This is a genomic window from Pedobacter cryoconitis, from assembly GCF_014200595.1.
In the GTDB taxonomy this organism is placed as follows: Bacteria; Bacteroidota; Bacteroidia; order Sphingobacteriales; family Sphingobacteriaceae; genus Pedobacter; species Pedobacter cryoconitis_C.
The window spans coordinates 1-115343 of the sequence record NZ_JACHCG010000002.1 but is presented as its reverse complement, the minus strand read 5'-3'; the positions used below and the strand labels follow the sequence as shown (position 1 = coordinate 115343).

The following is a 115343-nucleotide window of genomic DNA, read 5'->3' as shown; positions in this document are numbered from 1 at the left end:
TGAAAATAGTTACGGCTCACCGCTACCAGAAAACTTTAACCGCTATCCTGATCCTTTGCAACTGGACCTTAAAGACGCACTGAGTAAAATAAAAGGTGTTCCGATTGAAAATACTTTCCTTGGAAATGGCAGCGATGAAGCTATAGATCTTTTATTCCGCGCTTTTTGTAACCCGGGAAAAGACAATGTGATCATCCTTCCGCCTACTTACGGGATGTATGAGGTTTCTGCAAATATTAATGATGTAGAAATCCGTAAAGTTAATTTATTGCCAAATTTCCAGTTAGATCTGGAAGGAATAGCGGAGGCGATTGATGCAAATACGAAGCTGATCTTTATCTGCTCTCCTAACAACCCGACTGGAAATTCTATCATCCGCACGGATATAGAAACCATACTGGCCAATTTTAATGGGCTGGTTGTGATTGATGAGGCTTATATCAATTTCGCAAAACAACGTACCTTCATACAGGAATTAACCGAATACCCGCACCTTGTCGTTTTACAGACTTTTTCGAAAGCCTGGGGACTTGCAGGATTACGTTTGGGGATGGCTTTTGCATCGAGCATTATCATCGATATTCTAAATAAGGTTAAAGCACCTTACAATATCAGCCAATCGACACAGGATCTTGCTTTAGCTGCCCTTCAAAATATCGGACAGGTAAATGACTGGATCAAGACTACAGTAGCGGAAAGGGAACATTTAGCAAAATTACTGCTGGATTTACCAATGGTCAAAAAGGTTTATCCTTCTGATGCAAACTTTATCCTGGCCGAAGTAGCTGATGCCAATGGTACGTATGATGCTTTGGTAGACCGTGGCATTATTGTTCGTAACCGTGCAAAAGTAACCCTTTGTGAGGGCTGTTTAAGAATTACTGTAGGTACTCCTTCAGAAAACGAAATACTAATATCCGCTTTAAAATCGTTAACTAACTAAGCATGAAGAAGATACTTTTCATAGACCGTGATGGTACACTGATCACTGAACCAGAAGATGAACAAATAGATTCATTTTCAAAGCTTAAATTCTATCCGAAATCTTTGTACTATATGGCTAAAATAGCCGCAGAACTGGATTTCGAATTGGTTATGGTGACCAATCAGGACGGCCTGGGTACTGATTCCCATCCTGAGCCAAATTTCTGGCCGGTACACAATTTTATTCTGGATACTTTTGAAGGTGAAGGGGTAGTATTTTCTGAGGTTATTATCGATAAGACCTTTGCACATGAAAATGCACCTACCCGCAAGCCAAATACAGGTTTGTTACAGCATTTTTTGACCGGTGAATATGATCTGGCAGGTTCTTTTGTGATTGGCGACCGGATTAATGATGTCGTGCTGGCTAAAAACCTGGGTGCAAAAGCAATCTGGTTAAGGAATAATGATTTACTAGGATCAGCAGAAATGCTGGATAAAGCAGAGACTTTGACTGAGGTAATTGCTTTGCAAACACAAAACTGGGTGGATATCTACACTTTTTTAAGTGCAGGAAGCAGACAATTTCATCATATCAGAAAGACCAACGAAACGGATATAGACATTGAAATTAACCTGGACGGTACAGGAAAAGCGAAGATAGAAACCGGGTTGAATTTCTTTAACCACATGCTCGATCAAATTGCACGTCATGGAGGAATAGATTTAAATATCAGTGCCAAAGGTGATTTACATATTGATGAGCACCACACTGTTGAAGATACGGGAATTGCATTGGGTGAGGCTTTTGCCAAAGCTATAGGCAATAAACTGGGACTGGAACGTTATGGTTTCTGTTTACCGATGGATGACTGCCTGGCGCAGGTAGCTATTGATTTCGGGGGCAGGAACTGGATTGTGTGGGACGCAGAATTTAAAAGAGAAAAAGTAGGCGATGTACCAACAGAAATGTTTTATCACTTCTTTAAATCTTTCAGTGATGCGGCAAAATGTAACCTCAATATTAAAGCTGAGGGTGACAACGAACACCATAAAATTGAAGCTATCTTTAAGGCTTTCGCAAAAGCGATTAAAATGGCTATCAAAAGAGATGCTGAAAAATTAGTTTTACCGAGTACCAAAGGAATGTTATAAAATGATAGGAATCGTTAATTACGGTGCAGGAAATATCTTTTCTCTGACTTCTGCTTTATCCAGACTGGGGCTCAGTTATGGCATGATTAATACGGAACATGATTTTGATCAGTATTCTCATATTATCATTCCTGGTGTAGGACATGCAGGGGCTGCGATGGAGAAGCTGAACCAAACCGGACTGGTAGAGTCCATCAGACAACTTAAAAAACCTGTTTTAGGGATTTGTGTAGGGATGCAGTTGCTCACGGCACATTCACAGGAAGGTGACGCGCAGCTGATGAATATTATACCACTGGAAACGAAACTATTTGATAAGGATCTGGGTATTAAAATCCCGCATATGGGATGGAATAATATAGAGATTAAAAACAATTTACTATTCGAAGGTGTTGAAAATCAGACACAATTTTACTTTGTGCATTCGTACTTTATTGAATATAACGCTATTTTTGAAATAGCGACGGCGCAGTATGGCCTGAAATATTCAGCAGCTATACAAAAAGACAATTTTTACGGGGTACAATTCCATCCTGAAAAATCGGGCGCCGCAGGCGAACAATTATTATTGAACTTTTCTAACTTAAAACAATAAGATGTACATTATCCCCGCTATAGATATTTTAGATGGTAAAGTTGTCCGCCTCAGAGAAGGTGACTATAACCAGAAGACAGTATATGATGTATCAATTGCTGAAATGATTGAGACTTATAAGTCTAACGGTACTGAATTCATACATATTATTGATTTAAATGGTGCTAAAGGAGATTTTAGTAATCAAGCTGAGCTTTTTGATATTATCAAAAAAACTGAGATGCGTGTGCAGTACGGCGGCGGTATCCGTACCATTGAACAAGTGACTAATCTGCTTGATGCAGGTATTCACAGGGTTATTGTCGGTACACAAGCGATTACCAATCCTGATTTCCTGGCTGAATTAAGCAAAGAAGTTGGTAAAAAATATGATTATGCAAACCGTATCGTCATTGCGATTGATGTATTGGATGAAGTAATCAAATATTCTGGATGGATGGAAAGTTCACCTATCAAATTAATGGATTACGTTGATAAATGTTTGCAGTTAGGCTTTTTCAGATTCCTCTGTACTGATATCAACAAGGATGGTAAATTAGGTGGTGCTGCTGTGGATTTATATAAAAAATTACTGGAACATTCTCCGTTTATCAAATTGATTGCATCGGGCGGAATCAGCTCAATGGAGGATATTGAAGAACTGGCAAAGCTTGAAATCAGATCTTGCGTAGTTGGAAAGGCTATTTATGAAAACCGTATTTCTATTGAAGAAATCAAGGAATGGAACCTTAAAGCCCTGACTTCTTTATAATCGATGTTAAGCAAACGTATCATCCCATGTCTGGACGTCAAAGATGGCCGGACAGTAAAAGGCGTTAATTTTGTGGACCTGAAAGATGCCGGAGATCCGGTAGAACTGGCCTGGCAATATGCGCAGCAAGGTGCTGATGAATTGGTATTCCTGGATATTACCGCTACCCATGAGCGTCGTAAAACGATGATCGAAATGGTGAAGTCGGTGGCCAGACAGCTCAATATCCCTTTTACCATTGGTGGAGGAATTACAGAGATTGCCGATGCAGAAGCTTTATTGAATGCTGGTGCTGATAAAATTAGTATCAATTCGGCAGCCGTTAAAAATCCGCAGCTTATTGCCGACCTGGCAAAAGTATTTGGCGTGCAGTTCGTAGTAGTTGCAGTAGATACTAAACTGGTTGCAGGCAAAAATATGGTGCATTTGAACGGAGGCCGTTTAATTACAGAGATCGAAACAGAACACTGGATTAAACAGGCGGAAGATTTGGGTGCAGGAGAAATCCTGTTAACTTCGATGGATCATGATGGTACTAAACAGGGTTTCGATTGTAAATTACTGGATAGTATCAGTAAAATGATCAATATCCCGGTTATTGCTTCGGGCGGAGCAGGAAAAGTTGAACATTTCACAGAAGTTTTTACCACAACGGGTGTGGATGCGGCCTTAGCTGCTTCGGTTTTTCATTTCGGTGAAATCCCTATCCCCCACCTGAAAAACGAATTAAAAAAACACAACATACCAGTTAGGTTATGACTATAGATTTTAAGAAAACCGATGGATTGGTTCCTGTAATCATTCAGGATATACAAACATTGGAAGTGTTAATGTTGGGTTATATGAACCAGGAAGCCTGGTCAAAAACACAGCAGGAAGGGAAAGTTACATTTTATTCCCGCTCTAAAAGCCGTTTATGGACTAAAGGAGAAGAAAGCGGTAACTTTTTATATGTAAAAGAGACGCATATTGATTGTGATAAAGATACGATACTGATTAAAGTTACCCCAGTAGGCCCAACGTGTCATACAGGGAGCAGAAGCTGTTTTAAAACTAATTTCAATCAGAATTTCATCTTTGAACTAGAGAAAATTATTCACGATAGATATGATCATCCTACGGAAGAATCGTATGTGAACAAGCTCCGCAAAAAGGGATTAAATAAGATTGCACAGAAAGTTGGAGAAGAAGGCGTAGAAACTGTAATTGCAGCATTAAACGAAACTGATGTTGACTTTGTGAATGAGAGTTCTGATTTAATTTTCCATTTATTAGTCTTATTAAGAGAAAAAGGTAAAACACTTGCTGATATCGGGGTCAACCTGGAAGGCAGACACCGTTAATTATGCTGAAACATTTAAGATCGCTTAGCGGTCATCAGAACCCTGTTTATGCTTTAACCAATTCTAGTGAACCAGGTATCTTTTTTACCGGTGGAAATGATAAGGGTGTGGTAGAATGGTCATTGAAAAAGATGTCCTTTTTGAAGGTTTTAATGCCGGTAAAAACTTCTGTGTATAATCTTCATCAGTACAATGACCAGCTTTTTGTTGGTCAGAGAAGTGGTGAGGTCAGTATATTTGACCTAAATAAACAAACAATCATCTCCACCTTTCAGGCACATGAAAAACCTGTATTTGATCTGGTCACTATCCCGTCAAAACAGGAGTTTTTAACTGCAAGTGAAGATGGTACTGTTGGGGTATGGTCATTGACCGACTGGTCTTTACTTTACCGGATCAGGGTTTCTGCCGATACAGTCAGAGCGATAGCAGTTAGTGCAGATGGCTTGCAGGTTGCTTTTGGTTGTAAAGATGGCGCAATCCGTATTTATGATTTGAGTGATTATAGCTTGCTGCATATCTTGCAGCAGCATACTTTGCCGGTTACTTCTGTCCAGTATTCGCCTGATGGTAAATACTTGATTTCCGGAGGAAGAGATGCACAGTTAAATTTCTGGTCATTGCCGGATTATCAGCTTCAGCATACCATTCCAGCACATCTATTTAGTGTTTATGGAATTGCATTTCATCCTTCGCTGCCCTATTTTGTCACAGTAAGCCAGGACAAAAGTATCAAACTGTGGGGCAGTGATGATCTAAGGTTATACAAAATCCTGAGCATTGAAAAGAGCACACACGGACATACCCATTCTATCAATAAACTAATCTGGAGCCTGGATGGTAAATATTTATTAACCACTGGCGATGACAAATTAGTTATGGTGTGGGAATGGGATTTATAAACCTTTTAATAATCCTGAGTTTGTGGCTATAACGCCCAAGTTCAGGATTATAAATCCCCTGGTCATCTATAGGATCAATTCTCACTTTTCCTGAAGCATGAATAATCTGATTCGCATTGAGCATCAGGCCTACATGAATGATTTTGCCATCGGCATTATCAAAAAAAGCAAGATCCCCGGTTTGTGCTTCCGGCAAAAAATTAACTGTTTCTCCTTGTTCTGCTTGCTGAGCGGCATCTCTGTGAAGGGTAATACCATATAAAGCAAAAACGGCCTGTACATATCCGGAACAATCAATACCGAACAGGGTACGGCCTCCCCATAAATACGGTGCATTCAGGTAGAAAAGAGCAGCATCTGCAAGCATTGCCCCGGTTGCTTGTACTGGCGGCTGATGAGGTTCAAATAAGACCTGGAATTTCTCTTTACCCAGTTGGCAGAATCCATTGCTGTAAGCTGGCAAACTGCTCGATGCAGCCAGGTAATAGACACTTCCATCGGCTGCCAGCACCTGATTATTAACTGCTGCCGGTACCAAAGCAATACGTTGTTTACAGGCTTCGTAGTCAGTTTCAGTAAGTACTGCAAGCTGTTTAAAGTCTATCCAGCCTTCGTAGTCATCATAACCATTACGAATCCGCCACCAGGGCTCAGCTTTTTCCAATACTTCTACGTGATCTCCAAATAATAATTGCGTCGTTATTTCGGCTTTATCGGATGATGATGCTCTTATTGGTGCTACGGCTACCCTGCAAATTGCGAATGTCTGTTCCATAATGAAATCTAGTACTCAAAAGTAAGGATAGCGATTTACAAAACGATAGGATAAACATTTGATTGATAAATTTGTTATACAAGTATTACATTCATTAGCGCCAGAAATTATGAACCTCCAAAAGATATTAATCGCAGTAGATAATAGTACCTGCTCAGAAAAGGCAGCAAAAACAGGCTACGAGCTGGCTAAGACCTTTAATGCTGAGGTTGCCTTAGTCAATATTATTGAGCCAATGCCAGCCACTATTAATCAGGATCTTACACTGGCTCCTGTTTTCCTGGAAAGTTATGATAACAGTGAAGAGAACAGCCATCAGCTGCTGAAAGAAATAGAAGATACTTATGGTAACGGCATTAAAACTACATATCTAAGTGTAGTAGATACCGCAGCACATGGAATTATTCAGCAATCTGACGAATGGGGGTCTGATCTGATTGTGATCGGAACTTATGGCAGAACAGGATTATATCACTTTTTAATGGGAAGTGTGGCTGAACATGTGGCCAGAAAATCAGCCTGTCCTGTATTGATTATTCCGAACAAGGCAGAGGTATAATATCTATATAACAGAAAAAGAGAAAAGGACGCATATGCGTCCTTTTCTCTTTTTCTGTTATATAGATATTAAAGAACTAGTCTTCCTGGTGTAACCAGGCTTTTTTCTTTAATAATTCTTCTTCAGTTTCACGGATATCTTCATCGTCCACGCAACAATCTACCGGGCACACTGCCGCACATTGAGGTTCATCATGAAACCCTTTACATTCTGTACATTTATCTGAAACGATATAATATACTTCATCAGAAACTGCTTCCTGAGCCGCGCCAGCATCTACTTCCTGATCGCCAAAATCAATGATACCATTTAAGTTGGTTCCATCAGAAAATCTCCAGGCTGTACCTGCGTCATAAATTGCATTATTTGGGCATTCAGGCTCACATGCTCCGCAATTAATACATTCGTCTGTTATTTTAATAGCCATGTCTTCGTATAAATCTATTTGCTAAAGTTACCTTTGCATTGCAAATATAACATTTATACTTTAAAATTACTTCAAACATGTCAATCCTTACCGCTGAAAAGTTAATTATTGCATTCCATAAACTAAGTGATTTCTTAAATCACCCGGATGATGAATTTAGTAATACGATCGATTCAGCACCTAATCATAATGCCTGGTTTACTGTGGCTGAAGTGCGGAGATCGCTGGCTTCTTTTCAGGAAATGCTGAATTTGCCTGCACTGGAAAAATGGTTTGAACAAATTACAGTCAGCCAGAATCCTAAAAAAGTAGGTTTGATCCTTGCAGGGAATATTCCACTGGTAGGTTTTCACGATATTTTATCTGTGCTGGCTACAGGAAATATAGCGATTATCAAACTTTCCTCTTCTGATAGTCAGTTATTACCGGCTTTATTGAAACAACTTATTGAATTTGAGCCACTTTTATCGGATAGAATTGTCTATGCAGAAAGGCTGAAAGATTTTGACGCAATTATTGCAACCGGAAGTAATAATACCTCCAGATATTTTGATTACTATTTCGGTAAAGTGCCTAATATTATCAGAAAAAACAGGAATAGCGTTGCGGTACTGGATGGTAAAGAAAGTATAGCCGAGATCGGACAGTTAGGTCATGATATTTTTGATTACTTCGGACTGGGTTGCAGAAATGTATCCAAAATCTATATTCCTGAAGGTTATGAGATTAAAAACTTCTTTGAACCGCTGGAACAGTATCAGGATATTATCAATCATTTCAAATACAATAATAACTACGATTATAACAAATCTATTTACCTGGTCAATACTGTCCAGCATTTTGACAATGGCTTTTTGTTATTAAAAGAAGATGAAGGGTTATCTTCTCCGCTTGCTGTTTTATACTTTGAATACTATAAAAACATAGAGGAATTAAACGATAAGCTGAAAGGTATGCAGGACAATATTCAATGTGTAGTCACCAATACGGCTGTACAACTGGATGTAGATTCGGTAACTTTTGGACAAAGTCAGCATCCTCAGTTATGGGATTATGCGGATAATGTGAATACGATTAACTTTTTAAATAAGTTATAAGTTTAAGCTACAAATTTAAACAGGCTCTCATTTTATCATTTTGAAACACTATTTTTGAACAAAATGTATGTAATCAAAGTAAAAGGTATTGCCAAAATCCCGGATTACGTCCAGCTGAGGGATGATAAATTCACCTTACTGGCCTATTTCAGGGTAGACCGTCCTGATAAATCTCTGGAAAAATTAGGTCTGGGTGACAAGTTGCCTTATATTATGGATATGGTAAAAGATTTACCATTTGGTCAGATTGCAAAATTAGATATTTAAGACATGGCAGGAAACGCAGTTATAAATTTAAAGAACGTAGATGTATTTCAACAAAAACACCTTGTACTCTCTGATGTTAATCTTAACATAGATAAGGGTGAGTTTGTATTTCTGATCGGACAGACGGGATCTGGAAAGAGCAGTTTATTGAAAATCATTTACGGTGAACTTCATATCGGTAATGGTGAGGGGGAAATTGCAGGTTTTGACCTTAAAAAACTGGCCGAGCGGGATGTTCCTTATCTGCGCAGAAAGTTAGGGATCGTATTCCAGGATTTCCAATTGTTAACAGACCGTACAATTGAGAAGAATCTTGATTTTGTATTGAAAGCAACTGGCTGGAAAGACAAGAAACTAATCGAAGAACGTATCAAAGATGTACTGGAAAAGGTAGGTCTGCGTTCAAAAATCAGAAAAATGCCGCATGAGCTTTCTGGTGGTGAACAGCAGCGTGTAGTTATTGCGCGTTCGCTATTAAATAATCCGGATATTATCCTTGCGGATGAGCCTACAGGGAATTTAGATCCTGAAACATCCGAAGAAATCGTATTGCTGCTGAAACAAATCAGCCAGAGCGGTACTGCTGTATTAATGGCTACGCATGATTATCATATCATCCGTACCCTGCCTTCACGTATTATCAAATGTGAAGCAGGTATTGTCCATGATGATGCAACAATTAACTAAGTGTCTGTTCCAAAAAACTGACCATTCCTGACAAAATATTTTCATTTCAGCCATTCTGTACAGTGTTGTTCAAACAAAACTGACAGCATGGCTGATATACTTCATTGGCAAACCTTTTGAGTTTGCATCATAAAATTCTACTATACCATGTTTAGCAAGAAGAAAACAAACGATACAGAAAATCCTATTACGGAAAATACTGCTGAAGAGCAGTTAAACAAAGAGCTTACAGATGACGCAAATGCGGATACTATCACTGAACCTGTAGAGGAAATCTCTGCTGAAGAGCAATTAAAACTTGATAATGCAGCGTTGAATGATAAATATCTTCGCCTTTTTGCTGAGTTTGACAATTTCAAAAGACGTACACAAAAAGAACGTGTTGAGCTTTTACAGACTGCTGGTAAGGATGTAATTATCTCTATGCTTCCTGTGCTGGACGATTTTGACCGTGCAAATAAAGCAACTGAAAATGCTACTGATGTGGCTGCAATCCGTGAAGGGATTCAGTTAGTACATACCAAACTGAAAAGCATTTTAAGTCAGAAAGGCTTAAAAGAAATGGAATGTGCAAATACTGTTTTTGACACAGACCTTCATGAAGCAATCACTAAAGTTCCTGCCCCAACTGAAGAGTTGAAAGGAAAAGTTATAGATGAATTAGAAAAAGGATACACTTTAAATGACAAAGTTATACGCTTTGCAAAAGTAGTTGTAGGTAGTTAATTATGAGTAAGAGAGATTATTACGATATCCTTGGTGTAAGCAAAGGTTCTTCTCCGGAAGAGATCAAAAAAGCTTATAGAAAGCTGGCTATAAAGTTCCATCCGGACAAAAATCCTGATGACCATACTGCTGAGGATAAATTTAAGGAAGCTGCTGAGGCTTACGAGATATTAAGCAACCCGGAGAAGAAACAACGCTATGACCATTATGGACATGCAGGTGTTGGCGGAGCTTCTGGTGGCGGTGGTGGCTATGGCGGCGGCGGCATGAACATGGAAGATATATTCAGCCAGTTTGGCGATATCTTTGGTGGCGGCGGTGGCGGTGGCAGTCCTTTCGATAGTTTTTTCGGCGGACAGCAACAACGCAGCAGCGGCAGACGCGTAGCTAAAGGCTCTAACCTTCGTATAAAAGTCAAACTTACCCTTGAAGAAATAGCGCATGGCGCAGAGAAAAAAATAAAGGTTAATAAACAGATTGTTTGTAAAACCTGCGATGGTTCGGGAGCTAAAGACAAATCATCTATCAGCACTTGTAAAACTTGTGGTGGCAGTGGTTCTGTCCGCAGAGTGACCAATACCATTTTAGGCCAGATGCAGACTACATCTACCTGCCCGACTTGTAATGGTGCCGGCTCACAGATTACTTCAAAATGTACATCATGTCATGGTGAAGGAACAGTTCGTGGCGAGGAAACGATTACAATCAACATTCCGGCTGGTGTAAGTGATGGTATGCAATTGAGCATGAGCGGAAAAGGTAATGCAGCCCCTAACGGTGGTATTCCTGGTGATCTGATCATCCTGATTGAAGAAATCCCTCATGAAACATTGAAACGTGAAGGAAACAATATCGTTTATGATTTACACTTAAGTATCATTGATGCTGCTTTAGGATACAGTGCCGAAGTACCAACTATTGATGGTAAAGCTAAAATCAAAATCGAACCTGGTACACAAAGCGGAAAGTTATTACGCCTGAAAGCTAAAGGTATTCCTGAAGTGAATTCTTATCACCGTGGTGATCAGATTATCCATGTGAATATCTGGACGCCTAAAGCCCTGAGCAGTGAAGAACGGAATATGCTGGAGAAACTACGTGAATCTCCAAATTTCAAACCTCAGCCAGGTAAAAATGACAAAAGTTTCTTTGAAAAAATGAAAGAGTATTTCGAGTAACCGATTCTTGATTATAAATTAAAACAGGCTGTATCCGAAAGGATGCAGCCTGTTTTTTTATGCAAAAAACTTTAGCCTGTAACCGTTGTTTAATCTAAAAAATATTTATGGATGGGATAGCAATAGCAGACTGGAGAATTGGCTGCTCCGGATTTTATTACAAAGAATGGAAAGAGGTCTTCTACCCTGCCGGTCTTCCTCAAAAAGAATGGTTTAGCTATTATTGCCAGCATTTTAATACGATAGAGATTAATTCTTCTTTTTACAAACAGCCTTCTTTGAAAAGCTTTAATACCTGGTATGAAACCAGCCCCGCTGATTTTCTGTTTACGATTAAGGCACCCCGGGCAATTACACATTATAATAAGTTTAATGAGGTGGAAAAGCTGGTTACTGATTTTTACGGGGTAATTTCTGCTGGTCTCCAGGAGAAACTGGGCTGCGTATTGTTTCAAACTCCTCCTTCTTTCACTTATACGGAAGAAAGATTAGCCTTACTATTGAAAAATCTAAACCCGGCATTTAAGAATGTAGTTGAATTCAGACATATCAGCTGGTGGAACAATACGGTGATGGACGAATTTAAAAAACATCATCTGACCTTCAGCGGACTAAGTTATCCTTCGGCTTTACCAGATGGGGTAGTATTATTCAATGATCCTGTTTACTACCGTTTTCATGGTAAGCCTGTGTTATACAAATCACTGTATACCGGGCAGGAAATAATTGCCTTCGCTAAATCTATCTTGCAGGGACCTAAACAAGTATTCGTATATTTCAACAATACCTGGGGAACATCGGCATTAACTAATGCAAAGCAATTGATCGCATTGACAGATACAGCACGCTAAATCTGTAACATTTTGTCTGATTTCAGTCTAAAGAGTAACTAAGAACTAAATAAAAGACTAAATGCTTAACGTAAATAATATTGTTAAACAATATGCTACGCATCTTGCACTGGACGACGTAAGCCTGAAAGTGGAGCAGGGCAAAATCTTCGGGCTGCTGGGTCCCAATGGTGCAGGCAAAACATCACTGATCAGAATTATCACTCAAATTACTGCACCAGATAGCGGCGAAGTAATTTTTAACGGGCAACGCCTCAATTCCTCTCACATCGCAAGAATAGGATACCTCCCGGAAGAACGTGGTTTATATAAAAAAATGGAGATTGGCGAACAGGTATTGTACCTGGCCAAACTCAAAGGTATGCGTACTGCTGAAGCCACTAAAAAGGTCAGATACTGGTTTGAGAAACTGGAAATGGGAAGCTGGTGGAATAAAAAGGTAGAAGACTTAAGTAAGGGGATGCAGCAGAAGGTACAATTTGTAGCCACTGTATTACACGAACCTGAACTGATTATTCTGGATGAACCTTTTTCTGGGTTTGATCCGGTCAATGCTGATATTATCAAAAATGAAATTCTGGAATTGAATAAAAAAGGAGCAACTTTTATTTTCTCTACGCACCGGATGGAATCTGTAGAAGAATTATGTGACAATATTGCATTGATTCATCGTTCTAAAAAGATCCTGGATGGTTCGGTATCGGATATTAAGGAGCAATACAGGAACAATACGTACTGGGTAGAGTATGATGGTGAGTACCCTGTTGAACTATCAGCTGGTCTGTTCGAAATACTGCATAAAGAAATACTGCAAGGAAAAACAAGGATTAAGGTACAAATCAGCGCAGGAAAAACAGCCAATCAGCTCTTATCAGCTTTGCTCCCTCTGGTGAATATTCATCGTTTAGACGAAGTGATTCCTACCATGAATGACATTTTTATTGACCAGGTAAAACTAAAGAATTAACGTTATGAACAAGATTTTACTCATTATACAAAGAGAATACCTGAGCCGGGTCAGAAAAAAATCATTCATTGTCATGACGCTGTTAACACCGATTATTGTTGCAGGATTTTATGGCATGATCATTTATTTCTCTATTCAGGGAGCAACTTCGACCAATAACAGGATAGCTGTCGTTAATGAAAACAAAACACTGACTGAAAAAATCGCTTCTACTAAGAATACGACCTACGTTTATGTTCATAAATCATTGGCAGAAATGAAGGCCGGCCTGAAGGATGAAGATTATGATTATATTCTTTACCTGCCTGAGTTTAGCCTGGATAATCCTTCAGGAATACAACTTTTAGGAACTAAACAGGCTGGTTTTTCTATGAATGGAAAAGTAGTTGATGATGTGGAGAATACGATCAGAATTCAAAAACTGAAAGAAAGTGGTATTGCACAGGAAGATCTTGATAAATTAAAAGCTACTGTCAACATCGATAATAAGAAGATTAATCAGGCAGGCCAGGAAGAGGATTCCAGTGCTGGCGCGACCACTGTGATTGGTTATGCATCTGGTATCCTGATGTTTACTTTTATCCTGATTTATGGTATCCAGGTGATGCGGGGTGTGATTGAAGAGAAAACAAGCAGAATTATTGAAGTAATGATTTCATCTGTCAAGCCTTTTCAGCTGATGATGGGAAAAATCATCGGTATCGCTTTGGTAGGATTAACACAGTTTGTGCTCTGGATCTTATTGACGGCAACGATTTCAACTGTCGCTGTTCAAGCCTTTACGGGTGATAAACAACTACAGAAAAACACGGTTTCCGCTGTACAGGCAAAGACGGGAGCTTCGATAGGAAAACAAGGGGCAGACAATGGCCCGGTCGCTTATATTCAAAAAAGCATGGCCAATCTTGACCTGACTAAAATCCTGCTGGTCTTTGTATTCTTTTTTATTGGTGGCTATTTATTCTATAGTTCCCTTTATGCGGCAATTGGTTCGGCAGTAGATAGTGAAACAGAGACGCAGCAGTTTGTGATGCCTATTATGATGCCGCTCACACTAAGTTATGCCTTATCTTTGAGCGTTGTGGTGAATGATCCTTATGGCCCGCTTGCTTTCTGGTTATCTATGATCCCATTTACTTCTCCGATTGCAATGATGGTCAGGTTACCTTATGGTGTACCAGACTGGCAGCTTGCTTTGTCTATGGGCTTATTGATAGCGGGATTTGTAGGAACGGTGTGGGTAGCTTCAAGAATATACAGAGTGGGTATCTTAATGTATGGCAAAAAAACCAGTTTGAAGGAAATGTTCAAATGGTTCAGTTACAAGAATTAAATTACAGTATTAACGAAACAGATGAAAGCAGCGGTTATTGATTTAGGAACGAACACTTTTCACTTAGTAATAGCTGAGCTTACACCTGCGGGTGTGGAGGTTATTTACAAGACTAATTTACTGGTGCAATTAGGCCAGGGCAGGATCAATGAGAATTTGATTATACCTGAAGCTTTTGAGCGCGGCATAGCGGCATTAAAAGGCTTTAAAAAAGAAATAGATGCACAGCAGGTTACTATTGTCCGCGCCACTGCAACCTCTGCGGTACGCAGTGCCGGAAATGGAAAGGATTTTGTTATCGCTGCCCTCAGAATAGCGGGTATAGCTATTGAAGTGATCAGTGGGGAGGAAGAGGCTGCTTATATATTCAATGGTGTAAAAGCAACAGGGGTGATCAATCAACAATCGTTGATTATGGACATTGGCGGAGGAAGCACTGAGTTCATTATTTGTAATCAGCATGGCCCGCTGTGGAAGAAAAGTTATAATATAGGTGCTGCCAGATTATTACAGGCTTATTTTCATTCCGATCCTATAAGCGAAGAAGACCAGTCAGCTATACAAAATCATCTTGATCAGGAGCTGAAAGATCTGCTGGTGGCTTGTCAGCAATATGAGCCGCAGGTGCTGGTTGGTTCAGCAGGTGCATTTGAAACTTTCGCTGCGATGTTACTGGAAGATATTGACCTGAAAACAATAAGTTCAGCGTCATTTGATATCGGTCAGTATCGCAGCCTTGCTGAAAAGCTGATTGCTTCTGCACATGCAGAAAGGGTTGTGATGCCAAATCTGATTCCACTCAGAGTGGATATGATTGTCATCGCCGCCATCCTGACCAATTATGTGCTGGACAAAACGGGATTAAAAGCAATCAGCTTATCTACATATGATTTAAAAATGGGTGTATTATACAAGATCCGGGAAGATCAGAAGTTTGAAAGCTCTAAGTAAAGTTTCTCTGTTGGTAAGCCCATTACATTAGTATAGGAACCTTCAATACGTTCTACTGCGATAAAGCCCAGCCAGTCTTGTATACCATAAGAACCTGCTTTATCCAGTGGATTATATTTATTGATATAATGTTCTATTTCTTCTGTACTGAGTATTCTGAAACGCACTTCTGTTTGATCGAAAAAGGTTTTAAGCTTGTCTTTATAAGCCAGGCTTACTCCTGTATATACCTGATGGCTGGTACCTGATAGTTTTTCAAGCATTACTTTAGCGTGCAGTGCGTCTGCTGGTTTACCCAGAATCTCCCCATTGTAAGCGACAATAGTATCAGCAGTAATCACCAGGCTTGTTAAGCGCTCTTCTGCGAATGCCATCGCTTTCTTTTCCGAGATATAACAGGCAATTGCTTCCGGAGCAAGGTGTTCAGGATAACTCTCGTCTACATCTTTTAATAATACCTTAAAATCAAGTCCCATCAATTGCATTAATTCTTGTCTGCGGGGTGATTTAGAAGCCAGAATAAGAGGAGTTGTTTGCTTATACATATGAATACATTTTGGGCAAAAATAATAAAAGCGGCCCAAAGCCGCTTCTATTATTTTTGTTATTTATTCTCTGCCGGCTGACCAGTCCCCTGTCCACCCATTCTGTTTTTCATTGCCGTTCTTCTTTCTTCCAGAAACGTATCATAAGCTTTCTTTTGATCGTCAGTTAAAACAGCTTTGATCTTTTCATTATTACTTTGCATCAGCGTCATCATTTTAGTCCGCATCGCTTTTCTATCATCACCAGCTTCTTCACGTGCTTTGTTCATCTGTGTATTCTGATCCAGCAATATATCGTGAACTTTGGTTTGCTGATCGGCAGTCAAAGTTAATTTCTCAGTCAGCTGCGCAGTAGATTTTGTTGCTCTTTCTTCTGGTGTTCCGTTACGGTCACCACCTTGTGCATGTGCAAAAGTTATTACGCTGAATAACATTCCGCAAATCATCAATAATTTCTTCATATCTATTCTTTTTTAGAGATAGAGTTAAAAGTCAAAGGAAGGTTTAAAATTGTTGTGTAACTTATTTACTGGAATCGGCAGCCGAAGGGTTGGCATCAAACCATTTTCCTTGTATTCTCAGGACCTTTTCGATGACATCTCTGGCCGCTGTCTGACCTCCTTTAAAAGGCGAAATGTATTCGGAGATTGCTTTAATATCTGAACAGGCATCTGAAGGGCAGGTAGGTATCCCCACGAGTTTCATCACATTCAGATCAGGAATATCGTCTCCCATATACAAGACTTGCCTGGCTTTAATATTATAGATTTCCAGATAATCGTTGAAGACCTCAACTTTATCAGATACGCCTAAAAATACATCTGGTATGCCCAGACCTTCAAAGCGTTTTTCCATTGCCTGACCACGGCCTCCGGAAATGATACACACATGGTATCCTTTTTTAACGGCCAGCTGTAAAGCATAGCCGTCTTTAATATTGAAAGTACGCATCAGCTCTCCGGAATCGGTAGCAATAACATCGCCATTGGTTAAAACGCCATCGACATCAAAAACAAATGTGGTAATTCCTTTAAGCTTTTGCAGTAACATCTAGTCCTGATTATCTCTCCATTCATAAACCCAGGCAGACTGGATTTGCTCCAGGTGACCTTCATTGCTTTCTTCTCTGGTACCTTTGAAATTAGGTAAGGAAAGAACCCAGTCCACTAATTCAGTAAACCTGATTCTGTAGATTTTAGATTCATTAAAATCATCTCCAAACTTTTCATATAATTCCTGCGCAATATCTTCATGATCCTGCCAGTGAATTGGTAAAGCAAACTTATCCTGCATGTTTTCTTGTTTTATAATATTAATGGCCTAAAAATTCTGATTGGTTAGGGATAGTGACTTCGATATTTCCGTTGATCACTATACACTGGCAACCTAATCTGGAAGAGATTTTCGGGCTTACTGCCCTGTCAATGAAGTCTTCTTCTTTGTCAGATATTTCCTGAATGTTATCCATTCCCTTAGTCACATATACGTGACAGGTACTGCAACCGCAAACACCACCGCAGTTGTGTTGTAAATCTATTCCATTATCCAAACAGACTTCCAGCACTGATTCTCCACCTGCAATTGGTAATTGAATTTGTGCTTTACCCTTTTCTTCAAAATTGACTGTTAATTGATAAATATTCATAATTGTTCTCAAAAATAAGCAGCAAAAACCGCAATCCTGTTATAGATCAGTTTTTTTAATGCTATTACTTAACGTTTGGTAGATTTTCTGTAATTCGGGTGTACCGCTTAGTAAATCAAGGTGTCTTTTTATAGTTTCCTGGTCGTTACGGATAGCCGGGCCGGTTTGTGCTTCAGCTGGTGCCGATGATTGCACTTTTTCGGCAGTCTCCAGGATCAGTGGTTTTAATAAATCAAAGTTCAATTGATGTTGTTCCAGTAATTCACTGCTGAGCTGATAAAGATGATTACTGAAATTAGAAGCAAAAACAGCTGCAACATGCAGAATACTCCGCTGCTGTGAAGTAACTACGGAAACCTTTGAGCTTAATAACTGAGCGATTATCTTAATCTTCTCCAATGTCTCTTCCCGGTCTGCTTCAATACATAAAGGCACACGGGTCATAGCTACTGCTTTGGATTTAGAGAAGGTTTGCAAAGGATATAATACTCCGTAACCACTCTTTACTCCAGAAAGCACACTCATTGGTGTAGCACCTGAGGTATGGACAACAATGCCCCTTACGTCTGTCAGGTGAGCAGCAACTGATGCGATTGCGCTATCTTTTACTGCAATCACATAACAATCAGCAGAACGATCCAGATCGTCCCAGTTGCTGATTGGTGTTGCTTTAGTTAAAGCGGCAAGGATTTCTGCATTTCTGCTATCCTGACTCCAGATCTGAACTATATCAGCTCCAATCGCTTTAAAAGCGATTGCGAGATGTGTAGCCACATTTCCTGAGCCTATACAAACAATATTCATGGAGAGTCAGTTTAAATTTCCCTGGTAAAAATACTTTTTATTAAACTGACTTAATTTCTTTTTGTCTTCTGATAATAGAAATTATAAATCCAATTACCATGACAATTAAACCAACCCAATATAAATTGATATAAGGGAATTCGATAGATTTAAATACAACCCAGTCTTTAGATTGCTGTGGTTTTTCAAACACTTGCAATTCTACTTTTTTCTGATCAGGAAGTATTTTCGTAAATCTCACTCTTAAGCCTAACTCAGGGATATTACGTGCAAAATCGAACGTGTTATTTCCTTTGACCAGGAATATTGGTTCAGTCTTGTAAATCTTACCATTCAGGTTGATTTCCAGTGGAAGACCTACTGCAATATCGCCTTCTGCTAAAGCCAGGCTTTTCGCTGTTGGTTTGAAGTTAAGATCTTTTACAGTGATAATACCACTGCTGGTATGTAAGGTGTCACCTGTACTTACGGTAACAACTCTTGGTTTTTTATAGTTCTGTTCATCACTTTGTGCATCGCTGTCTGCATGTGCATCCTTTTTATCAGGGGCACTGGTAATATGCGTATAGACATCGTAAGTCAGGTAATGTTTGGTATCCGGGGAAGCAATCAGACCCATTTTCTCATTGATCTGAACGCGTGGGTTCAAGTTAAAGTCTTCTTTAAGCTTACCTGTTTTCTCATCAATCACTTTAAAGTTCAGTGTATAATAAGTATTAGGTGCTATTGTAGTATCATTTGTATAAGTTACTGTAAAACGACCCATTTTCTTTGGTTCATTTTTATACAGTACCATATTCTCACCTGGCTTTTCTACTTTTTCGAAATCCTTTACCGGGATAAAGTTTGTTGCATTGATAGAGACAGGTTTACTGGTTGCCGCAGCTACCAGTGCTCCTACTAATAATAAGGCAAATCCAATATGCGCAACTGCTGCTCCTACCAATTTACCTTTACCACTGAATCCCTGGGTAAGTACACGTGCATTAGATAAAATAGCAAACATACAACTGAACGAAAGCAGGATATAGATCAGGTTATTGTATACGTTAGTGATATAAACGAAACCTGCTGTAACTACAATTGCAATAATCAGTGTAGCCACCAGGCTGCTGTAGAATTTACGCGTATCGGTACGTTTATATTTTAAGAATTGAGAGAAACCAGATATCATCGTAATCAGGATCGCAAACGGAGCCTGCCACTGATTGTAATATTTGATCGCATCAATTGGTGGTGCAAAATTAGTTCCGAAAGCTTTATTGAATACCGGAACAGAGGTAGAAAAAATAACCTGGATACAAGCAACAGTTACGACAAGCGCACCGATGAACATCCAGAATTCTCTTGAATAAGTTTCTTCGTCTTTATTGGTAATCGGCAATTCTTTCCAGCGCAAAATAATCAGGACTACCGGAATAGCCAGGAATACTACGTTGTAAAGGATCAGGTGACCAAACATCCCCAAATCTGTAAAAGAGTGTACTGATGTTTCTCCAAGAATACCGCTTCTGGTTAAGAAAGAAGCATATAATACCAGGATAAAACTCACTAACACTAAGGCAATAGAAGTAAAGAAAGCATGACCGGTATTTTTGAAAGCAATCATGACATGGACTGCACCAATTAAGGTTAACCATGGAATTAAAGACGCATTTTCAACCGGATCCCATGCCCAGAACCCACCGAAGTTCAGTGCTTCATAAGCCCAGAAAGATCCCATGATAATTCCTGTTCCTAAAACCATTACAGCAAACAGCGCCCATGGCATAGCAGGTTTTACCCATTCTTTATATCTTTTTTGCCATAAACCAGTGATTACATAGGCAAAAGGAACAATCATACTCGCAAAACCAAGGAACAAGGTTGGCGGGTGAATTACCATCCAGTAGTTCTGAAGAAGTGGGTTTAAACCTCTTCCGTCAGTGATAAACTTCAGATAGTTTTTATAGTTTTCAGCATCGGCAAATACTACCGGAGCCATTTCTTTCAGGTTTACAGCATCTCTTAACAGGATAAAAGGAGAACTTCCGATACGTTCACCGAAAATCTGAACGCCTAATAACATAGAAGTTAAAAATACCTGTGAAAAAGCAACAACAGTCAGCACCCCATTTTCCCAGGTTCTTGCTTTCCAGATCAGGATAGTTCCTAAAATAGCCTGCCAGAAAGCCCAAAGCCAGAAACTACCTTCCTGTCCTTCCCAGAATGCAGAAACAATATAGTATACAGGGAGTGTTTTTGAAGAGTGAGAATAAACGTAATAGTATTCGTTATAATGATTCAGGATCAGATAAAACAGTGTTACCCCAATTCCAATTACACTAAAGAGATTAGTTAAGAATGCTATTCTTCCCAAACGTTGCCAGGATTTATCTGCAAGGTCTTTATTGCGGGTCGCAAAGAAATAAGAAATCGTTGAAAGTAGTGCAGCGGCAAACGCTAAAACAATAAAAAACTGCCCAACTTTGCCGGGGAGGAGGGTTTCTCCTGTGAATTGTATGTCCATTAAAATTATTTGTATCGTTTAACCTGTCCGTCCTGCTTTATCTCTACTAGGTCGTTATTATATTTAGAGGGGCATTTCATTAAAATTTTTGAGGCGTAGAAAGTTCCTTTATTCATCTTACCGATCAATACAAGTTTTTCAGAACGTTCAAAGTCTTGTGGTTTAGTCCCACTATAAATAACTTTCTCAATATCACCTTTTTCATCTTTCATATAGAAAGAGAAATGGTTGGCATCTTTTAAGGCATCATAATAAGTTCCCTTTTCTTTTGCCCAATGGCCCATTACGTGAAACTCTCTGGAGTCTTTAGCAGCTTCTGTAAAGGTCGAATAGTTACTGGTATCCGCATTTAAGCTGACCAGGAAACACACACAGATAGCAATTGTAATTAAGCCAATAATTGCACTTTTTTTCATGAGAATATATCGTTTTTTGTCAAAATTGATGTTTGCAGCTATACGTTATATATTTGCTGCCTTTTCATGGTTAAAACATAAACTGGCTCCGCCAATTTAAACAGGACATAGCTTGATTACACGAGCCTCCTCCCCTAACCCATTAAAAGAGTACACAAAGATAAAAAATATAAGTACCTAATGTCCGTTACACGGCGGCTAATACTTTAGATGACAAAATATTGATAGTCGGCTGACAAATAAACGACATTATGCCAGAGAAAGTAATTGCAGTGGCAACCTTATATTCACTTAAGATACTCGTTTTTAATCAATTGCGGCAGTTCTTTTCTCACATGCATCACTTTTGGTTTAGAGACACTTCTGATATAAGGATCCCACAAATTACGCTCATAATAATCCTGATGTGAACTTTCTGCGGGATAAAAGATCTGAAATGGTTCCAGTTCTGTAACAAAACTATCGGGATAGTATTTAGCAGTCTGCATCTCTGCTATAACTTTAGCAATTGTCTTCCTTTCTTCCGGACTGCGATAAAAAGCAATCGAACGGTAATCATTTCCTACATCAGGTCCCTGTCTGTTTAATTCGGTAGGATCATGTGCAAGGAAAAAAGCATGCAGGAGTTGTGCGTAAGAAATAACTTCAGGATTATAATAAACCTGAACAGATTCCGCGTGACCAGTATTTTTACTCAAAACATCCTCGTAGGTAGGATTTACAGTAGTGCCACCGGCATAACCACTGATGACTGTATTTACACCTTTCAACTGAACCATACTTTCCTGCATTGCCCAGAAACACCCTCCTGCAAAAGTGGCCACGTCTTCATTTGATTTACGCATGGGTAAAACGGCGAACCCGTTATTACTTGCTATCTGCTGCTTCCTGTCTGAACAGGAAACAAACAATAAACTGATCATTAATAGATATATGCCTGTTCTCATTGCTGGATGATTATAAGAATCATTCCTCCACACCAATATACGAAAAGCCGGTTATGCAGATTTCAATCAGAATGTCATATAAACCGTAAACAAAAAATCCGCAGCGTTTTACACGTTGCGGATCCAATATATTTAACTAAAGCTTATGGCCAGATACCTAAGTTCATATAAGAAACAGCGATTTTGTCAATTGAACCAACAAAAGCAGCAGTTCTTAATGTCTGGATACCAGGTTTAGTAACTAAAGTCTCTCTGATTTCATGGTAAGAATGAATCATTGTATCTTCTAATCCTGAATTTACTAATTCTAATTCAGAAGCACCTTTAACAATCATTAAGCGATGTTCAGCAGGGATACTCTGACCTGTTAAGCTCTCCAGTGTATTGATCAGGTTAGCATTTGAGTTTTCTGCATAACGTTTTTCCATACGGCCAAAAGCTACGTGAGAAAGGTTTTTCAACCACTCAAAGTAAGAAACTGTTACACCACCTGCGTTACAGTACATATCAGGAATGATAATACCACCCATTTCAGTGAAGATTTCTTCAGCTTCAGGAGTACATGGTCCGTTTGCACCTTCAGCGATAATTTTCGCTTTGATGTTTCTGATATTTTCTGCTGTGATTTGATTTTCTAATGCCGCAGGAACAAGGATATCACATGGCTGCTCTAATCCTTCCATAGAATTTTTAAATTCTTTGGCTCCAGGGAAACCTAAGATTGAACCTGTTAATTTACGGTGTGCGAACACTTCATCAACATTCAGTCCGTTCTCATTGTAAATAGCACCTTCAAACTCACAAAGGCCAACAATAGTAGCACCAAATTCAGTAAGGAATTTTGCAGAGTGGTACCCTACGTTTCCTAATCCCTGAACGATAACTCTTTTGTCATCCAAACCAGCTTTAAGACCGATCTTGTGCATATCTTCTGTTACTCTTACACATTCTCTTACTGCATAAGCAACACCACGGCCAGTAGCTTCTTTACGTCCGCGGATACCGTGTAAAGCAATTGGCTTACCGGTAACACAACCTAACGCATCCAGCTGACCTGGGTTCATTGTCATATATGTATCAGCAATCCAGCTCATTTCACGTTCTCCGGATCCATAATCAGGAGCAGGAACGTCAATACCAGGACCGATGAAATTCTTTTTAATTAATTCTGTAGTATAGCGACGGGTGATATTTTCCAATTCACCTGTTGTATAGTTTTTTGGCGTAATTTTAATTCCACCTTTTGCACCACCAAAAGGAACATTCACGATTGCACACTTATACGTCATTAGTGCCGCCAATGCCATTACCTCATCTTCATTAACCATTTCACTGTAACGAATCCCTCCTTTGGTAGGACTCATGTGGTGAGAGTGTTCAACACGCCATGCATCAATTACTTCGAATCCATTTCCTCTGCGGATTGGAAACTGGAAACGATAAACACTGTTACAAGCTTTAATTTGGGAAAGTAAACCCTCTGGGTGACCGGTGAATTGTGCTGCGTTATCAAAGTTTTTACAGACATCTGTAAAAAAATTTGTCTCGTTTGCTGTAGTAGCCATTATTTGATTTTTATGAATTTGAATTATGTTCTTATTCTTATAGCTGCAAAATTGCACTAAAAAAAACGATTAATACAAATTAATAATTGCTTAGTGTAAGTGAAACACCTCTTTAAAAACTACTCAAAAACCTGTGTTAAAGGCCTTAAAAATAATTTTTCACCTTAAGATTTTTTTTCTAGTTTTTTTAATCTGCGATCAATTGAGAACAGGAAAAAGAGCAGTCCCAGTAAAATAACTGCCACGCACACAACAACCACGTAGATTTTTTCCGATCCGGCAAGTGTATCAGTGATCGCAGAACTCTGATCCTGTGCAAAAAGTTGCAGTGTAACCATTAACATCAGAACTGTAGTAATAAGTTTTTTCATCAGATTATATTTTATACTGTTTTGTTTTTCTCTATAGCAGATACCCTGAAAAGTAAGGTATATATCCAGTAGCCAATTAATATCCAGCCTAAACACGCAGGGTAGAAAACCATTCTCATATGGCTGTCAAGGTCATAAGCATTAAACCCGGGATTACCTCCGTTGCCCGGATGCAGTGAATCTGATAATCTCGGTAATACAAAAAGTAAAACCACCATCATCGGGAAGGCAAAAATATTATAGATTGCAGCAATCTTAGCTCTTTTCTGATCTTCATCAATTGCATTTCTCAATACCAGGTAAGCAAAATACAATAAGAGTGCAATCGCAGCAAAGTTCTGTTTCACATCAAAACTCCAGGCTTGTCCCCAGGTAAATTTCGCCCAGATAGCACCGGTAATAATTCCAAGGATACCAAACAATACTCCAGCATTTACACTTTGTACTGCTTTCATATCATGTTCTTCATTGTTATTGCTCAGATATTTTATACTGTGATATACAGAAACACTAAAAAGAACGATCATACTAAACCACATCGGAACATGGAAGTACAGGTTTCTGATTGTTTGATGCAATATAGGTAAAGCAGGAACTGACGCCAGGAAGCCAGCTATTGTAGAATAAACTACCAATACTGCTCCCAAAATTTTCCACCAGGATTTATACATTTATTTCAGATTTAAGTTCGCTTGTTAAACCAATCGCAATCAGTTTAATTTTGCGAGTTCAAAGGTAACAAAGCTTTATATATTTTAGTTAATTTTTTAAATGCGCTATAAGCTGCCTAGTCCCGCCACAAGTACGGAAACAACATCAGTGAAAACACAGCTACCAGTACATTGATAATCAAAAGGATTCCTATTTCATCCAGACTTACGCTCCTGTCCAGCCCGTCAATTGCATTTTTACTCAGCTTAATCAGCACAGTAATAACCGGTATAATTACAGGGAAACTTAAAATTGCCATCAGCATTCCCCCATTACCAGCTTTCGAAGCTATTGCTGAAATCATAGTAAAGATGGTCGAAAAACTCAGGCTTCCCAAAACAGTAGCGACCAGATAAAGTCCCATATCCTCAGGTACATAGTCAAATACCAGGGTATAAAAACCCAGAGCAATCAATGTGAGCAACAACATCAAAAAGATATTGTAAATCGTTTTGGATATAATCAATGCCAGCGGACTTGCGATCGTATAGATATACAATTGCCTTCCCTTGCTTTCCTGAAGAAAACTTTTGGAAACTGCATTAATAGAAGCGAATAACATGATGATCCAGAATAAAGCATTCCAGGTTACACCTCTTAAAGAGACGAAAGAAAGAAAACAGACAAATACGGTAGATACTACATAAAGTACGACCCCATTCAACGCATACTTTGAGCGCCACTCCAGCAACAACTCTTTCCCAATTAAATACTTAACTTCTTTTATTAACTGCATTCCGGCACAAATATAATTTTATGGATTGTTTTTTTACCGAAGCAGAGTCATTTCACCCTCAAATATTGATTATATTGTACTTCTATGATAAAAAAGCAGTTATAGAACTGCAATTAAACTTCTGAAAGCGGAACTTCTGGTATCTGCTGGATAACAATAGCTTTCTTTCTAACGGTAATCAAAGGTAATACCCCAGCTAAAATCACGAACCAGCCCCACTTATATTTCACCATACCCGAAGCCAGATTGATTAATTTCCTGAAATGTATAAAACTGAAATAATCATGTGACTTGAACCATACAGCTGATAGTGTCAGTATAACCATTACAATAGCTGCCCATCCACAGGCTCTTAATAACCCTGCTTTATTCAGGAAAGCTCCCAAAAAAGCCAGTACAACAATCACATAAAAAATAGTTCCCAAAGACTGATCTATCCCGAAATAGTTCCAGTTTCCAATAATAGGCACATGTACCAAAGGGCACATTCCTCCTACAGCAAGTAATAAGGCACCAATTACACCTTGAATCTTCATAAAAAAAGCGTATTTTAAATAAACAGCTACAAAAGTATCATCTATTTACTGAATTAACCTAAGATCTTACATAAATACTCTTCCTAAACAGAATATTCAACTCAAAATAAACAAAAGCCCCGGCAGGAGCTTTTGTTTATTTGTAAAAGGCAAAAACCTTCTATCTTGATTTTATTGTTTTTAGATTTTTGTCAATATCCACATACCTTGTCACCCCATCAATTTTAACGATTTCGTCTATTACAAAGTCCAGTTTCTTGTGCACATCTTCAAAGTTAAACTGTATCAGATCAAATTTGCCATCCACTTTATCAAGCCTGGCTTCGACCACATAAAGTCTCGCTTCAACCCTATCAAGCCTCACTTCAATCCGATCTAATCTTTCTTCAACCCTGTCAAGTCTCGCTTCAATCCGATCAAGTCTCAATTCAACCCTATCAAGCCTTGCCTCAATATGATCAAGTCTTGCCTCAATCCTATCCAGTCTTTCTTCAACCCCGGTAATTCTGATACTTAGACCTTCTATACTACCAACTAATACCTGAATAACTTTCTCCAGGTTAGCTAACTGTTCTTTCAATTGTTCCATATCTTTAAATCTTCAGCAATAAAATTACCAAACTTAATTTAAAAATAAACAATTTAACTTTAGAAACATATATATATACATTATCCTGTTCACTACCCCTCCGATTCCAATACAATTGTGGATACGATAAAAAAAGAGAAAGGCCATGTTTCCTGACATTGGCCACTTTTTCTGATGGGCGCCGACAGTAAACATGGCCTTTCTCTTTTTTTATAAATTCTTACTTCCCTGGATCAATCCCCATTTTATCCGCAAAATGCGCACAATAATCTCTTAAATCTTCGATAATCAAAGTTTCACCAGTTGCTTTTAGAAAACTATCACCCATAGTCTGCAAAGTCTCATAAAAGAACCTTTTCATCTCATCTACAGGCATATCCTTAGTCCAAAGATCTATACGCATTGAATTCTTATAATTATGGTCCCACAGCGCCAGCATCATAGATTTCACAGGAACTTTTTCCTGCGTTTCTGCGTCCGTAGATTCCCACATTAAATTCTCCGGGACATTATTATCATCAAGCTCAACCGTTATTTTAATTTCTGCTGTTTTCATTACAATGTAATTGTTGTTTTTCGTTATCTATTAATTCAAATCTCTGCTAGTATCACCCTAAACTAACCCTTAGAATAACCATCAATACCACAGTGAAGATGATCAGAGCACACTCCACTATCCATAATTTGCCCAGCAAAGGTATAAACTTCCGGAAAATCAGATCTGAAATGAAAGCAATAATTGCAGTTAAAACACAAAGACCTATTAACAATCCATTCACCCCCTTTTGTATAGGAAGCTGCTTATCCGGGCTAAAGAAAAGCAATAAAGCAAATACAATGCAGCCCGAACTAACAATATTTAAAGGAGTTAATTTCAAGACTAGGTTTTTTTGAATTTTCTTTTCTTCCAGGCCGGGGTTTTATCCATCTTCTTCTTAGCAGAAGCCGCAGCGGCAGCAGCAATTGCAGCAGCATGTTTCTTCTCATGGAAAGCCCCTTTAAAATCAGGGTCATCTTTCCTCTTCTGATTATCGATTTCCCTGGCAATATACTGACGCTCTTCATACGGAGTCTCCTCTACAAAAACCTCTTTAGGAAGCTCCAGAACCGGAATGGTCTGACGCATCAGTTTCTCAATCTTTTTAACATAATACATTTCTGCTTCTGTACAGAATGTAAGTGCATCCCCTTTTGCATAAGCCCTTCCAGTACGGCCAATACGGTGAACATAATCCTCAATAATAATTGGAACATCAAAGTTGATCACATGACTAACCTCAGCTACATCAATTCCACGGGAAGCAACATCCGTAGCTACCAGCACACGAATATTTCCCTCTTTAAAACTATTGATTGAATTAATCCTCGTATTCTGTCCTTTATTCGCATGGATCACCCTTACCTCAGCAGCACCATACCTGCGTTCAATAAAACTGAAAATGTTATCAGCCACAGTTTTAGTCTTACAAAAGATAATCAGACGTTTGAAGTCTATCTCATTCTTTAGTAAATGCTGTAAAAGATTAATTTTGGTCTTGAAATTCGGAACCTCATATAACCCCTGCGTAACTGTTTGCGCCGGAGTAGCCTGCTGACCAACCTCAATAATCGTTGGATTTTTAAGGAAATCACCAGCAATCTTATGAACAAGATCGCTCATGGTAGCCGAGAAAAGTAAATTCTGTCTTTTACGCGGTACAACTTCCAGAATCCTGTGAATAGAGCCAATAAACCCCATATCCATCATTTTATCCGCCTCATCCAATACCAGGAATTTCAGGTATTGTGTATTAATATGTCCGGCAAGATAAATATCAAGAAAACGGCCAGGAGTAGCAATAATAATATCTACACCAGCTTTTACTTGTTCTATCTGCGTTTTCGGCCCGATTCCTCCGAAAATAACTACTGAACGTAAATCTGTATATTTTGAAAATATTTTAACATGCTCAGCAATCTGCATTGCTAATTCACGTGTTGGCGCCAGAATTAAAGCACGTGCAGCATCTCCCTGAGCGTATTTAAGCTGCATTAATATAGGCAGCACATAAGCTGCCGTTTTTCCTGTTCCCGTCTCAGCAATCCCAAAAATATCTTGTCCCGATAAAACCGGTGCGATTGCTTTTTCTTGTATTGGAGTAGCAACCGTAAACCCTGCATCAGCGACAGCATTTAAAATCTGTCTGTTAAGGTTGAACTCTTCGAATGTTTTTGGCATTTTGCAAATATAATATAATTAATAGGAAGCTAATTAAGTGCTTCTTTAAATGTTATTTTTATGAATAAAGGGGGAAAGAGAAATTGACACTAATTTCTCACGGAACAGATAAGTTTTTTTAATGCCTTTCCTCTTTAAAAGAAACGCATTAAAAAAACTCAGCCAGCAGTACTTGTCTATCTTAAAAACACGCAGACAAGTACATCAAAAACTATAAATTGAGAACAGCTTATGCTTCAACAGCAGCAGCCTGTACTCTTGCCTTTAAATTTTTAAATTGGTAGTCAGGAATTAAATCTCTTTTTTCATGTACCTGGGTAAATTCGAAAGATTCTTCAGTTTCCAAAGCTGTGATAGCATCTTTAGCTTTATTGTAAGAACATCTGAACAATTCACCCGAATCAGTTGCTTTTCCGCTTTTCTCTACCAGGTAATTCACCTTGTTTTCACTTAGTTTTTGCTGAATTTTACGTTCACTTCTTCCTTGTGTAGTCGTTCTTGCATCAAATAAAAGTACCCAGTCATCAAAACCTGCATATCTGGTTTTAGGCATGTTTAAGCTTTTGATCCTGTCAATGATATTACTTGTAGAACCTACCTTAATCAAAGTTCCTTTTCTTGAACCAGCAATGTAAATGAAACCAGCTTCGTGTTCTCTTAATAAAATTGCAATTTTACCTGTCTCACATTGTGGACAATGACCTCCGATAGTTTTGAAATTATGATTATCATCTTTAGTACAACCTACAGTGTTGTATGCGAAGACTGTGTTTGTCTCAGACATACGCTGCTTTAGCTCTTCTGTCATCCCCTCTCCTTGTGCGTCAAACAGCAAATCCGCCGGGATTTTGTGTTTTTTTATAAAGCTTTCCTGTGTCTTGGTTAATACGTGTTTAATAGTCATTTCCAAAATTAGTCATATTAATTGGTTTTAAATCAGTTAAGACCATAACTAGTATAAAAATAATCGTATATTTAACACTGCCTTTAAGTTTAGCAATCGTAATCATGCCTAAAAATATTGCTTCAAAATCCTTAGATTTGGCAATATGAACACCATCCTTATAAAAGCCGCAACCTTAGTTAACGAAGGGAAAATTTATGTTGCGGATGTATTTATCAAAGACGGATTAATTGAAGAAATCAGTCCGGTAATAAACAGATCCGCCGATCAGGAAATCAATGCAGAAGGTTTACACTTGTTACCCGGTATGATTGACGATCAGGTCCATTTCAGAGAACCGGGTTTAACCCACAAAGCAGATATCTTTACCGAGAGCATGGCGGCAGTTGCCGGAGGGATTACCTCCTTCATGGAAATGCCAAATACAGTTCCGAATACACTTACACAAAGCCTGTTAGCGGACAAATATCAAATTGCCTCAGAGATGTCACTGGCTAATTATTCCTTTTTCATGGGGGCTTCCAACGATAACATTGAAGAAGTCCTGAAAACTGATCCGGCACAAGTATGTGGTATTAAAGTATTTATGGGTTCATCTACCGGAAATATGCTGGTTGATAATGAACAGGTCCTGGATAATATTTTCAGAGAAGCCCCGATACTGGTTGCCACACATTGTGAAGATGAGCTGACTATCAGAACTAACATGGCTGCCTTCAAAGAAAAATACGGAGAAAACATTACTATAGACATGCATCCGCTGATCCGTAACGATGAAGCTTGTTACATTTCTTCGTCGCTTGCCGTTTCACTTGCTAAAAAACACAATACCAGATTACATATTCTACACATCTCAACGGCAAAAGAAATCGCGTTATTCGATGCAATTACCCCTTTAAAGGATAAAAGAATTACTGCCGAAGCCTGCGTTCACCACCTCTGGTTCAGCGATCAGGATTATGCGACAAAAGGAAACCTGATTAAATGGAACCCGGCTGTTAAAACCGCAGCAGACCGTGATGCTATTCTGAAAGGTGTATTAGATGGCCATATCGATGTAATCGCTACTGATCACGCTCCGCATACCATTGAAGAAAAAGCACAAACTTATCTGAAAGCCCCCGCGGGCGGCCCACTTGTACAACATGCACTTTCTGCACTGCTGGAAATGTATCACCAGGGAAAAATAACACTCGAAAAAATAGCAGAGAAAACAGCACACAATGTAGCCACCTGCTTTCAAATTGACAAAAGAGGCTTTATCAGAGAAGGTTACTGGGCAGATTTAGTATTAGTTGCACTTAATGACCCTGTTAAAGTAACTAAAGCCAATATTCTATATAAATGCGGCTGGTCTCCTTTTGAAGGACAAACTTTCAAAGCTGATATTACCCATACCTTTATCTCTGGAAATCTGGCTTATCAAAAAGGAAAGTTTATGACCAATGAAACTGGAAAACGATTAACTTTTAACAGATAAATGAATTCCGCGATCAAGTCAAAAGTACACCGACTGGTTATATTAAGCTGTATTGCTTTACTGATTTTCCTTCTGGGACTTAACAGTAAACTCACGGAAACAATTTATTCCAGCGGTCTTTATCCACTGACTTCGGTCGCTCAACGCTTCATCAGCTCACCGTTTCCTTTTGCGGTGGGCGATTTTCTGTATCTGATTTTAATTCTTTACTGCCTGTGGTCGATCTTTAAAGCGATTAGAAAAATAAAAACCAGAATACCGGGACAGCAATTGCGATTTTTCTTCCCATTACAACTGGCTAACTTTACGCTGATCTTATATATAGTATTTAAACTGCTTTGGGGCCTGAACTATTCCAGACCCTCTATTTCCAGCCAATTAGGGCTCAGTAACCAAAAATATACCACAAAAGACCTTGTCCAGTTAGGTGATTTTCTGATTAACCGGGTCAATACTACTAAACAAAAAATACAACAGACTGGTGTCCAGAAGGAATTCAATATTAAAGAACTGGAAAGCGGCTCTAAATCTGCTTATGATAAATTAGCGAAAACCAATTCACTTTTTACTTACCGCGTGCCGGCCGTTAAAGCTGTAATCCTGGAGCAGACCATCACCAAATCGGGTATAGAAGGCTATTATGCTCCTCCATCTGGTGAAGCGAATGTCAACATGCTTATTCCTGCAATAGATTTACCTTTTATCACTTGTCACGAAATCTCACACGAACTGGGCGTAGCACGTGAAGATGAAGCCAATCTGGTAGGTTACCTTGTCAGCACCAGTAGTTCCGATCTTAATTTCCAATATTCTGGTTACTATAACATCCTTCGGAACGTACTCTTCGAGATCAGGATTAAATCACCCGAAGATTATGACCTGCTCTTTAAAAAAATTAATGAAGCTACACTGACCGATTTTAAGAACGAACAGGAATTCTGGAGAAAATACAACTCCGAAATGTCAGGATACTTCGGTGTAGCTTTTGATAAATTCCTTAAAATCAATAACCAGAAAAAAGGAACTGACAGTTACCAGGACATCGTTTTATGGGTCTTTAACCTGCATAAAAAGGAATTGCATAAAACATTACAACCCTAATACATTTAAAATCTTAAATTTGCCGTGATTATGGCAAAGATATCCATCAACCTGGCAACAGGTTCTTTACAAAAAGAAGAAATCATTGTGGGAATTGATTTAGGGACAACCAATAGTCTGGTGGCCTTTATTGACCCGGACAAAAACCCTAAAGTTATAAATGACACCGGAAAAGGGCTGTTAGTCCCTTCTATTGTCCATTTTAATGCAGCAGGAGATACCTTGGTGGGTAATGGAGCAAAAGAATTTCTGATCACTGACCCGGCCAACACTATATTTTCGGTTAAACGTTTGTTGGGCCGGTCTTATAAAGACATCGCCGGTCATCAGGATACCTTCTCTTACAAACTGATAGATGAAGGCAACGATTCCCTGGTTAAAATACAGGCCGGAGATAAATTCTACACCCCTATTGAGTTATCAGCAGAGATATTAAAAGAACTGAAAGCCAGAGCAGAACATGCTTTAAAAACACCTGTTAACCGCGCTGTAATTACTGTTCCTGCATATTTCAATGATAGTCAGCGACAAGCAACCAGAGATGCAGGCCGTTTAGCCGGATTAGATGTTTTAAGAATTGTCAATGAGCCTACCGCAGCCAGTTTAGCTTATGGAATAGGCCTTGATCCTACTGAACAGAAAACGATTGCAGTTTATGATTTAGGTGGCGGAACATTTGATGTTTCTATTCTTGCGATTCAGAACGGCATATTTGAAGTATTAGCGACCAATGGAAACACTTTCCTTGGCGGAGATGACTTTGACCGCGCTATTGTTCACTACTGGATAGAGAAAAATAAGCTCGATGCAACTGTATTGTCCGAAGATCCGGGGTTAATGCAAACCCTTCGTTTAAAAGCCGAAGAAGCAAAAAAAGCACTCAGCACCCAAAATCTGTTCAATGAGAAATCCGGAGACATCTGGTATACTCTTGATAGAAATACATTCGAGCAACTGATCGAAGAAAAAGTTAAAGAGACGTTAAATTCTTGTCAGCAAGCGTTGAAAGATGCCAAACTAAACATTACTGCTATTGACGAAGTGGTTATGGTAGGCGGATCTACCCGTACACCTTATGTAAAAGCGCAGGTTGCCGCATTCTTTGGCCGTCAGCCGCACGATCAGATCAATCCTGATGAAGTAGTAGCCTTAGGTGCAGCGATACAAGCAGACATCCTTGCTGGTAACCGTTCAGACATTCTGTTACTGGATGTTACCCCACTTTCTCTGGGAATTGAGACCATGGGTGGTTTAATGGATGTGATTATCGCCAGAAACGCGAAAGTTCCAACCAAAGCAGGTCGTCAGTATACGACTTCAATAGATGGTCAGGTGAATATGAAAATCTCTGTTTACCAGGGAGAGCGTGATCTGGTTAAAGAAAACAGGAAGTTAGCCGAATTCGATTTAAAAGGTATTCCATCGATGCCAGCAGGAATGCCTAAAGTAGATATTAATTTCATCCTGAATGCCGATGGTATATTAACCGTTCAGGCGGTTGAATTACGTTCTGGCGTGAAACAGGAAATAGATATTACCCCAAGTTATGGTCTTACGGATGATACTGTCGAAAAAATGCTGATTGACAGTATTACCCATGCGGAAAGTGATGTAGCACAAAGAATGCTGATTGAAGCCCGCGGCGAAGGAGAACAACTGGTTTATACCGCAGAACGTTTTATTGATAAAAACGGTTTTGTATTAACTGTGGAAGAATTGGAAAACACTAAACTATATATCACTGCTTTAAGAGAAGCTTTGACCGAAGGCAATAAAGATACAATCCTTAAGAAGGCGGACGAACTGAATGAATTTACCCGTCCATTCGCAGAGCGGTTAATGGACATCGCAGTTTCTAAAGCTATGAAGGGGAAAACAATCGATTAAAAAGATTCATTACCACAATACCTCAGAATAGCATTAAATTTACGAAAATGAAAAGACCTTTCATTTTCGTATTTTTTTTAGCGCTCACCCTGCTCACCAGTTCCTGGGGCTTTTTTGCACATATGCGGATTAACCGGCTCGCCGTATTTACGCTTCCTGCCGGAATGAACAGATTTTACAAATCCAATATACAATATCTTTCGGATCATGCCGTAGATGCAGATAAAAGACGCTATGCCGATACCGCCGAAGCACCCCGGCATTACCTTGATATAGAAGCTTATGAGGTGGAAACCGATAGTATCCCAAGGAAATGGAATGATGCCGTTAAAAAGTATGGACTGCAAAAACTAGCTAAAAATGGCACATTACCCTGGCAGATCCAGCGTACCTATTATCAATTGGTCAAAGCATTTAAAGAAAAGGATTCTTTGAAAATACTGTCTCATTCTGCCTATTTAGGACATTATATCTCGGATGCACATGTCCCTTTACACACCACCGAAAACCATAACGGACAGTTGACTAACCAATATGGCATCCATGCTTTCTGGGAAAGCCGTTTACCAGAATTATTCTCTGAAAAATATAGTTTTTTAGTGGGCGGAGCCTTATATATTGATGATCCTTTAAAAGAAACCTGGAAAATCATTACCCATACCCATCAGCTCGTTGATAGTGTTCTATGGATCGAAGCGCGTTTAAATCGTAGTTTCCCAGCCTACCGGAAATACAGCTATTCCAAAAGAAATAAACAGGTGATGAAACAATATGCTTTTGAATATGCAGAGGCTTATCATACCCATATGAATCACATGGTTGCCAGGCAAATGCGGGCATCCATTTTAACTACGGGTTCTTTTTGGTATTCGGCATGGATTGATGCCGGACAGCCAAAGCTCGAAAAGATGATTAAAGTACCGCCTGATGCGGCAACAGAGAAGGAAATAAAGGAGCTGAACCTGAAGTTCAGCTCCGGAAAAATTATTGGCAGAGAGAATTAGCTCTCTATAATATCTTTAGGTTTGAATCTTGATTTGACTGCTGCAAAAATTACAGGGGCAAATGTAACTACGGCGATGAACAGAATTACGATAGAGAAGTTATCTCTGACAATCGGAATCTGTCCCAGTAAAAATCCTGCAAAAAGTAAACTTGCAATCCATCCTATTCCTCCAATGATATTGTAATAAGTAAATCTGCCAAATGGCATTTTCGCTACACCAGCAACAAAAGGAGCTATAGTTCTGAAAATTGGAAGGAAACGGCTAAAAATTATCGCTTTACCACCATGTTTTTCAAAGAACATATGTGATTTATTATAATATTCCAGCTTTAAGATTTTATTTCCTTCCTTGAAGACCTTTACCCCAAAGAAACTACCCAGACGATAGTTTAAACTGTTACCCAATATAGCTGCAATAGCGAGGATAAGAAACATAATCCAGATATCCAGACCAGTGTTGCCTTTAGCAATCAACGCTCCTACTGCGAACAACATAGAATCACCAGGTAAAAATGGAGTCACTACAAATCCGGTTTCGGCAAAAATAATTAGGAATAAAATAAGATAGGTCCAGGTCTGGTAATTGCTTACCAGCTTAACCAATTCTACATCTGTGTGCAGAATAAACTGTATCAGCTGATTGATGATGTCCATAGTGTATCATAGCAAACGTCATTATAGCGTGTTTATTTTCGCATATAATGACGTTCAGATAAGTTAGTATATAAAATTAATTATAGTTGTTCAGCATAACTGGCATAACCAGCATAAGGACATCTTCGTTTTCGTCATTGGTCTGAGGGATCAATAAGCCAGCACGGTTAGGTGTAGAAAGTTCTAAAGTCACTTCTTCACCAGAAAGATTGCTTAACATTTCGATCAGGAAACGTGCATTAAAGCCAATTTCAAGGTCTTCACCTTCATATTGACAGCTTAAACGTTCATGCGCTTCATTTGCAAAGTCAAGATCTTCAGAAGAGATATTTAATTCACTACCGTTGATTTTTAACCTTACCTGGTGTGTTGTTTTATTTGCGAAAATAACTACACGGCGTAAAGTGTTCAGGAATAAAGCCCTGTCAATAATTAATTTATTAGGATTGTTGGCAGGGATTACTGCTTCATAGTCAGGGTAACGCTCATCGATTAAACGGCATACCAGGTTAATATTCTCAAATTTGAAGAATGCGCTGGTTGCGTTATAATCAACTGATACATTAATATCTGTTGAAGGTAAAGCTGCTTTTAATAAGGTCAGTGCTTTTTTAGGCAGAATGAACGAAGCTGTTTTATCTGCTTTGCTGTCCATACGTCTGTATCTTACCAATTTGTGTGCATCAGTAGCTACAAAAGTGATAAACTGATCAGATAACTGGCAAAAAACACCTGTCATTGCCGGACGCAGTTCGTCATTACTCACTGCAAAAATAGTTTTGATAATTGCTTCTGTTAAAACTGAAGCTGGCAAGTTTACCGAAGAAGCATTTTCCACTACTGGAATTTTAGGGAAATCATCTCCATTTTCTCCGCTCAGTTTGTACTTTCCGTCACCTGCACTAATTTCAATAGAAAATGTAGCATCATCAATATTGAAAGAAATTGGTTGATCAGGAAGTGTTTTCAAAGTATCTAATAAGATTCTTGAAGGTACAGCAACTTTTCCGCCCTCTTTTGATTCAACAGGTAAAGAAGTAGTCATACTGGTCTGCAAATCTGTGGCAGAAATAGTTAAACTTCCGTCTTTAATCTCGAAAAGGAAATTTTCCAGTATCGGCAAAACAGTACTGCTGCTTGAAGCACCATTAACCGTTTGTAAATGTTTTAATAGCGTTGATGTGGATACAATAAATCTCATAATATGATTATGTCAGTTCTCAAAAATATAAAAATTACCTTGCATACTTATACTTGCGGTAATAATGTTGAAAAATTGCGAACGATATTAACAGTAATAATGGCAATATAAGATTAATAAATTGCCATTTAGTTTTTGATTGTCTAAGTAACTGTTTATCCAGTAGCCTGACCTTTACCTCTTTATTCCTGATTTCAATTAAATTATCATCACTTGACAAATAATCTGCAACATTTAGCAGAAAAGCCTTGTTTCCAAAATTCCGCTGCGTGTACCTGTCAAAACCAAGCGGAAAAACAGAACCATCTCTGCCGCTTACCTGGTTCAGGAAAATATCACCATCACCAATCACAATCATTTTAGTCTTTTTACTTTGCGCAGTACCACCGTAATTTTCCGTAATCCCCGCAGGAACAGCCCGGTTTAAAAATACCGAAGGAAATACACCCTCCAATAATATCGCTGCATTTTGCGGGGGGTTGGAATATAATTTCTGGTCCGGTGCTTCAGCAACAATTCCCAAAGACAAAAGTTTAGGCGTATTGTAAGTAATATGGTAAGGGGAAGTACGAAGAATTGCTGTTTTATGAATTCCCTTTACACCAATCGTATCAACCGTACTTAAGAATTCTGTTTTTATCCCATCAATATTCCTAACCATATTGTTCAATGTATCCGGAACTAATACCGGATAATATATCCAGGGAGCCATTTGAATATCACGTCCTGCCCCCCCATTCATCGCAATAGGAATTTCTGCACAATTTAAGTCAGCAACCAGGTTATAATTTACCCTTGCTCCATACATAAACAGCATATCATCCAGATTCAGCTTATTATTAAAAGCAAGCTGCTCCCCTTTGCCTTGTAAACTATCCAGACTGGCACTCACCTGATCTATACTCCAGACCACACTGCCCCCATTCATTACAAAATAATTGATCTTATATTTTACCGCTTCCGAAAGCTCGTGCTGAGGTTTAGTAACGAAAAGAATTTTAAGTTTGTCCAGCCCCTGCTTACTAATCTGATTCAAATCTACCCGCCCTACTTCATAACTATCAGATAAGGCTTTCATTGCGTCACTTAAATACAGGTCTGATGGTTCGCCATTTCCTTCTGTAAATCCTATCCGTGGATTCTCTCCTGTACTTACCTTTTTAATTGCTGAAGTGAATACATATTCCAGATTTTGAATAGAGTTATTGATATTATCCTCATAGTTACCTCCAGCATCAAGATTCTGAAGTAACCGCACTGGAATTTGTCTTTCCCCCGCTTGCACAATAGCCATCGGGAATACCATTTTCTGTGTAAAGCCCGCATCTTTTTTGATATTCAGATTTGTAGGTTCAATACCTATATTATAGAGCTGATGTAAAACGGTGTCTTGTTCTTCTGCTGGTAATCCACCAATCGGATCAGTAAACACAACTTTGATCTTTACCGAAGAATTTGCTTTATAGTCATTCAGTAAATCTGCGGTAGCATGTTGTAAACGTTTAAAAGCGGCAGGCAGTTCTCCATCTAAAAAGACGGTAATGGTAATTTGCTGCTGTGCCTTATTTAAAACTGCTCTGGATTTTGGATTTAAGGTGAATCGTTTCTCCTTCGTAAAATCAAAACGCGTATAAAAGTAGTTCGCCAGGATGTTTAATAACACAAGCAAAACAGCGAAAAGTATTATTTTAATTTTCTTATTTACCATTTTCTACCTCCGATCACTATCCGGGTTATACCAAGAAAGACAAGAATAAAAGTGATAAAATAGACGACATCACGCGTATCGAGCACTCCTCTGCTCATTGATTGAAAGTGCATATTGATACTTAACCAGCCAAATACATCTTCCAATACAGTAGAAGCGAAAATCTTGCCGAGTGAATCAAAACCACTATAAGCAATAAATGATAATAACACAGCGAATGCAAAAGCAATTACCTGATTTTTGGTTACCGACGAAGAGAAAATACCAATAGCTGCAAAAGCTGCACCAAGCAATAACAGGCCGATATAAGAACCTGCGACTGCGCCACCGTCAATATTACCTTTGGGCAGCCCCAGTTGCACGATGGAATAATAATATAATAAGGTTGGGATCAACGCAAATAAAACCAGCGTCAGGCAGGCAAAATATTTAGCGAGGATAATTTGCCAGTCAGTTAGCGGTCTGCTGGCCAGCAAGACATAAGTACCCTCTCTGCGCTCTTCTGCGAAGGAACGCATAGTGATTGCAGGAATGAGAAACATAAATAGAAATGGGGTCAGGCTGAAAAAGCCATTCAATTCAGCATAGCCATATTCAAGAATAGAAGTATCCGGAAAAAACCATAATAGCAGGCCGGAAACTAACAGGAATACACCGATGGTGATGTAAGCCATTAATGAATTTAATAAACTGAATAATTCGCGTTTAAATACTGCGTACATGAAAAATGATAATGATGCCGAAGTTAGTAAATATCGGGGGAATGGAAAACAGATTACATTTTTGCCTAAATTAGTATCAGTTGACCGTTGTTTTCTATTAAAGCATACAGACCATGGGAAAATCAGATAATCGCATCGATCTATACATTGATCATGCAGCTATTTTTGCACAGCCGATATTAAATCACCTCAGGATGCTTGTACATGAGGCTTGTCCGGAAATTATAGAAAAGATAAAATGGGGCTGCCCTCATTTCGATTATAAAGGCCCGGTATGTCATATGGCTGCTTTCAAAAATCACTGTGCTTTTGGATTTTGGAAAGGGGCTTTGCTCCCGGATCTGCATCACCTTGTCGGCGAAGATAAAGCACATGCAATGGGACATCTGGGGAAGCTCGAATCGGTAGAAGACCTGCCTGGTGATGATGTGCTGATCACTTATATACAAAACGCAGTGATTCTGAATAAAGAGGGAATTAAGTTACCTAAAAAGGATGCTGCTCCTAAAACAGAGTTATTAGTTCCTGATGACTTTATTGAAAGATTGGTCGCAGCAGATGCTGGAGTTAATTTCGAGAAGTTCAGTACTTCAAAAAGAAAAGAGTACCTGGATTGGTTTAACGAAGCTAAAACTGAAGCAACAAGGAATAAAAGAATGGATACAGCGATAGAATGGATTGCGGAAGGTAAATCCAGGAACTGGAAATATGAGCGGTAAATAGAAAAGCGTCCTAAAATAAATTTAAGACGCTTTCCTTATATTAAGTATCAGGATATAATATCTTGTCTTATAATCCTGAGAATTAAAGACCGAAGTTATAAGCTACTCTAAGACCAAAAAAACCAACCGAACCGTTTTTCGACCATCCTTCATATTTCGCACTCAAATCAATTGCATTTTTATTGCCCACTGGTAATTCAAAACCAATACTTGGTGAATAGGCAAAAGCAGTTCCTCCACCTTCTCCAGTAAAGAAAGCAGCACCTATTTCACCACCTGCATAAAAGTTATTAGAAATAAAATATCTTGCACCTACTTTTACAGGGACTATTCCTTCATTAGGAACATCAGTCTGATCAACGTAAAATCCATTATTATTAAGAGCAAGATACTGTACGTTGCTTTTACCAAATAAGTTAAGATAACCAGCAGAAGCTGTAAAGTTCAATTTTTTCGCAATTGGAGTCTGGAACAAAAGAGATCCTCCAACACCAAACTTGTAAGCATCGCTTAAGTTACCCATCGGAATAGCGAAATCAGCTCCAACTCCTAACGTTGGACCTTTAACATTTTGAGCAGAAACATTAGAAAATGCGAAAACTCCGGCAATAGCCGTTAATAGAAATAATCTTTTCATAATTTTTATTTAACCGTTTAGATATTAAAACGTCTGCAAGATTAAATAAAAAATAAATACAACGCAATTAAAATTAACCAAAATTAATTTAAAATTTCATTATAATAGTTTTCCAGTTTATCAGAACATAAAAAAACGCCTTAAATTAAATTTAAGGCGTTTTAAATATCAGGTTCTTTTTATAAACCTCGTCCAGTAATCCTAATTAAATACCGAAGTTAAATGCTAGTCTTAAACCAACGAAACTTTTAACTGGTACAATTAGTGAATTGTCTTTTCTATCACCTGACCATCCTTCGTAACGTGCACCTAATTCGATAGTTGATTTGTCAGCAACCGGGAATTCAACACCAAGTCCTGGAGAATATACAAATGAAGTTCTTGAACCATCACTAGTTCCAATTGCCGCACCTAATTCACCACCTACATAGAAATTCTCAGCTAAGAAGTATCTTAATCCTGCTTTTAACGGAATTGCATTGTACTTAGGGTACTTCAGATTTCCAACAATCTCTTTACCAGTGAAATTCAAATATCCTGCACTACCTGTAAAATTCAGACTTTGGGCAATCGGAGTTTGAAACTGCAATGAACCACCAAATCCTAATTTATACAGATCGTTTGTGCCACCTGTAGGCAAAGCAAAATCAACACCAATACCTAATTTCTGACCTGACATTGCAGGGTCTTTTTTCTGAGCTGAAACGTTTGAGACTGCAAAAATTCCTGCTATAGCTGTTAGTAAAAATAACCTTTTCATGATTTCTAATTTAAGTTAGCGGATATAATCCTGACAGGGATTAAACAAAAAGTCTGCCAAACCTAAATAAGTTTCGTAAAAAATTAACTATCAAACAGTTAACAGTCTGAACAATTCCTCCAAAGAGTCAGTTTTATGTTGGTTTTTCAGCTCAATTAATGAGGAATCTGCTACAATTTTTCCTTTATTGATAATGACTACCTGTTCACAAAGTGCCTCTACTTCCTGCATAATGTGTGTGGAAAGGACTACAGTCTTATCCCTGCCCAGATTTTTGATCAGTTCGCGGATATCAGTCAATTGATTGGGGTCCAGACCAGTAGTAGGCTCATCCAGAATTAACAGCTGAGGATCATGAATGATGGCCTGTGCTAATCCTACACGCTGTTTATAGCCCTTACTCAGCATTGAAATCTTTTTGTGCTGCTCCTCTCCCAGTCCTACTCTTTCAATAACTTCTCTTACTTTAAGTTCAGTTTGAGACAACTGATAAGTATTCGCTACAAAAGTCAGAAACTCGCGTACATACATGTCTGTATATAAAGGTGTGTTTTCTGGTAAATAACCAAGAATACGGCGCATTTCCAGGCTTTGAAGCTGCGAATCAAAACCACCCAAAATGGATTTGCCAGAAGTTGGTTTTAAATAACCCGTCAGCATTCGCATTGTGGTAGACTTACCAGCACCATTCGGCCCTAGAAAACCAAGTATTTTACCCGGCGATGCCTGGAAACTAATACTGTCTACTGCTTTTTGCTGACCGTATATTTTGGACAGTCCTTCTACCTTTATACTCAATGGGCTAATTTTAATTGTGATTGATAGCTGATAACTATCAATTCAAAAGTAATAATTCGTATTTAATATAAGGTAAAATTACCCTCCAAATTCTATATTTGCAGTATTATGGCCAAAACGAATAACGACGAACAATTTAAAAATGTGATCTCCCACGCCAAGGAATATGGTTTCGTATTTCAAAGCAGCGAAATTTATGATGGCTTAAGTGCCGTTTATGATTATGGTCAGTTAGGTGCTGAACTAAAAAACAACATCAAAACATATTGGTGGAAATCCATGGTTCAGATGCATGAAAACATTGTAGGAATCGATTCTGCAATTTTTATGCACCCGAAAGTATGGAAAGCCAGTGGTCACGTAGATGGATTCAGTGATCCAATGATCGATAACAAAGATTCGAATAAACGTTACCGTGCAGACCAGTTACTAGAAGATAAAATTACCCGTTATGAAAAAGACGGTAAAACAGATAAAGCAGCAAAATTACAAGCTGATATGGATGAAGCTTTAAAAGCTGAAAACCTGCCGCAACTTAAAGTGCTGATTGAAGAACATGAAATTGCCTGTCCTGTAAGCGGAACAAAAAACTGGACTGATGTACGTCAGTTTAACCTGATGTTCAGTACACAATTTGGTGCAATGGCCGAAGGTGCTGAAGAAGTCTATTTACGTCCTGAAACTGCACAGGGCATTTTTGTAAACTTCCTGAATGTTCAAAAATCAGGAAGGATGAAAATCCCTTTTGGTATTGCTCAAATCGGTAAAGCCTTCAGAAATGAGGTGATTGCACGCCAGTTTATCATGCGTATGCGTGAATTTGAACAAATGGAAATGCAGTTCTTTGTGCGTCCGGGTGAAGAAATGAAATGGTTTGAATACTGGAAAGAAGCACGTCTGAAATGGCATACTGCTTTAGGTACAGATCCTGCTAAATACAAATACCATGATCACGCTAAACTTGCACACTATGCAAATGCAGCTACTGATATTGAATTTGAATTCCCATTTGGATTTAAAGAGGTTGAAGGTATCCACAGCCGTACAGATTTCGATTTAACGCAGCATCAGGAGTTTTCTGGTAAGAAAATGCAATATTTCGACAATGACCTGAATGAAGACGGTAAACCATATGGTAATTATATTCCATACGTAATTGAGACTTCAATCGGTTTAGACCGTATGTTCTTATTGACTATGATCGGTGCTTTTGAAGAACAGGATCTGAGCGAAGGTGAAAAAACTGATAGCCGCATCGTGCTTCACTTACACCCCTGTCTTGCGCCAATTAAAGCAGCTATCTTACCATTAACTAAAAAAGATGGTTTACCAGAGAAAGCGAAAACGATCATGGATAATCTGAAACTGGATTACAATGTCGTTTACGAAGAAAAAGATTCAATCGGAAAACGTTACCGCAGACAAGATGCGATCGGTACACCTTTCTGTATCACTATTGATCACCAGACACTGGAAGATGACACAGTAACTATTCGTCACCGCGATAGTATGGAACAGCAAAGAATTGACATCAAACATCTTGAAGAATTAATTGCAAATAAAGTAAGCTGGAGAAACCTGTTGAGATAACCTTAACAAGATTACAGCATTGATTATAAGGGCCTGCTTTACAAAAGCAGGCCTTTTTATTTTCCCATTGCTCTAAACTGGTTTCATTATTGTTAGTCGTAGATAATTAAATTCATCTTCCTGACGTTTACCTTAACATGAAATTCATCCCTATAGCATTCCTTCTATTTTTTTTTAGCACAAATGCTATAAAAGCGCAGTCCTCTGCCAAAACCTGGACACCCGAAGAACTCGAAAATGCGAATACCGCTAAAAACACGAGTTACCTCAATGACGAAGAGAAGAAGATTATCTTTTATATGAACCTGGCACGCACTGACGGACAGAAGTTTTTCAACACTTATTTCCAGGATTTCGTAGAAGCCTACAATGTAGACATGCAGCAATACAGGAACTATGATGACCTGAAAGTCAATCGTAAGGACAAATACTACAGAGGTCTGGAAAAGGATCTGAAAACGGTTAAAGGCTTAACCTTATTCAGCCCCGATGAAACTTTGACCTGGATTTCACAACAACATGCCAAAGACATGAAAAAGCATAACCTTGCCGGACATAATTCCAGTGACGGAAGATCTGTATCAGACCGGATCTGGAAATATTATCCAGGAAGGGCTGTTTCAGAAAACCTTGCTTTCGGTTTCTCTAAAGGACTTGCTAATGTCTGTATGTTATTACTTGATAAGAATGTTCCGGATCTTGGCCACCGGAAAACAATTTTAGGGACAAGTTATAACTTAAGCCTCGTTGGCGTCAATATCAGTACTCACCCGGGCTATAAATATTGTGCTGTAATTGACTTTATTTCCGAGCCTGCAACCCGTTAATATGGACTGTTATTTTCGATATCGGATATCAATTCATAAATTGCCGCCATTATACATTTCTAACCCCACATGCGTAAAGCCGTACTCAGATTTATAGACTTTTTTTATCCTCCTTTTTCACGTTGGGTATCTCCTCACACTTTCAGATACATTATTTCTGGTGGGACAACTGCTGCAACAGGGATTATCGTTTATTATATAGTCTATAACTTCATTCTTCATCAGCAACACGTAGACCTGCCATTTCCTCCGGGAATGATTACAGCCCCTGTTGCTGCGCTGATTATCGAGTCTGTTATCACTTTTATCATCGGGTTTTCCCTGAATAAATACCTGGTATTCACACAATCACAATTAAAAGGGCGGGTTCAGCTATTCCGCTACGGTACCGTTGTAGCGACAAATATCCTGCTCAATTTTGCCATGCTGAAATTACTGGTAGAAACCTTTCACCTTTATCCAACCGTCGCCAAAATTATCTGTACAGTCATTCTTGCTGTATTCAGCTATTTCAGCCAAAAACACTTTTCTTTCAAGGTAAAAAAATAAATCATTTAGAAGTAAAAGGGTTACGGTTTTCTTGATAAATCGTATGGTCAACCTTATCTTTAGACAAATACAAATATAAAAGGCAATGAGCGATTTTAATGACTTTAACAACCCCCGCGTAGCACAGCTTCCGAAACATCTTAGGCAATTTATCGTAGATCAGAACTATGCTAAATATACGCCTGTTGATCAGGCAGTCTGGCGTTACGTAATGCGTCAGAATTACAGTTATTTAAAAGATGTTGCTTATTACCCATATATCAAAGGTTTACAGCGCGCGGGATTAAGCATTGAATATATCCCGGATTTACAAACGATGAATGATAACCTTGGCAAATTAGGCTGGGGTGCAGTCACTGTGGATGGATTTATTCCACCTGCGGCATTTATGGAGTATCAGGCATACCATGTACTGGTTATTGCAGCAGATATCCGCCAGATTAACCATATTGAATATACACCAGCCCCGGATATCATCCATGAATCGGCTGGTCACGCACCTATTATTGCAGATGCTGATTACAATAGCTACCTGAGTTATATCGGTTCTATTGGTGCCAAGGCCATGTTCTCGGCAAAAGATTTCGAATTATACGAAGCTATCCGTGCTTTATCGATTTTGAAAGAAGCAGTAGACGTACCTGAATTTGAGATTACAAAAGCTGAAGAACAGTTACAGGAGATCTCAGCGAATATGGGCGAACCTTCAGAAATGGCTTTATTAAGCAGGTTACACTGGTGGACTGTAGAATATGGATTGATTGGCAGCCTGACTGATCCTAAAATATATGGTGCAGGCCTGCTTTCTTCGATTGGGGAAAGTTCAAGCTGTATGACAGCAAACGTTAAAAAACTCCCTTATACGATAGATACGCTAAACTATTCGTACGATATTACTAAAACACAGCCACAGCTTTTTGTCACAGAAACCTTTCAAAACCTGATTGATGTACTGGAACAATTTGCCAACACGATGGCCTTTAGAAAAGGCGGTGCTGAAAGTATACGCAAAGCGATGGACTCTAAAAATCCGGCGACGGCTGTTTATAGTTCAGGTTTACAGGTAACTGGCGTATTCAGTGATATGGGACTAAATGATTCAGGAGAACTTGCTTTTATTAAAACTACAGGGCCTTCTGCACTTTCAGTCGCCAATATTCAATTGGATGGACATGGCAAAGTATACCATAAGGATGGTTTTTCATCACCGGTAGGTAAACTGAAAAACACTGCTTTACCACTGGAAAACTTTGGCAGCGAAGAGCTTTTTGCTTTTGGCATCATCGAAGGAAATACTACAGAACTGGTTTTTGAAAGCGGTATCCAGGTCAATGGAGTTGTTAAAGCTGTTTACAAACATGAAAATCAAGTGATCCTGATTGCTCTTGAAGATTGTACCGTTAAAGAGCAAAACGGAAATATACTTTTCCAGCCTGAATGGGGTACATATGATATGGCTGTAGGAAATTCAATTGTTTCTGTATTTAATGGCGCGGCCGATAAAGATGCTTACGAGGAAATCACTTATATCAGTGAGAAACAAACTGAGAAGGTTGTTTACGATGAAGCTACGAGTCAATTGCATAATATTTACAAGACAGTAAGACAGATCAGAGAAGAAGGTACTGGTGAAGAGCGCTTATCTGCATTATTTGAAAACTTAAAAACTGCTTATCCTCAGGACTGGCTTTGCGCTTTAGAGATTTTGGAAATAGCACATTATAATCAAACGGGTCACGACCTGGAACAGGAAATCAGAGTTTACCTGGAAACGAAAGCTTCCGCTGAACCACAACATCAAAAATTGATTCAGGATGGCTTACACGTCATAGAGAACCCTGTTACACAATTAATTACAGAAGAAGACTAAACATGAATATTGTATTAACAGGAGCAAGCAGCGGAATAGGTTTTGAAGCTGCTTTGGAATTTACTTTACAAACTGAAAATAAGGTAGTCTGTATTGCCAGATCTGCTGATAAACTGAGAAAATTATTAGAGATCGCAAAAGGTATAAATCCGGACTGCACGTTATTGCCGGTTGAGTTTGATATTGTAAATGATGATTATGCAGCTTTAGTCCCGTTTTTAAAAGAAAGACTGGGTACCATAGATATTCTGATCAACAATGCGGGTGCATTGATTAATAAACCATTCTTAGAGCTTTCTGCTGAAGATTTAAATAAAATGTTTCAAAGTAATGTGACTGGTCATTTTAATATGATTCAGAATTTGCTGCCATTAATGCATAGTGGAAGTCATATTGTAAATATAGGAAGTATGGGCGGTTTCCAGGGAAGCGTTAAATTTCCGGGACTTGCAGCCTATTCATCAAGTAAAGGTGCATTGCATACCTTAACAGAGTGTTTAGCTTTTGAATTGGCTGATAGAGGGATTAAGGTGAATTGCCTGGCTTTAGGGTCGGCACAAACAGAAATGCTGGAACAGGCTTTTCCGGGTTATCAATCTCCTGTAATGGCTTTCGAAATGGGTAAATATGTAGCTGACTTTGCGAGAACCGGCCATAAGTTTTTCAATGGGAAGATACTTCCCGTTGCGGTGACTACACCCTAAAAGGCAATTACTTACCTTTTTTGAGCTGGTCTAACATATCCTTTATAGCATGGAGCTGATTTTGCTGATCCTGATATTTTTTCTCCAACGAATCAAAGTTGGATTTCAGCGTAGTTACCTCAGCATCTTTTTCAAATAAATAGAGTGTTAATTCCTCGACTTTTTTAGTCAAGAGTGTATTTATTTCACCTAATTTCAAACCTTTGGTTTCGACTTCTGCTGCCGAAGGCATCTCTGGTAAGTGATGATTCTGTTCAACATAGGTCTTAACCTCATTCAAAGTAAGGAGATTATACCTAGGTTTAAAAACATAATCAGGCCAGGCCTTTAAATCAACCCTTACCTCTTTGGAGTGGATTACTCCATTAACTGCAAGTTTTTCATCTGGTGTCGTAGTTCCAATACCAACATTACCGGATGAAAAATTATGATAACTCGCTCTATACTCTAAAGGTTTCAATGATGTATTTGCATCATTAATTGCCCCTATTAATAATGCCAATGGATCTGCTATTCCTGTAGTAATACCAAAGTTAATATCTGTAGCAGCTTTAACCTGCAGTTTATTTCCCGGATTTATTATACCAATACCAACATTACCAGATGAAAAATTATGATAACTCGCTCTATACTCTAAGGGTTTCAATGATGTATTTGCATCATTAATTGCCCCTATTAATAATGCAAATGGATCTGCTATTCCTGTAGTAATGCCAAAGTTGACATCTGCAGCAGCTTTAACCTGCAGTTTATTTCCTGGATTTATTATACCAATACCAACATTACCAGATGAAAAATTATGATAACCCGCTCTGTACTCTAATGGTTTCAATGATGTATTTGCATCATTAATTGCCCCTATTAATAGAGCGGATGGATCGGATATACCTGTAGTAACACCAAAGTTGACATCTTTCGCTACTTTAACCTGAAGCTTATTCCCTGGAGTTGCTATACCAATACCTACATTACCATTTACAGAAAAAATATTATCCTGAGCATAAGAGGTATTAATTGTGAAAGTTACTGCTGTTAAAAAAATAAATATATTCTTCAATTGATGAGCTTTAAGATGATTAAGGCCACCAATATAGCAATTTGTTATCCAAATAATACAATAATTATAAATTCCCTCAAGTTTTCATCAGGCCGATATATCCATAAGGTCCAATCTGGAAGCATCAGTCTCAACTTTATATTGCTTTGTGAAATATTTTAATAACTTAGCGGACGATATATGAAGAAAAGCCTGTTATTATTCTGCTTCGTAGTTCTTTTTGCCGCTTCCGGCAAGTCGCAGACGATTCCTGTTAAGTATCAGGAATTACTCAAAAAAATGGTTGCTAATAAAACCTCTGATCAATTGATAGGTTTTGCAAAAACACTCATCGGAATTCCTTACAGATATGCATCAAGTAACCCGGCTACCGGATTTGATTGCTCAGGTTTTGTCAGTTATGTATTTCATAACTTCGGTGTAAATGTTCCGCGTTCTTCTACAGAATTTAACCAGGCAGGAACTCCGGTTAAACTGGAAAATGCAAAGGTTGGTGATGTACTTATTTTCACCGGAACAAATCCAAGAAAGCGTGTGGTAGGCCACGTTGGCATTATTGCAGACATTGAAGGAGATACTATTAAGTTCATCCATTCTACTTCTGGTAAAGCACATGGTGTAACCGTTACCACACTTAATCCATATTACAAAAGCCGCCTGATGAGAGCAGTTAGTATTCTATAATAGTCTACTATACTTAGCTTTCCAGCAAAACTACTTTCAAAGCATCAGGCACTTCGCCCCTGCTTAACATTTCTTTAGCGAGTTCATGTAATTCACGCTGACGGTTTACACCATCGCCTATTGTTGCATCCAATACCTCTTTGACAGCAGGATGATTCCTCATCAGATCAATTTCTTCTTCTGAAGGGACTTTCTCTATATTTCCGAGCATTCCAAGGTCATTACCACTCAATACATAAGAGTTTCTTACACCATGTGGCAAAGCATCAATACCAATACCCAATGTAGTTAATGGTTTTGCAACTTTAAACAGGTTATCTGCTGTTACCCGGCAATACCAGTCACCGCCTAAACGGGCTACCAAATCTATTTTCGCCTGATCAATTTTCCCATCCTCATCTAAAATCTCTTCTTTGATGTGAATCAGTTTTATTTCAGCAAGGATCAGGTTTCCGGCACCAGGGTTATCCCCAAGATGAATTACTTCAGTTACAATACATTCCATTTGAACAGGGGCTTCAGCAACGCGTGGCGGCTTAACCAGTTGCGAAGGAAGCATGGTAAAACCAGCTTTTTCAAATTCATTAATCCCTTTCGCGTATTCAGTACTCGCCAGGCTGGTTTGCTGAACCATCGGATAATTCACGATATTAATCACGCATTCTTTAACTTCCAGGATATTTTCAAGCGTGTGTTTAGTTGTATTGTCACGCACCCTTCTCGCCGGTGAAAAAACACAAAGCGGTGGATTCGTACTAAACATGTTGAAGAAACTGAAAGGGCTTAAATTGATATTTCCTTCTTTATCAATTGTGGTAGCGAAACATATCGGTCTTGGCGCAACTGCATATTGTAAATAGTTTTGCAGTTGCGCCGGACTCAAATCTGAAGTTTTAACTGTCAGCATTATTTTTTAAGAGCTAGAATAGAAAAATCAGTATCCACTTTGCGGATTGTATTGCTTAAACGGCCAAGACCAGTGATTTCCATCTCTACCACATCACCATCCTGTAACCATTGTGGTTTAAAGTCCGGATCATTTAACAAACCTGTACCATTCAATTCCAGAAAACAACCTGTACCTACTGTACCTGAACCGATTACATCACCTGGCAAAATATCCACACCATAAGCGCAACGCTCAATAATTTCGGCAAACGTCCAGTCCATATCAGCTGTATTACCAGCAGAAACCTGGATTCCGTTCACTGTACAAGTCATTTCCAGGTTATAGCTGTTTCCAGTATGACCTGCTTTAGGTGCGGTTTTATATTGTTCCAATTCATCCGGAGTCACTAACCACGGGCCAATTACCGTAGAAAAGTCTTTTCCTTTTGCAGGGCCTAAGTTTAACAACATTTCTTCCATCTGCAACGTTCTGGCGCTCATGTCATTCATAATCATATAACCTGCAATATAAGCATCAGCTTCAGCAGCTTTAATGTTTCTTCCTTTTTTACCGATAACCACTGCTACCTCAAGTTCAAAATCCAGTTTCTGGAAATGATCAGGCATACATTCAATTTCTCCAGGTCCCTGGACCGCATTATGGTTGGTAAAATAAAAGATAGGATATTGATCAAATTCAGCAATCATATCTACTTTGCGGTTTCTGCGTGCGGCAGCAACGTGCTGACGAAAAGCATAACCATCTCTGCAAGAGCTTGGATGCGGAACTGGTGCTACAACTTCATAAAAAGCTTCTTCTTTAGGTTCGATTTCACCCGATTTAATTTTAGCATCAATCGCTAATGCCCGTTCCATCAGCACTTCGGAATCTTTTAAAAACTCGTTCATATCATTTGGGATCTGCTTATCGCATGAATTCAAATTGTAGATATGCCCGCTGATGAAAACACCAAGGTGTTCTCTGTCTTCTGTTTTGTAGGATACTAATTTCATATAGTTTTATTTTTGGTAGCACAATGTATAGTACAGTGCTTCAAAGCTAGAGAATTTAGCCCACAATGAACAAAAGCCTGTGAAATAAATGACAATAGATTATATGGCATAAATTTGATAGCTAACAATATAATTCTTAATTTAGCCTTCGCAACAATGACAAAGCGCAAATTAAAATATCAGGATCGTATTGCCAGCCAGGTACTGGCCGGGTTCAGGTATGCTATGCTCTCTAAGCTCATTTTTGCACAATACTCCATTTAAGCTTTTTTCTAAAGCTATCGCATATTAAACGTTCTCACGTTTTTTATTCATCCTACATTTCAACCATTTTATAACCTATAGATATGCCTATTTATCATACCTTAGGAACCATTCCACCTAAAAGGCACACTGTTTTTAGAAAACCAGACGGTGAACTTTATGCAGAGGAACTGGTATCCACCGAAGGATTTTCGAGCTTGTATTCGCTTGTCTATCACTGTCATCCGCCAACGATCGTTAAATCGCTCGGAGAACCTTATTCTGTAGAACCTAAAATTGCCAGAGAGAAACATCTGAAACACACCTCTCTGATCGGTTTTAATGTAGCTCCGGAAGACGATTATCTGAAAAGCAGAAAACCGGTTCTGGTTAACAGCGACTTACACATCTCTCTCGCTGCACCAAGGAAATCCATGACTGATTATTTCTATAAAAACAGTCAGGCTGATGAAGTTATTTTCATTCACCAGGGAACAGGAACATTAAAAACAGGCTTTGGAAAGATTCGTTTTGCTTACGGCGATTACCTGGTTGTACCACGTGGTACAATCTACCAGATGGAATTTGATGACGAAAAGAACCGTTTGTTCATCGTGGAAAGTTTCAGCCCGGTAAGGTCTCCAAAACGTTACAGAAATGAATATGGCCAGCTGATGGAACATTCTCCTTATTGTGAGCGTGATATCAGAAGACCAGCAGATCTGGAAACTATTGATGAATTCGGTGATTTTAAGGTACTGATAAAAAAACAAGGATTAATGTACCCTTATACTTATGGTACACATCCCTTTGATTTTGTAGGCTGGGATGGCTTCCATTATCCGTGGGCTTTCTCTATTCATGATTTCGAGCCAATTACCGGTCGTCTTCATCAGCCACCACCTGTCCACCAGACATTTGAGGGACATAATTTCGTGATCTGCTCTTTTGTACCGCGCAAATTTGATTACCACCCTTTATCTATTCCTGCTCCTTATAACCACAGCAATGTAGACAGCGATGAAGTTTTATACTATGTAGATGGCGACTTTATGAGCAGAAAAAGTGTAGTTAAAGGTCAGATCACACTCCACCCGGGAGGTATTCCTCATGGGCCACACCCTGGGACAGTAGAAAAATCAATCGGCAAAGAAAGTACAGAAGAACTTGCGGTGATGATTGATCCTTTCCGCCCTTTAATGCTTACAGAGGATGCATTGGCGATTGAGGATCCAGACTACCACAAGAGCTGGCAAATCAATGTAGAATAATCAAAAACTAACTTATTATACCTGAACAATTTTTTTAATTAAATAAAAAGACAAAAACATGCAAACACTAGTTGTAGAAAAAGACACAGAAGTGCGTGATTTCCTGCCGCTCAATGGCACAGACCATTTAGAGCTATATGTAGGTAATGCAAAACAATCTGCACACTTTTATAAAACAGCCTTTGGGTTCGAAACTGTGGCATATGCAGGCCCGGAAACCGGCCTGAGAGATAGAGCTTCCTATGTATTACAACAAGGAAAAATAAGATTGGTACTGACCACACCGATGGGTTCTGAAGGCGTAATTGCAGAACATATTAAAACACATGGTGACGGAGTAAAGATCCTTGCACTATGGGTAGATGACGCTTATAAGTCGTACGAAGAAACCATTAAACGTGGTGCAGTTTCTTACCAGGAACCACAAACTTTAACAGATGAATTTGGTGAGGTCCGCACTGCGGGTATTTATACTTATGGCGAAACTGTCCATTTATTTGTAGAACGCAAAAACTATAAAGGTGCATTTATGCCTGGTTATGTTGCTGTAGAAGGCGGCTATCAGCCAGGAAATACAGGTCTTTTATATATTGACCACTGTGTTGGGAACGTAGGCTGGAACAGAATGAACGAAGCTGTGAAATGGTATGAAGATGTAATGGGCTTCAGAAATATCCTTTCATTTGATGATAAACAGATCAACACAGAATACTCTGCTTTAATGAGTAAGGTGATGAGCAACAAAAATGGCTACGTAAAATTCCCGATCAATGAACCTGCTGAAGGTAAAAAGAAATCTCAGATCGAAGAATACCTGGAGTTTTATAATGGTGAAGGTGTGCAGCATATTGCAGTAGCTACCCACGATGTTATTCAAACCGTAAGAGAGATGAAAGCACGTGGAGTAGAGTTTTTAAGCCCGCCGCCAAAAGCTTACTATGACACTTTAATAGAACGTGTTGGTAAAATCGATGAAGATATTGCGCCTTTACAAGAATTAGGCATCCTGGTTGATCATGATGAAGAAGGTTATTTACTTCAGATTTTCACTAAGCCTGTTCAGGATCGTCCGACTTTATTTTTTGAAATTATTCAGAGAAAAGGTGCGCAATCTTTTGGTGCAGGAAACTTTAAGGCTTTGTTTGAATCTTTAGAGCGTGAACAAGAACTAAGAGGTAACCTTTAAAATAGTATAAAACCATTGTTATTTATTGGCTGCGTTACGCTGTCTGAGGGGGTAGCGAATGTTAACATATGATATAACAATGGTTTTTTATAAAAAAAAATGAAAATTCGAATAGGGGTATTACCCCTTTTGCACGTTTAATCAGTCAGTACTTTAAACAGTAATCAAGTTTTATTGGTTTAATTTTCAAACTTATTGAGCTTAAATAGGTTATGTATAACCTGTAAGCTTATTACCAATGTGGTTTTACAGCCATATGGTGTGTTGTTTAGTTAATTATGTGGTGTGTTTAGCTAAATTGTTTACAAAAACCAGGCATAACTCGTGGGAAGGCCTTTCAGGTCTCCCGCGGGATTTCCCTGGTAAAGTTGTTTTTTTCTATCCTTCCATTCGGAAAATTTAAGTACTTTCGGGCTTCACCGGCAACCAGAGAGGCATGTTTAATATCACTATCCAAAGAATTCATATTTTTACAGTGCATTTCAGGAAAGCATTTAAACTCTTTCAAAAGAATGACCCGTTAAGACTGGCCGGAGCAACAGCCTTTTTCGCCAACTTTGCTTTACCACCTATATTATTGATCCTGATCAGGTTGTTCGGCTTTTTCATCGACCGCAAGACTATGGCAAACCGGATTTTCGAACGTCTGGGAACCATACTGGATGACAGCAGTACCCAACAAATCAGGCAAACTTTAAGAAATATCAGGGGAATGGACCATAAATGGTACGCCACATTACTGAGTTTTGTATTTTTCCTGTTTGTGGCGACCACACTTTTCGCAGTGATCAAGAATTCCATGGATCAGATCTGGTCTATCGGCATGAAAGAACATACAAGTTTTCTGTTTAAACTAAAAATAAGAGCAAGATCCATGGTGATTATTCTGCTGGCAGGCTTATTATTCTTTATAGGGTTGCTAACAGATAGTCTGCAAGCTTTTATTGGTGTATATATCAACACAGCCTCTCCTACTTTCGCAAGGGTATTTCTAATGATCTTAAACCAATTGCTGTTTGTTGCAATTGTAACCACCTGGTTCAGCGTTTTATTCCGCTTTCTGACAAGTGGAAGACCGACATGGAAATCTTCAATCAGAGGTGGCATTCTAACTGGAATACTTTTCACACTTGGGAAATACATTCTACGTATCGCATTACCAATGAGCAACATAGGAAACATCTATGGGGCATCTGGTTCTATTGTACTGATTATGCTTTTTGTATTTTATTCTTCCTTTATCTTTTATTTCGGAGCTTGTTTTGTGAAAGTGCTGAGTGATGCCAAAGATACTCCCATACGCCCCATTAAAGGAGCATTTAATTATGAAATCAAAGAAATCCTAAAGCCATCCTAAGTCAGTTCCGGCAAAGCAGTCCGCTCAAATCCCTGCATTTCAAATACAGCTAATTTGTTCAGGAGATTATAGTGAAGGGTACCAAAAAAATTAATAATTCCGTCTTTATTTTTGCCTTCGATACAAATACTCTCCTTAGAGACCTCAGGATGTTGCAAAAACTGTACAGCTAGTACTTCTTCGTCCTTTATTTTAATATCGGCGATATCGATAGCATACTCTTTCATCAGCAATAAAAAGCTGGTTCCATTCAATAATAACTCTTTGATACTCATAGCGTAAGGATTTAAGGTTAGGGAAGATTATTCCAGCAAATTTAACGCCAAAAAAAAGGAGTAAACGTGATCCGTTTACTCCTTTTTTGCATAGCAGGACTTTAAAGGACTGCTAATCGTTTTACTCAATAAATTCCGGGCTTAAAAAAGTTTAAGTGCCAATCCTAAAGTAAATAAGTTTAATCTCTGGCCATCATAGTTTTGTTTTCCCAATTTGGTAATACCAGCCTCATATCTAAGGTCTACACCTAATTTACCAAGATCTAAACCAGCACCAAACTGCCATGCAACAGCTTGTTTTTTGAAATCACCACTAAAAATATTACTCGTAGCAGCACCAAAAGATTGTTTATCATCCAAAATAAATGAAACTACAGGACCTGTATTTAAACGCACTCCGATACCAGCCGCACCAATTTTAGTACCAATCAATAAAGGCACATCAAGACTTGTAAATTTAACTTTGTTTTCCTGACCAGCAAATGCAGGATCGTTGCTCACCATTGTCGTGTTTTTACCTGACAAATAAAGCTCCGGTTGAAAATGTATCCCTGCTGCTCCGATTCTGGCCCAAACACCTGCATAATAACCCGCTGAGTTATCACTGCTAAATGTATTGTGGGTACTTAATTTAGAAAGATTGGCTCCTCCTTTAACACCAAATTGAAAAGATGGCAGTATCTGGCCAAAAGCTACTGCGCTAAAGCAGATAAACAATGAGAATAGAACAATTTTTTTCATAAATTTTTATTTGTTTGTTATTTTAAAGGTAATCAAGCACAATATGGCTTTTATATGGAGTAAAATTAGGATTATTTTTTTTGCAAACTAAATTACGTCAATTTAAATTAATCGCACGTTATTTCATAGCTTTGTTTATGCTCCCGAACCTTATGCTGCAATCAGTTTTCTAATGGATTTAGATTTTAACCTCTATGCATTAAGCCTGATTATTTCTGGCATTATTACCCTTCTGCTTTCCGGATATATCTTAAGTAATGAAAAAGGTACAGTCCGTTGGGTAGGCTACCTGATGTTGTCTAATTCAGTCTGGTCTCTGGCTTATGGCTTTGAGCTGGCCAGCAAAACGTTAGAGCACATGAAGATGCTCATTGACGTTGAATACCTGGGTATTGTGGCTGTTCCTTTTTACTGGTTTTTATTCTGTTTAGATCTGGCAGGAAAAGAAAAATGGTTAAAAAAACCAGGTAATCAGTTTCTGATCACTGCTGTCCCTGTCCTGTACCTACTGCTGGTCTGGACTAATAATCTGCATCACCTGCATTATAAAAAGGTCAGTGTTGATTACAGCGGAAGCTTTCCTATGCTTAAAATCGTTCCTGGAATTGCCTTTTATTTTTTCATCTGTTATTTTTATGCACTGCTGATCGTCGGAAACTATTTTCTGGTTAAAAAATTCAGGCGTTCTGACCGTGTTTATAAAAAACAAAACAGGGTTATCCTGACCGCAGCAATGCTTCCATGGATAGCGAATTTCTCTTATTTAATCGGCTTAAGGCCAATTCCAAACCTGGATATCACTCCTTTCGCTTTTCAGGTCTCTACCTTTCTGATTTTTATAGCGATTTATAGATTTAAACTATTGAATGTACTGCCCGTTGCCAGAGAAAAAGTTCTGGAGCTGATGGGAGACGGATTCATGGTGCTGGATCACCGCAACCGGGTTATCGATTATAACTCTGCCTTTAAGAAATATATCAGTGTCTATCACGCAGACAAAATTATTGGTAAAGATGTGAATGAATTGCTGCAATACCAGCCAGAATTGCTGGATCTGCTCAATCAGCAAGAGTCCGGGAAAGTAGAGTTACTGGTACATACGGCAAACGGCGTATTTGATCTGGAAGCAGATGTTTGTTTTTTAAATGAAAACAAGCTCAATAGAAATGCAACGATTATTAAACTTCAGGATTTAACGAATGCCAGGCAGGAAGCTTTAAAATCTCAGCGTCAGGCAGAAGAACTTCAAAAATTAAATCAACTCAAAGACCGGATATTTTCTATTATGGCACATGACCTCAGAGGGCCATTGCTGAATCTGGCTGAGGTCTTAAAAATGACCTCTGATGATACCATTAGTGCAGAAGAATTTAAAGATCTTTCTCCTACGCTGACTAAAGACATTTCTTATACGACTGATTTATTAGAAAACATTCTGCATTGGTCAAGAAGCCAGCTGAAAGGATATGGAATTAATAAAGACCTTTTTGACCTGAAAAAACTGATTAGTTCAGAAGTTAGTTACCATCTTAAAGCTGCGTCAGTAAAAAAGATAAAGATTGTTCAGCAATTAACAGATGATCTGGTTGCTTATGCCGATTTGCTGATGATGCAGATTGTGATTCGTAACCTGATCATTAATGCAATCAAATTCTGCCACGAAAATTGTCAGATTAACATTACAGCTGCTTACATTAATGCAGAATACATAGGCTTACAAATTCAGGACAACGGCGTGGGTATTGCAATCGAAAATATTCAGAAAATTTTTAACGGAGAGAATTTCTCCAGCCGGGGCACACAAAATGAGAAAGGTACCGGAATCGGCTTAATGGTTTGCTGGGATTTTATGGAGCGTAACGAAGGAAGTATTACCATTGAGAGCGAATTAGGTACAGGAACTTTATTCAACCTGCGAATTCCCAGACACCAGGCATAAAAAAGGGCCGTTTAAAAAACAGCCCTTTTTTCACACAACAATCAGGTTTACTAACCCTTTGTCGCCTCATCGATGATTTGCTTTTCTTTAAGCACCTCAACATTATTCTTGTTACCAAAGTTTTGAGTTTTATCAGCAAAATAAGCTAATATCCCCACAATTGTATCCAGGTTATCAGCAACACGCTGATGCATATCTGGTAAATCTTTATCTAATTTTTTATCTCCTAATTCAATATTATCTACTTCAATCTTGCCGATTTTTTGAATAATTGCTTGTTGCGAATGTTGTAAGTCTTCTAATTCTCTTACAATCTTCTCCATTAATTCAAACTTTTTTAAAGTATCCATATGACTAAATTTTTATATTCTGCTGTAATTATTTACAATAAGTAGTAACCAATTACCTTGCCATAGATTTCAAGTCCTTCCGGAAAATGGGATAAACGTAAGATAAACAACGACATAAGGGATTTTAGTTTTAAAATCAAAAAATCAAACCACTTATTTATGAAGCAACCTTGCTACATATTTACCAATAATATCAAATTCAAGGTTAACCGTGTCCCCCGTATTTACTTCTTGTAAATTAGTATGTTCAAAAGTATAAGGAATAATAAATACAGAAAATTCATCAGCAGCAGAGTTAACCACTGTTAAGCTGATTCCGTTAATACAAACAGATCCCTTTTCAACCGTTACATTGCCTTTGCTGCTATCATATTTAAAACGGTATTCCCAGCTGCCATCCAGTTCTTCTCTCAGCACACATACCGCAGTCTGGTCTACATGCCCCTGTACTATATGTCCGTCCAGGCGTCCGTTCATCTGCATACAACGCTCCAGATTCACTTTCATCCCTTCACTGAGGTGTTGAAGGTTACTTTTTTCCAGTGTCTCCTGAATAGCCGTAACCGTATGGGTCGTATCATTTAATGCCACAACAGTTAAACATACGCCGTTATGAGATACACTCTGATCAATTTTCAATTCATTACTCAGTGCAGATTCGATTGTAAAATGAAGATTTGTTCCTTCTGCTACAATCTCTTTTACTGTACCTAGTGTTTCAATAATTCCTGTAAACATAAATTTTAATATTTTGTCCGGTTTTTAAGCCAGTTGCTCGATGTTCCTTCTGCTGCTATGCTCACAGCAGAACTATTTTTTTTCTTCAGGCTTTTCAACGCGACTATTGCCGCAATCAGGGCTTCATCTTCGTCTGTATCTTCCTTGTTTTCGGGATTGAAGTATTTACCAACGAAATGGGTATCAAAATTTCCGGAAGTAAACGCCTCATGTTCCATTACAAATTTACCAAAGTTCAAAGTAGTTTGAATGCCTGTAATGTCATATTCTGAAATCGCCCTGCGCATTCTCGCAATAGCCTCTTTGCGGTCTGCACCAAAAGTAATCAGCTTGGCGATCATAGGGTCATAATACACAGGAATTTCCATTCCCTGTTCAAACCCATCATCTACCCTTACTCCGTTGCCTTTTGGTGTACGGTAAGTTTTCAAAACACCAATATCCGGAAGGAAATTGTGCTGAGGATCTTCCGCATAAACCCTGAGTTCTATCGCGTGGCCATTGATTTTTAAATCTTCCTGGCTATAGCTTAACTTTTCACCTCTGGCTATTTTTATTTGTTCTTTAACCAAATCCAATCCCGTGATCAATTCTGTCACCGGATGTTCTACTTGTAAACGGGTATTCATTTCCAGAAAAAAGAAATCAAGATTCTCATCCAGAATAAACTCTACTGTCCCCGCACCTGTATAATTAACAGATCTCGCTACATCCACAGCACATTTACCCATTTCCGCCCTGATTTCAGGACTGAGTACACTGGAAGGCGCTTCTTCAATCACCTTTTGATGCCTTCTCTGAATAGAACACTCCCTTTCAAACAAGTGGACAATATTTCCATAATTATCACCTAAAACCTGTATTTCTATATGCCTGGGAGAGGACACATATCTTTCTATAAACACTGCGCCATCACCAAATGCCGATTTCGCTTCACTCACTGCCAATTGCATCTGCTCTTCAAAAGCAGCAAGTTCTTCTACAATCCGCATTCCTTTTCCACCACCACCAGCGGCGGCTTTGATCAGTATTGGGAAACCAACTTCCTGTGCTCTGCGTTTCGCCTCTTCAATATCAGTAATTGCTTCTTCAGTTCCAGGAACCATAGGGATCTGATATTTCAGCGCAGCAGCTTTTGCAGACAATTTATTCCCCATAATAGCCATTGCCTCGGGTGAGGGGCCAATTAAAATCAGACCTGCCTCCTTCACCATTCCCGCAAACTCTGCATTCTCTGATAAAAACCCATACCCGGGATGGATCGCTTCTGCACCTGTCAGTAAACAAGCATCAATGATTTTCTGACCGGCTAAATAAGATTGACTTGCCGGGGCTGGCCCTATAAAAATTGCTTCATCTGCATAACGTACATGCAGCGCCTCTCTATCAGCCTCTGAGAACACAGCGACTGTCAAAATACCCATTTCCTTTGCAGAGCGCATAATACGCAAAGCAATCTCCCCCCTGTTGGCAATTAAAATCTTCTTCATATCGATCTGTTTAGGATTTTTTCACTGGTTTCAGTTCTTTGATCAACTGGACAGCCCGTGCAATCTGATTGGCATCTGTATTCAAATGCGTCACAAACCTTAAGGTATCCGGGCCAGTAGCACCGCATAAAATCCCGCTTTTGATCAAACTGTCCAATACACTTGCTGTCGTATAACTTTCAGCTATTTTAAAAATTACAATATTTGTTTCAACAGGCATCACAGCAGCTACAAAATCAGCAGCGCTCAAAGCATCAGCCAGTAACTGTGCATGCAGATGATCTTCAGCAAGCCTTACAACATGGTGATCCAATGCATAAATACCCGCAGCAGCAAGAAAACCTGCCTGTCGCATTCCGCCGCCAAATGCTTTACGGATCTTGTTTGCCTTGTGGATAGTTTCTTTAGTACCTAACAATACGGAGCCTACCGGTGCCCCCAGTCCTTTGGAAAGACAGATAGAAATCCCATCAAAATACTGTCCGTAATCTTCCGCAGCATCCCCGGTTTTAACCAGTGCATTAAATATCCTTGCCCCATCTAAATGAAGTTTCAACCCTTTACTTTTACATAATTCCGCAATTGGCGCAATCTGTTCCAGCGTGTAACAGGCCCCTCCCCCTTTATTCACGGTATTTTCCAGAACAACTAAACTTGAATCCGGATAATGGATATTATCTTCATTAATTTCCGGGCTGATGAGTTCGGGGCTTAAAATCCCTCTTGGCCCGTTCAGTAATCTGACCGATGCTCCCGAATGAAAAGCAATCCCTCCGCCTTCGTACCGGTAAACATGAGCAGTCTGATCGCATATCACTTCATCCATAGGCTGAGTAAAACATTTGATTGCGATCTGGTTTGTCATTGTTCCCGAAGGACAAAAAAGTCCGGCTTCCATATTAAAAAGCCTGGATAATTTACTTTCAAGTGCAGCTACGGTTTCATCTTCTCCATATACATCATCACCAACTTTTGCGGTCATCATCGCAGCGATCATTTCTGGTGTGGGTATAGTTACGGTATCACTTCTAAAATCTATTTTATTTTGCATAGAAAAAACAGGACAGCATACAATTTTAGTTTTTTGCGCTTCTTTTAATCCTTAAAGGTGAAATTATCACAATTACAGCTCACATCAAAGTATTTTTATTCGTGTGTTCGTTAAATACCACATAAAATTCTTTAATTGCTCTTTATGAGTGTTTTAAAATTGAATGATTGGGTATTTTAAAAGAATATTATGACATTTGTTCTCCCCGATAAAATATTAAAATTTGGAATTTAAAATAACTAGTGTAATTTTATCTTAGTGTTAATTTAACAATATCTTAATTACGAAGGCTTAAGACCTGAATATTTGCGGTTTACGAAGAAGCATAGGGAAGAAGATATTTGAATTGGGAAGGCTAACAGCTAGTAAATAGAAGGAATAATAATAAAATTGAAAAATAACTTACAAGGATAAACGCAGGAATCAGAAAAAAAAACTGAAAATGGAAAAAAACATGTTTGAAGTGTCAGGAATATTTACTTTTACCCCAAAAAAAACAAATTAAGATGATAGTTATTGCAGATGGTGGTTCAACCAAAACCAATTGGTGCTTAATTAATGAAGCTGGTAGAAAAATTCATTTTAATACCGAAGGTTACAATCCGTATTTTTCCCGTACAGATTATATCGTTGAATCTTTAAAAAAATCTTTACCAGATCATTTAGAGGCAGATAAGCTAACAGAAGTATATTATTATGGCGCAGGTTGTTCAACTGACGCGAATAAAAAAATTGTAGCGGATGCTATGGGACAGGTTTTCCCTAATGCAATCATCTTTATTGGCCATGATTTACTGGCTTCTTGCAGAGCATTACTGGGTGATGAACCAGGTTTTGCCGCAATCTTAGGTACAGGTACAAACTCATGTCTTTATGACGGAAGTGATATCTCTTTAAACATTGACTCTCTGGGATATTTCTTAGGAGATGAAGGCAGCGGTTGCTATATTGGTAAACGTATCCTTGGTGATTACATGAAAGGTTACATGCCTAAAGGCCTGAGAGAGAGTTTTTATGATAACTTCGCTTTAACGAACGAAGATATTTTTGATCATATTTACAACAAACCTCTTCCAAACCGTTTTTGTGCAGGATTTAGTAAATTCTTGTATGATTTCAAAGATAACTACGAGGATTATGCATTCTCTACAGTTGAATATGCTTTTACAGCATTTTTTGAAAATCTGGTTATTCACTACCCTAACTATAAAGAATATAGCCTGAACTGTGTAGGTTCTGTAGGTTATAGCTTCAGAGATATTTTAAGTATTGTTGCAGACAGGTACGAAATGGGCGTAGGAAAAATTATCCGTTCTCCTATAGATGATCTTGTTGATTACCATATGCAACCAGCCAGAAGTCTCAAATAGAAAAAAAACAAACAATATTAAAAATCCCGGTTATCAATAACCGGGATTTTTTTATGTTAAAACAGGACAGAGAGAAATTTAAAAGGAGATTTCTTTTCCAAATAACTTTCCATATTTTCTTTTATCAAAACGGTACAAGGTCGCCGCACGGAACGAAACTCCTTTTTGCTTTTCATTCAGATCCTTCAAAACATTAAAACTGAGCATCTTTTTCCTGAAATTCCTTTTATCCAGTTTCTTGCCCAGGATCACTTCATACACATTTTGTAACTGTGTCAAAGTGAATTTCTCCGGAAGTAATTCAAAAGCAATTGGCTGATGCTTGATCCTTCTTTTTATTTTTTCAAGTCCCTGATCAAATATTTTTTGATGGTCAAATGCCAGTGGAGGTAAATCCTTGACATTAATCCAGTGCGCTTGCTTCGCATAATTACTGATTGGCTTAAGAGCTTTATCCCCTCCCAATCGCAACATTGCATAATAAGCTACGGATATAATTCTTCCCTGAGGGTGACGGCCTACATCACCAAAAGTATAAAACTGTTCCATGTAGACATTCTCTATCCCCGTGAGTTCGTGCAAGATACGGGCCGCGGACTGATCCAGACTTTCGTTCTCATTGACAAGATACCCCGGAAGGGCCCACCAATCTTTAAAAGGTTCTTCATTCCTTTCAATCAGCAGAACTTTTAATTCTCCTTCATCAAATCCGAACAAAACACAATCAATTGAGAAGGTGGAATTAAGCTGTGGTAAGACTTCTTTCAAAACATTAAATTTTTAAAAACTAAAGCAAATTAATATACTTGTTTGCGATTTACATAAAATAAATCAAAATAAATTACTTAGTGTAATATCTACACGGTATATTCGTAATATAAACAGATGAAACCAAATATCAAAAATATCGCTGTATTGACATCTGGGGGTGACGCTCCCGGAATGAACGCATGCATCAGAGCAGTAGTACGTACCGGTATTTACAATGGTATAAATATGTTTGGAGTTTTGCAAGGTTATCAAGGATTAATAACTAACAATATTATTCCTATGGACGCCCGTTCAGTGAGCAATATCATCCATTTAGGCGGAACAGTACTTAAAACAGCACGCTGTTTAGAGTTTAAAACCGATGAAGGAATGGACCTTGCTTATGAAAACCTGAAATTGCACCAAATAGATGCCCTTGTTGTGATTGGCGGAGATGGTACTTTTACCGGGGCCCGTCGTTTTGCACAAAGACATCATATCAATGTAATTGCCATTCCTGGTACGATCGACAATGATTTATACGGTTCCGATTTTACTTTAGGCTATGATACTGCGATTAACACAGTTATTGAAGCCATAGATAAGATCAGGGATACTGCGGATTCGCATGACCGTTTATTTTTTGTAGAAGTAATGGGCCGGGATTCGGGTTGTATCGCTTTAAGGAGTGCTATTGCCTGTGGAGCTGAAGCTGTCTTGCTGCCTGAGAAAGCAACAAGTCTTGATGAACTGATTAAACAATTGGAAATCGGAGCAGCAACAAAAAAATCGTCCAGCATTGTAATTGTGTCCGAAGGGCATAAACAAGGTGGCGCATATGACATTGCGAAACATGTTAAAGAAAAGTTCAATCATTATGACACAAAGGTCACTATATTAGGACACTTGCAACGTGGCGGAAGCCCGAGCAGTTTTGACAGGATTTTAGGGAGCCGTTTAGGTTATGCCGCTGTAAATGAATTGCTGAAAGGCAGTACACAGCAGATGGTAGGCTTACGTGGCAATGATATCCGGTTAACCAGCTTAGACGAAGCGTTGACAGAGCATAGTTTTAAATTAGAAAGTGATCTTTTGGAAATGACTAAAGTTTTATCAATTTAACATGATAGCGGTAGTATATAGCGGCTCAAAAACTGCCCTGTGGAAAATAGCTAAAGACGGCAAAACCATTGCAGAATGCAGTATGCCTGGTATAAACCCGTTTTTTGTAGATCAGAAGTCGTTATTGCAGCAGTTGAATAAAAAATCTATTTTAATCAACAATGCAGAACAGATTAAAAAGATCCATGTTTTTGCTGCCGGAGCAACTTCCTTAGACCGCCGGAATGAATTAGTGGCTTCTTTAAGGATGTTCTTTAAATATAGCAAGATCACTGTTCAGGATGATTTATACGGTGCTGCTATCGCTGCCTGTTTCAATAAAAGCGGAGTTGTCGGTATCCTGGGAAGCGGTGCTAACTGTGCCTATTTTGACGGAACCAAACCTGAACCTAATAACTTCGGCCTGGGTTTTATTCTCAGTGATGAGGGTTCTGCGACCTACCTGGGCAAAATGATCCTGAAATATTACCTTCAGGAGAAGCTGCCAGCCGATCTGATGAAAAAATTCAGTAAAAAGTATGACCTCAACAGGTCAGAAATACTGGATAAAGTATACAAGAAAACTATGGCTCAGCAGTTTCTGAGCTCTTTCCTGGACTTCTTTATAGAAAACAGGGAACATGAATATATTCAGCAGCTACTAGATAACGGATTTCAGCGTTATATAGATACTTACCTGTTGCCTACGATCAAACTTCACCCTGGTGAAGAAGTACATTTTGTAGGGATAGTGGCAGGGAACTTTCAAGACCGATTGCGCGCTGTGGCAAAGAAGAATGGTTTTGAAATTACTACGATTACCAAAGAACCAATATATAATTTACTTAATTACTATTCAAATTAATAATAATGACAAAGATTGGAATAAACGGTTTTGGCCGTATCGGCAGATTAGTTTTTAGAGCTGCGTTAAAAAGAGGTCTGGACATCGTTGCAATAAATGATCTTGTAGAGCCAGATTACATGGCCTATATGTTGAAGTATGATTCTACGCATGGTCGTTTTGATGGAACTATCGAAGTAGTTGACGGACATTTAGTCGTTAACGGAAAAACTATCCGTATCACAGCTGAGAGAGACCCGGCTAACTTAAAATGGAATGAAGTAGGTGTTGAAACTGTTATTGAGTCTACAGGGTTATTCTTAACTCAGGCTGATGCAGAGAAACACCTTACCGCAGGTGCAAAAAGAGTTGTTCTTTCTGCTCCGGCTAAAGATGATTCAATCCCTACTTACGTAATGGGTGTAAATCATGATAAATTAACAGCAGATCAAACTGTTGTTTCTAATGCTTCTTGTACCACTAACTGCCTTGCGCCAATCGCTAAGGTGTTAAATGACAACTGGGGTATTGCTGAAGGCTTGATGAGTACTGTACATGCAGTTACTGCTACACAGAAAACTGTTGATGGTCCTTCTGCGAAAGACTGGAGAGGTGGACGTGGTGGTTTCTCTAACATCATTCCTTCTGCTACAGGTGCTGCTAAAGCAGTAACTAAGGTTATTCCTGAATTGAAAGGTAAATTGACTGGTATGGCTTTCCGTGTTCCGGTTGCTGATGTATCAGTAGTAGATTTAACTGTACGTTTAGAAAGACCAGCTACTTACCAACAGATTAAAGATGCGATGAAAGCAGCTTCTGAAGGTGAATTAAAAGGTGTGTTAGGTTACACTGAGGATGAAGTAGTTTCTTCTGACTTTATCGGTGATGACCACGCTTCTATCTTTGATGCAAACGCAGGTATTGCATTGAATGATAACTTCGTGAAAGTTGTTTCATGGTATGATAACGAATGGGGCTATTCTTCAGCATTAGCTAAATTCGTAGAGTACTACGGAAACTTAAAATAATATCTGTTTACACAGATTCATAGGTAGTTAGAACAGGGATTTTCCGCAAGGAAGATCCCTTTCTGGTTTTAAGTATTAAACTCATCCAGAGAATAAGGCATTTCTATACATAAAAATCCTTTTTCCAACAGCAATTGTTCTACTGCTATTGTACAAATCACCGGGCTCACTACTCTCAGAATTTTATCCACATCTTCTAAATCGAATGTCCAGTTCTTTTCACCTAAAAAGGCATTGAGTGCTGGCCTTAAACAATCCAGATCATCTTTGTCCTGGACTGATGTTTTAAATATAATTACATTCATCACTTATAGTTAAATAGTTCAAGATTCAGACATTACTGACAAATAATTTGCCGTGGTCTGGTAGAAACTGCTAAGCTAAAGATGAGGTAACAAATCAACTATCCAAAGGCATTTCAGGCCGAAGCGCACAAAAATGGCGGTGAACAGTCAAAAATAACCGGTAAACATGTCACTATTTTCTAGCCAGCCAATCCAGAAACTGAGGAGTCTTTTCTTTGCTGATCGTGATCGTCTCCTTGAAGGAAACCGAAAGGTTGATCACCAGCTTACGGGAGAAAAAATGGGCCGCATCTTTGACCGCTTTTCTGTTCACCAGGTATTGACGGTTGACTCTGAAAAAATCATCACCAGACAATTTCTCCAGCTCTTCCAGCTTCTTATTCAGCATATAACCCTGCTGATCAAATGTCAACAGCCTGGTTTCTTCATTTGCGATATAAAACAAAGCAATGTGATCAGTTTTAATGGGTATAATCTTGTCTTTATAAGTGACTAATATGGAAGAAGTCTTTTGTGGCATCTTGTTCACAAAAAGATCAAAAAGCGCATCATAAGATACACGCTGTTCAGAAAAACCTCTGCGTAAAGCGTGGTATTTATTCAAAGCCTGAGCAATGGATACTTCTGTGAAAGGCTTTAAAATGTAGTCAATACCATTTGTTTTGAAAGCGTTTAAAGCATATTCATCATAAGCAGTACAAAAAATTATAGGCGCAGTGATATTTACAGCTTTAAAAATATCAAAGCTCACCCCATCTCCTAACTGAATATCACTAAAAATCAGGTCCGGTGCAGGTGCATTTTGAAAATAAGCTACAGCTTCTTTAACAGACTTCAGAAAAGCGACCAGCTGCGCATCGGGCTGTAATTTTAAAATCACATCCGCAAGATCCTCAGCAGTTAATTTTTCATCCTCAATAATTACGATCTTCATTTTCTAAAATTTTTAAACGCACTGAAAAGAATTGACCATCATCTTTGATATCAATCTCATCACCTGATAACAACTTATACCTTTCTGCAAGATTCGCTAAACCACTTCCTGTGGAATGTTCAGTCACAGCTCTTAACTTCACATTGTTAAGTACAATAATAAAATCACCTTCCTGCCTGATTTCAATAACCAAAGGATCTTCATCAGTAAGCTCATTGTGCTTAATCGCATTTTCCAGCAGCGGCTGTAAGGAGAAAACTGGTAAGAATCTATCTGATTTTGTGATTTCAAAAGAGAACTGCAAAGCTTCACCAAAGCGGACTTTCTGCATTTCCAGATAGTCTATCCCTAATTTCATTTCTTCATTCAGCGTGGCCAGTCCACGTTTATTTCCCGACACCGATACTCTTAAAAAGTCCGACAACCGCAGCAGGTAATCTTCTGCCCTTTCCGGGCTCTTTTTAATCAGTGACTTCAGAATATTGAGTGCATTAAATAAAAAATGAGGTTGAATCTGCTGCTGTAACAATTGGTAGGCTGCTTCCGAGCTTGCCGCACTTAAACGTGAATTCTCTAGCTGTGCCTTATTATTGGCATCCTGTATAATAATAAAATTTTGCAGCAGCAGTAATATACTATTGATAAATAATCCCTGTAGTAAGATATAAAGATAGATGATATCCCCTTTAACTCTCACCACAATCATTTTTGCTGAGATTCCTTGTTGAACCAGGTAATTTTGAAGATTATACACCGTCCACATCACCAGCGTACTGATCAGGAAACTTGAAATGTAAAACCACACCGAACAATTGCGCCCGGTCGTATCATTCTCTTTCCTGAAAATCAGCAGCAAACAAGTATTCACGATACTAATCAGCATCAGCAGAAAAAAAGAGATCAATGACCGGTATAGTGCCCCCTGAACAGCCTCCCCCTCCATAAAAGCAGAACTAAAGGAAAACACGCAGATAACCAAAGAAATACAACAGCTTACTTTTAGTATATTTTTCGTGGGCAGCGTCGTTTTCATTGGAGCAAATATAGTCAGGATAAAAAACAGGTCTCTCATTTATTTTAGGCAAAGGTGCATCTTTAGCCCAATCTGATAAAACATTTCAGTCCCGAAGCGGACAACATCATACCTGAAATTGCTCAACCGCTTTAATATGGCTACATTTGCGGGATATTAAAAAAGCATAGTCATTGAGAAGATCAGTCTGCATTTTATTACTCGTTATCATTGCCTCACAATCCTTTAATAAATTGTGGGTCACGCTATCTTTTAAAATGAATGAGCGCTATATTTCAACTGTGCTTTGCGAGAATAAAAACAGGCCTGAAATGCATTGTAACGGCAGGTGTATTTTAGCTAGAAAGTTAAAACTGGCCGAAGACAATGAGCAAAAGCAAAGAAATCAGAATCAGGAAAACACAAACATCTTATTTTTCTGCAAACTGAACAAACTTAAGTTTACAGGTTTTCTTGCAGCCGCACAAAAGGATAATTTCAACCGGTTTTATCTCCATTTCAAACCTTCCTCTTTTCATAACGATATCTTCAGACCACCACAGGTAACTTTCTCTTAATCTTTATTGGTATACCCTGTTTATCTCTGAATAACGCGAATTAATTCCGTTGTCCGGATACGGGTTGCTATGCGCTGCATTTCAAACAGCAAAATAGCCGGCTTTCTTCCGGTTATATGTCCGAATATATACAATGCTACAGGCCAGCTCAAATGCTGATCCTATAACAAAACCATTAAAAGCATATGAAAATCAAGGTTTTCTTTTTTATATTTCTACTTTTCACGACCTACAAACTTACTGCCCAGTCCCTTTCAGGATCATTACATGGCAATATCATTTCTTTTGACAATGAGCCTATTCCCGGCGCAAACGTTGTCTTTCAAAACACCAGACTCAAAACAATAACTGATGAGAATGGAAATTTCAGCTTCAAGACCATTCCGGCAGGGACTTATGTCTTAATTGTTTCTAACGTAGGTTATACAGCGACCAGGCAAAACCTGGTCATTGAACCCGGAAAAAAGCTGAAACTCAATTTCCAGCTTTCAAAAAGCAGGCAGGAATTGAATGAGGTTGCAGTCAGCGCAGTTAAAAACCGCTATAAAATTACAAAATCCAATACATCCACCAGGATAGACATTCCATTATTAACCACTCCGCAGTCCGTACAAATCGTTTCCAATTCACTGATTAAAGACCGTCAGGCATTTACCCTGAACGAAATCTCCAACTCATTTACCGGAATGAAAGCCAACAATGGCAGCGGTTCTTTTAGTATCCGTGGTTTTACAGCTTACTCTCCTACCGATGCCAGTTTCCTTTTATACAACGGGATCCGGGGAAATTTATATCTATGGAGTCAGCAACCCTTATTATATAACATTGAAAATGTAGAACTACTACGCGGGCCATCAGGAGCATTATTTAGTGAAGGCTCGCCAGGTGGGGTCGTTAATTTCGTGACTAAAAAACCTCAGGCCAAAGAACGCTATGAATTTGATCTGGCTATAGGCAGCTGGGATTTCAAAAGGCTATCAGCCGATTTAACCGGGCCATTGTCTAAAAACAAGAAATTACTTTACCGTGCAATCATCGGGTATGATAAATCAAAAAGCTTCAGAGACTATCAGGATAAAGAAAACATATTCATCGCACCTTCGCTTACCTATCTGTTCTCTGCGCGTACTGATTTAAACCTGGAGATCAATTATGCACACCAAAAAACGAATCAGCAATACGATAACGGTACTTATATTAAGACAAATGCAGATGGAACCTTTGATTTCAACTACTATCCGAATAACCTGACCGTACAAAGTCCAACCGATTACGGAAAAACAGATAATGTATCAGCCACACTGACCTTTAACCATCAATTTAACGATAAATTGAAATTGACAGCCGTACACCGCGCAGTGAACAGCAAACTGGATTATACAGATCACATTCCAGTAGGGAAAATTAGAAATGATTCAATCAGCAGAGGATATCAGGATTGGGAAACCAGTCGTTTTAGTTTGCAGACCACAGCTTATTTAGCTTATCAAACCAATACCGGACCACTCAAACATAATATTATTACAGGAGTTGATTATAACCGCTACGGCTGGACTAAAAATGACTATCAATATAAGCCCGCTACACGCATTTCTATCTTTAACCCGACATATGATCAGGACCCACCCGCAGCGTCCGTTAAAGCGCAGGAATCGGATGACAATAAAAGGATCACAAACCTTATCGGAGTATATGTTCAGGATCAGATCAGCATCGGTGAAAAGATAAAAGCATTGTTATCACTCCGCTATGATTCCTATAACGCAAAAGAAACACCCCTTTCAGCAAAGGATAATAAACAGGGAGATGAATTACAGGCCTCAGGGCTGATCCCGCGTACCGGGTTAGTCTACTTACCAGCCACTAATATTTCTGTTTATGCAAGCTTCTTAAAATCGTTTAACCCGCAGACTTCTAACAATGTATTATCAGGAGGGCCATTCCCTACCCGCAGAGCGACCCAATATGAAATCGGGTATAAAGGTGATTTCTTTAACAATGCACTGTCAACCAGCGTAGCTGTTTACCAGATCAGGTATGCAAACATCCTCGCCTCAGCACCTACAGAAGAGAATTCTCATCGTCAGGAAGCTTTGAAAGGAACAAGAAGTAACGGGATAGAATTTTCAGCTACAGGTACTATTCAGAATTTCAATGTCATCGCCGGATATGCTTATAACGATCACGTGATTTTAAGTACAAGTACCTTTGGTAAAAAGGGTGACCGCTTTAGCAATGCACCAAAGCATATCGCCAATTTATGGCTTAAATATACTATAGCAAAAGGGGCAGTTAAAGGAGTGGGGATAGCTGCTGGTGTGCGGTATGTAAGTGATCAGGTTGGCCAGATTACCAATCAGAATTTTGTATTCCCTTCTTACACAGTTTTTGATGCTGCACTTAACTACCGCAAAGGAAAATACAACATCCAGCTGAACGCTTATAATTTAACCGATAAACGTTACTTCACAGGCAGCAGGTCAAGTACAGTTACCGGTGGCTTAGGTGATCCATTAAATTACCGATTAGGTATAAGCTACCTGATTCAATGAGAAAGCTAAATCTAACACGGGTTGTGCTCTTTTCGATCCACAGCTGGCTGGGCCTGGTTACCGGCTTATTCCTGCTTTTACTGGGAATAAGCGGGTCTGGCCTGGTATTTCTGAAGGAAATAGATCAGGCAGTGCATGCAAAGTTATTAACCGTAAAACCTGTAGGAAAACCTTTACCACTGGATAGTTTTTACCGGACAATTACCCGCAGCCATCCCCATATCAAAGGGATAGCCTGGCTTAATCCGGATGCAGCTCCAGACCGGGCTTATGAATTCAGGTTATACCAGAATGATGGTAAAATCAGTACTTATGATCTGGGAATGGTGAGCATAAACCCTTATACAGGGAAAGTATTAAGAGCGGGGAACCTGAAAGATTTCAATACTGGCTTTATGCATTGGCTCATCCAGTTTCACTGGAGTTTCCAGCTGGGCTTACCCGGACTTTTAATGGCCACAGTATTTGGGATCACCATGCTGATTTCTATCCTGACAGGTCTGATTGTTTACAGGAAATATATCTGGAAGGTATTAACTTTCAGGGTAGGAATTAACTGGAAAAACAAGAATACTATAGCCTCAGGTTTACACCGGATAGTTGGGGTCTGGTCACTGGCTTTTAACCTGATCATCTTTTTCACCGGATTCTGGATGAACATTTTTGCTTTTGACCAGCACTACTGGCAGAAACAAATGATCCCCTGTCCTGCTAATACTTTAGCAAAACAGTCTTTAGAAAATTTGTTAAATCAGGCTTATCAGAAAATGCCCGGTTTAATCCCCTTAAGTGTTTATTTACCTACGCAGCCCGGTAGTGACTTCAAAGTCAGCGGTACACTCAAAGAACAGAATCCGCTGTTTCAGGGTGGAAATTCTATTTCTTTTGATGCAGCAACCGGTCAGCAGACAGCACTTAAAACTATAGATAAAAAAAGCCTGTGGGAGAAAACTGAACTTACTTTTTTCCCATTGCACACAGGTAATTTCGGTGGTATCCCTGTTAAAACATTGTATGTATTGATAGGTCTGTTACCCGGTTTATTATCAATTACAGGTTTTATGTTATGGTGGAGAAAGCAGCGGACTAAGTATTTTTCTCGTAAACGAAAGTATCCCTGATTCTTCCTTTCATCTCAAAATGTTGCTTAATCAGCCTGATCCTGAAAAAGCCACAATGCTTTAACACTGCCTGAGAGGCGAGGTTTAAAACATCACAAGTTGCCTCAATAGTCTTTACGCTTAATTCGGAAGCTACAAATTGAATCAAAGCATTTGTAGCTTCTTTAGCATAACCCATTCTCCAATAGGATGGGTTAATGATATAACCTAAATTTCCTTTATGCGCTTCCTGCTTGTCAAATCTAAAACCACAACCCCCAATCAGCCTGTTTTCTTCTTTCAGTACAATGGCTAATTCAAAGCTGGTTCTGGGTACAACTTCTTTCAATTTCAGTGCATTCTGTATAAATTCTTTAGTATCAGCAACACTATTGGGCCCCCAGTTTTCGTAAACCAGGATTTCCTCCTGGCTTGCGTATTCATGAATGGCCTTCCAGTCTGCTTCCACATATTCTCTGAGTATCAACCTTTCCGTTTCTATCCAGCGCTCCATTTGTTATACCGTTTTTAGTATCATTGCGCCTAAGGGAGCTATATTAATCGAAACAGAATACTCCCGTCCATTCACCGAAGCCGCTTCTGGCAAAAAAGCAGTCGTATTGAGTTTACCACTACCAAAATACTCCGTCGCATCACTATTGAAGATTTCTTTCCACGACGCTTTAAACGGCAAACCTATTTTATAATTCTGCCTGTAAACAGGGGTCATATTTAAAATTATAATCAGTGTATCTTTTGCTTTATGCCCTTTACGCGTATACACATAAATAGAATGATCGCTATCATCAGCGCTGATCCATTCAAACCCTTCAGCAGAAAAATTAAAATCGTGCAGTCCGGGTTCTGTCCGGTATAACTTATTGAGTGCCTTCACATAAGTCTGCATCCCTGAATGGGACTTATAACGCAACAAATCCCAGTCCAGTGAATTGGTAAAATTCCATTCTCCGTTCTGTGCAAACTCATTCCCCATAAAAAGAAGTTTCGTACCAGGCTGGGTAAACATATAAGCATATAAAAGACGCAGATTTGCATGTTTTCTCCACTCATCACCCGGCATTTTATAGATCATAGAAGATTTACCATGCACCACCTCATCATGAGAAAATGGCAGCATAAACTTCTCAGAAAATGCATAGGTAATACTAAAAGTCAGCTGATGATGATTATACTTTCTGTCTATCGGATCAGTTTTGAAATACTTCAGCGTATCATTCATCCAGCCCATCATCCATTTCATTCCAAAACCCAGGCCTCCTTCAGCTACCGGATGTGTTACCCCCGGATAAGTACTGCTTTCTTCAGCAATCGTATGTACACCTTTAAAATTTGTATAAATAGATTCATTCAGATCTTTTAGAAACTGGATCGCACCCAGATTTTCTGAACCCCCAAATTCATTCGTTGCGGCATCTCCAGCTTTCCGGGAGAAATCAAAATATAACATCGAAGCTACCGCATCTACACGTAAACCATCTGCATGAAACTGATCCAGCCAGTACATGGCATTACTAATCAGGAAAGAACGGACTTCATTTCTGTCATAATTGAAAATATATGATTTCCAGTCGGGATGAAAGCCCTTACGCATATCCGCGTGCTCATATAAATGTGTTCCATCGAAATGAAACAACCCATGCGCATCTCCAGGGAAATGTGAAGGAACCCAGTCCAGAATTACGGCAATATCATTTTTGTGAAACTGTTCAATCAGATACATCAGCTCCTGTGGTGTTCCATGCCTGGAACTCGCTGCAAAATATCCGGTGATCTGATACCCCCACGAAGGATAATAAGGATATTCCATGATCGGCATCAGCTCGACATGGGTAAAGCCCATTTCCAGCACATAAGGCACCAGGCTATTGGCTATTTCTTTGTAAGTTAAAATCCGGTCTGGCTCAGAAGGATCGCGTTGCCATGAGCCCAAATGGACTTCATAAACAGACATTGGCTGATCCAGTGCATTTAATACAGGACGTTTCTTTAGCCAGGCTTTATCTTTCCAGCTATAATCCGTATCCCAGACTACTGAAGCCGTTTGCGGAGGATGCTCCCACCGGGTTGCAAAAGGATCGCCCTTTTCATAATCTTTCCCGTCAAATCCCTTGATAAAATATTTATAAACCGCTCCTTTACCTACTACGGGAATAAAACCTTCCCATATTCCTGATTCATCCAGTCGTTTATATAACCGGTGTGAAGTTGCCTTCCACTGGTTAAAATCTCCAGTCACATATACATCATGGGCATTCGGTGCCCATACTGAAAAATAAGTTCCTTTGGTATTATTTACACTTAAAAGATGTGCCCCCATTTTTTCATACAAACGAAAATGTTTGCCTGAAATAAATAAAGCGACGTCAAAGTCTGTCAGTAAACTAAAAATCCAGACAGGTGCATCTACAGATACGGCAATATTTTCTTTAACAGGTTTACCCTGATTCGCTTTAGCCATTATTTTAAGGGATTATATTTAGTTCAAAATGCTTCCTTCTGGGAAATGCCCGCTCCTGTTACTTATATTTCTCCCTGGATTTGTATCACAGAGAAGTTTTTATTGCTTTTAAAACGTAAGCAGTTTCTATCGTCAGTAAAATAGTCTTTAATTTCCAATCCGTCTACAATGACTTTCTTAACTCCAAAAGGAATGCCAATTAAGTTGTAATTATAGGTTTCATAATTTGGTGTATATAAACCCTCCAGCTTCTGCTGGATCAGCAGACGGCGATCATTTCCTTTAACCGTGAACTTTTTCTCCGAATAAATATCCTGCTCATAGGCAAAAGTGTCCCCATGATCTTCAAAGAAGAATGAATTCACCTCATAGTTCGCATAAAAGATATTCAGCAATACTTCGTCCACATGTTTTTCTCCTACGTACTGCATTACCGGATACTCTGGAATAACAGCACCCGCTTTAATGAAAATAGGCATGCTCTCTAATGGTGCATCTACTAAATGCTCATTTTCTCCGGCAAGTAATTCATGTGTCCAGATGTTATACCACTGTCCTTTTGGCAAATAAACAGTCCTTGAAACAGCCCCCTGCTCCAAAATCGGGCAAACCAGGATTTTATCTCCATAGGCAAATTCATCCTGTCTGAAATGATTGCTCACATTTTCCTGCTCCAACATCACCAGAGGTCTCAGGATTGGAAAACCATAACGGTGATGCTCCCAGAATACAGAATAAAAATAAGGCATTAAACGGTATCTCAATTCAATAAATTTACGGTTGATCGCGGTATAAGGCTCTCCAAAACTCCACGGCTCTCTTTCGGCTGTATCACCCGCAGAGTGTGCCCGCATAAAAGGAGAAAATGTTCCCAGCTGAATCCAGCGGGTAAATAACTCTCCATCCGGTTCACCACTAAACCCTCCGATATCAGTTCCACAAAAAGGGACTCCTGAAACCGACATCCGCTGACACTGTATATTTCCTATTTTTAAATGTTCCCAACTCGCTACATTATCACCAGTCCATACACAACCATAACGCTGCATACCAGCATATCCTGCACGGGTAATCGTAAAAGGACGCTTATTACGCATCAGCTTTTTTAAGCCGTCATAAGTTGAACGTACCATTTGCATCCCGTAAACATTATGTGCCTTCCGGTGCGACCCTCTGTGCCCATCGTAATTATGACGTACATCATTTGGAAAAGTCCCTGCACCAAATACTGCCGGCTCATTCATATCATTCCATACACCTGCAACACCCATATCTACGAGCTCTTTATATAACCCACCCCACCACTCTCTTACCGTTGGGTTCGTGAAATCAGGGAACTGGCATCTGCCTGGCCACACATGGCCTTCCATAAAATAGTCATCACTTCTTCTACAGAAATAATTGTTCTCTTTTCCTTCTTTAAAGACCCAGTAATTATCATCTACTTTTATTCCCGGATCAATCATTACAACGGTTTTAAATCCATCGTCTGCTAATTCCTTGATCATTTTTCTTGGATCAGGAAAGTGCTTTTTATTCCAGGTAAAACAGCGGTAGCCATCCATATAATCGATATCGAAGTAAATCGCATCACAAGGGATATCTCTGGAACGGAACCCATCTGCAATTTCTTTTACCTTGGTTTCCGGATAATAACTCCAGCGGCACTGATGATACCCCAACGCCCATTTAGGAGGCATAGGATGTGTTCCGGTTAAAGTCTGGTAACGTTTAATCACATCCATCATATGTGGACCGTGAATATAATAATATTGCAATTCACCACCATCCGACCAGAAACTGGTCTTATCATTGTCTTCTTTACCGAAGTCAAAATAAGAGCGGAAAGTATTGTCAAAGAAAATACCGTAGGCAGACTTTTGATGAACTCCTGTATAAAACGGGATTGTTCTGTATAAAGGATCCTGATCCCATCCAAAAGAATAAGCATCCGTATTCCAGTTTTGAAAATGACGGCCACGCAGGTTCATATTTCCTGATTTATCACCAAGGCCGAAAAAGTTCTCTTCCGGAAAACATTTTTTAGTAGCAAAAACATAATAACCACCAAAGTCCGCATTCTCTTCCCAGTGCATTGGAGAGGCATCCTCACTCATTACAATCTGGGACAAGTTCTCCGTAAATGAAATATGAAAATCCTCTTTTCTGATTTTACAGGTCACTGTATTGGTTGCTATCGCATAATAATCCTCTTCCTCATCGAAATTGAAAGTACTTACTTTCTGATCCACCACCGGAACAGCATAAGAGAAATCCTCCAGAAAAACACTGTGAGGCGCAAGTCTGACACGTATAATTTCATTACTTACTACTCTCACCTCTACGCTGGCTTCTCCGTCTGAGAAGAAAAATTTATTCCCATCCTGACGGACTTCCCGAACTTGCGTAAGATATTTCTTAACTATCGGTTTTAAAGCTAATACCGGATTGTTTAAATGTTGAATAGTGGATTCAACTATTTCCTTGATATTTTCGTTGTCCGTTATTTCGTTTCCTTGCTCTTCGAATTCTTCCATAAAAAGGTTTCCGTAATCTATTTGTATGTATAAAATGTCTGATTGACCTAGCTAAAGTGTTAATTATTATGCCAAAACACAAGATTTTTCAGATATAATTCAAACAGAAATTTCAACAGGTAAGATCAAAATACCGTTTGCTGAATCTATTTAGCATTTTGTTGAACAAATCAGTACCCATCTTCAGCCCAAAATCACAAATATGATTAAGATTAGCAATCAATACAGTTTTATATTAAATTGCCCTGGGATACCAAATTCTTTAACCGGTAATTCAATCGAATATGAAGAACAAATTTAAAGCATTCATTTGCGTCATTATACCTATACTGCTGGCCTTTGTGCTCAATACCAAATTTGGTTCCGTTCCCCCGCTTTTAAAATTCCTTAACCCCTTTACCGGTTTCTGGCAGAACGCAGAAAAAATGAGTGTTGCCAAAAAAAGCACAATCAGTCTAAAAGGGACACAAGAGACGGTAGAGGTAGTTTTTGATGACCGTATGATCCCTCATATTTTCGCCAAAAATGACCACGATGTTTATTACACACAAGGATACATTACGGCCATGAACCGTTTATGGCAAATGGATTTCCAGACCCGTTTTGCAGCTGGAAGACTATCTGAAGTTGTAGGGGCCAAAGCTATTGAAGTAGATAGATATCAACGCCGCATGGGCATGGTTTACGGCGCTGAAAACTCTTTAAAAGGAATGATGGAAGACCCTAAATCAAAAGCCATGATTGAAGCTTATACCGCCGGGATCAATGACTATATCCATTCGCTTTCCAGTGCGCAGCTTCCTTTAGAATATAAAATACTGGATTTTACCCCCGAAGACTGGACACCACTTAAATGTGCCTTGCTGCTCAAACAGATGTCAGCAGTGCTGGCTATGGGTTCAGATGAATTTTACATGAGCAACATCCTGAAAAAATACGGCCCTGAAGTAACAGCCGATTTATTCCCTGATTATCCCTTCCGTGAAGATCCGATTATCCCTGTAGGAACAAAGTGGGATTTCAAACCCCTGCAAGTTCCAAAAACACCTGCCGGTTTCACTGAAATGACCACCGGTAAAGTAAAAACCAAAGTATTGGAAGATGGGATCGGGAGTAATAACTGGGCACTTTCTGGTGCTAAAACAGCTTCAGGATATCCGATCCTGGCCAATGACCCGCACCTGAATTTAACATTACCTTCTATCTGGTATCAGATCCAGCTAAATGCACCCGGACTTAATGCCTATGGCGTTTCACTCCCTGGTGCACCGGGTATCACGATTGGTTTCAATAAAGACATTGCATGGGGCGTAACCAATGTTGCAGCAGATGTACTGGATTTCTACCAGATCAAATTTAAAGACCAGACGCACAAGCAATACAAATACAACAATGCCTGGAAAAATACTACCGTAAGGCTGGAAACAATAAAAATCAGAGGCGCTAAAAATGAAATAGATACCGTCTTTTACACCCACCATGGCCCTGTTGTCTATTTCCAGAAACCAGAAAAACTCAGCATGGCCGACAATGTGCCTACTGGTAATGCACTGCGCTGGATTGCGCATGATAAATCAAACGAGCTGATGACTTTCTATTTATTGAACAGAGGCAAAAACTACAACGACTACCGGAAAGCACTCACCTATTATACAGCACCTGCACAGAACTTTATTTTTGCTTCATCAGCAAATGATATCGCCATTACAGCCAATGGAAAATTCCCGTTGAAATGGAAAGATCAGGGCAAATTTATACTCGATGGCTCTGATCCAAAAAATGACTGGCAGGGATGGATCCCCTATGCAGAGAATCCAACCGTTAAAAACCCGGAAAGAAACTTCGTCAGCTCAGCAAATCAGTCCTCTACAGACCCATCCTACCCTTATTATATCAATTGGGAATTTGGCTCTTATGAACGTGGTAAAAGAATTAATGACAGGCTTAAAGCAATGACAAAAGCAACCGCCGATAGCATCCGGATTATGCAAAGCGATAGTTATAGTATACTGGCGCAGGACCTGCTGCCCGCACTCATTTCAAAAATTGACCCGGCAAAGCTCAACGCGACACAAAAAGAAGCACTGGAAATCACCAGCAAATGGGACAAGTTCTTTACAGCCAAAGCAATTGGCGGCAGTATTTTCGATCTGTGGACTAAACGTTTATTTATTGACATCTGGGATGATGAATTTACGATTGCCTCGGTACCTATGCGATACCCTTCCAAAGACCGGACTGTAGAATTGATTTTAAAAGACCCAGGTTCAAAATGGTTTGATAATGTGAATACGCCACAAAAAGAAACCCTGAATGACCTCGTTAACGAAGCTTTCAAATATACCTGCGATAGTCTGGAAAGAAAATACGGGCCGATCGGGAAAAGATGGCAATGGGCAAATGTGAAACAAACACATGTACCTCACTTAGCTAATATACCGGGAATGGGCTCAGAAACATTGCTGATCGGAGGAGCGAAAAGCACCATTAATGCTTTGGGTGAAAAAAATGGCCCATCTTGGAGGATGGTCGTTGAGCTTGGAAAAACGCCAAAAGGTCACGGTGTATATCCAGGCGGACAATCAGGTAATCCGGGCAGCTTTTTCTATGATGATATGCTGGGTACCTGGGCAGATGGCAAATTATATGATCTCTACCTGATGCAATCTGCGGAGGATACCCGGGGTAAAGTTCTTTCACGTTTAAAAATCTCTAAAAAATAGCACATGGTCTTTCTCGTTATACTTATCGCCTCTTTTTTATTACAAATGATCTTACCCTGGTGGATCATCGTAATCCTTTGTTTTGCGACCTGCGGGTTAATCGGTAAAACAGCAAAACTATCCTTATGGCAACCATTCTTTGCAATTGCGCTGTTATGGACAGGTGTCGCTTTATACCAGAGCCTGCCAAACAATAACCTGCTGGTTTCGCGTGTCGCAGAGATGTTTGGTCTGCATGCCTGGTGGTTAGTCCTGCTGGTTTCAGCATTACTGGGCGGTTTTGTGGCTGCGGTAAGCGGCTACTGTGGTTACCAGTTCAGAAAAGCAGTACTGGTTAAAAAAACAACGGCATAACATTTGTCTAACTCTTTGTGTATTTTTGCGGCGTGAAAGCTTTAATTCCTCAACTATTTTCTATCCGCGATGAACAGCAGTTTAATGAAACTGCCCTGGCTGTCTTCAAACACCAGGCGGAGTTTTGTGAACCTTATCGTCAGTTTATCACTCACCTGAATATTAAACCAGACCAGATCACCAGGGTTGCCGATATCCCTTATCTGCCGATCAGCTTTTTTAAAAGTCACCGGGTAGTCAGTAATACTGATCCGGAGGAAATCATTTTCAGCAGCTCCGGAACTACCGGAATGGTGCAAAGTAAACATATAGTGACCGACCTGAGTGTATACGAAGAAAGTTTTAACAAAGCATTTGAGCAATTCTATGGCCCTATAGCAGAGACTTGTCTGCTGGCTTTACTTCCTTCCTATCTGGAAAGAGACGGCTCTTCGCTGATCTATATGATCGACGCATTACTGAATCAAAGCAAACATCCCGATAGCGGTTATTTCTTACATAACCACGAAGAGCTTTTCCAAAAATTAACCGCTTTAAAAAAGGCAGGTCAGCCAACACTATTAATTGGTGTTACTTATGCCCTGCTTGACTTTCTTGAAAGCCACCAACTGGACTTCCCCGAATTAATCGTGATGGAAACAGGCGGTATGAAAGGAAAGAGGAAAGAAATGGTCAGAGAAGAACTGCACGAAATATTAAAAAGCGGATTTGGTGTAACTGCCATCCACAGTGAATACGGAATGACTGAACTGCTTTCACAAGCTTATTCTTCGGGAGAAGGTGTATTTGATTGTCCAAACTGGATGAAGATTGTGTTAAGGGACACGAACGATCCCCTAACACTCCTCAATTCTAATCAGACAGGAGGCATCAACATTATTGATCTTGCCAACATTAACTCCTGCTCGTTCATCGCTACCCAGGACCTGGGCCGGTTATTGCCCGGCGGTTCCTTTGAAGTACTTGGCCGTTTTGACAATGCAGACATCAGAGGCTGTAACCTGCTGGTTCAGTAAACTATTCCGCGATTAACAGGAAATAATTCTTTTTACCTTTCTGAACGATAATATATTTATCATTAATCAGGTTGCTGACAGTATAACTGGCAGTAACCTCTGCTACTTTTTCTTTATTAATACTCAATCCACCACCCTGGATAGTTTTTTTCACTTCTCCTTTAGATGGGAATACCGTCGTTTTTTCTGCCAGTAAAGTAGCCACATCAATACCTGACGCTAATTCTTCACGGCTAATTACAAACTGTTGTACACCTTCAAAGATTTCCAGGATATGTGCAGGGCTCAGGCTCTCCAAGAATGATAAAGAACCATTACCGAACAAGAATTCTGAAGTTTTTACCGCTGTTTCTAAAGCAGCCTCAGAGTGCGTTCTGATTGTAATATCAGTAGCCAGTGCTTTCTGCAAAATTCTCAAATGAGGTGCTGCATCATGTTCCGCTTCCAATTTCTCCAACTCCTGCTGCGTCAGCAAAGTGAAGATACGTATCCATGATCTGGCATCCGAATCTGTAGCATTCAACCAGAACTGGTAATATTTATAAGGAGAAGTTTTCTCAGGATCTAACCAGATCGCTCCGCTTTCGGTTTTTCCGAATTTAGTACCGTCCGATTTTTTGATCAGTTGTGTAGTTAATCCATAAGCTGTTCCTCTGTCTTTTCTTCTGATAAATTCTGTTCCGGTCACAATATTGCCCCATTGATCAGAACCACCCATCTGGATCGTACAATTATTATTTTTCCATAAATAATAAAAATCATAACCCTGGATCAGCTGGTAACTGAACTCCGTAAAAGACATACCAGTATCACCTTCCAAACGCTTTTTCACGCTATCTTTGGCCATCATGTAGTTCACAGTGATGTGTTTACCTACATCTCTGATAAAATCAAGGAAACTAAACCCTTTAAACCAATCCGCATTGTTAACCATCACCGCACCGTTACCTTCAGCGCTGAAGTTTAAGAATTGATTCAGCTGTTTTTTAATCCCGTCCAGGTTATGCGCCAGTATTTCTTCAGTCAGCAAGTTTCTTTCCTCAGATTTACCGGACGGATCACCAACCATACCAGTTGCGCCACCAACAAGTGCATAAGGTTTGTGGCCAGCACGTTGAAAATGGATTAATGTCATAATCTGTGTCAGGTGACCAACATGTAACGAATCAGCCGTAGGATCAAAACCTATATATCCTGAGCACATGCCTTCATTTAATTTATCTTCTGCATTGGGCATGATATCATGTAACATGCCTCTCCATCTTAATTCATCAACAAAATTGGTCATCGCTTTATAATTTCGGCAAAGATAAGAAACCGTTTAAACTTAGCGGCTGATAAAAACCGATCTTGGACAGATTCTTGTCAGGTATAAATAATTATGGGTTATTTGGCCCATTTCAACGGCTCTCTGATAAAAAAATCCCTATTTTGTAAACGATGAACTTTCTTTCGCACTTTTATTTTGAACGGCAAAACTCCAATGATTATATGGTGATGGGGGTTGTATTGCCCGACCTGATTAAAAATGCAGACAAAGACTGGAACCTTAATCCGCAAAAAGATGAATACCTTTTCAGGGATGTGCCTGATTATGCAGCCTTACTTAGCGGATGGAAAAGACACCTGGAAGTAGACCGTTTATTTCATTCTTCCGGATTTTTTAAAGAACAAACCGCTATTCTTAAACAACTGATTTTACCAGCCCTGCAAACCGGCCCGGTAAAGCCATTCTTTTTAGCACACATCGGGTTGGAACTGATCCTTGATCACCTGCTGTTAACCCAGAACAAAGTAGACACTGCTCTTCTTTATCAGCAGCTCGGCCGTGCCCATACTGAATCTCTAACCGGCTTTTTAAAATATGCCGGGTTAACAGATCAGCCACGTTTTGCCCACTTTCTGGACAAATTTATCTCCAGTGAATACCTTTTCAGCTATGAGAAAATTGAGAATATTACCTATGCACTCAACCGCATTTGTATGCGGTTATGGCTCAATCCATTTACAGAAGAGCAGCTGGAAATCCTGACGCAGAAACTGGAAGAGTTTAAACAACAACTCGACAAGCAGGGATTTCTGACCATATTCGATCAGATTGAGCAGGAACTGGCTGGACAATCCTTCTGATTACAAAAAAAACCATTAAAATAAACAAGCAAATCAGCCGATTTAGTAACTTCGCCTTATGTCGCAATCCACTATTAAAGACACTATGGACGCGTTGGTTCATGAACTTAACCAGCACAGTTATAATTATTATGTACTTGCAATGCCAACCATTGCCGATTACGAGTTTGACAAGAAACTGGAAGAACTGGGGAAACTTGAAAAAGAACATCCCGAATTCGCAGATCCTGATTCTCCGACTTTAAAAGTTGGGGGTGATATCACTAAAAACTTCGTCACCGTCAAACACAGATGGCCAATGCTGTCATTAGGTAACACCTATAACGAGCAGGATCTGCGTGATTTCGACGAAAGGATCAAAAAATCAATAGGTGATAATTTTGAGTACGTATGCGAATTGAAATTCGACGGACTTTCTATTAGCCTGACTTACCAGGATAACAAACTCTTAAGAGCAGTTACCCGTGGAGACGGAACCAAAGGTGACGATGTTACTGCCAATGTAAAAACAATCAGCAATATCCCCCACCACTTAAAAAAAGCAAATACACCTGCATTATTTGAGATCAGAGGGGAAATATTAATGCACAGTGCAGCTTTTGAAAGACTGAACAAAGAAAGAGAAGAACTCGGAGAAATACCCTATGCAAATCCCCGGAACTTTGCTTCAGGCACTATAAAAATGCAGGACCCCAAAGAAGTCGCCAAAAGGCCCTTAGACGCCTTCTTTTATTCCCTGCATACTGAAAAAGAATATTTCAAAACACATTGGGAAAGCTTACAGGAACTCAACAAATGGGGCTTTCATGTTTCTGAACATACTAAACTGAGCAGTAATATTGAAGAAGTACTGGAATTTATCCATTACTGGGAAAATGAACGTTTCAAACTCAGCTATGACATTGACGGGATCGTTATCAAAGTAAACAGCTTTACCCAGCAGCAGGAATTAGGATTTACTGCCAAATCTCCACGCTGGGCAATCTCCTATAAATACAAAGCACAAGAAGTAGAAACTATCCTGGAAAGCGTAAGTTACCAGGTTGGACGTACCGGCGCGGTAACTCCAGTAGCGAATTTAAAACCAGTACAACTTGCCGGAACAACCGTTAAGCGGGCTACATTACATAATGCCAATGAGATCGAAAGATTAGACTTACATGTTGGTGATAGTGTATTTGTAGAAAAAGGCGGTGAAATTATTCCAAAGATCATCGAAGTGAACCTGGAAAAAAGGAAAGAAGGCGCACAACCCGTTATTTATCCGGTCACCTGCCCTGAATGCGGTACCACACTGGTTCGTAAAGAAGGAGAAGTTGCTTTTTATTGCCTGAATGATGAAGGCTGCCGTCCGCAGATTGTAGGTAAAATCCAGCATTTCATTTCCAGAAAAGCGATGAACATTGATGGATTAGGTGATGAAACTATAGAATCTTTTTACCAGCGGGGCTTAATAGGCCATATCAGTGATTTATATACTTTAAAAGACAGAGCTGAAGAACTAAAAAACATAGAAAGGTTCGGAGAACGTTCTATTGAAAATATGTTAAAAGGCATCGAGTTATCCAAACAGATGCCTTTTGAAAAAGTGCTTTTTGGTTTGGGGATCAGATATGTCGGGGAAACAGTGGCCAGGAAATTAGCTATCGGAACCGGAAATATTGACCGCTTAATTACTGCCACACTCGAAGAATTAACAGCAATTGATGAAATCGGCGGCCGTATTGCAGAAAGTATCATTGAATACTTCAGTAAACAGGCTCATATTGATCAGATTAACCTGTTGAAAGCATATGGATTACAATTTGAGACTATTCAGACTATAATAACATTGGATAGTGACAAATTAACTGGAAAAACATTCGTAATTTCGGGAGTTTTTGAACAATATAGCAGAGAAGAACTGAAAGATCTGATCGAAAACAATGGTGGAAAGATATTAAGCAGTATTTCCGCTAAATTGAATTACCTGCTCGCAGGTGATAATATGGGGCCTTCAAAATTAGAAAAGGCCCAGAAGCTGAATGTTCCCCTGATTTCGGAGAACGACTTATTAGAGATGTTGAATAAAGATTAAAAAAATGAACAAATTTCATGGAACGGGTGTAGCTCTTGTTACACCATTTAACGCAGACGGATCGGTAGATTACGACGGTTTGAAAAAACTGATCAACTATCAGATTGACGGGAAGGTAGAATACCTGGTATCGTTAGGTACTACAGGTGAAACAGCAACACTCAATAAGGACGAAAAGAAGAAGATCTGGGCATTTACAGCAGAAATAAATAACGGCAGATTACCATTGATCGCTGGTATCGGCGGTAATAATACAGCAGAAGTTATTCAGGAGATCAAAGAATTTGATGCTTCAGGTTACGACGCTATACTTTCAGCAAGTCCATATTATAATAAACCTACACAAGAAGGCATATATCAGCACTACAAAGCGATCAGTGAGTCTACAGACCTGGATGTATTACTTTATAATGTCCCTGGCCGTACAGCAAGTAATGTAAGTGCAGAAACTACCTGCCGTTTAGCAGTAGATTGCAAGAATATAATCGGGACCAAAGAAGCTTCAGGCAGTTTTGATCAGTTCAACCAGATTATGAGAGATAAACCAGCAGACTTCTTATTGATTTCTGGTGATGATCCTGTAGCCCTGCCAATGATTTCATTAGGCGCGGCAGGTGTAATTTCTGTAGTTGGAAATGCATTCCCTCTTTTATTCTCAGAAATGATCAGGTTATCCCTGAAAGGCGATTTCAAAGCCGCTCAGGTATTGCACCTGAAAGTAGTTGAATTTACAAGGTTAGTTTTCGAAGAAGGTAACCCGGCAGGGATTAAAGCTGCTTTAAAATACTTTAACGTTTGTGGTGACCAGGTACGCTTGCCATTAGTGCCTGCATCCGGCCGCCTGGCCCAGCTGATCAGCACTCAAATTAAACAAATCAGTTTATAAGCCCCGCGCTTAAATAAAAAAAACGCCCCGGTACTACCGGGGCGCTATAAATTCAAAACAAGAAAATGGGTTTAAGCCTCTTTGTTTTTGGTCTCCTGAATCTCTAAACGAATAGCCTGAGCTATGTTTTTAAGATCCTGCATTCCTTTACGGACACGTGTTCCGGCAGCACTGTTGGCTTTGTTGTAAAACTTGTCTGCATCAGCTTCTAATGTGGTAACAAGCTTCTTTAACTCATCAAATTTTTTCATTTCTAATTACCTTTTGGTTTATTTTTTAGGGTTGATTAATACTCAATTACTAATGTAAGCGCTTTATTCTAATAAATGAAAGATTAACAGCACATTTAGAACCTATAAAACCCTGTTTTTATCCACAAAAAGCATGGTTATTCACAAATTCATCAAAAAATATAAGATATATCGTTGAAAAACAATAAGATACAAAATAAGTAAAACAAAAAAGGCCCTTTACAGTTAAGTAAAGGGCCTTTTTTTATTTATAGAAATCAGCTATTCCGGGCTGAATTTATTGTCATTATAATAGCCGCTTTTCAGCTTCTCTGCAACTTCGCTAAAAGCTTCAAGCGTGCGCTCTACGTCTTCTAAAGTATGCATTGCAGTTGGTATCAGTCTAAGCTCAATTAAGCCCTTAGGAATAACCGGATACACTACAATAGAACAGAAGATACTATAGTTCTCGCGAAGATCCATTGTCAATGCAGTAGCTTGTAACAATTCACCTTTTAAAAATACAGGGGTAACCATCGTATTGGTAATTCCTAAATCAAAACCACGCGCTCTTAACCCCTTTTGTAAGGTAGTTGCGATATTCCATAGTTTCTCTCTCAGCTCTGGATTATTTTTAAGCAGTTCTAAACGCTTCAGTAAACCAATGACCATTGGCATTGGCAATGCTTTCGCAAAAGTCTGAGAACGCATGTTATAACGGAAAAAATTAGTTATTTCTTCTGAAGATGCAACAAAAGCACCGATTCCAGCCATTGATTTTGCAAATGTTCCGAAATAGATATCTACACCTTCAATACAATCCTGTTCTTCATGTGTTCCGGCACCAGTTTTACCCATCGTACCAAATCCATGTGCATCATCGATTAACAAACGGAAATTGAAGTCTTTTTTCAATTCAATAATTTCCTTCAGTTTACCCTGTGCACCTGACATACCAAAAACACCTTCAGTAATCACAAGAATCCCTCCTCCTGAACTGTCTACCAGTTTAGTAGCACGCTCCAGTTGTTTACGGGCACTGTCAATATCGTTATGCTGATAAACAAAACGTTTACCTAAATGAAGACGCAAACCGTCGATAATACAAGCGTGGCATTCTCCATCATAAACAATTACATCATTTCTGTCTACCAGACAATCAATGATAGATAACATTCCCTGGTAACCGTAGTTTAAAAGGAATGCATCAGGCTTACCCACAAATTCTGCAAGCTCCTGTTCTAATTGCTCATGATATTTAGAGTTTCCAGACATCATTCTGGCGCCCATCGGGTAAGCCATCCCAAAATCTGCTGCACCTTTTGAATCCGCTTCCCTTACTTCCGGGTGATTAGCTAATCCCAGATAATTATTTAAACTCCAAACCAAATGTTCTTTACCCCGAAAATTCATATGCGGCGCAATGGCTCCTTCTAACTTCGGAAAGGAAAAATATCCATGTGACCATTTTTGGTGTTGCCCAAGCGGGCCCATATGCTTTGCTATCTTTTCAAAAATATCCAATGTATCTGTCTTTAAGTTGTCTTATTATTTTATGCAAATTTAAGCTTTCTGGGGCTGAAATACAAGGTTGCCCGAAAACCAGTAATCCCGCTGTCCAGCAATCCATTATTATGCCAAAAAAGCCTTAACAATAAATTGCTAAGGCTTTTAATTTCTTTTTCTATACCGGTTGATTAATCAACGTTATCGTGAAGGAATGAATTGTTAGGTCTGATCTCTGTACTGCCCTCTTCATCATTGCTTAAAGTAAACCTTGATACCTGCGATTCCGAAGAATGCTGTACCTGTTGTAATTGTGTTTGTTTACGTTTATAAGCAGGTTCGTTTTCAAGCTCCTGCAATCCATTGGTTGTACGCAATTTCATGCTCAGATCTTTCAGCCTCATAATCCTTTCTTTAGATTTTTTTAGCTGATCTTCAATAGATTCATCGCTTTTGTCATCATCCAGACCTGGTACAACGATCTCTTCCTGCGCAGGCACAGCAGATTCGTTATAATTTGATTTAGGTGCTTCAAAAACAAAATCAGTTTCTGATGTTTTCAATTCAAAATCTGTTCCTGCTTCCTGTTTATTTTCAGCAGGCGTAGATTCTTCTTCCACTAAAGTGTGTCTGATGATCCCGCTATCTGCGTCATCTCTTCTGTTTCTGTTTCCGCTGTACATATCACCGAAAAGATCAGATTGTTTCAGATCGTCTTTCAGTTTCATCACCGGCTCATTCGTATAAGCACCTGCTTTTGGCTCAATAAAAGAGTTAACAGGTTCTAATGGTTTTACCAGCGGAGCTTCTTCAGGGGTTAATAAAGAAATTTTCTTTACGTTCTTTTTATCGTGTGCACGTTGTTCGGTAGTCTGGAACCCTGTAGCAATAATGGTTACAGAAAGTTTCTCACCCAGGTTTTCGTCAATACAGTTACCCCAGATCAAATCTGCGGTTAAACCAGCCTTATCCTGAATATAATCCGTGATAATAGCGACCTCGTCCATCGTCACTTCTTTTAAACCAGAGCTGATGTTCAACAGGATATACCTTGCACCTTCAATCTCGTTGTCTTTTAACAGCGGAGAAGCCAATGCACCTTCAACAGCACTCAAAGCACGATTTTCACCCTCACAGGCAAAACTACCCATGATAGAAACACCGCTGTCTTTCATCACTGTACGCACATCCTTGAAATCCACGTTGATATATCCCGGCACCGTTATGATTTCGGCAATACCTTTTGCCGCAGTAGTTAAAATATCATCTGCCTGTGCGAAAGCGGAACCTAAAGTCAGGTTACCAAATATTTCACGTAAACGATCATTGGAAATAACCAGATAAGAATCCACGTATTTCTTCAGTTCATCCAGACCGTCTTCGGCCTGCATTTTACGTCTTTTACCTTCGAAAGAGAAAGGGGTTGTGATAATAGCCACAGTTAAAATGTCAAGTTCCTTCGCTGCCTGCGCAATGATGGGACTAGCACCCGTACCTGTTCCACCACCCATACCCGCAGTAATAAACAGCATTTTTGTAGTACTGCCTAACATGCTTTTGATATCGTCTATATTTTCAATAGCCGAATTTTTCCCCACTTCCGGAATTGAGCCTGCACCCATTCCCTCGGTTAAACTTGCACCCAACTGTACTTTATTCGGTATAGGACTGAACTCCAATGCCTGGGCATCAGTGTTACAGATTATAAAGTCTACACCTGCAATTCCTTGACGGTACATATGGTTAACCGCATTACCACCACCGCCACCAACACCAATTACCTTGATGATTGATGACTTATCTTTTAACATTTCAAAATACATATATTTATGAATCAGTTACTTAAAAATTGGTTTTACCTGTTCATCTCTCATTGTAATATTAACACTTTTTCAACACACGTTTTCCACAAGTGTTTAAAATGTGGAAAAATCGTCCATTGTGGATAAATATTACGGTTTTATATAATCCTCATCGCTTACGTTCATGTCGTCTTTGATGAAATCTTTAGTTTTTGCTAATAATTTATCAAATAATCCACCTCCCGGGCGTTTCACTTTATCTTTTACAACTGCTGGTCTCTCGACATAAACACCAGGCTGCTTCAACTCTTCAATCAACTCTTCAGCTTTTTGAATTCCTTTAATCAGCAAGCCAACACTGGTCGCGTACATCGGGCTTTTCAGGTCATCATAAATAGTTTTTGGCATATCCTCATATTTCGACAAATGTTCATTCGGATAACCTACACGACAATCCAGTCCTGTAACATATTCAACCAATTGAGAGAGATGCTTTAATAACGCTCCACCACCGGTAATTACTACACCACCGATTAGTTTTTTCTCATAACCAGAAGATTTTATCTCGTAATAAACGTGCTCAATGATTTCTTCCATACGGGCCTGGATCACATAAGCAAGGTTTTTTACTGAAATTTCTTTTGGTTCTCTGCCACGCAGACCTGGTACACAAATAATTTCATTTTCTTTATTTTCTTCAGCTAAAGCAGAACCGAAACGTGTTTTCAACAGTTCAGCCTGATTTCTCATCACCGAACAGCCTTCACGAATATCTTCAGTCACACTATTTCCACCGAAAGGGATAACCGCTGTATGGCGGATAATACCCTCATGGAAAATAGCGATATCAGTAGTGCCACCACCTATATCCACTAAAGCAATTCCAGCTTCTTTTTCTTCATCACTTAAAACAGATTCAGAAGATGCAAGCGGCTCTAAAATCAGTTCCTGAGTCTGTAAACCGGCATTGGTTACACATCTCATAATATTTTTAACCGCAGTTACCTGGCCCGAAATGATATGGAAATTCGCTTCTAAACGAACACCCGCCATACCGATCGGATCTTTAACTCCTGGTTCATTATCGACAGTAAATTCCTGAGGCAGTACATGGATGATCTCTTCTCCCGGGGGCATAACCAGTTTGAACATATCATCAATTAACTTATCCAGATCTTTTTTACTGATCTCATTATTCAGTTCTCTTCTTGTCAGGATTCCACGGTGTTGTAAACTCTTGATATGCTGACCTGCAATACCAACATTTACTACACGTACTTCCACATTGGACTGACCGCTCGCCAATTCAACGGCCTGTGAAATACCCTGTACAGTTTTTTGTATGTTGGAAACCACACCACGGGTTACGCCCGCAGACTCTGCTTTCCCAATACCCAAAACCTCAATCTTGCCATGCTGTGTTCTGCGACCAACTATCACACAGATTTTTGTGGTACCGATGTCCAATCCCACTACAATTGGAGACTGAACGGTGGTTTTTTCTTTGCCCATAACTATATTTATTTGTCGAATTATATACTAATTATTATCACTGGTGTGTTTTGTTTCTTTTACTGGTTTTGTCGTCACTTTAGCTTTTACTGGCTTTGCTACAGCTGGCTTAATGACGGCCTTTACTGGTTTTTGTCCGGTGTTCACCGGCTTATGCTCAGGTTTCACCCATTTTTTTTGCGGCGTGACTGGCTTGTGCTCTGTTTTCACAGGCTTATGCTCCGGTTTTACGGCCGCAACTTTTGCCGGACGCGGTACAACTTTTACCGGTTTATGGATTACCATCCCTGGTTTTGGCGTAGCTTTAACTACAGCCGGAGTATTCACTTTATCCGCAGATTCCCCCTCTTGAACTCCCTGGGGATTATTTCTAAGCTCTGCTGCAACTTCAGCCCTCACCAGTGAATCCATTACTTTCCTTGCAGAAGCAATTGTTGGTTTTGCAGGCTTAGCCCTGCCAACCGAACCCAATATGGAATCCATGTTGTTCTTTTCACAAACAATCTGATTGGTGTATTTTATGTTTATGGTTTTATAAGTGTCCCAACCTACCTTCGGCATGGCCTCTTTATAAAAGGTCATCAGATTGGTCATTTTCGTTTGAAGAGAATCTGCATTCCCTAAAATGATACGCTGGTTACCCACTCTTGGTATCAATTCAATATCATCTTTATCATTAACAAATATTTGTTCAATTTGTGAGTCCCACAACGTATCTTTTTTCAAAAATAATGCCGTTTTATACAAATCTGAAGCCATTTTCGTAATCAAGGTATCTACCCTGCCACTAAAGTGCTCTAAAATCTTACCATTTGCTACCACTACGTTTGCCGTAAAGTTCGGAGACACAGGCATTTTAAGTCCATTTTTATCAATATAAAAATCCTGTCCGCTTGAACTGATAATTCTCAATAAAGGTTGTCTCTGACTAATTTCAATATGGATTACACCGTCCATATCTGCATAAACTGTAGACAATGCTATATATGGATTTGACTTAATTTTTTCTTCAATTGCGTGCAGGTTAATGTCTTCCAGTTTACGCCCGATCAGCTGTCCCTGGCTCTGTTTCAATATCGCATCAATTTCTTCTCTTTCGATAAAATTATCTGCTCCAGGAATAAGGATTTTTATATTCGTTACATTAACTGTATGTTTTTTTACCGATACAAAGCTCATAAGGGTAACTATTCCGCCAAGACAAAAAATCCAGGCAAAACATTTAAAAACAAATTTCCAGTCAATCCTTTTAAACATTGGTCAAAATATTTTTTAACGGTTGAATCAAAGTATCAATATCCCCTGCACCCACAGTAACCAATAATTCAGGTTGGTTTTCCTTTACATATTTCAGTACCTCTTCTTTCGAATAAACCCCACTGTTTTCAAGCATTAGTTTAGCCCTTAAAAACTCAGAAGTAATCCCTTCCATCGGTAACTCTCTGGCCGGATAAATATCCAGCAGCAACAATTCGTCAACGGTACTTAAAATTTCCGCAAAATCAGCTGCAAAGTCCCTCGTACGGCTAAAAAGATGCGGCTGAAAGACAACAGTCATCTTCTTGTCCGGATACAGTTGTCTGACCGCATGAAAACAAGCACGCAACTCTTCGGGATGATGTGCATAATCATCAATATAAATATGCTTATCCTCTCTCACCACATATTCAAAACGTCTTTTTACGCCTTTAAAATTCGCAACCGCGACTTTCACTTTAACCGGATCAATTCCTAATTTTAGTGCAGCTGCCATCGCTACTGTAGCATTTTCTACATTATGTTTTCCAGGAAGCATCAATGGAATATTCGTAATACTCACATTTTCATCCTGATAATCAAAAACAAAATTCCCCTCTTCTACCCTGATATTTGAGGCCCGGACAGTAGCCGTTGTCTCACTACCATAAGTTATCCCTTCAGCAATCGGTAATCCTTGTTTAAAAAACAAAGTTCCTCCTGGTTTTAACTGTTTTGCAAACAACTGGAATGACTCCTCTAATTGTGCTGCGTCTCCATAAATATCCAGATGATCTGCATCCATAGAAGTAATCACGGCGATATCCGGATGTAAGGTCAAAAAAGAGCGATCATACTCGTCTGCTTCCACCACTACGACATTGTTGTCGCCCAGCAGGAAGTTACTTTGATAGTTCGTCGTAATTCCGCCTAAAAACGCAGTACATCCATAACCGGTATCCGTCAGAATATGGGCTATAATTGAAGAAGTAGTTGTTTTACCATGCGTACCCGCCACAGCAATACAAAACTGTCCTTTACTGATGATCCCCAATACCTGGGAACGTTTCTGTAAATTGAAACCGTTATCCCTGAAATAATTCAGCAATACCGAATCTTTCGGAATTGCCGGAGTATAGACAATCAGCGTCTCCGCCGTTGTCACTTCAAATTCCGAAGGCAATTCACTCAGCACATCCACATAAGAAATCAGAATTCCTTCCTCCTCCAGATGACTGGTCAAAACAGTTCTGGTTTTATCATATCCGCCAACCAGGCAGCCGCGTTTTTTAAAATACCGCGCAAGCGCACTCATTCCGATACCACCGGCACCAATAAAATAAACGCGTTTGATTAAATCCAGTTCCATTTATATATCCTTCTTTACTGCCAGTTTAAATACTTCTCTTGCAATCAGCTCATCAGCTTGTGGCAAAGCCATCTCCCCAATATTTACTGAAAGCTGTTCACAACGAACATCATCTTTTAATAATTCCAGCGCCTCTCTCACCAAAGTATCCTCCGCAGAGCGGTCATTGATTAACAGGGCTGCATTTCTTTTCACTAATGCCATCGCATTTTTAGTCTGATGATCTTCAGCCACATTAGGCGAAGGCACCAGGATTACCGGTTTTTTAATCAGGCAGAGTTCAGCAATTGTTCCTGCCCCTGCTCTTGAGATAATCACATCGGCAGCTGCATAAGCCAGGTCCATCTGGTTCAGAAATTCCAGTATCCGTACATTCGGGTGAAAACTTCCGCCAAGTCGCTCTATAATTCCTGCATAATAATATTTACCGGTCTGCCAGATTAACTGTACATCCTGGTCTATAAAATCCTGCAAATGCTTTTCAATACTTTTATTCAATGTAGCAGCACCAAGGCTTCCGCCTGTTACTAAAACAGTTTTCTTTAACGGATCCAGTTTCAGCAATTCCGATCCGTGGAAACGTTTATTGTAAATCTCGACTACATCTTTACGTACCGGATTCCCCGTTTTCAGGATACGGTCAGCCGGAAAAAACTGCTCCATTCCATCGAAAGCCACACATATTTTCGAAGCCTTTTTCCCCAGTCTTTTGTTGGTCATACCCGCATAAGAATTCTGCTCTTGTATCAGGTATGGAACATTTTTCCAGGAAGCCGCAAATAAAACCGGTCCCGAAGCATAACCACCAACACCCACCACCACATCAGGCTTAAAGGTTGAGATCAACTTCAATGCTTTCTGCATGCTGTCAACCAGTTTAAAAGGTAAACTCAGATTTTTGAGTATTGACCCCCTTTGAATTCCGCTGATATTCAAGCCTACAATTTTGTACCCGGCAGCAGGAACCTTTTCCATTTCCATTCTGCCTGTCGCACCTACAAATAATATTTCACACTCAGGCTCTATGCGTTTGAGCGCATTTGCGATCGCAATGGCAGGAAAAATGTGTCCGCCAGTACCGCCTCCTGAAATGATTATTTTTGTTGGTCTCATTCTATATATTTTATGTCATTGCCGGTAACTCACCCACAATTACTTTATTTACTTTACTTGCTGGTTTAGCTAAATCTTCGCTTAACCCTTTTTTACCATTCTCTTCTACATCCCTGCTTACGCTCAGGATAATTCCAAAAGCGATACTCGTGAAGATCATCGATGTACCACCCATGCTTACTAACGGCAAAGGGACACCAGTTACGGGTCCTAAACCTACAGCTACTGCCATATTTGCAAAAGCCTGTATCGTTAAACTAAAACTCAGTCCGGCTGCGAGCAGTGCCCCGAAAGCCTTCGGGCTCTGCGTCACAATCCTGACGCATCGATAGAGCAGCACCAGGTAGAGGATGATAATGATCAATGCCCCAAACAACCCATATTCCTCCACGATAATCGCAAAGATAAAATCGGAATATGGGTGAGGCAGGAAGTTACGCTGGGTACTATTTCCCGGCCCTTTTCCAAAAATCCCACCAGATGCCAATGCAATCTTCGCCTGATCTGCCTGGTATGTTTTATCTGAATGCTGAGTCTCAGGGTGCAGATAAGAGTTAACACGTGACTTATAAGTTTCACGTCTTGGGCCCAGGAAAACAACAAACATCAGCAGTACAAAACCACCCGCACAAACTACCAGTATTTGTTTGATACTGATCCGGCCTATAATTAACAATAAAATACTTACCCCGAACAACATAAGCGCCGTTGATAAATTGGCTAATGCAATCAAAACAAAAACCACACAAACAGAGCCCATAATCGGGATAAAAGAAGTCTTTACATCTTTAATATTTTCCTGCTTCTTGGTCAGCATCCTGGCCAGAAACGTAATCAGGGCGAGTTTTGCCAAATCGGACGTTTGAAAAGTCAATCCGATAATAGGAATCTTAACCCACCTGGAAGCATCATTTAAGCTCGTTCCGAAAACCAGTGTATAAAACAACAGTGGAATTGTAATAATCATCAGAATTTTTGAAATCCCAGCATAATATTGATAATCCACCAAATGCGCAATATAGATCATACCAATCCCCATCACCACAAAAATCAAGTGTTTGGTGAGCAGTATTTTCTCTACAGTTTTGCCCTGTTTATATGCTAGTGTTCCAGTTGCACTATAAACCGCAAAAATAGAGATCAGAGACAACAGGATTATGATCAGCCATATCCAGCGGTCCCCTTTGGTTTTCTCTAAAAGCGCCTGTACTGTACCCATTGTTATAATTCTTTTACAGCCATTTTGAATTGGTTTCCACGGTCTTCATAATTCTTAAACAAATCAAAACTTGCACAAGCCGGTGACAACAACACGGTATTTCCCTTTGTTGCCAGGTGATAAGCTACTTGTACAGCTTCATTTGCAGAGAACGTATTGACAATAATTTCCACATCATCCTCAAAAGCTTCGTGAATACGTTTATTATTTTTACCCAGGCAAACAATAGCTTTCACTTTTTGCTTTACCAGGTCTTTCAGCATATCATAATCATTACCCTTATCCACACCACCCATAATCAGGATCACGTCCGTATTTACACTTTCCAGCGCATACCAGGTAGAGTTTACATTGGTAGCTTTTGAATCATTGATATAATCCACACCAGAAATCTTGGCAACATGCTCCAACCGGTGTTCAATATTTTTAATATCTCCCATACTCTCTCTGATAGTCGCATTGCGGATTTCCAACACTTTAGCGACTATGCCCGAAGCCATAGAGTTGTAGATATTGTGCTTGCCTTGTAAAGCTAACTCTGAAATTGACATGGTTAAATGGTCTTTTGGATTTATATTGATATGAATATTGTTGCCTTCCAGATAAGCTCCGCCTTCTACCTTTTTACGAATAGAGAAAGGGCATTTCTGTGAATTTACCTTCGTGCTTTTTAAAGCTTTCAGGATTTCTTCATCATCGGCACAAAAGATAAAATGATCTTCAGGTCTCTGATTCTGTACGATACGCATTTTTGAAGCTGCGTAATTTGTCATTTTGTAATCGTACCTGTCCAGATGGTCAGGCGTAATGTTTAAAAGTACAGCGATATCAGCTCTGAAATCATACATATCGTCCAGCATAAAGCTCGATATTTCCAGTACATACCAATCGAAATTCTCTGTGGCTACCTGAGCTGCAAAACTATGTCCTATATTACCGGCGAGGCCTACATTCAAGCCCGCTTTCTTAAGGATGTGGTAAGTCAGCATTGTGGTGGTCGTTTTACCATTTGACCCGGTAATACAAATAGTTTTTGCTGTTGTATATCTCTTAGCGAACTCAATTTCTGAGATCACCGGAATGTTTTTCTTCTTCAGTTCTTTGATAATAGACACAGAATCAGCAATTCCAGGGCTCTTGATCACTTCATTTGCATTGATGATCGAGGCAACCGTATGCTGCTTCTCTTCAAAAGCAATATTCAGTTCTACCAATGTTTCTTTATACCGGTCGGCAATAGCCCCGAAATCTGAAACAAAAACATCAAAGCCCTGCTTCTGTGCCAGTATTGCTGCACCTACACCGCTTTCACCAGCTCCAAGTATGACGATTCTCTGCTTTTCCATTATCTCAGTTTTAAAGTGATTATGGTAATGATGGCCAATAATATTCCTACAATCCAGAAGCGCGTAACAATTTTCGCTTCATGGTATCCTTTTTTCTGATAATGGTGGTGCAGTGGTGACATCAGGAAGATCCTTCTGCCTTCTCCAAAGCGTTTTTTCGTGTACTTAAAGTAAGATACCTGGAGCATAACCGAAGTTACCTCAATCAGGAAGACCCCGCATAAAATCGGGATCAGCAGTTCTTTCCTGATCATAATCGCCAGTGCAGCGATGATACCACCAATCGCCAGACTTCCTGTATCCCCCATAAAAACCTGTGCAGGATAAGAATTGTACCATAAGAACCCAACACAAGCACCTACAAAGGCACCTGCAAAAATCATCAGCTCCCCGGAATTGGGGATATATAAGATATTCAGGTAATCCGCAATCACTGTGTTACCCGAAACATAGGCCAGTAAGCCCAGTGTAATGCCTATAATCGCAGAAGTACCCGTTGCCAGGCCATCTATCCCATCCGTTAAATTCGCGCCATTAGAAACCGCCGTAATGATAATCACTACAAAAAGGATAAAAACAAAAACCGCATATTTCTCATAACCAGGGCCTAAAAATTTAAGCACCTTCGCATAATCAAACTCGTTATTTTTATAAAAAGGAATATTGGTAATCGTTGATTTTACATCCTGCGTGTAATAGAATTTTTCCCCTTTTTGTCTAAGGACCATCGGTGCCGCATTTTTGCTCACCCCGGTTTCATCCACAGTTTGTCTCACTACGATATTAGGATTGAAATACATTGTCCAGCCAATGATTAAGGCTAATCCTACCTGTCCGACAATTTTAAACCTTCCAGCAAGCCCTTCTTTATTTTTCTTAAATACTTTAATATAATCATCCACAAAACCTACCGCGCCCATCCATACTGTAGTGACAATCATCAGTAACACGTATACATTGGTCAGGTTGGCCAGTAATAAAGTTGGGATCAGAATACCCATCAGAATCATCACCCCACCCATCGTTGGTGTGCCTTGTTTCTGCATTTGTCCTTCCAAACCTAAATTCCTTACTGTTTCCCCCACCTGCATTTTGTGCAGATAGTTGATAATTCTCCTTCCGAAAACAGTGGTAATAATCAACGAGATAATAATCGCCAGTGAAGTACGGAACGTAATATACTGGAACAACCTTAAGCCAGGGAATTCGTAATGTGCGTTTAAATATTCAAATAGATAATATAACATTAGCTGATTAAGTTTAATTGTTCCATTAACACTTCTTTATCATCAAAATGATACTTTACTCCATTGATATCCTGGTATTTTTCATGTCCTTTACCCGCAATCAGGATGATATCACCTGGTCTGGCTAAATGACAAGCTGTTTTTATAGCTTCTTTACGATCTGCAATCGTTAATGTTTTTCTGCGGTTAGTTGGTGATACACCAGCTTCCATATCCGCCAGAATCTGATGCGGATCTTCCGTTCTTGGATTATCTGAGGTCAGGATTACTTTATCACTCCAGTCACAAGCTACCTGAGCCATCACCGGACGTTTAGTTTTATCTCTGTCACCACCACAACCAATTACTGTGATCACCTGCTCTGTACCTTTTCTGATGTCATGAATCGTACTCAATACATTCTGAACAGCGTCAGGCGTATGTGCATAATCCACCAGGCCAATAATCTGTTTTGAATTAGGTACTTCTTCAAATCTGCCTTCAGCACCTGTTAAGTTGCTCAATAGCGTTAATACCTGAAGTTTATCCTGGCCTAATAACATGGCCGTACCGTAAACAGCAGCCAGGTTATACGCATTGAATGAACCTACCAATTTAAAAAACACATCAGTATGGTCAATTTCAAGATTCAGACCACTGAACCTGTTTTCAATAATGCTTACTTTATAATCAGCCAGTTGCTTTAAAGCGTAGGTCTTTTTAGAAGCCTTCGTATTCTGAAGCATCACCATCCCGTTTTTATCATCGGCATTGGTCAGGGCAAAAGAACCTTTCGGAAGGCCGTCAAAAAATGATTTTTTCGCTTTAATATAATTGTCAAACGTCTTATGAAAATCAAGGTGATCGTGTGTGATGTTTGAAAACACACCGCCTGCAAAAGTCAATCCTTCTATTCTGTGCTGCACCATCGCATGAGAACTTACTTCCATAAAGCAGTAAGTACAACCCAGCTCAACCATTTGCTTCAGCAGCTGGTTCAGTGCCAGTGGATTTGGTGTAGTATGTGTCGCCGCAATGATTTTATCATTTACCTGATTTTGTACCGTAGAAATTAATCCGGTATGGAAACCAAGGCTTCTGAATAACTTAAATAAAATAGTTGCAATAGTTGTTTTACCATTTGTTCCGGTAATCCCAACCAGTTTCAACGAAGAAGAAGGGTTTCCATAATAATTGGAAGCCATAATCCCCAAAGCCACCGAAGTATTTTCTACCACGATATAAGTCACCTCGGGATTTACCTCTGCTGGTATCTCTTCACAAATAATAACTGTTGCTCCGGCAGCAATAGTCTGGTTAATAAAAGTATGTCCGTCTGATAAAGTTCCCTTTACTGCAAAAAATACAACACCTTGCTGTACCTCACGTGAGTCAAACGTAAGCGCACTAATTACCCTGTTGGTTTTTCCAACCAGGTTTTTAATCGCCACTCCATATAAAACATCCTGCAACTGCATCTTATTTCAATTCTAATTGTACCAATAATCCTCTTCCAATCTTCATCCCTGAGGGAATCGACTGGCTTATTACTTTTCCACTTCCCTTCACCTGTGTTTTTAAACCGGCGTTTCCTAAAAGATATAAAGCATCTTTTAAGCCCATTCCGCTTACATTAGGCATCATGCCTTTCACAGAACTATATTCCTGGTAAACAATCCCGTTGCTGGTATCCACACTATTGAAATAGTCAGATTTGGCAGCATAAAGGGCTTTTATTCCCAACGCATTGTAAACACTTTTCACTGCTTTACTCTGTCCTGCTTTCGCTTCCGGACTTTTCGTGTTTCCAACCAGGTGGTCAGTCACATTGTTATACATTTGCACATCACTTGCGTAAATACGATCTGCAATTTCTTTAAATACCGGCCCGGCAACTGATCCACCGTAATACCCGTTTTTTGGCCCGTTGATAGAAACCATAATCGAGTACTTAGGCTTATCAGCCGGGAAGTAACCACAAAAAGAAGCCTGATAACTTCTCTTAGCTTTATAACCTTTATTTCCATCCGCCACCTGTGCAGTACCAGTTTTTCCAGCTACCCGGTAAAACGGTGAGCCCATCAGTTTACCAGTACCTTCTGTGACCACGCCTTCCAGCATCGCCTGTAATTTTTTAACCGTAGCTTCAGAACAAACTTTTTCACTGATCACCCGCGCATGAAACTGCTCAATCGGGTTTCCCAGCCTTCTGATTTCTTTTACAAAAATTGGTGCTATATATTTTCCATCATTTGCGATGGCATTATAAAACGTCAAAATTTGCAGCGGGGTAATCTGCATTTCATACCCATAAGCCATCTGCGCCAGGGTCAAACCACTCCATGACTTAAAAGAAGGGTTTTTAATGACCGGTTTTGTTTCTCCGGTAATTTGCAGTTTCAGTCTTTCATTCATATGGATCCGGTATAAATGATCTGTAAACTGCTTAGGATCATCTTTATAAGCGCTATAAACAAATTTGGCCACCGCGGTATTTGATGAAACTTCAAATGCCTTTTTAGCAGTTACCACTCCTACGCCCCCGTGAGAATCTTTTATATTATGGTTATAAAGCCTGTAAACTCCATTTCCAGTATCCACTGTCGTGTTCGTATCTATTTTTTTATCTTCCAGTAAAGCCATATAAGAGGCCAGCTTAAAAGTAGATCCCGGATCCTGGCTTCCACCTATCGCGTAATTGAACATTTCCTTATAAACCCCTTCACTCTCCCTGGTAAAATTCGCAACTGCCCTGACTTCACCAGTCGCCACTTCCATCAAAATCACTGTCCCGTGATCTGCATCACTTTTAATCATTTGCTTCTCTAATGCACTCTGCGCCAGATCCTGCATATTGATATCGATTGTAGAAATGATATCAGCTCCTTCTTTCGGTGCAATTTCAGCCTCATCGTTAACCGGCATCCAGACACCACCAGCAATACGTTGTACTAGTCTTTTACCACTTTCCCCATTAATATAATTGCCGTAAGCACCTTCCAGTCCTACACCGTTGGAAACGTTTTCATTTTTATATCCGATCGTCCTTTTTGCCAGGTTCTGAAAAGGTAAAATCCTTTTATTCTGCTGAATGGCCATCAAACCACCGCTATACTTTCCAATATTATACAATGGGAAAGTTCTTAATTCTTTGAGCTGCTGATAATTCACTTTACGCTTAATCAATAAGTACCTCACGCTATCTGCTCTGGCAGTACGCAGCATACGCGAATATTCCTTTGGCGTTTTATCCACAAAAAACTGTGAAAGTTTCATAGCCAGAGAATCTACTTTAGCATAAAAAACTTTATTCTCACTAATTCCGCCAGCGTACAAATCCATTCTCAATTCATACTCCGGTACAGATGTAGCTAACAGGCTTCCATCATTAGAATAAATATTACCACGTGCAGCATCCACATTGATATACTTTGTAGAGAGACTATCGGCCATGGCACGCCATTTATGCCCCTCTACAAATTGTACATCGCATAATCTGACTAATACTGCCACGGCAAGCAGTACAATCAGTCCGAAGGACAGATAAACACGTAATAGTATGTTAGCTCTAATGTTCATCATTACTTATGATAATTTTTTTAGGAGGCTCTGTTAGCTCCTTAATGCCTAACGTATCTACTTTTTTAGCTACTTCTGTTAACTTGCTTTTGAACATTAAATCGGCTTTCAGTGATTTATATTCCCAGCTTAGTTCTTTTACTTCTTTATTCAGTTTATCTATATCTCTTATATTCTTAACCGCCATATGGCTGTTTGCAATGTAAAGCATTGTCAACAGCGACAAAAAGATAAGAAAAGGCAACATGGCAGTAGCGGCTTCTTTAGTCACTACGCCATCCACAAAAAGCTTTTTAAAGAAAAGGTTAGCATTTTCAGACTCCTTCTTTTCTTTTTTAGGCTTCTTTAAGCGAATTACCGGTTCTTCTGGTAATTCCTCTTCGTCCTCTACCTCATCTGCTCTGAACTGGTTGTTCATATCTTAGATCCTTTCTCCAATTCTCAATTTTGCACTTCTGGACCTGCTGTTTCTTTCCAGCTCGTCCTGCTCAGCAATCACTGCTTTACGCGTAATCACTTTATATGGCTTTTCTTCATTACCAAAGAAGTCTTTATCTGCTTCCCCTCTGATCTTTCCTTTAGCAATAAAATTCTTTACCGGCCTGTCTTCCAGTGAATGGTAAGACATCACTACCAATCTGCCACCCGGGCTTAACACCTCAGCAGTTTGTAATAAAAAGCTTTCCAGTACTTCGATCTCCGCATTGACTTCGATACGTAAGGCCTGAAATACCTGTGCCATGTATTTATTCTCTTTTCCTTTAGGGATGTGCGCACCCGCGGCAGCTTTAAAATCAGCCAGGGTTACAATAGGCTGTCCTGCGCGGGATGTTACCACCGCTCTGGCCAATGATTTCGCATTTTTAACCTCCCCGTAGATCCCAAATATTTTATGCAGTTTATCTTCAGTATAAGTATTCAAAACATCAGCAGCAGTAAGCTTGCCTTGTTTATCCATACGCATATCCAAAGAAGATTCGAAACGGGTAGAAAAGCCTCTTTCAGGCTCATTAAATTGATGTGAAGAAACACCAAGGTCAGCCAGAATGCCATCTACCTGCTTATAGCCCAGCAAACGAAGGTTGTTTTTTAAGAAAGCGAAATTCTGATCAACAAATAAAAAGCGGGGATCATTAATCTTGTTACGTTGGGCATCAGGATCCTGATCAAAAGCGATGAGTACACCGTCTTTGCCCAGTTTAGACAAGATTTCTCTTGAATGGCCACCTCCGCCAAAAGTAACGTCCACATATACGCCATCGGGTTTAATATTTAACCCATCAATACATTCCTGCAAAAGTACTGGCACATGATAATTATTTTCCATCTTCCCCCCTGTTTTTATTTCCCATCACTTCTTCCGCCAGATTTGCAAAATCTTCCGGCTCACTATCCAGTAAATTGTCGTACGCAGTTTTAGACCAAAGCTCTATTTTATCAAACTGACAAGACAGGATTACTTCGCCATCTATACCTGCAAATTCCAATAATGACTTCGGAAGATTGACTCTACCCGAAGCATCCAGCGTCAATTCCGTCGCACCACGTGTAAAAAACCGGATAAATTCTCTCGTTTTTTTCTCGTACTGGTTCAGTTTACTCAGCTCTTCCACTATTCCTTCCCATACTTTTTTAGGGTAGATCACTAAATGCTTTTCAAAACCTCTGTTTATCACAAGTCCCTCTTGCTCAACGTTTGGCAATTGTTTTTTCAGATTCGAAGGGACCATCATGCGGCCTTTCGTATCCAATTTACAATCAAATTCTCCAAGTAGTTGAACCATTTTAGTATCTACACTTTTTATGTAGTGTAAAAATAGACACTTCTACCACTTTTTACCACAATCTACCACAAAAAAGTTATCAACATAAATTATGTCCCACATTCTACCACCATACATGCAAAAAGGCCGCTTTAAAAAGCGGCCTTCGAAAAGGATCGTAATCCTGTGGAAATTTTATTGGTTTTAACCTTATCCGTTAATAGCCTTAACACCAGGCAGTTCTTTACCTTCCATGTATTCAAGCAATGCACCACCACCGGTAGAAACATAACTCACTTCATCTTCCAGGTTAAATTTCGCGATTGCAGCAGCAGAGTCACCTCCGCCAATTAAAGAAAATGCACCATTTTCTTTCGTAGCCGCCACAACAGCATTGGCAACTGCGCGCGTACCCTGCTCAAAATTAGCCATTTCGAAAACACCCATCGGGCCATTCCATAATAAGGTTTTTGATTTTTTAATTACTTCAGAGAAAAGTTCAACTGACTTAGGACCAATATCCAATCCCATCCAGTCTGCCGGGATATGACCTGCATCAACATTTTTCTTTTCAGCGTTATTGTCAAATTTGTCTGCGATAACAGTATCCAGTGGTAAAATGATATTTACACCTTTTGCTTTCGCTTTTTCCAGTAATTGCAAGCAAAGTTCCATACGGTCTGCTTCCAATAAAGAAGTACCGATTTCACCACCTTGTGCTTTACTGAAAGTATAGGCCATACCACCACCAATAATCAGGTTATCTACTTTTTCAAGTAAACTTTCGATTAAAAGGATTTTGTCTGATACTTTCGCGCCACCCATAATTGCAGTGAAAGGTTTCTCTGCATTGTGGTTAATTTTCTCTGCATTTTTCAACTCTTCTGCCATCAGGTAACCGAAGTATTTTTCTGTAGGGAAAAACTCAGCGATAATTGAAGTAGAAGCATGTGCACGGTGAGCTGTACCAAAAGCATCATTCACATATACATCACCCAATTTCGCAAGTTTAGCTGCAAAATCTTTATCTCCTTTTTCTTCTTCTTTGTAAAAACGAAGGTTTTCTAATAATAAAACCTGTCCCGGAACAAGGTTTTTGGCTGCATCAACAGCAGAAGCACCAATACAATCATCAGCAAATTTAACTTCAAGATCAAGCATTCTTGATAAATCACCTAAAATATGTTTCAGCGAAAATTGATTTTCAGGACCTCCTTTTGGACGGCCTAAGTGTGACATTAAAATCACAGCACCACCATCATTCAAAATTTTAGTGATCGTTGGTAAAGCAGCACGCATTCTTTTGTCGTCTGTAATATTGAAATCTTTATCCAAAGGCACATTAAAATCTACCCTTACTAAAGCTTTCTTATCCTTGAAATCACATTGGTCAATTGTTTTCATCTTGTATCTAATTTTTAGGTGTTAAAAAAGTCAATCACATCATCAACGATGGATCACAACTTTTATGTTATAAATTTATTTTTCGGCTATTTGGCTAAACCTATCAAAATGCGGGCCTGCTCCTGGAATTTCGAATTCCTCAGAAATAACTTCAAACCCTGATCTGCTGTAAAAACCTACAGCAACAGTCCTTGCATTACACCAAATATAAGCAGCATGAACCGATCTGAGCTCATTGATTGCAAAAAAAACTTCTAATTACGATTTTCTGAGATTTTAAGTACCAGATCTACCAGTCTTGCAGAATAACCAGATTCATTATCATACCAGCCTACTACTTTAACCAGGTCACCTACGATAGAGGTAAGTTGTGCATCAAAAATACAAGAATGCTGATTATCCAGGATATCTACGGAGACAATCGGATCTTCTGTATATTCCAGTACGGTTTTCATTTCGTTTTCAGCAGCCGATTTAAAAGCTGCATTGATTTCTTCTATGGTAGCTTTCTCTTTAAGAATACAGGTAAAATCAGTCAGTGAACCGTTTAATACCGGAACACGGATACCTGCTCCTCCGAGCTTGCCTTCCAGATGAGGGAAGATATTGGTTATTGCTTTTGCAGCTCCTGTACTGGTAGGTATAATCGAAGCAGAAGCAGCTCTTGCTCTTCTTAAATCTTTATGTGGTGCATCATGGAGGTTTTGATCACCAGTCATGGAATGTATCGTGGTAATATAACCATCAAGAATCCCCCATTTATCATCGAGGATCTTTACCATTGGCGCTACATTATTCGTGGTACAGGAAGCGTTGGAAATGATCTCTGCACTTAAGTCAAGGACTGAATCATTCACTCCCAGTACAAACATAGGAATGTCTTTATCTGCCGGAGCAGAGATTAACACCTGTTTCGCACCTGCCAGCAAATGTTTGCCCGCTCCTGTTCTGGTTGTAAATTTACCAGTAGATTCCAGTACGATATCTATGTCTAAAGCTTTCCATGGCAGATTTTCCGGCTGGGCTTCGCGGTAAACGTTAATTCGTTTTCCGTTAATAATCAGCGCTTCCTGATCAAAAGTTACTTCACCTTTAAAACCACGGTGAACCGTATCATATTTAAAAAGGTGCGCTAAAGTTGCCGGATCACCAAGATCGTTTATAGCGACCACATTGATATTTTTTTCCAGTGCAGTACGTAAAAATTTACGTCCTATCCTGCCAAAACCATTAATTGCTAATTTCATTTCATTTTCAATTGACGGCACAAAACTAGGTATATTCTTTGGGCTTAACTTATGATATTTCATTGTTTTACATCCAGTTTATAGAGTGCCTGAATGATAAGGGTTTAAAATCAGGATCATGGCAGATTGTAAACTTTGACCCTAGTAAAACAGCACATGTATTCGTAAATTAATATGATGAATAACCAATCATGGAGCAGCCGAAAACCTGAAAAAGAGTAGGCATAAATTAAAGTTTTCTGATCTCTTTTTGATTTATAAAAGAATCGTTTATTATGGCAAAAGCATGGTATTTGTATAACTCGGGTAGCATATTTGCAAGCAGTAGTTATACTATTTTTAATCCTATTGATTTTAATGCTGCACCGCCCTGTCCAGATGGGTGCATACTCTGCGCAATTAAATCAACGACTGGGGCTCCTGGAAAACCAATAAACCCTTTATCTAATAATGTCTTTCTTTATCTTACGAATTTCATGATAGCCCAAAGATTACAACCAATTCTAACTGATCCATATGTGGTGGGTAAGGGATCTTGCTAATTACAGAGTAACTGAAACCCCTGGAAAGATCCCGACATTAAGATAAATGATTTTGATCTATCTTATTGATTTCTCCAGGGATTTCATTTGCTATAATGTTTTAGTTTTTCCTTTACAATAAAACACATATATCACTGTAAATGAATTTATTAATAAAATACTATAATTTTAAATCTTATCATTAATTTCATTCAAAATCTATTGATACGCTCAGTAAAGAATGAAAAGAATATCTCTACTTTTAGTGCTGTTTTTTTTATGTTCAGCACTACAGGCACAAGTCTGTGGCACACCAGGGCTGGACGGGCCGATGAGTGTTTATTCTCTACCCACGGCAGCGAATTATTTGAGTACCATAAATACTTATTTCCCGCCGAAGTCAGATATGAGCTTACCAGCGGGGGTAAAAATTGTAGCGCTTGACGCGGTATTCAATAGCACCTATCAAGGTGTTAGTTACGGCATTATACCTATTCGTGCCGGGGATATATTATTGATTATCCAAATGCAGGATGCAACCATACAATACACTAATGATGCTTTTTACGGTTCAAATAATGATAAAGCAGGGAATGATGGGCTTGGTGGTACAGGCTACACCAGTCTGGGCAATACTGGCAAGTTTGAATATGTAATTGCCACCAATGCCGTTCCACTTGCCGGGGGCATTTTAACATTTAAAGGAGCCGGACCAGGAAAAGGCACCGTTAATACCTATACCAATGCTACTGCAACCCCCGATCATGGGGCAAGGACATTTCAGGTTATCCGGGTTCCTCAGTATTCTAATCTGAGTTTACCCAACAACATCTCCCCCTCTTACTTTAATGGAAAAACAGGAGGTGTCATTGCATTTGACGTATCGGGAACAATGAATTTGAATGGTTTTCGAATAGATGCCTCAGGAAGTGGTTTTCGGGGCGGATTTGGGCCAGGCGGCGTTTCACCGAGCAGTGTCCCTGGTGGCTATGTCACACTTTCTACAGACAGCCACGGTTCCAGTAAAGGGGAAGGAATTGCCGGTACACCAAAGGATGCGCTGAAGAGGGGCGTTCCGGGCTATGGGGCTTTAGGAGAAGGGCTGCCCGCAGGTGCCTATGGCAAAGGGGCTCCAGGTAACGCCGGCGGCGGTGGGAATGGATTTAATGCCGGTGGTGGCGGTGGTGGGAATGGAGGTGCAGGTGGTGTGGGTGGTAATGGAACTATCTCCTTAAATATAAATGATTCCTTCCCAAATGGTGGGAGACCCGGTTCGGCAAGTTATGCCCCATTAGCCCCAGAAATGAGCAGGTTAATGATGGGCGGAGGTGCCGGTGCTGGTGCAGGAACTGATTCAGGAGGAGAATCTGGTGGTGGGATCATCCTGATAAATGCTGGCCGGATTATAGGTACGGGTAAAATACTGGCAAATGGTTATGACGGATATGCCGCTCATCACGATAACTCTTTTGACGGGGCCGGTGGTGGAAATGCAGGTGGTACGATACTAATAAAAGTTACCAATCCTGATCCTTCAGCAAGACTTATCATTGAAGCTAAAGGCGGTAATGGAGGGAATACAATAGCTAACCAGGGTGGCCCCGGTGGTGGTGGCGGAGGTGGTGAGGTTTTCTATTCCCTTCCCCCCGCTTCAGTCAATATAGACGTAGGGAAAGGTACAGCCGGATTTATAGATGGGACTAATTCGCATCAGTTTGCTGAAGATGGACAGGATGGACACGCAGTTCCCTTTACAATATCAAGTCTGCCGTCTTATATACAAGGCGGAGGAGCTTTCTGTTATCCCGAACTCAATACGGTAATTACCAATGTTAGTTCCCCGGGCGTTCAATATGCCGGAGCTACGGTCAGCTACCAAATCAATACTACTAATTATTCTGGTGGGGGAACAGCAGCAGGTGTGCAAATCCAGGTGAAACTTCCCACTGGATTTATGTACAGTTCGGCAACCGTTACCTATACAGGAGACGCCAACGGGCCAGTTAAGCTCAAAAATATCAGCAAAGATACCAATCAACTCTTATTTGGGAACTTTAACATTTCCCCAGGAGATCAGGTCCAGCTTACCCTGACCGCCAGTATTCCTTGCGGTACGAAAACAGGAATTTATAGAAGCAATGCCCAGGCCCTGTACTTAGATCCTACGCGGACATTCGCTGATACTGTCCGCAAAATTACCCCTGTTTTAAATGCTTTCGCTGGCAGTAACACTTCTTATGAGACAGGAATTTCCGGCCCGGTGGCCGGAAGTAATTATAACGGTAATCTTTCTACTACAAGTGATGTAACTGTAGGCGTGCCTAATATACAAAACGAAATTAAGGCTCCCCTGACTACGACATTTTGTACGGAAGGAAACCCTGACCTGATTGAAGGAAGTTCAATCCTAGCAGGAATCGATTCTTATACTTACCAGTGGCAATCTTCTTCGGATGGAATTACCTACCAGGACATTGCAGGCGCTATGGCCAAAGATTATACCCCACCCCTGATTCAGCAAACCATATACTACCGCCGGGCTATATCCTACTCTGGCTGCACCATTACACAGTTAATTAGTAATGTTGTGAAGTTCAATGTAATTATGCCACCTGATGCAGTGGATTTTGATATGCCAGACATTTGTTTAAAAGATGCTTCGGCAAAATTTAACAATAAAACAATAGTTACTGATGATGCAGCTAACCAGATTACTTATTTGTGGGATTTTGGAGATCCCGGTTCGGCGAACCCAACCGCTACAACAAGGGATGGACAGCATGTTTATACCCATACCGGAGAATACCTCACCAAACTGACCGTATTCAGAAATGGCTGTGGCCGTACCCTAACGAAAACATTCCGCGTAAACGGCAGTGCGCCAAAAGCCGGTTTTACCGTGAAAAATAGTAAGGCGCTATGTAGTGGCAGAGAAGTTTTATTCGAAGATCACGCAACAGTAGATTTTGGCGAGATCACCCGCATTGACTGGTATTATGATGCACAAAATAATCCCACGGTTGTGGAAACAGACAACAGTCCGGGGTTACGGCTTGCCACGCCAAAGTTATACAAACACCTATATCCCGTATTCAATACCCCAGCCACTAAAGTATTCCAGGTACGAATGGTGGTTTATTCCGGGCTTTCCTGCATCGATGAACAGACTATCACAATTACTTTACAGGCGGTACCCGACGTGGTTTTCGGTGCCATACCAACATCAGTATGCAGTTCAGTCTCCCCCTTTCAGCTCACCCAGGGCAGAGAGGCTTCCGGCCAATTACCAGGTAAGGGTATTTATACCGGGGACGGAGTCAGTTCTTCCGGTCTGTTTGACCCTAATGCCGCAGGTACAGGAAAACATACTTTAACTTATTCATTTACGACGGACAATGGCTGCTCTTCAGTCGCCAAAACACAGGATATTATCGTTTTTAGTACGCCAGCTGTAGATGCCGGGAAAGACCAGGTGGTTTTGGAAGGCGGAGAAGTACAGCTGACAGCGATAGTAACTGCTTCACCCGATTTAACTTTAAGCTATAAATGGACGCCGTCAACAGGACTGGATAAGGATAATATACTTAATCCCGTCGCCTCACCTTCAAGGGATATTACCTATCAACTGACAGTAACAACGCCCCAGGGATGTTCTGCTACAGATGATCTTTTTGTACATGTTTTACAAAATCCGGAGATCCCCAATACCTTCACTCCCAATGGTGATGGTATCAATGATGAATGGAATATTAAATATTTGAGCAGTTATCCCAAAGCTACCGTCAATGTGTTTAACAGGTATGGCGCAAAAGTATATAGTGCAACTGGTGCTGCAAAGAGCTGGGATGGGAAATATAACGGTGAATATGTGCCTGTAGGGGTATATTATTATGTGATAGATCCAAAAAATGGAAGGAAAATTCTCTCGGGTTCCTTAACAGTTTTAAGATAATTGAAAGTTATTAAGCCTGCTTACCCTGATAAAAAGGTTATAAACAAGAAAAGCCTGTAGTTTCCTACAGGCTTTCTTTAAGATTTGGCACCGACCTACTCTCCCACGTGTTACCGCAGTACCATCGGCTCTGGTGGGCTTAACTTCTCTGTTCGGAATGGGAAGAGGTGGACACCACCGATATAGACACCTAAATATTTTTGAACAATCCCTGCTAATGCAGTTCATGTTTTTATGTCTTATTGATGGCTCAAAGATAGCTAAAAATATCACATTAGCCCTATAAATAACAAATTATTCAATCTTAGCTTAACAATTATTTTTTGTATATTTAATATAAAGAATTTCTAACCAAATATACTTCTTGTTCCTAAGCTTAGCGTTCCCCGGCTTTCATTGGGGTATATCTGTCTTATATTTTTCAAAAAGCATATTTTCTGGAAATTATAATCAGTATGATGATGATCCAACGACGCTCCAGGAAAATTAGCTATGCTCAGTTATTGCTTACCGGAGGCGTAATGATATACCTGCTGTTTGTAATAGCTCCTCCTGTGTATGCACAGAAATTTGAGTTCAGCGGAAAGCGGAAAAAACAGTCCATCTCTTTTACCTTAGTCAAAAACCTGATCATCGTTCCACTCTACATTAATGGAAAAGGTCCCTACAATTTTTTATTGGATACAGGTGTGGCGCAAATGATTATTACAGATACCACTTTTCTGGAGAACCTTGATCTTAAAAGAGCTCAGACTGTGAAAGTTCAGGGTTATGGTTTCGGTGACAATATCGAAGCTGTTTTAACCAGGAATATCAATGCCAGAATAGGCAGAGCTACCATCAAAAATATTCCTACAGCAATCTTTAAAAAAGACATCTTCGACCTGTCCAATTATCTTGGTATTAAAATTCACGGTATACTGGGCTACTATTTCTTTAATAGCTTTACCGTGAAAATCAATTATTATACGAATAAACTTACGTTTTATAATCCCGACACCAAAATTGAGCACAAAGGGACAACTATTCCGATACAGATCACAGGTGGGAAACCTTATTTAAACACAGAAATACAGACGAATGAACTAGGCACTATAAATGTTGACCTGCTAATTGATAATGGCTCCAGCCATCCGCTAATGATGGAATCTCTGAATGATAAACCCTTTCCATTGCCATTAAAAACAATCCCTGCTAATCTCGGTGTTGGAATTAACGGTATTATCAATGGCTCCATGGGCAGAATTGCTGCTATTAAACTTGGAACTTATACTTTCAATGAAGTGCTGACAGGCTTTCCAGAATATAATACTGAACGCTCTGCAATGGAAGGAAGACCGCGAAATGGTAGCCTGGGTTCTGATATACTCCGGCATTTTGTAGTTACGTTTGATTACACAGGCGGATTTTTATACCTGAAGAAGAACAATAATGATATTCCAAAATTCGAGCATGACATGTCTGGTCTTGAAATTTACGTGATACAAGGAATTAAAGACCGCTATTACATCGGCAGAATTGAAGTTGGTTCTCCTGCGGAGGAAGCCGGGTTGAGAGAAAATGATGAAATTACTGCTATAAATTTTGCCAGTGTTATACACTATAAACTGAATGATCTGACAGAGATGCTAAAAGATCGTAATGGGAAACAACTCTTGATTGAGATCTATAGAGGTAACGATAAGCACGTTGTACTGCTCAGATTAAAAAAACGTATTTAGAAATATCTGTACAAAAATGTCCTATAACAAGAAAAGCCTGTAGTTTCCTACAGGCTTTCTTTAAGATTTGGCACCGACCTACTCTCCCACGTGTTACCGCAGTACCATCGGCTCTGGTGGGCTTAACTTCTCTGTTCGGAATGGGAAGAGGTGGACACCACCGATATAGGCACCTAAATGTCTTTATCCAGCTTTTGTTTATTGATCGCTTTTTACAGCAATTGCTCGATTGATATTGTTAATGTTTGTTTCGCTTTGTCCACTGCGGACCCGGCTATCAAACGATGACATATTATTGAAAGAAGTTAGTTATGAAGAACAAACAACAGTTTATTGC

109 protein-coding genes and 2 rRNA genes (1 of these 111 running past the window's edge) are annotated in these 115343 nt (G+C 39.5%); 48 read left to right on the top strand and 63 right to left on the bottom strand.

Going from position 1 to position 115343, the window contains the following annotated elements; translation table 11 throughout:
* The 7 genes in view from hisC to HDE70_RS14390 are tightly spaced (at most 3 nt apart) and all read left to right on the top strand, a layout consistent with a single transcriptional unit that may run on beyond the window.
* Positions 1-943 carry the 3' portion of a histidinol-phosphate transaminase gene (hisC, locus tag HDE70_RS14420; protein ID WP_183869463.1) on the top strand. 104 nt of this gene lie to the left of the window's left edge, so only the last 943 of its 1047 coding nucleotides appear in the window; its start codon lies off the left edge, out of view; its stop codon occupies positions 941-943.
* Between the two features lie 2 nt (positions 944-945).
* Positions 946-2079: a bifunctional histidinol-phosphatase/imidazoleglycerol-phosphate dehydratase HisB gene (gene hisB, locus HDE70_RS14415; protein WP_183891052.1), complete on the top strand. Its 1134-nt coding sequence runs from the start codon at positions 946-948 to the stop codon at positions 2077-2079.
* Position 2080: 1 nt separating this feature from the next.
* Complete coding sequence (gene hisH, locus HDE70_RS14410) at positions 2081-2674, top strand: imidazole glycerol phosphate synthase subunit HisH (protein ID WP_183891051.1); 594 nt, start codon at positions 2081-2083, stop codon at positions 2672-2674.
* A gap of 1 nt (position 2675) precedes the next feature.
* Positions 2676-3425: a 1-(5-phosphoribosyl)-5-[(5-phosphoribosylamino)methylideneamino]imidazole-4-carboxamide isomerase gene (gene hisA / locus HDE70_RS14405; RefSeq protein WP_183869466.1), complete on the top strand. Its 750-nt coding sequence runs from the start codon at positions 2676-2678 to the stop codon at positions 3423-3425.
* Between the two features lie 3 nt (positions 3426-3428).
* Positions 3429-4184 carry an imidazole glycerol phosphate synthase subunit HisF gene (hisF, locus tag HDE70_RS14400; RefSeq protein ID WP_183869467.1) on the top strand — a complete coding sequence of 252 codons (756 nt, stop codon included), beginning with the start codon at positions 3429-3431 and terminating at the stop codon, positions 4182-4184.
* Entirely contained in the window at positions 4181-4768 is a 588-nt protein-coding gene (gene hisIE / locus HDE70_RS14395) for a bifunctional phosphoribosyl-AMP cyclohydrolase/phosphoribosyl-ATP diphosphatase HisIE (protein WP_183891050.1), read from the top strand. The genes hisF and hisIE overlap by 4 nt, the downstream gene beginning before the upstream one ends.
* A 2-nt stretch (positions 4769-4770) precedes the next feature.
* Complete coding sequence (locus tag HDE70_RS14390) at positions 4771-5670, top strand: WD40 repeat domain-containing protein (RefSeq protein WP_183891049.1); 900 nt, start codon at positions 4771-4773, stop codon at positions 5668-5670.
* Here the strand turns inward: HDE70_RS14390 and HDE70_RS14385 are convergent.
* On the bottom strand, positions 5645-6445 hold the full coding sequence (locus HDE70_RS14385; protein WP_183869470.1) for a C40 family peptidase: 801 nt from the start codon (positions 6443-6445) through the stop codon (positions 5645-5647). The two genes, HDE70_RS14390 and HDE70_RS14385, sit on opposite strands and share 26 nt — an antisense overlap.
* A gap of 109 nt (positions 6446-6554) precedes the next feature.
* On the opposite strand from HDE70_RS14385, the gene HDE70_RS14380 reads away from it, so the two are divergent.
* Positions 6555-7004: a universal stress protein gene (locus HDE70_RS14380; RefSeq protein WP_183869471.1), complete on the top strand. Its 450-nt coding sequence runs from the start codon at positions 6555-6557 to the stop codon at positions 7002-7004.
* Between the two features lie 76 nt (positions 7005-7080).
* Here HDE70_RS14380 and HDE70_RS14375 read toward each other — a convergent pair whose 3' ends face one another.
* Positions 7081-7431, bottom strand: coding sequence for a 4Fe-4S dicluster domain-containing protein (locus HDE70_RS14375; protein ID WP_183869472.1), 351 nt, complete (start codon positions 7429-7431; stop codon positions 7081-7083).
* 77 nt (positions 7432-7508) lie between these two features.
* Between HDE70_RS14375 and HDE70_RS14370 the strand changes: the two genes are divergently transcribed.
* The 9 genes from HDE70_RS14370 (at position 7509) to HDE70_RS14330 (ending at position 15488) form a co-directional block, all read left to right on the top strand.
* Entirely contained in the window at positions 7509-8528 is a 1020-nt protein-coding gene (locus HDE70_RS14370; protein WP_183869473.1) for an acyl-CoA reductase, read from the top strand.
* A 63-nt stretch (positions 8529-8591) separates the two neighbouring features.
* The gene (locus HDE70_RS14365; protein WP_068395172.1) at positions 8592-8795 is read left to right on the top strand and encodes a fructose-6-phosphate aldolase; all 204 of its coding nucleotides are present in this window, start codon (positions 8592-8594) and stop codon (positions 8793-8795) included.
* Between the two features lie 3 nt (positions 8796-8798).
* Positions 8799-9482, top strand: coding sequence for a cell division ATP-binding protein FtsE (locus HDE70_RS14360; RefSeq protein ID WP_068395170.1), 684 nt, complete (start codon positions 8799-8801; stop codon positions 9480-9482).
* 147 nt (positions 9483-9629) lie between these two features.
* A complete protein-coding gene (locus HDE70_RS14355) occupies positions 9630-10208 on the top strand; it encodes a nucleotide exchange factor GrpE (RefSeq protein ID WP_183869475.1) in 579 nt (192 codons plus the stop codon).
* A gap of 2 nt (positions 10209-10210) precedes the next feature.
* A complete protein-coding gene (gene dnaJ / locus HDE70_RS14350; RefSeq protein ID WP_183869476.1) occupies positions 10211-11386 on the top strand; it encodes a molecular chaperone DnaJ in 1176 nt (391 codons plus the stop codon).
* A 107-nt stretch (positions 11387-11493) separates the two neighbouring features.
* Positions 11494-12237: a DUF72 domain-containing protein gene (locus HDE70_RS14345; protein ID WP_221302078.1), complete on the top strand. Its 744-nt coding sequence runs from the start codon at positions 11494-11496 to the stop codon at positions 12235-12237.
* Between the two features lie 61 nt (positions 12238-12298).
* Positions 12299-13204: an ABC transporter ATP-binding protein gene (locus HDE70_RS14340; protein WP_183891048.1), complete on the top strand. Its 906-nt coding sequence runs from the start codon at positions 12299-12301 to the stop codon at positions 13202-13204.
* Between the two features lie 4 nt (positions 13205-13208).
* The gene (locus HDE70_RS14335; protein ID WP_183891047.1) at positions 13209-14537 is read left to right on the top strand and encodes an ABC transporter permease; all 1329 of its coding nucleotides are present in this window, start codon (positions 13209-13211) and stop codon (positions 14535-14537) included.
* A 21-nt stretch (positions 14538-14558) separates the two neighbouring features.
* Positions 14559-15488, top strand: coding sequence for an exopolyphosphatase (locus HDE70_RS14330; RefSeq protein WP_183891046.1), 930 nt, complete (start codon positions 14559-14561; stop codon positions 15486-15488).
* Here HDE70_RS14330 and HDE70_RS14325 read toward each other — a convergent pair.
* The 18 genes from HDE70_RS14325 to HDE70_RS14240 form a co-directional block, all read right to left on the bottom strand.
* Complete coding sequence (locus HDE70_RS14325) at positions 15464-16033, bottom strand: Maf family protein (protein WP_183891045.1); 570 nt, start codon at positions 16031-16033, stop codon at positions 15464-15466. The two genes, HDE70_RS14330 and HDE70_RS14325, sit on opposite strands and share 25 nt — an antisense overlap.
* Positions 16034-16092: 59 nt before the next feature.
* Entirely contained in the window at positions 16093-16494 is a 402-nt protein-coding gene (locus HDE70_RS14320) for a hypothetical protein (RefSeq protein WP_183869481.1), read from the bottom strand.
* A 61-nt stretch (positions 16495-16555) separates the two neighbouring features.
* The gene (locus tag HDE70_RS14315) at positions 16556-17083 is read right to left on the bottom strand and encodes a KdsC family phosphatase (protein WP_183869482.1); all 528 of its coding nucleotides are present in this window, start codon (positions 17081-17083) and stop codon (positions 16556-16558) included.
* Positions 17084-17326: a Fe-S cluster assembly protein IscX gene (gene iscX, locus HDE70_RS14310; protein ID WP_183869483.1), complete on the bottom strand. Its 243-nt coding sequence runs from the start codon at positions 17324-17326 to the stop codon at positions 17084-17086.
* A gap of 19 nt (positions 17327-17345) precedes the next feature.
* Positions 17346-17678 (bottom strand): 2Fe-2S iron-sulfur cluster-binding protein, encoded by a 333-nt coding sequence (locus HDE70_RS14305; protein WP_068395147.1) that lies wholly within the window; start codon positions 17676-17678, stop codon positions 17346-17348.
* Between the two features lie 39 nt (positions 17679-17717).
* Positions 17718-18482: a Rossmann-like and DUF2520 domain-containing protein gene (locus HDE70_RS14300; protein WP_183891044.1), complete on the bottom strand. Its 765-nt coding sequence runs from the start codon at positions 18480-18482 to the stop codon at positions 17718-17720.
* Positions 18483-18522: 40 nt separating this feature from the next.
* On the bottom strand, positions 18523-20991 hold the full coding sequence (locus HDE70_RS14295) for a heme lyase CcmF/NrfE family subunit (protein ID WP_183869485.1): 2469 nt from the start codon (positions 20989-20991) through the stop codon (positions 18523-18525).
* 5 nt (positions 20992-20996) lie between these two features.
* Positions 20997-21407 (bottom strand): cytochrome c maturation protein CcmE, encoded by a 411-nt coding sequence (locus tag HDE70_RS14290; RefSeq protein WP_183869486.1) that lies wholly within the window; start codon positions 21405-21407, stop codon positions 20997-20999.
* 287 nt (positions 21408-21694) lie between these two features.
* Positions 21695-22354 carry a peptide-methionine (S)-S-oxide reductase MsrA gene (msrA, locus tag HDE70_RS14285; RefSeq protein WP_183891043.1) on the bottom strand — a complete coding sequence of 220 codons (660 nt, stop codon included), beginning with the start codon at positions 22352-22354 and terminating at the stop codon, positions 21695-21697.
* Positions 22355-22497: 143 nt separating this feature from the next.
* The gene (locus HDE70_RS14280) at positions 22498-23919 is read right to left on the bottom strand and encodes a Glu/Leu/Phe/Val family dehydrogenase (protein WP_068395140.1); all 1422 of its coding nucleotides are present in this window, start codon (positions 23917-23919) and stop codon (positions 22498-22500) included.
* Positions 23920-24083: 164 nt separating this feature from the next.
* The gene (locus HDE70_RS14275; protein ID WP_183869488.1) at positions 24084-24290 is read right to left on the bottom strand and encodes a CcmD family protein; all 207 of its coding nucleotides are present in this window, start codon (positions 24288-24290) and stop codon (positions 24084-24086) included.
* Positions 24291-24301: 11 nt separating this feature from the next.
* A complete protein-coding gene (gene ccsA, locus HDE70_RS14270) occupies positions 24302-24961 on the bottom strand; it encodes a cytochrome c biogenesis protein CcsA (protein WP_183869489.1) in 660 nt (219 codons plus the stop codon).
* A 116-nt stretch (positions 24962-25077) separates the two neighbouring features.
* Positions 25078-25737, bottom strand: a complete 660-nt coding sequence (locus tag HDE70_RS14265; protein WP_183869490.1) for a heme exporter protein CcmB — start codon at positions 25735-25737, stop codon at positions 25078-25080.
* Positions 25738-25850: 113 nt separating this feature from the next.
* Complete coding sequence (locus HDE70_RS14260; protein WP_183869491.1) at positions 25851-26273, bottom strand: hypothetical protein; 423 nt, start codon at positions 26271-26273, stop codon at positions 25851-25853.
* Positions 26274-26433: 160 nt separating this feature from the next.
* Positions 26434-26862 carry a hypothetical protein gene (locus tag HDE70_RS14255; RefSeq protein ID WP_183891042.1) on the bottom strand — a complete coding sequence of 143 codons (429 nt, stop codon included), beginning with the start codon at positions 26860-26862 and terminating at the stop codon, positions 26434-26436.
* 220 nt (positions 26863-27082) lie between these two features.
* Positions 27083-27418, bottom strand: coding sequence for a gliding motility protein GldC (gene gldC / locus HDE70_RS14250; RefSeq protein WP_068395129.1), 336 nt, complete (start codon positions 27416-27418; stop codon positions 27083-27085).
* 324 nt (positions 27419-27742) lie between these two features.
* Positions 27743-29080: a DEAD/DEAH box helicase gene (locus HDE70_RS14245; protein ID WP_183869493.1), complete on the bottom strand. Its 1338-nt coding sequence runs from the start codon at positions 29078-29080 to the stop codon at positions 27743-27745.
* Positions 29081-29309: 229 nt separating this feature from the next.
* Positions 29310-29984, bottom strand: coding sequence for a GIY-YIG nuclease family protein (locus tag HDE70_RS14240; protein WP_183869494.1), 675 nt, complete (start codon positions 29982-29984; stop codon positions 29310-29312).
* Between the two features lie 145 nt (positions 29985-30129).
* Here HDE70_RS14240 and HDE70_RS14235 point away from each other — a divergent pair, with 145 nt between their 5' ends.
* The 4 genes from HDE70_RS14235 to HDE70_RS14220 are packed head-to-tail and all read left to right on the top strand — an operon-like array spanning position 30130 to position 35456.
* Entirely contained in the window at positions 30130-31464 is a 1335-nt protein-coding gene (locus HDE70_RS14235; RefSeq protein WP_183891041.1) for a dihydroorotase, read from the top strand.
* Positions 31465-32565, top strand: coding sequence for a DUF3810 domain-containing protein (locus HDE70_RS14230; RefSeq protein ID WP_183891040.1), 1101 nt, complete (start codon positions 31465-31467; stop codon positions 32563-32565).
* A 30-nt stretch (positions 32566-32595) separates the two neighbouring features.
* A complete protein-coding gene (gene dnaK, locus HDE70_RS14225; protein WP_183891039.1) occupies positions 32596-34452 on the top strand; it encodes a molecular chaperone DnaK in 1857 nt (618 codons plus the stop codon).
* Between the two features lie 47 nt (positions 34453-34499).
* Entirely contained in the window at positions 34500-35456 is a 957-nt protein-coding gene (locus tag HDE70_RS14220; RefSeq protein ID WP_221270739.1) for a zinc dependent phospholipase C family protein, read from the top strand.
* Here HDE70_RS14220 and HDE70_RS14215 read toward each other — a convergent pair.
* The 4 genes from HDE70_RS14215 to gldF all read right to left on the bottom strand — a co-directional run bounded on the left by HDE70_RS14215 (position 35453) and on the right by gldF (position 39743).
* Positions 35453-36112: a VTT domain-containing protein gene (locus tag HDE70_RS14215; RefSeq protein WP_183869498.1), complete on the bottom strand. Its 660-nt coding sequence runs from the start codon at positions 36110-36112 to the stop codon at positions 35453-35455. The genes HDE70_RS14220 and HDE70_RS14215 overlap by 4 nt on opposite strands.
* 76 nt (positions 36113-36188) lie before the next feature.
* Positions 36189-37313 carry a DNA polymerase III subunit beta gene (gene dnaN, locus HDE70_RS14210; protein ID WP_183891038.1) on the bottom strand — a complete coding sequence of 375 codons (1125 nt, stop codon included), beginning with the start codon at positions 37311-37313 and terminating at the stop codon, positions 36189-36191.
* A gap of 34 nt (positions 37314-37347) precedes the next feature.
* Positions 37348-39021: a gliding motility-associated ABC transporter substrate-binding protein GldG gene (gldG, locus tag HDE70_RS14205; RefSeq protein WP_183891037.1), complete on the bottom strand. Its 1674-nt coding sequence runs from the start codon at positions 39019-39021 to the stop codon at positions 37348-37350.
* Positions 39015-39743, bottom strand: coding sequence for a gliding motility-associated ABC transporter permease subunit GldF (gldF, locus tag HDE70_RS14200; protein ID WP_183891036.1), 729 nt, complete (start codon positions 39741-39743; stop codon positions 39015-39017). Before gldF ends, gldG begins: the two co-directional genes overlap by 7 nt.
* On the opposite strand from gldF, the gene HDE70_RS27310 reads away from it, so the two are divergent.
* The gene (locus tag HDE70_RS27310; protein WP_260160658.1) at positions 39742-39873 is read left to right on the top strand and encodes a hypothetical protein; all 132 of its coding nucleotides are present in this window, start codon (positions 39742-39744) and stop codon (positions 39871-39873) included. The genes gldF and HDE70_RS27310 overlap by 2 nt on opposite strands.
* Positions 39857-40462, top strand: coding sequence for a YdeI/OmpD-associated family protein (locus HDE70_RS14195; protein WP_183891035.1), 606 nt, complete (start codon positions 39857-39859; stop codon positions 40460-40462). The genes HDE70_RS27310 and HDE70_RS14195 overlap by 17 nt, the downstream gene beginning before the upstream one ends.
* Positions 40463-40547: 85 nt before the next feature.
* Here HDE70_RS14195 and HDE70_RS14190 read toward each other — a convergent pair whose 3' ends face one another.
* The 3 genes from HDE70_RS14190 to HDE70_RS14180 form a co-directional block, all read right to left on the bottom strand.
* Complete coding sequence (locus HDE70_RS14190; RefSeq protein ID WP_183869502.1) at positions 40548-41102, bottom strand: hypothetical protein; 555 nt, start codon at positions 41100-41102, stop codon at positions 40548-40550.
* A 205-nt stretch (positions 41103-41307) separates the two neighbouring features.
* Entirely contained in the window at positions 41308-41862 is a 555-nt protein-coding gene (locus HDE70_RS14185; protein WP_183869503.1) for an outer membrane beta-barrel protein, read from the bottom strand.
* A gap of 90 nt (positions 41863-41952) precedes the next feature.
* Positions 41953-42660, bottom strand: coding sequence for an ATP-binding cassette domain-containing protein (locus tag HDE70_RS14180; RefSeq protein ID WP_183891034.1), 708 nt, complete (start codon positions 42658-42660; stop codon positions 41953-41955).
* Between the two features lie 108 nt (positions 42661-42768).
* Between HDE70_RS14180 and HDE70_RS14175 the strand changes: the two genes are divergently transcribed.
* The 5 genes from HDE70_RS14175 to HDE70_RS14155 all read left to right on the top strand — a co-directional run bounded on the left by HDE70_RS14175 (position 42769) and on the right by HDE70_RS14155 (position 48200).
* The gene (locus HDE70_RS14175; RefSeq protein ID WP_183869505.1) at positions 42769-44250 is read left to right on the top strand and encodes a glycine--tRNA ligase; all 1482 of its coding nucleotides are present in this window, start codon (positions 42769-42771) and stop codon (positions 44248-44250) included.
* 137 nt (positions 44251-44387) lie between these two features.
* Entirely contained in the window at positions 44388-45077 is a 690-nt protein-coding gene (locus tag HDE70_RS14170; protein WP_183869506.1) for a CAP domain-containing protein, read from the top strand.
* A 69-nt stretch (positions 45078-45146) separates the two neighbouring features.
* Positions 45147-45626: a GtrA family protein gene (locus HDE70_RS14165; RefSeq protein WP_183869507.1), complete on the top strand. Its 480-nt coding sequence runs from the start codon at positions 45147-45149 to the stop codon at positions 45624-45626.
* A gap of 85 nt (positions 45627-45711) precedes the next feature.
* The gene (locus HDE70_RS14160; protein WP_183891033.1) at positions 45712-47496 is read left to right on the top strand and encodes an aromatic amino acid hydroxylase; all 1785 of its coding nucleotides are present in this window, start codon (positions 45712-45714) and stop codon (positions 47494-47496) included.
* Positions 47497-47498: 2 nt separating this feature from the next.
* Complete coding sequence (locus HDE70_RS14155) at positions 47499-48200, top strand: SDR family oxidoreductase (protein ID WP_183891032.1); 702 nt, start codon at positions 47499-47501, stop codon at positions 48198-48200.
* Positions 48201-48207: 7 nt separating this feature from the next.
* Here the strand turns inward: HDE70_RS14155 and HDE70_RS14150 are convergent, their stop codons facing one another.
* Positions 48208-49257, bottom strand: a complete 1050-nt coding sequence (locus HDE70_RS14150) for a hypothetical protein (protein ID WP_183891031.1) — start codon at positions 49255-49257, stop codon at positions 48208-48210.
* A 180-nt stretch (positions 49258-49437) separates the two neighbouring features.
* On the opposite strand from HDE70_RS14150, the gene HDE70_RS14145 reads away from it, so the two are divergent.
* Positions 49438-49941, top strand: coding sequence for a C40 family peptidase (locus HDE70_RS14145; RefSeq protein ID WP_183869511.1), 504 nt, complete (start codon positions 49438-49440; stop codon positions 49939-49941).
* Between the two features lie 13 nt (positions 49942-49954).
* Here the strand turns inward: HDE70_RS14145 and HDE70_RS14140 are convergent, their stop codons facing one another.
* The gene (locus tag HDE70_RS14140; RefSeq protein ID WP_183869512.1) at positions 49955-50848 is read right to left on the bottom strand and encodes a flavin reductase family protein; all 894 of its coding nucleotides are present in this window, start codon (positions 50846-50848) and stop codon (positions 49955-49957) included.
* Complete coding sequence (locus HDE70_RS14135; RefSeq protein WP_183869513.1) at positions 50848-51843, bottom strand: fumarylacetoacetate hydrolase family protein; 996 nt, start codon at positions 51841-51843, stop codon at positions 50848-50850. The genes HDE70_RS14140 and HDE70_RS14135 overlap by 1 nt, the downstream gene beginning before the upstream one ends.
* A 347-nt stretch (positions 51844-52190) precedes the next feature.
* Between HDE70_RS14135 and HDE70_RS14130 the strand changes: the two genes are divergently transcribed.
* From HDE70_RS14130 to HDE70_RS14120, 3 genes are all read left to right on the top strand, one after another.
* Complete coding sequence (locus tag HDE70_RS14130) at positions 52191-53357, top strand: homogentisate 1,2-dioxygenase (protein WP_183869514.1); 1167 nt, start codon at positions 52191-52193, stop codon at positions 53355-53357.
* A gap of 58 nt (positions 53358-53415) precedes the next feature.
* A complete protein-coding gene (hppD, locus tag HDE70_RS14125) occupies positions 53416-54543 on the top strand; it encodes a 4-hydroxyphenylpyruvate dioxygenase (RefSeq protein WP_183891030.1) in 1128 nt (375 codons plus the stop codon).
* 436 nt (positions 54544-54979) lie between these two features.
* Positions 54980-55900: a YihY/virulence factor BrkB family protein gene (locus HDE70_RS14120; RefSeq protein WP_183869516.1), complete on the top strand. Its 921-nt coding sequence runs from the start codon at positions 54980-54982 to the stop codon at positions 55898-55900.
* Here HDE70_RS14120 and HDE70_RS14115 read toward each other — a convergent pair.
* A complete protein-coding gene (locus HDE70_RS14115; RefSeq protein WP_183891029.1) occupies positions 55897-56175 on the bottom strand; it encodes a hypothetical protein in 279 nt (92 codons plus the stop codon). The genes HDE70_RS14120 and HDE70_RS14115 overlap by 4 nt on opposite strands.
* Before the next feature lie 141 nt (positions 56176-56316).
* On the bottom strand, positions 56317-56916 hold the full coding sequence (locus HDE70_RS14110; protein ID WP_183891028.1) for a porin family protein: 600 nt from the start codon (positions 56914-56916) through the stop codon (positions 56317-56319).
* 172 nt (positions 56917-57088) lie between these two features.
* On the opposite strand from HDE70_RS14110, the gene HDE70_RS14105 reads away from it, so the two are divergent.
* Positions 57089-58855, top strand: coding sequence for a histidine kinase N-terminal 7TM domain-containing protein (locus tag HDE70_RS14105; RefSeq protein WP_183869519.1), 1767 nt, complete (start codon positions 57089-57091; stop codon positions 58853-58855).
* A 50-nt stretch (positions 58856-58905) separates the two neighbouring features.
* On the opposite strand, the gene HDE70_RS14100 is transcribed toward HDE70_RS14105, so the two are convergent.
* From HDE70_RS14100 to HDE70_RS14085, 4 genes are all read right to left on the bottom strand, one after another.
* Positions 58906-59205 (bottom strand): hypothetical protein, encoded by a 300-nt coding sequence (locus HDE70_RS14100; RefSeq protein ID WP_068395075.1) that lies wholly within the window; start codon positions 59203-59205, stop codon positions 58906-58908.
* Between the two features lie 153 nt (positions 59206-59358).
* Positions 59359-59943 carry a riboflavin synthase gene (locus HDE70_RS14095; protein WP_183891027.1) on the bottom strand — a complete coding sequence of 195 codons (585 nt, stop codon included), beginning with the start codon at positions 59941-59943 and terminating at the stop codon, positions 59359-59361.
* A 5-nt stretch (positions 59944-59948) separates the two neighbouring features.
* Entirely contained in the window at positions 59949-61433 is a 1485-nt protein-coding gene (accC, locus tag HDE70_RS14090) for an acetyl-CoA carboxylase biotin carboxylase subunit (protein WP_183869521.1), read from the bottom strand.
* Positions 61434-61443: 10 nt separating this feature from the next.
* Complete coding sequence (locus HDE70_RS14085) at positions 61444-62484, bottom strand: threonine aldolase family protein (protein WP_183891026.1); 1041 nt, start codon at positions 62482-62484, stop codon at positions 61444-61446.
* A 506-nt stretch (positions 62485-62990) separates the two neighbouring features.
* Between HDE70_RS14085 and HDE70_RS14080 the strand changes: the two genes are divergently transcribed.
* Positions 62991-63854 carry an N-acetylglucosamine kinase gene (locus tag HDE70_RS14080; RefSeq protein ID WP_183869523.1) on the top strand — a complete coding sequence of 288 codons (864 nt, stop codon included), beginning with the start codon at positions 62991-62993 and terminating at the stop codon, positions 63852-63854.
* Positions 63855-63932: 78 nt separating this feature from the next.
* Here HDE70_RS14080 and HDE70_RS14075 read toward each other — a convergent pair whose 3' ends face one another.
* The gene (locus HDE70_RS14075; RefSeq protein WP_068395066.1) at positions 63933-64622 is read right to left on the bottom strand and encodes an NUDIX hydrolase; all 690 of its coding nucleotides are present in this window, start codon (positions 64620-64622) and stop codon (positions 63933-63935) included.
* Between the two features lie 117 nt (positions 64623-64739).
* On the opposite strand from HDE70_RS14075, the gene pfkA reads away from it, so the two are divergent.
* From pfkA to gap (HDE70_RS14060), 3 genes are read left to right on the top strand one after another with little or no spacing between them, the layout of a single operon-like run.
* The gene (gene pfkA / locus HDE70_RS14070; RefSeq protein WP_183869524.1) at positions 64740-65726 is read left to right on the top strand and encodes a 6-phosphofructokinase; all 987 of its coding nucleotides are present in this window, start codon (positions 64740-64742) and stop codon (positions 65724-65726) included.
* A 1-nt stretch (position 65727) separates the two neighbouring features.
* Positions 65728-66570, top strand: coding sequence for a hypothetical protein (locus HDE70_RS14065; protein WP_183869525.1), 843 nt, complete (start codon positions 65728-65730; stop codon positions 66568-66570).
* Between the two features lie 5 nt (positions 66571-66575).
* A complete protein-coding gene (gene gap / locus HDE70_RS14060; RefSeq protein WP_068395060.1) occupies positions 66576-67577 on the top strand; it encodes a type I glyceraldehyde-3-phosphate dehydrogenase in 1002 nt (333 codons plus the stop codon).
* 68 nt (positions 67578-67645) lie between these two features.
* Here gap (HDE70_RS14060) and HDE70_RS14055 read toward each other — a convergent pair whose 3' ends face one another.
* From HDE70_RS14055 to HDE70_RS14045, 3 genes are all read right to left on the bottom strand, one after another.
* Positions 67646-67882, bottom strand: coding sequence for a hypothetical protein (locus tag HDE70_RS14055; protein WP_183869526.1), 237 nt, complete (start codon positions 67880-67882; stop codon positions 67646-67648).
* 172 nt (positions 67883-68054) lie between these two features.
* A complete protein-coding gene (locus HDE70_RS14050; RefSeq protein WP_183891025.1) occupies positions 68055-68816 on the bottom strand; it encodes a LytR/AlgR family response regulator transcription factor in 762 nt (253 codons plus the stop codon).
* Positions 68797-69888: a sensor histidine kinase gene (locus HDE70_RS14045; protein WP_183869528.1), complete on the bottom strand. Its 1092-nt coding sequence runs from the start codon at positions 69886-69888 to the stop codon at positions 68797-68799. Before HDE70_RS14045 ends, HDE70_RS14050 begins: the two co-directional genes overlap by 20 nt.
* Before the next feature lie 134 nt (positions 69889-70022).
* Between HDE70_RS14045 and HDE70_RS14040 the strand changes: the two genes are divergently transcribed.
* From HDE70_RS14040 to HDE70_RS14030, 3 genes are all read left to right on the top strand, one after another.
* Entirely contained in the window at positions 70023-70406 is a 384-nt protein-coding gene (locus HDE70_RS14040; RefSeq protein ID WP_183869529.1) for a hypothetical protein, read from the top strand.
* A 185-nt stretch (positions 70407-70591) separates the two neighbouring features.
* Positions 70592-72958, top strand: a complete 2367-nt coding sequence (locus tag HDE70_RS14035; protein ID WP_183891024.1) for a TonB-dependent receptor — start codon at positions 70592-70594, stop codon at positions 72956-72958.
* A complete protein-coding gene (locus HDE70_RS14030) occupies positions 72955-74079 on the top strand; it encodes a PepSY-associated TM helix domain-containing protein (protein WP_183891023.1) in 1125 nt (374 codons plus the stop codon). Before HDE70_RS14035 ends, HDE70_RS14030 begins: the two co-directional genes overlap by 4 nt.
* Here the strand turns inward: HDE70_RS14030 and HDE70_RS14025 are convergent.
* The 3 genes from HDE70_RS14025 to HDE70_RS14015 all read right to left on the bottom strand — a co-directional run bounded on the left by HDE70_RS14025 (position 74045) and on the right by HDE70_RS14015 (position 79074).
* Positions 74045-74572 (bottom strand): GNAT family N-acetyltransferase, encoded by a 528-nt coding sequence (locus tag HDE70_RS14025; protein WP_183891022.1) that lies wholly within the window; start codon positions 74570-74572, stop codon positions 74045-74047. The genes HDE70_RS14030 and HDE70_RS14025 overlap by 35 nt on opposite strands.
* A 3-nt stretch (positions 74573-74575) precedes the next feature.
* Positions 74576-76537, bottom strand: coding sequence for a 1,4-alpha-glucan branching protein GlgB (gene glgB, locus HDE70_RS14020; RefSeq protein WP_183891021.1), 1962 nt, complete (start codon positions 76535-76537; stop codon positions 74576-74578).
* Between the two features lie 62 nt (positions 76538-76599).
* Positions 76600-79074 carry a glycoside hydrolase family 31 protein gene (locus HDE70_RS14015; RefSeq protein ID WP_183891020.1) on the bottom strand — a complete coding sequence of 825 codons (2475 nt, stop codon included), beginning with the start codon at positions 79072-79074 and terminating at the stop codon, positions 76600-76602.
* Between the two features lie 284 nt (positions 79075-79358).
* Between HDE70_RS14015 and HDE70_RS14010 the strand changes: the two genes are divergently transcribed.
* From HDE70_RS14010 to HDE70_RS14000, 3 genes are read left to right on the top strand one after another with little or no spacing between them, the layout of a single operon-like run.
* Positions 79359-81797: a penicillin acylase family protein gene (locus HDE70_RS14010; protein WP_183891019.1), complete on the top strand. Its 2439-nt coding sequence runs from the start codon at positions 79359-79361 to the stop codon at positions 81795-81797.
* Between the two features lie 3 nt (positions 81798-81800).
* Entirely contained in the window at positions 81801-82151 is a 351-nt protein-coding gene (locus tag HDE70_RS14005; protein ID WP_183869536.1) for a hypothetical protein, read from the top strand.
* A gap of 32 nt (positions 82152-82183) precedes the next feature.
* The gene (locus HDE70_RS14000) at positions 82184-83167 is read left to right on the top strand and encodes an acyl transferase (protein WP_183891018.1); all 984 of its coding nucleotides are present in this window, start codon (positions 82184-82186) and stop codon (positions 83165-83167) included.
* A gap of 1 nt (position 83168) precedes the next feature.
* Here the strand turns inward: HDE70_RS14000 and tyrS are convergent, their stop codons facing one another.
* A complete protein-coding gene (tyrS, locus tag HDE70_RS13995) occupies positions 83169-84455 on the bottom strand; it encodes a tyrosine--tRNA ligase (RefSeq protein WP_183869538.1) in 1287 nt (428 codons plus the stop codon).
* Positions 84456-84607: 152 nt separating this feature from the next.
* Here tyrS and HDE70_RS13990 point away from each other — a divergent pair, with 152 nt between their 5' ends.
* Genes HDE70_RS13990 through dapA form a run of 3 tightly spaced genes read left to right on the top strand, consistent with a single transcriptional unit; the run spans position 84608 to position 88260 of the window.
* Positions 84608-85297, top strand: a complete 690-nt coding sequence (locus HDE70_RS13990; protein ID WP_183891017.1) for an ACP phosphodiesterase — start codon at positions 84608-84610, stop codon at positions 85295-85297.
* A gap of 58 nt (positions 85298-85355) precedes the next feature.
* Positions 85356-87374 (top strand): NAD-dependent DNA ligase LigA, encoded by a 2019-nt coding sequence (gene ligA, locus HDE70_RS13985; RefSeq protein ID WP_183869540.1) that lies wholly within the window; start codon positions 85356-85358, stop codon positions 87372-87374.
* A gap of 4 nt (positions 87375-87378) precedes the next feature.
* Entirely contained in the window at positions 87379-88260 is an 882-nt protein-coding gene (gene dapA, locus HDE70_RS13980; protein ID WP_183869541.1) for a 4-hydroxy-tetrahydrodipicolinate synthase, read from the top strand.
* 71 nt (positions 88261-88331) lie between these two features.
* Here the strand turns inward: dapA and HDE70_RS13975 are convergent, their stop codons facing one another.
* From HDE70_RS13975 to gap (HDE70_RS13895), 17 genes are all read right to left on the bottom strand, one after another.
* Complete coding sequence (locus HDE70_RS13975; RefSeq protein WP_068395023.1) at positions 88332-88511, bottom strand: histone H1; 180 nt, start codon at positions 88509-88511, stop codon at positions 88332-88334.
* A 261-nt stretch (positions 88512-88772) separates the two neighbouring features.
* Entirely contained in the window at positions 88773-90014 is a 1242-nt protein-coding gene (locus tag HDE70_RS13970; protein WP_183869542.1) for an aminotransferase class I/II-fold pyridoxal phosphate-dependent enzyme, read from the bottom strand.
* A gap of 173 nt (positions 90015-90187) precedes the next feature.
* On the bottom strand, positions 90188-91819 hold the full coding sequence (ftsZ, locus tag HDE70_RS13965) for a cell division protein FtsZ (RefSeq protein ID WP_183869543.1): 1632 nt from the start codon (positions 91817-91819) through the stop codon (positions 90188-90190).
* A gap of 129 nt (positions 91820-91948) precedes the next feature.
* Positions 91949-93310, bottom strand: a complete 1362-nt coding sequence (gene ftsA, locus HDE70_RS13960) for a cell division protein FtsA (protein ID WP_068395018.1) — start codon at positions 93308-93310, stop codon at positions 91949-91951.
* Between the two features lie 27 nt (positions 93311-93337).
* Positions 93338-94567 carry a cell division protein FtsQ gene (locus HDE70_RS13955; RefSeq protein ID WP_260160599.1) on the bottom strand — a complete coding sequence of 410 codons (1230 nt, stop codon included), beginning with the start codon at positions 94565-94567 and terminating at the stop codon, positions 93338-93340.
* On the bottom strand, positions 94560-95915 hold the full coding sequence (gene murC / locus HDE70_RS13950) for a UDP-N-acetylmuramate--L-alanine ligase (RefSeq protein ID WP_183891016.1): 1356 nt from the start codon (positions 95913-95915) through the stop codon (positions 94560-94562). Before murC ends, HDE70_RS13955 begins: the two co-directional genes overlap by 8 nt.
* Positions 95916-97028 (bottom strand): undecaprenyldiphospho-muramoylpentapeptide beta-N-acetylglucosaminyltransferase, encoded by a 1113-nt coding sequence (murG, locus tag HDE70_RS13945; protein ID WP_183869545.1) that lies wholly within the window; start codon positions 97026-97028, stop codon positions 95916-95918. It lies immediately after the preceding gene.
* 10 nt (positions 97029-97038) lie between these two features.
* The gene (locus tag HDE70_RS13940; protein ID WP_183891015.1) at positions 97039-98247 is read right to left on the bottom strand and encodes an FtsW/RodA/SpoVE family cell cycle protein; all 1209 of its coding nucleotides are present in this window, start codon (positions 98245-98247) and stop codon (positions 97039-97041) included.
* Positions 98248-98249: 2 nt separating this feature from the next.
* Entirely contained in the window at positions 98250-99593 is a 1344-nt protein-coding gene (gene murD, locus HDE70_RS13935; RefSeq protein ID WP_183891014.1) for a UDP-N-acetylmuramoyl-L-alanine--D-glutamate ligase, read from the bottom strand.
* Positions 99593-100840 (bottom strand): phospho-N-acetylmuramoyl-pentapeptide-transferase, encoded by a 1248-nt coding sequence (gene mraY, locus HDE70_RS13930; protein ID WP_183869548.1) that lies wholly within the window; start codon positions 100838-100840, stop codon positions 99593-99595. The genes murD and mraY overlap by 1 nt, the downstream gene beginning before the upstream one ends.
* Positions 100840-102297: a UDP-N-acetylmuramoyl-L-alanyl-D-glutamate--2,6-diaminopimelate ligase gene (locus tag HDE70_RS13925; protein WP_183891012.1), complete on the bottom strand. Its 1458-nt coding sequence runs from the start codon at positions 102295-102297 to the stop codon at positions 100840-100842. Before HDE70_RS13925 ends, mraY begins: the two co-directional genes overlap by 1 nt.
* A 1-nt stretch (position 102298) precedes the next feature.
* A complete protein-coding gene (locus tag HDE70_RS13920; RefSeq protein ID WP_183869562.1) occupies positions 102299-104398 on the bottom strand; it encodes a penicillin-binding protein in 2100 nt (699 codons plus the stop codon).
* The gene (locus tag HDE70_RS13915; protein ID WP_183869550.1) at positions 104388-104816 is read right to left on the bottom strand and encodes an FtsL-like putative cell division protein; all 429 of its coding nucleotides are present in this window, start codon (positions 104814-104816) and stop codon (positions 104388-104390) included. The genes HDE70_RS13920 and HDE70_RS13915 overlap by 11 nt, the downstream gene beginning before the upstream one ends.
* 3 nt (positions 104817-104819) lie before the next feature.
* Complete coding sequence (rsmH, locus tag HDE70_RS13910; protein WP_183869551.1) at positions 104820-105725, bottom strand: 16S rRNA (cytosine(1402)-N(4))-methyltransferase RsmH; 906 nt, start codon at positions 105723-105725, stop codon at positions 104820-104822.
* The gene (gene mraZ, locus HDE70_RS13905) at positions 105715-106182 is read right to left on the bottom strand and encodes a division/cell wall cluster transcriptional repressor MraZ (RefSeq protein WP_041883311.1); all 468 of its coding nucleotides are present in this window, start codon (positions 106180-106182) and stop codon (positions 105715-105717) included. The genes rsmH and mraZ overlap by 11 nt, the downstream gene beginning before the upstream one ends.
* Positions 106183-106371: 189 nt before the next feature.
* Positions 106372-107565, bottom strand: a complete 1194-nt coding sequence (locus tag HDE70_RS13900) for a phosphoglycerate kinase (protein ID WP_183869552.1) — start codon at positions 107563-107565, stop codon at positions 106372-106374.
* A 254-nt stretch (positions 107566-107819) separates the two neighbouring features.
* Positions 107820-108812: a type I glyceraldehyde-3-phosphate dehydrogenase gene (gene gap, locus HDE70_RS13895; RefSeq protein ID WP_183891365.1), complete on the bottom strand. Its 993-nt coding sequence runs from the start codon at positions 108810-108812 to the stop codon at positions 107820-107822.
* Between the two features lie 762 nt (positions 108813-109574).
* Here gap (HDE70_RS13895) and HDE70_RS13890 point away from each other — a divergent pair.
* Positions 109575-113285 (top strand): gliding motility-associated C-terminal domain-containing protein, encoded by a 3711-nt coding sequence (locus HDE70_RS13890; RefSeq protein WP_183891010.1) that lies wholly within the window; start codon positions 109575-109577, stop codon positions 113283-113285.
* A gap of 82 nt (positions 113286-113367) precedes the next feature.
* Here HDE70_RS13890 and rrf (HDE70_RS13885) read toward each other — a convergent pair.
* Positions 113368-113479, bottom strand: a 5S ribosomal RNA gene (gene rrf, locus HDE70_RS13885).
* Between the two features lie 261 nt (positions 113480-113740).
* Here rrf (HDE70_RS13885) and HDE70_RS13880 point away from each other — a divergent pair.
* A complete protein-coding gene (locus HDE70_RS13880) occupies positions 113741-115006 on the top strand; it encodes an aspartyl protease family protein (RefSeq protein WP_183891008.1) in 1266 nt (421 codons plus the stop codon).
* Positions 115007-115071: 65 nt separating this feature from the next.
* Here the strand turns inward: HDE70_RS13880 and rrf (HDE70_RS13875) are convergent.
* Positions 115072-115183, bottom strand: a 5S ribosomal RNA gene (gene rrf, locus HDE70_RS13875).
* Positions 115184-115343 lie beyond the last annotated feature (160 nt).

What these genes read in the sequence shown, in the direction of transcription:
- hisB (WP_183891052.1), top strand. Translation starts at nt 946, where the DNA reads ATGAAGAAGATACTTTTCATAGACCGTGATGGTACACTGATCACTGAA.
- hisH (WP_183891051.1), top strand. Translation starts at nt 2,081, where the DNA reads ATGATAGGAATCGTTAATTACGGTGCAGGAAATATCTTTTCTCTGACT.
- hisA (WP_183869466.1), top strand. Translation starts at nt 2,676, where the DNA reads ATGTACATTATCCCCGCTATAGATATTTTAGATGGTAAAGTTGTCCGC.
- hisF (WP_183869467.1), top strand. Translation starts at nt 3,429, where the DNA reads ATGTTAAGCAAACGTATCATCCCATGTCTGGACGTCAAAGATGGCCGG.
- hisIE (WP_183891050.1), top strand. Translation starts at nt 4,181, where the DNA reads ATGACTATAGATTTTAAGAAAACCGATGGATTGGTTCCTGTAATCATT.
- HDE70_RS14390 (WP_183891049.1), top strand. Translation starts at nt 4,771, where the DNA reads ATGCTGAAACATTTAAGATCGCTTAGCGGTCATCAGAACCCTGTTTAT.
- HDE70_RS14385 (WP_183869470.1), bottom strand. Translation starts at nt 6,445, where the DNA reads ATGGAACAGACATTCGCAATTTGCAGGGTAGCCGTAGCACCAATAAGA.
- HDE70_RS14380 (WP_183869471.1), top strand. Translation starts at nt 6,555, where the DNA reads ATGAACCTCCAAAAGATATTAATCGCAGTAGATAATAGTACCTGCTCA.
- HDE70_RS14375 (WP_183869472.1), bottom strand. Translation starts at nt 7,431, where the DNA reads ATGGCTATTAAAATAACAGACGAATGTATTAATTGCGGAGCATGTGAG.
- HDE70_RS14370 (WP_183869473.1), top strand. Translation starts at nt 7,509, where the DNA reads ATGTCAATCCTTACCGCTGAAAAGTTAATTATTGCATTCCATAAACTA.
- HDE70_RS14365 (WP_068395172.1), top strand. Translation starts at nt 8,592, where the DNA reads ATGTATGTAATCAAAGTAAAAGGTATTGCCAAAATCCCGGATTACGTC.
- HDE70_RS14360 (WP_068395170.1), top strand. Translation starts at nt 8,799, where the DNA reads ATGGCAGGAAACGCAGTTATAAATTTAAAGAACGTAGATGTATTTCAA.
- HDE70_RS14355 (WP_183869475.1), top strand. Translation starts at nt 9,630, where the DNA reads ATGTTTAGCAAGAAGAAAACAAACGATACAGAAAATCCTATTACGGAA.
- dnaJ (WP_183869476.1), top strand. Translation starts at nt 10,211, where the DNA reads ATGAGTAAGAGAGATTATTACGATATCCTTGGTGTAAGCAAAGGTTCT.
- HDE70_RS14345 (WP_221302078.1), top strand. Translation starts at nt 11,494, where the DNA reads ATGGATGGGATAGCAATAGCAGACTGGAGAATTGGCTGCTCCGGATTT.
- HDE70_RS14340 (WP_183891048.1), top strand. Translation starts at nt 12,299, where the DNA reads ATGCTTAACGTAAATAATATTGTTAAACAATATGCTACGCATCTTGCA.
- HDE70_RS14335 (WP_183891047.1), top strand. Translation starts at nt 13,209, where the DNA reads ATGAACAAGATTTTACTCATTATACAAAGAGAATACCTGAGCCGGGTC.
- HDE70_RS14330 (WP_183891046.1), top strand. Translation starts at nt 14,559, where the DNA reads ATGAAAGCAGCGGTTATTGATTTAGGAACGAACACTTTTCACTTAGTA.
- HDE70_RS14325 (WP_183891045.1), bottom strand. Translation starts at nt 16,033, where the DNA reads ATGTATAAGCAAACAACTCCTCTTATTCTGGCTTCTAAATCACCCCGC.
- HDE70_RS14320 (WP_183869481.1), bottom strand. Translation starts at nt 16,494, where the DNA reads ATGAAGAAATTATTGATGATTTGCGGAATGTTATTCAGCGTAATAACT.
- HDE70_RS14315 (WP_183869482.1), bottom strand. Translation starts at nt 17,083, where the DNA reads ATGTTACTGCAAAAGCTTAAAGGAATTACCACATTTGTTTTTGATGTC.
- iscX (WP_183869483.1), bottom strand. Translation starts at nt 17,326, where the DNA reads ATGCAGGATAAGTTTGCTTTACCAATTCACTGGCAGGATCATGAAGAT.
- HDE70_RS14305 (WP_068395147.1), bottom strand. Translation starts at nt 17,678, where the DNA reads ATGAATATTTATCAATTAACAGTCAATTTTGAAGAAAAGGGTAAAGCA.
- HDE70_RS14300 (WP_183891044.1), bottom strand. Translation starts at nt 18,482, where the DNA reads ATGAATATTGTTTGTATAGGCTCAGGAAATGTGGCTACACATCTCGCA.
- HDE70_RS14295 (WP_183869485.1), bottom strand. Translation starts at nt 20,991, where the DNA reads ATGGACATACAATTCACAGGAGAAACCCTCCTCCCCGGCAAAGTTGGG.
- HDE70_RS14290 (WP_183869486.1), bottom strand. Translation starts at nt 21,407, where the DNA reads ATGAAAAAAAGTGCAATTATTGGCTTAATTACAATTGCTATCTGTGTG.
- msrA (WP_183891043.1), bottom strand. Translation starts at nt 22,354, where the DNA reads ATGAGAACAGGCATATATCTATTAATGATCAGTTTATTGTTTGTTTCC.
- HDE70_RS14280 (WP_068395140.1), bottom strand. Translation starts at nt 23,919, where the DNA reads ATGGCTACTACAGCAAACGAGACAAATTTTTTTACAGATGTCTGTAAA.
- HDE70_RS14275 (WP_183869488.1), bottom strand. Translation starts at nt 24,290, where the DNA reads ATGAAAAAACTTATTACTACAGTTCTGATGTTAATGGTTACACTGCAA.
- ccsA (WP_183869489.1), bottom strand. Translation starts at nt 24,961, where the DNA reads ATGTATAAATCCTGGTGGAAAATTTTGGGAGCAGTATTGGTAGTTTAT.
- HDE70_RS14265 (WP_183869490.1), bottom strand. Translation starts at nt 25,737, where the DNA reads ATGCAGTTAATAAAAGAAGTTAAGTATTTAATTGGGAAAGAGTTGTTG.
- HDE70_RS14260 (WP_183869491.1), bottom strand. Translation starts at nt 26,273, where the DNA reads ATGAAGATTCAAGGTGTAATTGGTGCCTTATTACTTGCTGTAGGAGGA.
- HDE70_RS14255 (WP_183891042.1), bottom strand. Translation starts at nt 26,862, where the DNA reads ATGGAACAATTGAAAGAACAGTTAGCTAACCTGGAGAAAGTTATTCAG.
- gldC (WP_068395129.1), bottom strand. Translation starts at nt 27,418, where the DNA reads ATGAAAACAGCAGAAATTAAAATAACGGTTGAGCTTGATGATAATAAT.
- HDE70_RS14245 (WP_183869493.1), bottom strand. Translation starts at nt 29,080, where the DNA reads ATGCCAAAAACATTCGAAGAGTTCAACCTTAACAGACAGATTTTAAAT.
- HDE70_RS14240 (WP_183869494.1), bottom strand. Translation starts at nt 29,984, where the DNA reads ATGACTATTAAACACGTATTAACCAAGACACAGGAAAGCTTTATAAAA.
- HDE70_RS14235 (WP_183891041.1), top strand. Translation starts at nt 30,130, where the DNA reads ATGAACACCATCCTTATAAAAGCCGCAACCTTAGTTAACGAAGGGAAA.
- HDE70_RS14230 (WP_183891040.1), top strand. Translation starts at nt 31,465, where the DNA reads ATGAATTCCGCGATCAAGTCAAAAGTACACCGACTGGTTATATTAAGC.
- dnaK (WP_183891039.1), top strand. Translation starts at nt 32,596, where the DNA reads ATGGCAAAGATATCCATCAACCTGGCAACAGGTTCTTTACAAAAAGAA.
- HDE70_RS14220 (WP_221270739.1), top strand. Translation starts at nt 34,500, where the DNA reads ATGAAAAGACCTTTCATTTTCGTATTTTTTTTAGCGCTCACCCTGCTC.
- HDE70_RS14215 (WP_183869498.1), bottom strand. Translation starts at nt 36,112, where the DNA reads ATGGACATCATCAATCAGCTGATACAGTTTATTCTGCACACAGATGTA.
- dnaN (WP_183891038.1), bottom strand. Translation starts at nt 37,313, where the DNA reads ATGAGATTTATTGTATCCACATCAACGCTATTAAAACATTTACAAACG.
- gldG (WP_183891037.1), bottom strand. Translation starts at nt 39,021, where the DNA reads ATGGTAAATAAGAAAATTAAAATAATACTTTTCGCTGTTTTGCTTGTG.
- HDE70_RS27310 (WP_260160658.1), top strand. Translation starts at nt 39,742, where the DNA reads ATGAAAAATGATAATGATGCCGAAGTTAGTAAATATCGGGGGAATGGA.
- gldF (WP_183891036.1), bottom strand. Translation starts at nt 39,743, where the DNA reads ATGTACGCAGTATTTAAACGCGAATTATTCAGTTTATTAAATTCATTA.
- HDE70_RS14195 (WP_183891035.1), top strand. Translation starts at nt 39,857, where the DNA reads ATGGGAAAATCAGATAATCGCATCGATCTATACATTGATCATGCAGCT.
- HDE70_RS14190 (WP_183869502.1), bottom strand. Translation starts at nt 41,102, where the DNA reads ATGAAAAGATTATTTCTATTAACGGCTATTGCCGGAGTTTTCGCATTT.
- HDE70_RS14185 (WP_183869503.1), bottom strand. Translation starts at nt 41,862, where the DNA reads ATGAAAAGGTTATTTTTACTAACAGCTATAGCAGGAATTTTTGCAGTC.
- HDE70_RS14175 (WP_183869505.1), top strand. Translation starts at nt 42,769, where the DNA reads ATGGCCAAAACGAATAACGACGAACAATTTAAAAATGTGATCTCCCAC.
- HDE70_RS14170 (WP_183869506.1), top strand. Translation starts at nt 44,388, where the DNA reads ATGAAATTCATCCCTATAGCATTCCTTCTATTTTTTTTTAGCACAAAT.
- HDE70_RS14165 (WP_183869507.1), top strand. Translation starts at nt 45,147, where the DNA reads ATGCGTAAAGCCGTACTCAGATTTATAGACTTTTTTTATCCTCCTTTT.
- HDE70_RS14160 (WP_183891033.1), top strand. Translation starts at nt 45,712, where the DNA reads ATGAGCGATTTTAATGACTTTAACAACCCCCGCGTAGCACAGCTTCCG.
- HDE70_RS14155 (WP_183891032.1), top strand. Translation starts at nt 47,499, where the DNA reads ATGAATATTGTATTAACAGGAGCAAGCAGCGGAATAGGTTTTGAAGCT.
- HDE70_RS14145 (WP_183869511.1), top strand. Translation starts at nt 49,438, where the DNA reads ATGAAGAAAAGCCTGTTATTATTCTGCTTCGTAGTTCTTTTTGCCGCT.
- HDE70_RS14140 (WP_183869512.1), bottom strand. Translation starts at nt 50,848, where the DNA reads ATGCTGACAGTTAAAACTTCAGATTTGAGTCCGGCGCAACTGCAAAAC.
- HDE70_RS14135 (WP_183869513.1), bottom strand. Translation starts at nt 51,843, where the DNA reads ATGAAATTAGTATCCTACAAAACAGAAGACAGAGAACACCTTGGTGTT.
- HDE70_RS14130 (WP_183869514.1), top strand. Translation starts at nt 52,191, where the DNA reads ATGCCTATTTATCATACCTTAGGAACCATTCCACCTAAAAGGCACACT.
- hppD (WP_183891030.1), top strand. Translation starts at nt 53,416, where the DNA reads ATGCAAACACTAGTTGTAGAAAAAGACACAGAAGTGCGTGATTTCCTG.
- HDE70_RS14120 (WP_183869516.1), top strand. Translation starts at nt 54,980, where the DNA reads ATGTTTAATATCACTATCCAAAGAATTCATATTTTTACAGTGCATTTC.
- HDE70_RS14115 (WP_183891029.1), bottom strand. Translation starts at nt 56,175, where the DNA reads ATGAGTATCAAAGAGTTATTATTGAATGGAACCAGCTTTTTATTGCTG.
- HDE70_RS14110 (WP_183891028.1), bottom strand. Translation starts at nt 56,916, where the DNA reads ATGAAAAAAATTGTTCTATTCTCATTGTTTATCTGCTTTAGCGCAGTA.
- HDE70_RS14105 (WP_183869519.1), top strand. Translation starts at nt 57,089, where the DNA reads ATGGATTTAGATTTTAACCTCTATGCATTAAGCCTGATTATTTCTGGC.
- HDE70_RS14100 (WP_068395075.1), bottom strand. Translation starts at nt 59,205, where the DNA reads ATGGATACTTTAAAAAAGTTTGAATTAATGGAGAAGATTGTAAGAGAA.
- HDE70_RS14095 (WP_183891027.1), bottom strand. Translation starts at nt 59,943, where the DNA reads ATGTTTACAGGAATTATTGAAACACTAGGTACAGTAAAAGAGATTGTA.
- accC (WP_183869521.1), bottom strand. Translation starts at nt 61,433, where the DNA reads ATGAAGAAGATTTTAATTGCCAACAGGGGGGAGATTGCTTTGCGTATT.
- HDE70_RS14085 (WP_183891026.1), bottom strand. Translation starts at nt 62,484, where the DNA reads ATGCAAAATAAAATAGATTTTAGAAGTGATACCGTAACTATACCCACA.
- HDE70_RS14080 (WP_183869523.1), top strand. Translation starts at nt 62,991, where the DNA reads ATGATAGTTATTGCAGATGGTGGTTCAACCAAAACCAATTGGTGCTTA.
- pfkA (WP_183869524.1), top strand. Translation starts at nt 64,740, where the DNA reads ATGAAACCAAATATCAAAAATATCGCTGTATTGACATCTGGGGGTGAC.
- HDE70_RS14065 (WP_183869525.1), top strand. Translation starts at nt 65,728, where the DNA reads ATGATAGCGGTAGTATATAGCGGCTCAAAAACTGCCCTGTGGAAAATA.
- gap (WP_068395060.1), top strand. Translation starts at nt 66,576, where the DNA reads ATGACAAAGATTGGAATAAACGGTTTTGGCCGTATCGGCAGATTAGTT.
- HDE70_RS14055 (WP_183869526.1), bottom strand. Translation starts at nt 67,882, where the DNA reads ATGAATGTAATTATATTTAAAACATCAGTCCAGGACAAAGATGATCTG.
- HDE70_RS14050 (WP_183891025.1), bottom strand. Translation starts at nt 68,816, where the DNA reads ATGAAGATCGTAATTATTGAGGATGAAAAATTAACTGCTGAGGATCTT.
- HDE70_RS14045 (WP_183869528.1), bottom strand. Translation starts at nt 69,888, where the DNA reads ATGAGAGACCTGTTTTTTATCCTGACTATATTTGCTCCAATGAAAACG.
- HDE70_RS14035 (WP_183891024.1), top strand. Translation starts at nt 70,592, where the DNA reads ATGAAAATCAAGGTTTTCTTTTTTATATTTCTACTTTTCACGACCTAC.
- HDE70_RS14030 (WP_183891023.1), top strand. Translation starts at nt 72,955, where the DNA reads ATGAGAAAGCTAAATCTAACACGGGTTGTGCTCTTTTCGATCCACAGC.
- HDE70_RS14025 (WP_183891022.1), bottom strand. Translation starts at nt 74,572, where the DNA reads ATGGAGCGCTGGATAGAAACGGAAAGGTTGATACTCAGAGAATATGTG.
- glgB (WP_183891021.1), bottom strand. Translation starts at nt 76,537, where the DNA reads ATGGCTAAAGCGAATCAGGGTAAACCTGTTAAAGAAAATATTGCCGTA.
- HDE70_RS14015 (WP_183891020.1), bottom strand. Translation starts at nt 79,074, where the DNA reads ATGGAAGAATTCGAAGAGCAAGGAAACGAAATAACGGACAACGAAAAT.
- HDE70_RS14010 (WP_183891019.1), top strand. Translation starts at nt 79,359, where the DNA reads ATGAAGAACAAATTTAAAGCATTCATTTGCGTCATTATACCTATACTG.
- HDE70_RS14005 (WP_183869536.1), top strand. Translation starts at nt 81,801, where the DNA reads ATGGTCTTTCTCGTTATACTTATCGCCTCTTTTTTATTACAAATGATC.
- tyrS (WP_183869538.1), bottom strand. Translation starts at nt 84,455, where the DNA reads ATGACCAATTTTGTTGATGAATTAAGATGGAGAGGCATGTTACATGAT.
- HDE70_RS13990 (WP_183891017.1), top strand. Translation starts at nt 84,608, where the DNA reads ATGAACTTTCTTTCGCACTTTTATTTTGAACGGCAAAACTCCAATGAT.
- ligA (WP_183869540.1), top strand. Translation starts at nt 85,356, where the DNA reads ATGTCGCAATCCACTATTAAAGACACTATGGACGCGTTGGTTCATGAA.
- dapA (WP_183869541.1), top strand. Translation starts at nt 87,379, where the DNA reads ATGAACAAATTTCATGGAACGGGTGTAGCTCTTGTTACACCATTTAAC.
- HDE70_RS13975 (WP_068395023.1), bottom strand. Translation starts at nt 88,511, where the DNA reads ATGAAAAAATTTGATGAGTTAAAGAAGCTTGTTACCACATTAGAAGCT.
- ftsZ (WP_183869543.1), bottom strand. Translation starts at nt 91,819, where the DNA reads ATGTATTTTGAAATGTTAAAAGATAAGTCATCAATCATCAAGGTAATT.
- ftsA (WP_068395018.1), bottom strand. Translation starts at nt 93,310, where the DNA reads ATGGGCAAAGAAAAAACCACCGTTCAGTCTCCAATTGTAGTGGGATTG.
- HDE70_RS13955 (WP_260160599.1), bottom strand. Translation starts at nt 94,567, where the DNA reads ATGTTTAAAAGGATTGACTGGAAATTTGTTTTTAAATGTTTTGCCTGG.
- murC (WP_183891016.1), bottom strand. Translation starts at nt 95,915, where the DNA reads ATGGAACTGGATTTAATCAAACGCGTTTATTTTATTGGTGCCGGTGGT.
- murG (WP_183869545.1), bottom strand. Translation starts at nt 97,028, where the DNA reads ATGAGACCAACAAAAATAATCATTTCAGGAGGCGGTACTGGCGGACAC.
- HDE70_RS13940 (WP_183891015.1), bottom strand. Translation starts at nt 98,247, where the DNA reads ATGGGTACAGTACAGGCGCTTTTAGAGAAAACCAAAGGGGACCGCTGG.
- murD (WP_183891014.1), bottom strand. Translation starts at nt 99,593, where the DNA reads ATGGAAAAGCAGAGAATCGTCATACTTGGAGCTGGTGAAAGCGGTGTA.
- mraY (WP_183869548.1), bottom strand. Translation starts at nt 100,840, where the DNA reads ATGTTATATTATCTATTTGAATATTTAAACGCACATTACGAATTCCCT.
- HDE70_RS13925 (WP_183891012.1), bottom strand. Translation starts at nt 102,297, where the DNA reads ATGCAGTTGCAGGATGTTTTATATGGAGTGGCGATTAAAAACCTGGTT.
- HDE70_RS13920 (WP_183869562.1), bottom strand. Translation starts at nt 104,398, where the DNA reads ATGAACATTAGAGCTAACATACTATTACGTGTTTATCTGTCCTTCGGA.
- HDE70_RS13915 (WP_183869550.1), bottom strand. Translation starts at nt 104,816, where the DNA reads ATGAACAACCAGTTCAGAGCAGATGAGGTAGAGGACGAAGAGGAATTA.
- rsmH (WP_183869551.1), bottom strand. Translation starts at nt 105,725, where the DNA reads ATGGAAAATAATTATCATGTGCCAGTACTTTTGCAGGAATGTATTGAT.
- mraZ (WP_041883311.1), bottom strand. Translation starts at nt 106,182, where the DNA reads ATGGTTCAACTACTTGGAGAATTTGATTGTAAATTGGATACGAAAGGC.
- HDE70_RS13900 (WP_183869552.1), bottom strand. Translation starts at nt 107,565, where the DNA reads ATGAAAACAATTGACCAATGTGATTTCAAGGATAAGAAAGCTTTAGTA.
- gap (WP_183891365.1), bottom strand. Translation starts at nt 108,812, where the DNA reads ATGAAATTAGCAATTAATGGTTTTGGCAGGATAGGACGTAAATTTTTA.
- HDE70_RS13890 (WP_183891010.1), top strand. Translation starts at nt 109,575, where the DNA reads ATGAAAAGAATATCTCTACTTTTAGTGCTGTTTTTTTTATGTTCAGCA.
- HDE70_RS13880 (WP_183891008.1), top strand. Translation starts at nt 113,741, where the DNA reads ATGATGATGATCCAACGACGCTCCAGGAAAATTAGCTATGCTCAGTTA.